Annotated in this window: 67 protein-coding genes (1 of these 67 running past the window's edge); 27 read left to right on the top strand and 40 right to left on the bottom strand. The window is 44.5% G+C overall.

Annotation, left to right across the window (positions count from 1 at the left end; genetic code table 11):
* The first annotated feature begins 119 nt into the window (after positions 1 to 119).
* The 3 genes from IKG78_RS09515 to IKG78_RS09505 all read left to right on the top strand — a co-directional run bounded on the left by IKG78_RS09515 (position 120) and on the right by IKG78_RS09505 (position 2,576).
* The gene (locus tag IKG78_RS09515) at positions 120 to 788 is read left to right on the top strand and encodes a hypothetical protein (RefSeq protein WP_290942724.1); all 669 of its coding nucleotides are present in this window, start codon (positions 120 to 122) and stop codon (positions 786 to 788) included.
* Between the two features lie 310 nt (positions 789 to 1,098).
* A complete protein-coding gene (locus IKG78_RS09510; RefSeq protein ID WP_097021126.1) occupies positions 1,099 to 2,082 on the top strand; it encodes a MoxR family ATPase in 984 nt (327 codons plus the stop codon).
* A gap of 344 nt (positions 2,083 to 2,426) precedes the next feature.
* On the top strand, positions 2,427 to 2,576 hold the full coding sequence (locus IKG78_RS09505; RefSeq protein ID WP_290942722.1) for a hypothetical protein: 150 nt from the start codon (positions 2,427 to 2,429) through the stop codon (positions 2,574 to 2,576).
* Positions 2,577 to 2,781: 205 nt separating this feature from the next.
* On the opposite strand, the gene IKG78_RS09500 is transcribed toward IKG78_RS09505, so the two are convergent.
* The 4 genes from IKG78_RS09500 to IKG78_RS09485 form a co-directional block, all read right to left on the bottom strand.
* A complete protein-coding gene (locus IKG78_RS09500; RefSeq protein WP_290942719.1) occupies positions 2,782 to 3,243 on the bottom strand; it encodes a hypothetical protein in 462 nt (153 codons plus the stop codon).
* An 82-nt stretch (positions 3,244 to 3,325) separates the two neighbouring features.
* Positions 3,326 to 3,562: a hypothetical protein gene (locus tag IKG78_RS09495; RefSeq protein ID WP_290942716.1), complete on the bottom strand. Its 237-nt coding sequence runs from the start codon at positions 3,560 to 3,562 to the stop codon at positions 3,326 to 3,328.
* Between the two features lie 228 nt (positions 3,563 to 3,790).
* On the bottom strand, positions 3,791 to 4,612 hold the full coding sequence (locus IKG78_RS09490; protein ID WP_290942714.1) for a hypothetical protein: 822 nt from the start codon (positions 4,610 to 4,612) through the stop codon (positions 3,791 to 3,793).
* Positions 4,613 to 5,104: 492 nt separating this feature from the next.
* Positions 5,105 to 6,367: a hypothetical protein gene (locus IKG78_RS09485; RefSeq protein ID WP_290942710.1), complete on the bottom strand. Its 1,263-nt coding sequence runs from the start codon at positions 6,365 to 6,367 to the stop codon at positions 5,105 to 5,107.
* Positions 6,368 to 6,523: 156 nt separating this feature from the next.
* Here IKG78_RS09485 and IKG78_RS09480 point away from each other — a divergent pair, with 156 nt between their 5' ends.
* Positions 6,524 to 6,802, top strand: coding sequence for a hypothetical protein (locus IKG78_RS09480; RefSeq protein WP_290942708.1), 279 nt, complete (start codon positions 6,524 to 6,526; stop codon positions 6,800 to 6,802).
* Between the two features lie 143 nt (positions 6,803 to 6,945).
* A complete protein-coding gene (locus IKG78_RS09475; RefSeq protein WP_290942706.1) occupies positions 6,946 to 8,883 on the top strand; it encodes a bifunctional diguanylate cyclase/phosphodiesterase in 1,938 nt (645 codons plus the stop codon).
* 740 nt (positions 8,884 to 9,623) lie between these two features.
* Here the strand turns inward: IKG78_RS09475 and pgi are convergent.
* On the bottom strand, positions 9,624 to 11,288 hold the full coding sequence (gene pgi, locus IKG78_RS09470; protein ID WP_290942704.1) for a glucose-6-phosphate isomerase: 1,665 nt from the start codon (positions 11,286 to 11,288) through the stop codon (positions 9,624 to 9,626).
* Positions 11,289 to 11,447: 159 nt separating this feature from the next.
* Between pgi and IKG78_RS09465 the strand changes: the two genes are divergently transcribed.
* From IKG78_RS09465 to IKG78_RS09440, 6 genes are read left to right on the top strand one after another with little or no spacing between them, the layout of a single operon-like run.
* On the top strand, positions 11,448 to 12,146 hold the full coding sequence (locus IKG78_RS09465) for an SIMPL domain-containing protein (RefSeq protein WP_290942702.1): 699 nt from the start codon (positions 11,448 to 11,450) through the stop codon (positions 12,144 to 12,146).
* A 2-nt stretch (positions 12,147 to 12,148) separates the two neighbouring features.
* Positions 12,149 to 12,724, top strand: coding sequence for an HD domain-containing protein (locus IKG78_RS09460; RefSeq protein ID WP_290942700.1), 576 nt, complete (start codon positions 12,149 to 12,151; stop codon positions 12,722 to 12,724).
* Positions 12,717 to 13,826, top strand: a complete 1,110-nt coding sequence (locus IKG78_RS09455; protein WP_290942698.1) for a (p)ppGpp synthetase — start codon at positions 12,717 to 12,719, stop codon at positions 13,824 to 13,826. Before IKG78_RS09460 ends, IKG78_RS09455 begins: the two co-directional genes overlap by 8 nt.
* 18 nt (positions 13,827 to 13,844) lie before the next feature.
* Positions 13,845 to 15,941: a GTP-binding protein gene (locus tag IKG78_RS09450; RefSeq protein ID WP_290942696.1), complete on the top strand. Its 2,097-nt coding sequence runs from the start codon at positions 13,845 to 13,847 to the stop codon at positions 15,939 to 15,941.
* A 14-nt stretch (positions 15,942 to 15,955) separates the two neighbouring features.
* Positions 15,956 to 16,618, top strand: a complete 663-nt coding sequence (locus IKG78_RS09445; RefSeq protein ID WP_290942693.1) for a CatB-related O-acetyltransferase — start codon at positions 15,956 to 15,958, stop codon at positions 16,616 to 16,618.
* 16 nt (positions 16,619 to 16,634) lie between these two features.
* On the top strand, positions 16,635 to 17,495 hold the full coding sequence (locus IKG78_RS09440; RefSeq protein ID WP_290942690.1) for a hypothetical protein: 861 nt from the start codon (positions 16,635 to 16,637) through the stop codon (positions 17,493 to 17,495).
* Between the two features lie 118 nt (positions 17,496 to 17,613).
* Here IKG78_RS09440 and IKG78_RS09435 read toward each other — a convergent pair whose 3' ends face one another.
* From IKG78_RS09435 to IKG78_RS09385, 11 genes are all read right to left on the bottom strand, one after another.
* Positions 17,614 to 18,669 (bottom strand): DUF58 domain-containing protein, encoded by a 1,056-nt coding sequence (locus tag IKG78_RS09435; protein ID WP_290942688.1) that lies wholly within the window; start codon positions 18,667 to 18,669, stop codon positions 17,614 to 17,616.
* A 30-nt stretch (positions 18,670 to 18,699) separates the two neighbouring features.
* Positions 18,700 to 20,856, bottom strand: a complete 2,157-nt coding sequence (locus IKG78_RS09430; RefSeq protein ID WP_290942686.1) for a TonB-dependent receptor — start codon at positions 20,854 to 20,856, stop codon at positions 18,700 to 18,702.
* A complete protein-coding gene (locus IKG78_RS09425; protein WP_290942684.1) occupies positions 20,780 to 21,349 on the bottom strand; it encodes a hypothetical protein in 570 nt (189 codons plus the stop codon). Before IKG78_RS09425 ends, IKG78_RS09430 begins: the two co-directional genes overlap by 77 nt.
* Positions 21,350 to 21,652: 303 nt before the next feature.
* A complete protein-coding gene (locus tag IKG78_RS09420; RefSeq protein WP_290942682.1) occupies positions 21,653 to 21,928 on the bottom strand; it encodes a hypothetical protein in 276 nt (91 codons plus the stop codon).
* Positions 21,929 to 21,958: 30 nt separating this feature from the next.
* Positions 21,959 to 22,417 carry a hypothetical protein gene (locus IKG78_RS09415; protein WP_290942680.1) on the bottom strand — a complete coding sequence of 153 codons (459 nt, stop codon included), beginning with the start codon at positions 22,415 to 22,417 and terminating at the stop codon, positions 21,959 to 21,961.
* A gap of 14 nt (positions 22,418 to 22,431) precedes the next feature.
* Complete coding sequence (locus tag IKG78_RS09410) at positions 22,432 to 23,274, bottom strand: metal ABC transporter permease (RefSeq protein WP_290942678.1); 843 nt, start codon at positions 23,272 to 23,274, stop codon at positions 22,432 to 22,434.
* Between the two features lie 21 nt (positions 23,275 to 23,295).
* Entirely contained in the window at positions 23,296 to 23,997 is a 702-nt protein-coding gene (locus tag IKG78_RS09405; protein WP_290942676.1) for an ATP-binding cassette domain-containing protein, read from the bottom strand.
* A gap of 1 nt (position 23,998) precedes the next feature.
* Positions 23,999 to 25,210 (bottom strand): metal ABC transporter substrate-binding protein, encoded by a 1,212-nt coding sequence (locus tag IKG78_RS09400; protein WP_290942674.1) that lies wholly within the window; start codon positions 25,208 to 25,210, stop codon positions 23,999 to 24,001.
* Between the two features lie 122 nt (positions 25,211 to 25,332).
* Positions 25,333 to 25,599, bottom strand: a complete 267-nt coding sequence (locus tag IKG78_RS09395) for a hypothetical protein (protein ID WP_290942672.1) — start codon at positions 25,597 to 25,599, stop codon at positions 25,333 to 25,335.
* Complete coding sequence (locus IKG78_RS09390; protein ID WP_290942670.1) at positions 25,599 to 26,000, bottom strand: transcriptional repressor; 402 nt, start codon at positions 25,998 to 26,000, stop codon at positions 25,599 to 25,601. Before IKG78_RS09390 ends, IKG78_RS09395 begins: the two co-directional genes overlap by 1 nt.
* A 238-nt stretch (positions 26,001 to 26,238) precedes the next feature.
* Entirely contained in the window at positions 26,239 to 26,616 is a 378-nt protein-coding gene (locus IKG78_RS09385; protein WP_290942668.1) for an Hsp20/alpha crystallin family protein, read from the bottom strand.
* Between the two features lie 969 nt (positions 26,617 to 27,585).
* Here IKG78_RS09385 and IKG78_RS09380 point away from each other — a divergent pair.
* Positions 27,586 to 28,932: an AAA family ATPase gene (locus IKG78_RS09380; RefSeq protein WP_290942666.1), complete on the top strand. Its 1,347-nt coding sequence runs from the start codon at positions 27,586 to 27,588 to the stop codon at positions 28,930 to 28,932.
* Entirely contained in the window at positions 28,919 to 29,602 is a 684-nt protein-coding gene (locus IKG78_RS09375) for a hypothetical protein (protein ID WP_290942664.1), read from the top strand. Before IKG78_RS09380 ends, IKG78_RS09375 begins: the two co-directional genes overlap by 14 nt.
* 61 nt (positions 29,603 to 29,663) lie before the next feature.
* Here the strand turns inward: IKG78_RS09375 and IKG78_RS09370 are convergent, their stop codons facing one another.
* The 5 genes from IKG78_RS09370 to IKG78_RS09350 form a co-directional block, all read right to left on the bottom strand.
* On the bottom strand, positions 29,664 to 31,037 hold the full coding sequence (locus IKG78_RS09370; protein ID WP_290942662.1) for a hypothetical protein: 1,374 nt from the start codon (positions 31,035 to 31,037) through the stop codon (positions 29,664 to 29,666).
* 86 nt (positions 31,038 to 31,123) lie between these two features.
* On the bottom strand, positions 31,124 to 32,380 hold the full coding sequence (locus IKG78_RS09365; RefSeq protein WP_290942660.1) for a hypothetical protein: 1,257 nt from the start codon (positions 32,378 to 32,380) through the stop codon (positions 31,124 to 31,126).
* Positions 32,381 to 32,419: 39 nt separating this feature from the next.
* A complete protein-coding gene (locus tag IKG78_RS09360) occupies positions 32,420 to 34,069 on the bottom strand; it encodes a hypothetical protein (RefSeq protein WP_290942658.1) in 1,650 nt (549 codons plus the stop codon).
* A gap of 103 nt (positions 34,070 to 34,172) precedes the next feature.
* Entirely contained in the window at positions 34,173 to 35,246 is a 1,074-nt protein-coding gene (locus tag IKG78_RS09355; RefSeq protein WP_290942656.1) for a DEAD/DEAH box helicase, read from the bottom strand.
* A gap of 1,004 nt (positions 35,247 to 36,250) precedes the next feature.
* Positions 36,251 to 36,955 carry a hypothetical protein gene (locus tag IKG78_RS09350; RefSeq protein WP_290942654.1) on the bottom strand — a complete coding sequence of 235 codons (705 nt, stop codon included), beginning with the start codon at positions 36,953 to 36,955 and terminating at the stop codon, positions 36,251 to 36,253.
* 158 nt (positions 36,956 to 37,113) lie between these two features.
* On the opposite strand from IKG78_RS09350, the gene IKG78_RS09345 reads away from it, so the two are divergent.
* Entirely contained in the window at positions 37,114 to 41,610 is a 4,497-nt protein-coding gene (locus IKG78_RS09345) for a response regulator (RefSeq protein ID WP_290942652.1), read from the top strand.
* A gap of 6 nt (positions 41,611 to 41,616) precedes the next feature.
* On the opposite strand, the gene IKG78_RS09340 is transcribed toward IKG78_RS09345, so the two are convergent.
* Entirely contained in the window at positions 41,617 to 41,988 is a 372-nt protein-coding gene (locus IKG78_RS09340; RefSeq protein ID WP_290942651.1) for a hypothetical protein, read from the bottom strand.
* A gap of 466 nt (positions 41,989 to 42,454) precedes the next feature.
* On the opposite strand from IKG78_RS09340, the gene sbcD reads away from it, so the two are divergent.
* Genes sbcD through IKG78_RS09325 form a run of 3 tightly spaced genes read left to right on the top strand, consistent with a single transcriptional unit; the run spans position 42,455 to position 49,099 of the window.
* Complete coding sequence (sbcD, locus tag IKG78_RS09335) at positions 42,455 to 43,852, top strand: exonuclease subunit SbcD (RefSeq protein WP_290942649.1); 1,398 nt, start codon at positions 42,455 to 42,457, stop codon at positions 43,850 to 43,852.
* A gap of 11 nt (positions 43,853 to 43,863) precedes the next feature.
* Positions 43,864 to 47,394: an AAA family ATPase gene (locus tag IKG78_RS09330; RefSeq protein ID WP_290942647.1), complete on the top strand. Its 3,531-nt coding sequence runs from the start codon at positions 43,864 to 43,866 to the stop codon at positions 47,392 to 47,394.
* 58 nt (positions 47,395 to 47,452) lie between these two features.
* Entirely contained in the window at positions 47,453 to 49,099 is a 1,647-nt protein-coding gene (locus IKG78_RS09325; protein ID WP_290942645.1) for a hypothetical protein, read from the top strand.
* A gap of 38 nt (positions 49,100 to 49,137) precedes the next feature.
* Here IKG78_RS09325 and IKG78_RS09320 read toward each other — a convergent pair whose 3' ends face one another.
* Positions 49,138 to 50,466: an AAA family ATPase gene (locus IKG78_RS09320; RefSeq protein ID WP_290942643.1), complete on the bottom strand. Its 1,329-nt coding sequence runs from the start codon at positions 50,464 to 50,466 to the stop codon at positions 49,138 to 49,140.
* Between the two features lie 647 nt (positions 50,467 to 51,113).
* Here IKG78_RS09320 and IKG78_RS09315 point away from each other — a divergent pair.
* Genes IKG78_RS09315 through IKG78_RS09305 form a run of 3 tightly spaced genes read left to right on the top strand, consistent with a single transcriptional unit; the run spans position 51,114 to position 57,639 of the window.
* Positions 51,114 to 52,268 carry a type I restriction enzyme HsdR N-terminal domain-containing protein gene (locus IKG78_RS09315; RefSeq protein ID WP_290942641.1) on the top strand — a complete coding sequence of 385 codons (1,155 nt, stop codon included), beginning with the start codon at positions 51,114 to 51,116 and terminating at the stop codon, positions 52,266 to 52,268.
* A gap of 3 nt (positions 52,269 to 52,271) precedes the next feature.
* Positions 52,272 to 53,033, top strand: a complete 762-nt coding sequence (locus tag IKG78_RS09310; protein WP_290942639.1) for an ion transporter — start codon at positions 52,272 to 52,274, stop codon at positions 53,031 to 53,033.
* 58 nt (positions 53,034 to 53,091) lie between these two features.
* Positions 53,092 to 57,639, top strand: a complete 4,548-nt coding sequence (locus IKG78_RS09305; RefSeq protein WP_290942637.1) for a hypothetical protein — start codon at positions 53,092 to 53,094, stop codon at positions 57,637 to 57,639.
* A 103-nt stretch (positions 57,640 to 57,742) separates the two neighbouring features.
* Here the strand turns inward: IKG78_RS09305 and IKG78_RS09300 are convergent, their stop codons facing one another.
* The 11 genes from IKG78_RS09300 to hisE form a co-directional block, all read right to left on the bottom strand.
* Positions 57,743 to 58,552, bottom strand: coding sequence for a PD-(D/E)XK nuclease family transposase (locus IKG78_RS09300; protein ID WP_290942636.1), 810 nt, complete (start codon positions 58,550 to 58,552; stop codon positions 57,743 to 57,745).
* A gap of 21 nt (positions 58,553 to 58,573) precedes the next feature.
* On the bottom strand, positions 58,574 to 58,729 hold the full coding sequence (locus tag IKG78_RS09295; protein WP_290942635.1) for a hypothetical protein: 156 nt from the start codon (positions 58,727 to 58,729) through the stop codon (positions 58,574 to 58,576).
* Positions 58,730 to 59,191: 462 nt separating this feature from the next.
* Positions 59,192 to 59,812 (bottom strand): OmpA family protein, encoded by a 621-nt coding sequence (locus tag IKG78_RS09290; protein WP_290942634.1) that lies wholly within the window; start codon positions 59,810 to 59,812, stop codon positions 59,192 to 59,194.
* Positions 59,813 to 59,978: 166 nt separating this feature from the next.
* Entirely contained in the window at positions 59,979 to 60,980 is a 1,002-nt protein-coding gene (gene pyrC / locus IKG78_RS09285) for a dihydroorotase (RefSeq protein WP_290942633.1), read from the bottom strand.
* Between the two features lie 16 nt (positions 60,981 to 60,996).
* Positions 60,997 to 61,830 (bottom strand): ATP-binding cassette domain-containing protein, encoded by an 834-nt coding sequence (locus tag IKG78_RS09280; protein WP_290942632.1) that lies wholly within the window; start codon positions 61,828 to 61,830, stop codon positions 60,997 to 60,999.
* Positions 61,831 to 61,839: 9 nt separating this feature from the next.
* Positions 61,840 to 62,718, bottom strand: a complete 879-nt coding sequence (locus IKG78_RS09275; RefSeq protein ID WP_290942631.1) for an ABC transporter permease — start codon at positions 62,716 to 62,718, stop codon at positions 61,840 to 61,842.
* Positions 62,699 to 63,349: a ribosome biogenesis GTP-binding protein YihA/YsxC gene (gene yihA / locus IKG78_RS09270; protein ID WP_290942630.1), complete on the bottom strand. Its 651-nt coding sequence runs from the start codon at positions 63,347 to 63,349 to the stop codon at positions 62,699 to 62,701. Before yihA ends, IKG78_RS09275 begins: the two co-directional genes overlap by 20 nt.
* A complete protein-coding gene (recR, locus tag IKG78_RS09265; protein WP_290942629.1) occupies positions 63,346 to 63,942 on the bottom strand; it encodes a recombination mediator RecR in 597 nt (198 codons plus the stop codon). The genes yihA and recR overlap by 4 nt, the downstream gene beginning before the upstream one ends.
* Before the next feature lie 10 nt (positions 63,943 to 63,952).
* Entirely contained in the window at positions 63,953 to 64,864 is a 912-nt protein-coding gene (locus tag IKG78_RS09260; protein ID WP_290942628.1) for an EAL domain-containing protein, read from the bottom strand.
* A 181-nt stretch (positions 64,865 to 65,045) separates the two neighbouring features.
* Positions 65,046 to 65,885: an ATP phosphoribosyltransferase gene (gene hisG / locus IKG78_RS09255; RefSeq protein ID WP_290942627.1), complete on the bottom strand. Its 840-nt coding sequence runs from the start codon at positions 65,883 to 65,885 to the stop codon at positions 65,046 to 65,048.
* Positions 65,882 to 66,142 (bottom strand): phosphoribosyl-ATP diphosphatase, encoded by a 261-nt coding sequence (gene hisE, locus IKG78_RS09250; RefSeq protein WP_290942626.1) that lies wholly within the window; start codon positions 66,140 to 66,142, stop codon positions 65,882 to 65,884. The genes hisG and hisE overlap by 4 nt, the downstream gene beginning before the upstream one ends.
* A gap of 395 nt (positions 66,143 to 66,537) precedes the next feature.
* Here hisE and IKG78_RS09245 point away from each other — a divergent pair, with 395 nt between their 5' ends.
* The 4 genes from IKG78_RS09245 to IKG78_RS09230 all read left to right on the top strand — a co-directional run bounded on the left by IKG78_RS09245 (position 66,538) and on the right by IKG78_RS09230 (position 71,907).
* Positions 66,538 to 67,842, top strand: a complete 1,305-nt coding sequence (locus tag IKG78_RS09245) for a hypothetical protein (RefSeq protein WP_290942625.1) — start codon at positions 66,538 to 66,540, stop codon at positions 67,840 to 67,842.
* Positions 67,839 to 68,744 (top strand): hypothetical protein, encoded by a 906-nt coding sequence (locus IKG78_RS09240; protein WP_290942624.1) that lies wholly within the window; start codon positions 67,839 to 67,841, stop codon positions 68,742 to 68,744. Before IKG78_RS09245 ends, IKG78_RS09240 begins: the two co-directional genes overlap by 4 nt.
* Positions 68,745 to 68,865: 121 nt before the next feature.
* Positions 68,866 to 70,599, top strand: a complete 1,734-nt coding sequence (locus tag IKG78_RS09235; protein ID WP_290942623.1) for a hypothetical protein — start codon at positions 68,866 to 68,868, stop codon at positions 70,597 to 70,599.
* Between the two features lie 93 nt (positions 70,600 to 70,692).
* Positions 70,693 to 71,907, top strand: a complete 1,215-nt coding sequence (locus tag IKG78_RS09230; protein ID WP_290942622.1) for a hypothetical protein — start codon at positions 70,693 to 70,695, stop codon at positions 71,905 to 71,907.
* Between the two features lie 60 nt (positions 71,908 to 71,967).
* On the opposite strand, the gene IKG78_RS09225 is transcribed toward IKG78_RS09230, so the two are convergent.
* The 6 genes from IKG78_RS09225 to IKG78_RS09200 form a co-directional block, all read right to left on the bottom strand.
* Complete coding sequence (locus IKG78_RS09225) at positions 71,968 to 72,888, bottom strand: methyltransferase domain-containing protein (RefSeq protein ID WP_290942621.1); 921 nt, start codon at positions 72,886 to 72,888, stop codon at positions 71,968 to 71,970.
* Positions 72,888 to 74,255, bottom strand: coding sequence for a carboxypeptidase regulatory-like domain-containing protein (locus tag IKG78_RS09220; RefSeq protein WP_290942619.1), 1,368 nt, complete (start codon positions 74,253 to 74,255; stop codon positions 72,888 to 72,890). Before IKG78_RS09220 ends, IKG78_RS09225 begins: the two co-directional genes overlap by 1 nt.
* Positions 74,252 to 75,118, bottom strand: coding sequence for a TIGR02147 family protein (locus tag IKG78_RS09215; RefSeq protein WP_290942616.1), 867 nt, complete (start codon positions 75,116 to 75,118; stop codon positions 74,252 to 74,254). Before IKG78_RS09215 ends, IKG78_RS09220 begins: the two co-directional genes overlap by 4 nt.
* 102 nt (positions 75,119 to 75,220) lie before the next feature.
* Positions 75,221 to 76,156: a patatin family protein gene (locus IKG78_RS09210; protein WP_290942614.1), complete on the bottom strand. Its 936-nt coding sequence runs from the start codon at positions 76,154 to 76,156 to the stop codon at positions 75,221 to 75,223.
* A gap of 99 nt (positions 76,157 to 76,255) precedes the next feature.
* Positions 76,256 to 76,798, bottom strand: a complete 543-nt coding sequence (locus IKG78_RS09205; RefSeq protein ID WP_290942612.1) for an NUDIX domain-containing protein — start codon at positions 76,796 to 76,798, stop codon at positions 76,256 to 76,258.
* A gap of 11 nt (positions 76,799 to 76,809) precedes the next feature.
* Complete coding sequence (locus IKG78_RS09200; protein WP_290942610.1) at positions 76,810 to 77,988, bottom strand: ATP-binding protein; 1,179 nt, start codon at positions 77,986 to 77,988, stop codon at positions 76,810 to 76,812.
* A 277-nt stretch (positions 77,989 to 78,265) separates the two neighbouring features.
* Here IKG78_RS09200 and IKG78_RS09195 point away from each other — a divergent pair, with 277 nt between their 5' ends.
* The 3 genes in view from IKG78_RS09195 to IKG78_RS09185 are tightly spaced (at most 12 nt apart) and all read left to right on the top strand, a layout consistent with a single transcriptional unit that may run on beyond the window.
* On the top strand, positions 78,266 to 79,168 hold the full coding sequence (locus tag IKG78_RS09195) for an FRG domain-containing protein (RefSeq protein WP_290942608.1): 903 nt from the start codon (positions 78,266 to 78,268) through the stop codon (positions 79,166 to 79,168).
* Positions 79,165 to 79,473, top strand: a complete 309-nt coding sequence (locus IKG78_RS09190; protein WP_290942606.1) for a hypothetical protein — start codon at positions 79,165 to 79,167, stop codon at positions 79,471 to 79,473. The genes IKG78_RS09195 and IKG78_RS09190 overlap by 4 nt, the downstream gene beginning before the upstream one ends.
* Before the next feature lie 12 nt (positions 79,474 to 79,485).
* Positions 79,486 to 81,679, top strand: the 5' portion of a protein-coding gene (locus IKG78_RS09185) for a hypothetical protein (RefSeq protein ID WP_290942604.1). The gene runs 1,064 nt beyond the window's last position; only the first 2,194 of its 3,258 coding nucleotides appear in the window; it begins with the start codon at positions 79,486 to 79,488; its stop codon lies beyond the right edge, outside the window.

The following is an 81,679-nucleotide window of genomic DNA, read 5'->3' as shown; positions in this document are numbered from 1 at the left end:
GGTGTTGAGTTTCGATATGGTCGGGATTTGACGTATAAACAGATTGACTTTTCTAAAAATGGTGTGGTTGGTGATATGAATCGTTATTCAATTGTGGTTGATCTTCAGGGATGGTGAATGTGACTGGACGTATTTGTTTTGTTGTTTTGCTTGTGTTGGTGATGGTGGGATGTTCTAATCATCCGCCTTCTGCGGCGCAGTTCATGAATGCGAGGGATGGAATTAATTTCGTTGTTGGCGGAGCGGTAAGAACTGGGGATTTAGATAACAGGAAAATTCCTGGACGTTACGATGAATCGGTTTCTTATGAAGAAGGATATTGGAATACGGATTTGGCATTGTCTTTTGCCTTTCCGTATGCTTTGTTTGCAATTGATTTTGAGGATTATACCTACAGGACAATTATGGGTGGACGATCCCAGTATTTTGGTGTTCAGGGGTGGTACGGATTTGCCGCCGATGAGCGAGGTGATGATGTGTCGTCGAGAATGCGTCATATGGGTGGCGTGATGTTTGTTGAACAGTATCCTGTCTCTGAAAATTTCAAGGTGGGAATAAGTGAACACATTTCGCGCAATTCGTATAGGGTTATTGATGATCCGGGGTGTTGCACTTTCAATAAATTGTATCCTGAGGTTTATTCGGAGTTTGGTGCTGGTGCTTATGTTGTGTATAAAGGATTTTCGGCAGAGTTTCGCTATGGACGGGAAATCGGGGCGCCGAACAACCGCTTTTATTTTCAGTTGAGTTATGCCTTTTTCTTAAAGGAATGGAATTATAGCAAGTAGCTTCGGGAGGCGGAGGGGTGTTTTCCCCCTTTTATGCCTCATGTTTAAACTTCTAATGACTATTGACTAACGACTAAAGACTAATCGCATTTGTTTTTTTTCAAAGATTTTAGTATCTTAAAGGCAGTAAAAATTCTTTCGTCTTTGGATTGTCGCATTGCTCCAATCCCAACCGCTCGGCTCGGTCATGCCAAAATGCAGGCATTTTGTCGCGACTCTCGCCTTTGGCGGTTGTCGTCATATGCTATGATGTGAAAAACGGAGAGCGATAGATTCAAAATTTTGTAAAATATACACAGAGGACAAATAAATGGATATTCAAGAACTTTCGGAAAAGGTGAAACAGCAGAGTTCTTTTTGCATGAACTTGCTGCGTGAAGTTGAAGATACGGTGATTGGTCAGAAGGCGATGGTTGAGAGCATTCTGACGGGTATTTTGGCTGATGGCCACGTGCTTTTGGAAGGCCTTCCGGGCTTGGCCAAGACGACTGCGGTGAAGGCTTTTGCCGATGCAGTTTCGCTCGACTTCAAGCGTATCCAGTTTACTCCTGATTTGTTGCCGGCGGACTTGCTCGGTACGACGATTTATAACGCCCGCGAGGCGAAGTTCGAAACGCGCAAGGGCCCGCTTTTCACGAACCTTGTGCTTGCTGACGAAATCAACCGTGCACCGTCGAAGGTGCAGAGCGCTTTGCTCGAAGCCATGCAGGAACGCCACATCACGATTGGCGATGAGACGTTCAAGTTGGACGAGCCGTTCTTGGTGCTTGCCACGCAGAACCCGATTGAACAGGAAGGTACGTATCCGCTGCCGGAAGCTCAAGTTGACCGTTTCTTGTTGAAAGTGAAGGTGAGCTACCCGAACAAGGCTGACGAAATGAAGATTCTCGATGCCGTTTCGGGTGCAGGACTCCGCCAGCCGAATGCTGTCGCGACGAAGGAAGATATCTTGAAGGCTCGCGAACTCGTGAAGCAGGTTTATGTCGATGAACGCGTGCGCGAATACATCGTGAACCTCGTGCTTGCGACCCGTGATCCGGGCAGCATCAAGCGTAGTGACTTGGTGGGCTTTGTGGAAGTGGGCGCCTCGCCGCGTGCTTCTATCGGCCTTGCCCAGGCTTCGAAGGCTCATGCGTTTATCCAGGGCCGCGCTTACGTGACGCCGGAAGATGTGAAGGCTGTCGCGATGGAAGTGCTCCGCCACCGCGTGATTCTGAGCTACGAAGCCGAAGCGGAAGAAGTCACTGCCGAAACCGTCGTGCAGAAGATTCTCGACAGCGTCGAGGTGCCGTAATTGCCGGATGCGAACGTCGCGGTCGTGTTCGTGAGCTGGAGCGACTCGTATTAACGAGTCGTTGAAGCGAGAGCCGCGGCCATCGAGCTTGCTTGAAAGCCCATGGCCGAGCCGCCGGGCAGTGCACCAGGAAGGTGCAACTGCAGAAAAGGTTTAGATTATGGATGCTGATTTATTTATAATCGTAAGAAGGCTTTTCGTAAGTCTTCTTTTGTTTGTTATGTGCTCGTGTGGCTATTCGCATTCCGACCCGTGCCAAAGTTCTATGTATGAGGAGTGCATGCGGAGGACGGAAAATACGGCTCTTGCCGATATTGTCTGCTCTGAAAAAGCGGTGTCTGAGTGTGAGGAATAAAGAACTTGTTCATTTTAGCAAAGCGTCGATGCATCCTTGCACTTGCTTGCCGGAAGGCGTTGTTGTGCCGCTTTCGAATGTGGCGATGAGGTTCTTGCCGAGTATGTATCCGTTTGCAGAGAAGCGTTGCGGTCAGTAACCTTCAATCTGTGTTCGTGCATGTCGAGGACTTTTGTCATCTTGAGCGACCCGTAAAGGTGGAGTCGAAGGATCTCTAAAATGCAAAAAAAAACAACGCCTTGCGGGGGCGTTGTTTTTTTGCATTTTAAATAAAGTTGTTGCAAATGTTGTCTTGTGCAAATAAAGCGATTACGCAAAAAAGATGAAAAATACCTTCATGTAAATTATTGTGCTGTTAGGATCGAGGTAACGAGGGCTGCCATTCCGATGAGTCCGCTGATGAGTCCGAGAATCCAAGAGTTGGATTCGGTTACTTCGGTTTTCTGTTGCGCGGCTGCATAATCAGGGCGAGGACGAACTTGGATGATTTTGTCTTGATGGACAACGATGCCTACGTATTCTGTGCGGTCGTTCCATAAATCTACGCGGTCTTTATTGTTGGGCTTGAACATTCGGTTGTCTTCGACACTTTTGTATAGATGTGGTTTGTAATTGTAGATGAATTCTACTGTATCTTGCCTGATTTCGGTGAATACCGGTGTGCCGAATTGTTTTGACCACGTGTTGATATCTGTGTCTCCAACGATGGAGATTAAATCGTCATCGTCAATCCAGTTTTCTCTTAGCGCGTATTGATGTGTGCATCCAGAAAAGAGGAGCGTTGTGATAAAGATTAAAGTTGCCAAAATGGCCTGTTTCATTTTTTCTCCATTGGTTAAAGAGCAAACTCTAATTTATGCTTTTGCAAATATAAATAAAATGAATAGGCTATTCTTCGATGTCTTTATAGGAATGCATGCCGAGGGGATTGTTTGGTGGCGGCTGTTCTTTGGGTTTGGTTTTGTTGCTTATGTTGTATTCTGAGCCTTCGGCTTTGCGGATTTCTTCTTCGTAAGTTCTTTTGCCGCGTTCAAGGCCGTCTGTTGGGATATGAAACGCTTTGAAAATAGCGATGAGAGCGACTATGCCTGCGTGCCAAATGCGCAAAGTGATGGGCTTTAGCACGCTTGGGTGGAGAGTTCCGCATATTGGGGTTAGAAAAAGGCTGCAAATTAGAATCGCCAAAACTGAGAGTACGCAGACGCCGATGGAAAAAACGAGGATGATTTGTACCCACCAGGGCGAGGTGGCAAAAACCTGATAAAGTGTGCTGAAAAAATTTTGCATCGAATTTCGTAAAGTCGTGGTTTGGAACATGGGAACGCTTGAGGCTTTCGTGTGATAAATTTAAATTTATTTGAAAAGTGCGTCGATGCATCCTTGCGCTTGCTTGACGGAAAGCGGGGCCGTGCCGCTTTCGAATGTGGCGATGAGGTTCTTGCCGAGAACATAGCCACTCGCTGCATAGTGCGTGATTTTCTGAACGGCGTTCTCGGCGTAGTCTGGGTCGCCCATGAGGCCGAAGTGCTCCCAGATGATTTCTTCGCGGGTGCGAATGTCGAGGCAGGTGAAGTCTGGATAGAGCGTGCCCCAGCCTTTGATGCTTGTAGGGTATTCGTAGCGGTAGGGAATGTTTGCACGTGCTAGTGCGTCTGCAATGATGACTTCGGATTTTGAGCGGACGCGCACGCCGTTTGCTGTATAATATTCGGGTGCGTTGATTTCAAAGGGCTTGCCAGTGTATGGGAGGTGCTGCCATGCGGCGATAAAATCTTCGTCAGGTTCCCGAACGGGTGTGATGAGCGCACGGCGACCTGGGTGGAGTTTTGTGTATGCGTCGTCGATTGCGTTTGGGGTGTAAATTGCGAGGAGCGAGTCGATGGCTTTGATTTGTTTTTTGAGAATCGTCGCCGTGGCTTTGTTGTAATCGCGTTGCGCTATGGCCGCTGCTTTATGAATTTCCTTGCGGGGGAGATATGTGCCGTTAGGTGCATTGGTTGCTTCGACGATGTAGTATTGTGAATTGCCGTGGTTTGTGATGACACGAAGGTTCGCTGTTGGTTGCGATTTTGATTTGTCCTTGATTTTGGTTTGCAGTTTGCACAGTTCCAAACGAAGTGCGCTTATTGCTTGGATGATGCGGTTTGCTTGTGGAATGTTTTTTTGTGCTCCCATAAATCCTGCCTTTGCGAAAAACAAAAAGGCGTTGATATATAAAAATATATCAACGCCTAATTTCTGCTTACAATATACACAACTTTGCAGCGAAAAGCAAATTCTTTTGAAAAATTTTTGTGGATAATGTGGGTAAAAAAGTACCCGTTACATACTAAAATTAAAAATAGGGGGTGTTAGTATGTAAAAATTGAGTTGATAAGGCCGGAAAAAGGCTTTTTTAGATGGATTGTGGGCTTCTTTGTTGTCTCAAAGGCTCAAAATCGGTTAAAATGGTTGTTTCTTTGTGCGTAAATTACATACTAAAATTCTTAAAATGAAAAATAGTATGTATGCAGATAAACTAGCAAATTGCCGTTTACATACTAAATTGTAGGCAGAGGTCTTTTAGTATGTAATGCTGTGCGAGAAAATAATGATGCGCAAGAAAATAATGCCGTGCGAGAAACGGGGGAGAACAAAAAAGCCCCCATGCGGGGGCTTCATAAAAATTTAATTTCCGCCGGTTTCGCCCCACGACCAGGCGTCAGCGTTTTTCAGTCCGTTGAAGTTCACGCTGCTGGTGTACTTGTCGTCTTGGTATTTCTGCCAAAGATGAATGACTTTTCCGTCTTTTGTAGAAATGACGTATTCTCTGCCAGAAACGTTCTTGTCGGACGCTTCGTACATCTCGATAGAGCTGATGTCGAGGGTTATTGTCTTGTTCATTTCTGTTGTTTCGACTTCGGATCGATTGAAAAGCGATGTCGCTTTGGAGGGGGTTATTTTATTTATCTTCGGTTCGTCCCATGTGAAGTGGAACTCTTTTTTGCCTTTGGCCGTAACCGGGATGAGTGCGATGCTGCGATCTTGCACTCGAATCATGAGGGATTCCCAATTGACAGGAGCTTTCTTTGTGTAGTTCGCCTTGTCTTTTTTCTTGTAGATGAATCCGCAGTCGCCTTTGCTTTTGGCGAGTTCGTCGATGGCATTTTTGGTCTTGGTCGCATCGTCGTTTATTCGCTTGAATTCTTCTTCGGCACTTTGAGCACTTTTCTGCGATTCCATGTCGCCCATCTTGTTCATCATTTCCCATTGCGCTTGAAGCGTCGCGTAATTAGGCTGCTTTCTCAAGGTTTGCGCCATGACTTCCGCATCTTCGTCGGTCATGTCCGGATTGTCCGCACGCATTTGGGCTACTTGTGCAGCGGCGTAATCTTGCGGCCTAGAGCTGGCGGCGGCGTTATTTGCGGCATTATTTGCTGTGTTATCCGCAGCCTTGCCCGTTGCGGCCTGCCCTGCGGCGGGAGCACTCGGTTCGTCTATTCCGTTCATTGCATTAATGACGGCTTTTTCGTTCGCTTTTACAACCTTGCAGTCCTTCTGGTTGGTGTTCGCCTTCAGCTCGGCGAACGGGTCAACGCCCATCGCTTTCAGCATCGCCATTGCTTTTGGGTCGATGCCCGCTGCCGCCCCGCCGTTTTCTGCCATCACAAGCGTTGCGCACTGGTTGATCATCGCGAGCTTTTCGATGCGGCTTGGTGCGGAAATGCCGTACTTTTGGAGAATGGATTCGGCCTTTGCTTTCTCCTGCTTGCTTGCGCTTTTCACGTCGTCGCGAGAAATTCCGGCATCGTCGAATTCGCGTTCGATGGACTTGAGATTCTTGGCCCAGTTTTTCACGTCGTTATCGGTGAGGCCTGAGGATTTCGGGTTTTGTGCAAAAGCACTGGAAACCATGACTAGGATTGTGAGCAGGACAATTAATTTTTTCATTTTTCTCTCCGCTGTTATGAGAAATATATCTTATTTTATCATTGCAGCTATGTAAAAAGTTACAATAATGTTAGAATCTTGTGTCTTTTAGTGAACTGTGCTGTTTTTTATATTGCTAATTTGTCGAATACGATTATTCGTTTTTATTTTGACATTATGAAATTCATCTTGGTGTTTTTGACATTGCTATTTGTTGGGTGTGCTTTCAATGAAAATACGCATCCGATTCCTTTGCTCGATGCTGTTAAACTTCCTAATGCGCAGCAAATGGCCAAAAGTGGACGTGACGACCGCACTTCACAGATGACAAAAATGCCAGATCCGCCTCCGACGGAATCCGAAGAGGCGCCCCAACCTGTCAATGTGCGTGTCCAGAACTTGAACGAACCGTTGCCGATTGATGATGGGCTGGATTTCGATAAAATGGAACGGTAATTGTTGATTTTATAAACGGATTCCCGTTTTGAACTGAAATTAAGCTTTATTCCAATGTGTAGCGTTTAAAACGTGCAGAATTTCATCGGGGGCGTGCACGAGGTGGTGTTATGCATTATATTTATAACACTAGGGTTTAAGCAATGATGAGTCTATTCGATTACGCGAGTCATGTGTTCTTTTTCCCGTCCCTCTTGGCAAGCGGTTTTTTACTGTTTACATTAGTGGCTTTGGGCGAGAAACAGAACCTGAAAAAGGTGCTTTTTTGGGGCGCTGTTTTTTCGCTAACCCCGTACATGATTTATTCGGACTTGATTTATCATGGATTGCTGCATGTACTTTCGTGCACGATGGGCAAAGTTCCGTTGATGCTGGACGTGATTGTAGATTATGTGAGCCGCATTGTGTTGATTCCTGTGGCGATTTATGTTTTCGCAAAAAGACTTTCTATCCACTGGTCGCAATCGTTGTTCATGCTTTCGGCGTCTGTTGGCGTGGGCTACCTTGGCATGGTGGTCGGCAAGACGCAGAATGGTGCTGCTTTGGTAAATTTAGTCGCTATCGTCATTTGGTGGCGGCTTCTTTGGAACGAGCTTTTATTTGTCCGCAATACGCAAATTTTTACGCGTTTCGGTTTTCTGGGGTTTGTTACGCTTTTTAGCTTGCTCGTAAACCTCGCCATGTATGTGTGCGTGCGCATGATCGAGGTGACACCGGAATTCCTGGATTACCTTGTGTTTGTGGCATGGCTTTTCTGGCTTACGCTTACGATTGCAGTAAAGCTCATCTTTAGGACGGTCCGCTTGACGCAACAGGCCGAAATTGCACGCAACCACGATGAACTGACGGGACTCCCGAATGCGCTTCTGTTTACGAATTACGTGCAGGATTTGCTTTATAGAAATCCGAAAAAACGTTATGCGTTTGTCGTGTTCGATTTGGACAACTTCAAGGCGTTTAACGAGCGGTTCGGCTTTGATGAAGGCGATGCGTCTTTGCGGTATATGGCCGATACGCTCAAGTCTCTGTTTGGGGTGCGCTACGTAATGCGAGTGTCGTGCGATATGTTCCGTGTGGTGGGCGATGCCGCTGGGATGAAATTTAAAATAAAAGAAGCTCATGAAAAAATCCGTTATTTTTCAAAGCGCGGCGTGCTTGAAATCAAGGCGGGTGTGTATGTGCAACGGGAACGGAACGAAGAAATTGAACGATGCTTTATGAGGGCTCGCCTTGCGGAATCGTCCATCAAGGGCAATTTTGACGAATATCTTGCAATTTACGCAGATGAAATGAGCGCTCGCGAACGTTTGAAGATGTATTTGATTGCTCATATTGACGAAGCTGTCGAGAAGGAATATATCAAAGTTTTTTACCAGCCTGTTGTTGATATAAAGACGAATAAATTACGTGGCTTTGAAGCGCTTGCCCGCTGGGACGACCCGGAACATGGATTCTTGCCGCCTTTGGATTTTATCGGGATTCTCGAAGAAGCGCACTTGATCCATAAGCTTGATACGTTCATGCTCAAAAAGGTTTGCGAAAAGTATCGTGAAGAAACCGATTTGGGGCATAAGTGCGTTCCGATTTCGTTTAACTTGTCTCGCCTAGATTTTAAGTTGTGCAATATCTACAAAGAAGTTGTCCGCTTGACGGATGAATACAAAGTGCCGCATAACATGCTCCACATCGAAATCACGGAATCTGTTCTGGACGATGATGACGGATTTATCAAGAGTCAAATTGAACGGTTCCAAAGAGATCATTTTGAAGTCTGGATGGATGATTTTGGTTCGGGCTTCTCCTCGCTGAACGTGCTCAAGGATTATGATTTTAATTACATCAAAATCGACATGATTTTCTTGCGGAACTTTACGAAAAAATCCCAGATGATTATTCAATCCATTGTGGATATGGCGAAGCGCTTGAACGCGGGCACGCTCACGGAAGGCGTGGAAACGCAGGAGCATTTGGACTTCTTGAAAGAAATCGGTTGCGACCTTGTGCAGGGTTATTACTTCTCGAAACCGCTCCCGTATGACGAGGTGATGAAGGTTCTTGAAGACAAGGGAATAAGCGCTTAATGCGTTTGTGTAATATTGTGTATAGCATAACAAAAAGCCACAGCCTTTGAGGACTGTGGCTTTTTTGTAAGGTGCGGGGGATTACCCCGCCACTTTCGTCAGAGGTATTGCTGTTTCACCTGCATTGCTCACACCTCAAAGCGAATGCCGTGAGGGAGATTCTTTGGGTTAACTCCATAACCAATGAAGAATATCTCCAGGAAGATCACATATAAATTTAAGAGCACTAGCGATATAATAGAGAATAGTGTCTAAAACGGATAAGAATCCATTCCATATCATGACGAAAAAGTCTAGAATGCTATTGATAATAGAGAGTGTTTTGTCTAAAACAGTAATAAAAAAAGACCATATTCTATCACATATTTCGGAAAAGAAATTTACGAGATTTCTAAACCATTCCCATTCCATTGCAGTGACAAATAGTTTACGAAAAATCCCTAAGAAGAAAAGAAGCAAATAAAGGATAATTATAGCACCGATTGCTATTAAAAAGACGACCCATCCTCCAATAGCGAATAGAATTAAAGCTATGATAAATCCGATGAGGATCGCTATGATTGTAAGACAGCCCATTTTTTTTTCCCTTTTTCTTAAAAAATAAAAAAATAGCCTTTATTCTTTAGTTCTTTTATGTCAAGAACGTTAAGAATTTGGTTTTAAAAAAAAGACCGTGACCTTTAAAGTCGCGGCCTTTGAATTTTTTTTATGCGGGGCTATTTACCCCATTGCTACGGTGCTTATTTCTGGTGTGCCTTGAACCACTTGATGAGCCCGTTGGTGGAGCTGTCGTGGTGGAGTTCGGCATCGGCCTTTGCAAGTTCCGGGAGAATCTTCTTCGCGAGCTGCTTGCCGAGTTCAACACCCCACTGGTCGTAGCTGTTGATGTTCCAGATAACGCCCTGCGTGAAGATCTTGTGTTCGTACATGGCGATGAGAGCGCCAAGGCGTTCCGGGCTCACGTAGTCCATCATGATGGAGTTCGTCGGCTTGTTGCCTTCGAATACCTTGTGCGGAGCGAGGAATGCGATTTCTTCTTCGGACTTGCCGGCGGCACGGAGTTCTTCCTGGGCCTGGGCGAGAGTCTTGCCGTTCATCAAAGCTTCCGGCTGGGCGAAGAAGTTGGAGAGCAGCTTCTGGTGGTGATCGCCAATCTTGTTGTGGCTGTTTGCCGGGGCGATGAAGTCGCACGGAATCATCTTGGTGCCCTGGTGAATGAGCTGGTAGAAGGCGTGCTGGCCGTTGGTACCCGGTTCACCCCAAAGGATTGGACCAGTCTGGTAGTTCACGCGCTTAGAGTCACGGTCAACGGTCTTGCCGTTGGATTCCATGTCGGCCTGCTGGAAGTAGGCGGCGAGGCGGTGGAGGTACTGGTCGTACGGGAGCATGGCGTAGCTGGAAGCGCCAAAGAAGTTATTGTACCAAACGCCGATGAGTGCGAGGATAACAGGCAAGTTCTTGTCAGCCGGAGCGGTCTTGAAATGCTGATCCATTTCGTAAGCGCCCTGGTGGAGCTTCATGTAGTTTTCGAAACCGATGCGGAGGCTGATGGAGAGGCCGATTGCAGACCACAGGGAGTAACGGCCACCCACCCAGTTCCAGAATTCGAACATGTTGGCAGTATCGATACCGAATGCTGCGACAGCTTCGGTGTTGGTGGAGAGAGCCACGAAGTGTTTGGCTATGGACTTTTCGTCGCCATTGAAAGCCTTGAGAACGGCAGCCTTAGCAGTTTCGGCGTTCGTCATGGTTTCAAGAGTCGTGAACGTCTTGGAAGCGACGATGAAGAGCGTTTCTTCGATGTTTACCTTCTTGAGGGTTTCGGCCATGTGAGTGCCGTCGATGTTAGAAACAAAATAAACTTCCGGAGAGTATTCGCCAGCGATCGGCTTTTCTGCATACGGCTTGAGGGCTTCGGTGACCATCACCGGACCGAGGTCGGAACCGCCGATACCGATGTTGACAACATACTTGATGGACTTGCCGGTGTGGCCCAACCACTTGCCGCTGCGGACGAGGTGGGTGAAGTCTTCCATGTGCTTGAGGACTGCACGAACTTCGGGCATCACGTCCTTGCCATCGACGCAAATCGGATCGTTGCCTTTGTAGCGGAGTGCAGTGTGGAGCACGGCGCGTTTTTCGGTGGTGTTAATCTTTTCGCCAGCAAAGTACTTGGCGCGCATGTCTTCGAAATTGGCGGACTTCAGGAGGTCCTGGAGCTTGGCCATGGTTTCGTCGGTGATGATGTTCTTGGAGTAGTCGAGGAAGAGTCCGCAAGCTTCGACGCTGAACTTGTCGGCGCGAGTCGGGTCCTTAGCGAAGAGTTCCTTCATTTGCCAAGTCTTTGCAACTTCGGCATGGGCCTCGAGGGCCTTCCATTCCTTAGAATCAGTCAGTTTAGACATAGATTATCCTTTCCGCACACGCGGGTTTTTGTTACGGGGGAAAATTTAGAAAAGTAGGAAGTAGGAAGTAGGAAGTAGGAAGGGGAAAAATGAAAAAATTTGCTGAAAGATTGTATATTAAACTTATAGCCGTGGGTGTTTTGCGGCAAAGGAGAAAAAATGTCTAGATTGAAAGAAGCGTTGGTATTGGCTATTGCCATTCTCGGGCTAGGTGCGTTCCTCTATTGCGCGATGATGCACACAAAGGATAGAGACCGCGTTGTGGCTGTCAAGGGACTTTCAGAACGAGAAGTGAAAGCGGATTTTGTAATTTGGCCGATTGTATATAAAGAAGTTGGGAATGACCTTTCTGCAATTCACGATGCGGTGCAGGCCAAAAATGCGACGCTTGCGAAGTTTTTGCAAGATAACGGAATCGAAAAATCAGAAATCACCTGGTCCGCTCCGGAAATTGAAGATGCGCAGGGCGAACGCTATGGCGATAACCGCCGTCCGTTCCGCTACATTGCAACTGTTGTCACGACGGTTGCTTCGAAAAATGTGGACCGTGTCCGCGAAATCATGGGCAAGCAGGGTGAACTTTTGAAACAAGGTATTGCGTTCAGTGGCGACGATTACCGCTACCGCAAAATTTACAGCTTCAATGGCCTTAACGAAATCAAGCCCGCGATGATTGACGAAGCGAACAAGAACGCCCGTGCCGCTGCTCAGAAATTCGCTATGGATTCCGAAAGCAAACTCGGTAAAATCAAGACGGCGATGCAGGGGCAATTCTCCATTAGCGACCGCGATGAAAATACGCCGTTTATCAAAAACGTACGCGTAGTGACAAATGTTCAATATTTCTTGGAAGATTAAACATGGATACTTCTATTCTCGATAGAGCGATTGTTTTTGCAGTCAACGCCCATCAGGGAACGGAACGTCGCGGGAAAGGTTTCCCTTACATTGTCCACCCGATGGAAGCTGTAGAAATTGTCGCGACGATGACGACGGATCAGGAACTTTTGGCGGCTGCGGTTTTGCACGATACCGTCGAAGATACGGATGTTACTTTAGATGATATCCGCCGCGAATTTGGCGAACGTGTAGCTAAACTTGTCAAAGAAGAATCCGACGTGTTTATCGATGGCGTCAGCGAAGCAGATTCATGGCATGAGCGCAAGCAGGCGGCGATCGACAGGCTTGCACAAGCAAGTCGCGATGCAAAAATGGTCGCACTTGGAGATAAGCTGAGCAACGCCCGCATTATTTATCGGGATTTTGTTCAAAAAGGCAATGAACTTTGGAATATTTTCCATGTGACCGATGTGAAAGAACACGAATGGCATTATCGCGGTTTGGCCGAGTCCTTGAAAGAGCTTGAAGGCACTTTTGCCTATTCGGAATTCACGGATTTGATCAATAAGATTTTTGGGGATATTCGCGATGAATAACGATTCGTTAGAAAAATACGGATTGAATCCTTTGGGAACAATGATTCTTGAAGAATATCGCGAAAAGATGCCCGTCTTTGAAAAGTTGAAAGATTTTGTTTGTGACTTTCTCAAGAAAAAAGTTGCAGAAAACAATATTTACGTGACTGCGGTAGAAGCGCGAATCAAGGCGGAAGCGAGCCTTGCCGAAAAACTTGAACGAAAAAATGGCAAATACAAGTCCTTGATGGAATTGACGGACATTTTGGGTGCCCGCGTAATTGTATTCTACAACGATGATGTAGATAAAATAGCGGCACTTGTTGAAAGTTTTTTTGTAGTCGATTGGAAAAATAGTGTTGATAAACGAAAAATGCATGAACTCAATAGCTTTGGCTATAACTCATTGCATTTTATATGCTCGATTCCACAGACTCTGTACAAAGACCCGGAATGTCCTGAGATTAATGAAATTCGTTTTGAAATCCAGATGCGGACGGCTCTGCAACATGTGTGGGCCGTGCTGGACCACGATACGGGTTACAAGTCAGGGTTCGAAATTCCGCAAGAATATTTGCGCAACTTGAACCGCCTTGCAGGAATGTTGGAACTCGTCGATGAACAGTTCTGCAAGATTCGCACGGATATCAATAATTACAGGTATCATGTGCAGTCGCTTGTGCATTCGGGCCGTTTTGATGAAGTGGCGTTGAATGGCGATTCGTTTGGCAATTATCTGAAGTTGAAACCTTTTGATAAATTAAACCAACGTATTGCAGCCATCAATCAAGCTGAAATTCACGAGTCTTCGATGATGCCGTTTCTCAAGACGTTGAAATTTTTCCGTTTCAAGACGCTTGCGGATGTCGATAAACTTGTTAAGGAAAATAGCGAGGATGCGTACCAGCTGGCGGCGTTCCAATTGGCGAATACGGATTTGGACATTATTAATTCGTCGCTGGGCGTAATTAGCTTGCTTGTAGTTTATATCTTGAAAAAGGGTGGCGGTGTCGCTGGAATCCGAACGATGCTGGATGATCTCTACGGTGAATCGGCAGGTCACGAATCTTGGGCGAAACGACTCTATGACAGCGCTTTGAAGCTTTCGTTTATGAACCAGTAAAAATGTATCTTTGGGCTTATGAAACAGCCGATTCGAAATATTGCCATTCTCGCCCACGTCGATGCGGGCAAGACGACTCTTTCTGAGAGGATTCTTTTTGCCGCAGGCGAGATTCACCGCCCGGGACGTGTGGAAGATGGCCTTGCCACGATGGACTACATGCCCGAAGAAAAGGAACGCGGCATTACGATTGAAAGCGGCGTGGCGCATTTCGAATGGAAAAATACGTGGTTCAATTTTATTGATACGCCGGGGCATGTCGATTTCGGTGCCGAGGTCGATATGGCGCTTACGGCTGTGGAAGGTGCCGTGCTTGTGGTGAGTGCTGCAAGCGGTGTCGAAACGCAGACGATCGCCTCGTTCCGCAAGTTGCACGAATCCCGTGTGCGTACAATTTTATTTGTAAATAAGCTCGACAATCCCGATTACTCGTTGGACGAGACGTTAATTAATATTGAAGAAACGCTTGGCGTGCGTCCGGTGCTGATGTCCGTGCCGCAGTTTAAAAACGGCAAGATGTGCGGTATGCTCGATGTGCTAAGCCAGAGCCGTTTAGTTCATTCGGAATCGGGCGCGGAAGTTCTCGATGACGGCTGGGAATCGGATGCTAGTGCTGCGGAAGAGCGCGCACTTTTGAAAAAGTATTACGATGAAGCGGTAGAATTTGCGAGCAATTTTGACGATGAAATTTTGTCGCTTGCTTTGGACAATAAACCCGTGCCTCCCAAGATGCTTTTGCGCGGGCTTAAATCGCTTGCAGCTAGTGATGAATATGTGATTTGTTATGCCGGGTCTGCATTGGAAGGCTTTGGCGTTCGCAGCCTCGTGACGGCGCTTTCGTTCTTTTTGCCGGAAGTCCCGACGTTTGACGAAAATGAGTTGGGGCAGGTGGTGCGTCTGAGGCATTTCCGTGGAATTGGCGAAATATCGCTGTTCCGCAGTCATGTGGATTTGTTGCGTCGCGATTGGCCGGCTGGCTTTGAATTTTCAAGGCTCAAGGCGAATATGCTTTTGCCGGTGGATGAAATCCGTTCGGGAGACATTTATGCGATGGTCTCGCCTTTTGAAACAGAACTCGGGCAGGTGATTCGGTTAGACGAGAGACGAGAGGCGAGAGACGAGAGAGGCGAAAGTGCGACGGGTACGTCATTGCGAGCCGAAGGCGAAGCAATCTCTAATGTCGTGGGAAATACGGCGGAACGTAGTCGTTTCGACAGGCTCAACGAACTTGAAAAGCTCCCTGAGCTTGCCGAAGGGGTGTGCGACCCCATACCTCAAACCTCTATCAGCGAAAATTATTTGCCGTTGTTGCAGACTCGCGTGGAATGCGTGCGGACGGAAGATTACGCCCATGTGGAACGCAGCCTCTCGGTGCTTGCGCGAATGGATCCGAGTTTCCGTGTGCAAAAGGACGATGGTGGATTCTGGTATTTGCATACGGTGGGCGAGGTGCAGCTCGATGTGTTGCTCGCTCGTCTCAAACGTGAATTTGGTTGCGAAGTGCGTGCCGGTAGCCCCGAAGTGCGTTGGCAAGAACGCTTGTGCCGTGCTGTCGGTCCTGCTGAAAATACGTTCCAGATTGGGCCTCATAAAATGTCCATTAGCATTTCGGCATCTCCGCTAGAAGGTGATGCTCACGATATTCGCTTGTCCGCAGAGTTTATGGAAAATGCCCCGCGTGAAATTTTGGCGGGTGTGCGTTCGGCGCTTCTGGAATCGACCGAAGTTGGCGTGCTCGGCAAAGGCCCGCTTGTCGGTGTGCGTTTTGAAGTTCACCGCTTTGAATGGACGGAAGGGGCTCTCCCGCCGATGATCAAGAAGTGTTGTGCTGATGCGGTCGCAAAACTCGTGAAGCCTGCGGATGTTCAGTTGTACGAACCGGTCATGGAACTTTCGCTCGAATGCCCGGTGAATTTTGCGGGCCTTGTGACGGGCGATATCCAGGCACGCGAAGGCAAGGTGAAGGAAATCGAAGGCGATGGCAAAACGCACTTTTTGAAAGCGGATGTTCCTCTTCGAAAAATTTTCGGTTATGCAACAGGCGTTCGCAGCATCAGCAAGGGCACTGCGCTTTACAGCATGAAGTTGCTCGGGTATAGACCGGCGACGGTTTGATATATATTTAGGGTATGAGCGAAAAAATCCCTAATCCAAATACAATTCATCCGATTGTGGGCTACGACAAGGAAATCTACGTCAAGCCCACCATCAAGAACCCGAACATTATCATCGGAGATTTTACCTACATCGCGGACTCGGAATTCGAAAGCCACGTGACGCATCATTACGATTTTATCGGTGACAAGCTCATTATCGGTAAATTCTGCCAGATTGCTGCGGGTGTAGAATTTGTAATGAACGGCGCGAATCACCAGATGAATGCGGTTTCCACATTTCCGTTCTATACGCTCGAAGGCTGGGACATGAAACCGCCTGCAAAAAGCGATTTGCCGTTCAAAGGCGATACCGTCATCGGAAACGACGTGTGGATTGGGCAGAATGCGGTGATTTTGCCGGGTGTGCATATCGGCGATGGTGCGATTATCGGTGCGAACTGCGTTGTCGGTTGTGACGTGGAGCCGTACACGGTTGTGGTCGGGAACCCTGCAGAAACCATTCGCTACCGCTTTGATGAAGAACTGACTTCGCTGTTGCTGAAGTTCAAGTGGTGGGACAAACCCATCGAAGAAATCAATAAACTGATTCCGGTACTTACGAATAGCGAATTGGAATGGGTGAAGCGGGAACTGAAGGGAATGCTAGGGGACAATACACACGGAACATTAAAATAAACTAATTTTATGGCGTATGAGAATCTCGTTACTCAAAAGGCTTGCCTTTTCTTTTTTGTACCTCCTTTTTATGGGGTGCAGCTATAGTTATATTGAAAAAGGTTCCTTTGAAGCTCTTGTTCCTGAAACATTTACAGGGTTGGCGTACCCCATAGGGAGCGATACGACTAATGTCTGGAAGGCGAATATTACCATTCGCAACTACAGCAACAGGCATTTGCAATTACATGGAATAGAAAACAAATACGATAACGGTTGCACGGAATGTCCTAAAAACGAAAATATAAAGGCAGACCTTCGCTATGATTTCAAGACTTTTCCGGTAATGGGGTCCATCGACTATTTTCTTAATGCAAAACGAATACTCATAGGTTTTGGAGCAGCTTTTGATCCTTATCCCAGACTGCGTTTTTCAGTCGGTTTCAATAGCGAATATTTTGAGGTAGGCGGATTTTTTTCTTTCGGATTTGCAAATGTTAGTTATTCCGTGAAACAAGTCAATTATATGGAACTGGGCAATATGGCAGGAGCGTCAACGACGTGGATTGATAGCTTGTATTGCGACGATTGCTCCGAATGGAAATATAATGGTAATTTTGGAGCGTATATAAATATTTTCCCTACAAAAACGCTTTCTCTAACCTACGCCCTGTCGGCCTTTTCTCCTTGGCTTTATGACGATATAAAATGTTATGAAAACGGATATCAAGACTGCTCGTTAACCTTTGATTTTCCCTACATATTCGCCCAATATTTTGGCGTAAGTTATTTATTCACAAAGCACATCCAGTCTTCCTTGGGGGTAAAAGTCTACTTAGGTAATGCCTTTAGCGAACGCCTCTGGAATCTAGAAAGCAAGACTTCGTTCATGTTTTGAGATAAACGAAGTAATGTTGAATGAAATACTTTGGGCATTATTGCCTGTGTGTTATTGCTGATGAAAAGGAGATTCCGGCACGGAGGCCGGAATGACATAATAAATCGCGGGGAATGTCTTATCTGCTAGCGGCGCGGGCGCGGCGGCGGAAGTGCTCGATGAGCGGGGCGACCGTTTCCTTGAAGTCGTCGTGCGTCTCGATGCGGACAAAGTCAATGGACATACGCTGGAAGAGTTCCTTGGTCGCTTTGCCTTGACGTTTGGCTTCGCGGGCGAATGCTTCGCGGAAGGCGGCATCGCCGGTGTCGATGAGGAGCGTTTCGCCAGTTTCGGGGTCTTCGAGTTCTACGAGGCCTGCGGACGGGAGTTCCATTTCGCGCGGATCGACGACGGACACGGCGAGAACGTCGTGACGCTTGCGGAGAATCTTGAACGCGTTTTCGAAGCCTTCGTCCAGGAAGTCGCTCATCACGACGACCACGGCGCGGCGGTTCAGAATTTTGCCGGCGTATTCGAGAGCGACTTGCGTGTTGGTGCCGTGATGCTGCGGCTTGAAGTAAAGGATTTCGCGGATGAGGCGAAGCACGTGCTTGCGGCCTTTCTCCGGCGGGATGAACAGTTCGACCTGGTCGGTGTAAATGAGGAGGCCGACTTTGTCATTGTTCTTGATGGCGGCGAACGCGAGGAGCGCAGTGAGCGTTGCCATGACTTCGCCTTTCATCTGCTTACCGGAACCGAATTCCGAGCTGCTGGACGCATCGACCATGAGGAGCATGGTCATTTCGCGTTCTTCGATGAATTTTTTGACGTAAGGCGTGCCGGTTCGGGCGGTCACGTTCCAGTCGATGGTGCGCACGTCGTCGCCGGGCATGTATTCGCGGACTTCGCTGAATTCCATGCCGTTCCCTTTGAAGGAGCTGTGGTAAGCTCCGGTCATCACAGTGTCGAGCGTGCCGCGAACGCTGAGTTCAATGCGGCTTACGGTCTTTAAAACTTCTTTATCGAGCAATTCTTTATCGGCCATCGTAAAATCTTCTAGTTTAACGCTAAAGAATATACAAATATCGCGGGGGAGAGACCATAAATGCGTTTCTATGTAATGGAGAATGGTGATGCCGTCTCGGAATAAATCCGGGATGACATGGAGTCCGGCATGACATTGCGTTTTTGTCATCCTGAACGATAGTGAAGGATCCAGTGATTTTTAGAACTCCGCTTTGGCGAGAATGCTTACGTTGCGGCCTTTTTCGAGCATTACGGATTTGAGGCGGGAAAGGTGGTTGCGAACATCGGCGTTGAACAGGTTGTCGCCGCGGAGGACGATACTGTAGCGGGCGAGCGTGAGTGACCAATGGAATTCGAGGGACGCTCCGAACGTGACGAAGCCGGGGGTGCGTTGCTCGTAACGGTCTAGACGGTTTTGCGCAAGTGCAAATTCCGTGTTGATGCCTGCGCGAACGTGCGTCCAAACGTAAGCGACTTCGCCGTGGAATTTGAACGGCGGGATTTGCGGCATGTCGCTCCAGTTTTCGTTCTGGTAGAACCCGCAAACGTAGCTTGCACCTGCTTGGGCGTAGAATCCTATTTCTGCGACGGTTTCGACGGAAGCGCTTGCGCCCATGAGGAGTGCATCGTCACCACTGACTTGGTAAATCGGCAAAATTTGCGACCAGTTGGTGTCGCCGGTGGCACGTGGTGCAAGGTAGTTTAGGAACCATGTGCTGTGAACGGCTGCTCGCCAGTTGATGATTTCGCCATAATCGCGATATTCGAGTTCGGCTCCGTAACCGCTTTCAGCTTCGAGCTTGTGGTTGCCGCGTTCGTAGGTGTAGGCGGCAAGATGCGGGCCTTGGTTGTAGAGTTCTTCGATGGTCGGGGCGCGTGTGGTGCGGAATATGTCAAGCGTTAGAAATTTGCCGGGAGCGACACGTTGCGAGAATTCGGCAGCGATGGCCCATAGCGTAAAATAGCGGTCTTCGATAACGTCTTTGTCGGCGACGATGCTTTCTTGCGGCCTGAAGAATGCACCACCGAGTCGTGCAGACAAGGTAATCTCTAAACCATCCCGCCATCCGTTTAGGCTGGCGACGGAAAAGAGTGAGGTTGCGTATGAATTTGTCGGAGGCGTAAAGACGTAGCCGCCCATTTCTATAGAGCGTGCATCGAATTCTCCGCCGAAGTGAATGCCGAAAAACGGGCCGCTTTGTGCGATGAATTTTTCGATGTGGACGTTTTCTTGATTGACGGCAAATTCGGCGCCGACGTATTCCTTGGTCTCGTATTCCGTGTGGTGGTACTGATTGAGCCGGAATGTGACGCTTAGCGTGTCGCTTGATTTTGGGGCGGGGAGGTAAAGCCCGCGCAACGTCAAGTCGCGTTTGGAGAGTTCGATGTCAACACCGTTTGGGTGACCGCCAATGAAGCCTCCGGGAATTCCGTAATTGGAACTGAAAGTGCGGAAGGATGCACCGAACTTGAAGCGTTCAAAGCTGTAAGCGGCGCCGACGGCTATGCTTTTATTTTGTATGTCCGTATTTTTGAGATTGCCGTTTGGCGTTTGCATGTCGCCCATGTTACGTGCGGAAAGTTCTCCCTTGAGCGATAGTCTGTGGATGTTGCCGTTCACGCCTACGACGGTAGCGAATCCTGGTTGTCCGCTCTCGGCGTAGTCAGCGATATAGCCGTGAATTTGCGTGTTATTTGTGTTGCGGGATGAGGGGTCGCTAGGTGCGGAATCGCGTGTTGAGGTATCGCCGGTTGATGAATCATGATGCAGTGAATCGTTTGTTGAAAAAGTGCGGGCGGTTGCGATTTCAAAAGGAATGTCGTTATGCTCGACTTGGATGACTCCGCCTGCGGTGGCGAAGGACTGTGTGAGAATTTGCGGGCCACGCGTGATGTGCAGTTTATGTGCGGTCAGGACTTCGGATGCGACTGCGTGATCGGGCGAGGTGGCGCTCATGTCTCCGCAAAAGGAGCCGTCTTCGGTGATGACGACGTGACTGCCGGAAAGTCCTTTGATGACGGGGCGTGCGGCGGCAGGGCCCATGGAGCGTATGGCGATGTCGGGTTCGTTCTTGATGGTTTCTGCGATGGTCGTAGAAATTTTGCGGTCGAGTTTTTCGGCTTTTAAAACTTCGTCTTCGCGGAGTCCGTCTAAAATGGTTTCGGTCGATTGCTCGGCGACAACGGTCGAGTTGCCTAAATCTTGAATAAATTCCTGGGCTAAAGAATGAAGGAAGCCTCCTAGAAGGAGGCTCCCCATGGCAGCCCTAATAAGGGTGCTATTCATGATCGTGCTCGTGATTGTGATTTCCGCCTTCATGCTCATGTTCGGTCCCTGAGCTTGTCGAAGGGTCATCTTCATCTTCCTGGAACGGGCACTTGTCTGCATCCAAAGCCTTATCGACGACAACCTTGATTTCAGGAGTTTTCGCATCGGCGTGGTCGTGGTGCTTGACCTTGAGAATCAAAGTCGTTTCGCCTTTTTTGAGTCCCTTGAGGTGGAATCCCCAGCCACCTTCGAAGTGGATATCAAGAATTTTGCTGTCGCCGACATCCCAGCCGAGAGAATGTTCGTCATCGTTCGGGCCTGCAATTTCTTTCATGTTCTCGTTGAGGAACTTTACATGAATGTGTGCGCTCATGCAGTTGGCATTGACTTTGAGGCCTGGGAGTTTGGAATCTTCTTTGCCGCGGTAAACGCTGTAGAGCGTGTCCCATTCGGCGGAATAGAGTCTCCAGCCTTCGACTTCAAAGTGTTCGTGCTGCTCGGTGGAGGTGGAATTGCTGTCGCCGCAAGCGGCGAAGACGAGGGAGAAAATGGCAAGTGCCAAGAATTGGAGTTTCTTCATTATAAATCCTTTGTTTTGTGCCGGACTCTGTTCCGGCATCGGTTGTGAAAAATGTGTAAGGAGCCCCCGGAATAAATCCGGGGTGACAGGTTGCGCGGGATGACGTCAATCCTGTCATTCCAGCCTTGAGCCGGAATCACCTTGCTGTGTTATTATGTTATGCACTCTGTTGTTCTAAAGCGTGAAACGCCGAAAGTTTCGATGATGAATCGTATTGGATTCTATCGGTCGCCTAAAGGCTCCCTCCAGAATGACATGCGTCCGTCAACGTCATCCTGGAGTGCGATACGCTGAAGAATTCAGTTAAGTTTTGATGGCGGGAGGGCCGCGAGGATTATAATGAAGCGTTTGTGTAAATGGAATTCGCGAGGCGTACTGCATTTGTAGAATAAATAGCAGAACCCAAAATACGACTGCGATAAGCGTGAAATTTTCGAGATTGTATCCATCGTGAATTAATACGCAAATAGGGCAGTCTTCGTGCTCTTCGAAATCGTCATGATGGTGCTCGGCAACAGCCAATAGGCATGCCGCGATGAGCACGATGACGAACTTGCGTATGGATAGCAGATGGCTCATTGTGTGGCTAAAATTTTAAACGATGTTTCTTTATTTGTAAAGTTTTGCGTTCTTGATAATCGGAAATCCAATGCCGTCTTCTTCTTTTTCGAATTCAAAAGTTCCGACAATTGTGATGGATGCGCCTTCATCGGGGTAATCGTTGGGGTATCTGCGGACTTTTGCGGTTTCAAAGGCTAGTCCTTGTGAACAGCAAGCGAGAGCGTCCTTGATGACGCAACCGAAAAAACGTCGTCCGGTTTCTTCGTCTTGATAGCTGGAGAAAGCTCCCTTCATTTTGATGGTTTTGCCGACGAATTTTTTGGGCTCCGTAACCATCTGGAAAACCATGGAATAGACCATGGTGCTGCTCATTTTTGTGAGGTCTATGTCAACGCGGTTTGCGGAAACTTTTTCGGCAGCATCGCTTGCACTTGCAAATGCGAATATGCAAAGAACGGCAACGATTAAAGTTCTAGAAAAAATTTTATATAAATTACATTTGTCCATTTCCATTCTCCTATTTACGTATTTCTATTGCGAATGAAACTTGTCAAATAACAAATCAAAAATGCGACAATGTCCATTGCGACAATCGTAGAACCCACGGGAGTTCCTGCGAGAATCGCGACAAGAATCCCGACTAGCGAACAAATGACTGAGATGATAGCGGCGGCGACTGTCACCGAGAAAAAACTTTTGAATACCCGCATCGCTGAAAGTGCTGGGAACACGACCAATGCAGAGACGAGCAACGCACCGACGAGATTCATCGCAAGAACGATGATGACTGCAATGATAATTGCGATGAGTAGGTTGAACAAGGTAACGTTTACGCCTGTGGCCCGTGCGAAATTTTCGTCAAATGTAATTGCGAAAATCTTGTGGTAAAAGAGTACGAACGTTATGAGAACGACAATCGAAAGGGCTACGCAGAGGTAAACGTCTGTGGGCTTGAGCGTCAAAATGGACATGGAGCCGAAAAGCGTTGTGCAGACATCGCCTGCGACATTTGCCGAAGACGAAAATATGTTCATCAGTAAATAACCGATGGCAAGTGCACCGGCAGAGACCATCGCGATTGCTGCATCCCCCTTGATTCGGGCATCTTTCCCTCCGCAAAGGAGCAGGACTGCAACGATGATTGTTACGGGCAAAATGATGAGCATGTTGTTCGTGACTTTGAGAACCGCTGCAATTGCAAGTGCTCCGAAGGCGACATGCGAAAGTCCGTCACCGATGTACGAATATCGTTTTAGAACAAGCGTTACGCCTAAAAGCGATGAACATAGCGATATGAGCGTTCCCACGATAATTGCATAACGAACAAAGGGAAAGTCTAGGTAGAAAAGAAGGGTGTCAATCATAGTCTGGCTTTGTCGCTTTCGTCAAACGGAAATTTGCTTTAATGTGTAAGGCGATGCCGGAACGGAGTCCGGCATGACATTTTCGTTGGCAGGAAACGTTAGATTATTAAAGTTGAGAATTCTCGTGGCGTATTTTGTTGCGGCTTCGACATCATGCGTGACCATTACGATGGTCATGTTTTTTTGTTCGTGAAGGTCTTTGATGATGTTGTACATGTTTTGCGAAGATTCAGGATCGAGACCTGTGACGGGTTCGTCCAAAAGCAAAAGCCTTTCGGCGGCACATAATGCTCTCGCTAAAAGTACGCGTTGCTTTTGACCTCCAGAAAGCTCGCGGAAGCAGGCTTTCCGCAAGTTTTCGGTTCGTGTCAGTGCCAGACATTCGTTTGCTCGATTCCGGAGGGCGCTACCGTAAAACGGCAAGAGCAGGCTTTTGCCTTGGAATGCCGAAAGCACGATTTCTTCGACGGATGCGGGGAAGTCTTTTTGTGCAATCGTGATTTGCGGCAAGTAGCCGATTTGGTTACGCTGTAGATTGTCGCGAAGTTCAATTTTTCCTGCTTTAGGATGCAATACTCCGGCAAGCCCGCGTAAAAACGTCGTCTTTCCGCAGCCGTTCCTGCCGATGATGCAGAGATAATCGCCAGCGTTGATTTCGTAATTGAAACTGTTGACAACGTTCTTGTTGCCGTAACCGAGCGTGAGATTGTGGCACTTGATCATTTTAATTCAACGCCTTTTTCAAGATTTCTAAGTTTGTTTGCATTATCGTCAAATAGCTTTCGCCTTCGGCAATTTGCTGTTCTGTTACCGATTGCATCGAATTGATGGTGAGAATTTGTGCGTCTTTCGAGTTCTTGCTTGCGGCAAGGACTGCGCTTGCGATTTTCTTGTTCCCTTTTTCGATGGTGAGAATTGCCGGGAGCGAGTCGGAATCCATCTTGTTTGCGAGGAAAGCGATTGTCTCAAAGCTTGCCTCGCTTTCGGCGGAACAGCCCACAAACGCGGCATAATACTTAATACCATAATCGTCCACCAAATAACGAAAAGGAAATCTGTCGCCAAAGAGAATTGTCTTGCGATGTGCACTTTCGATGGCTTTGCGGTAATCTCCGTCAAGAGCCGTGATTCTTGCGATGTAATCGGCGGCGTTGTCCTTGTAGGCAGAGGCGTGGGCCAAATCGAGCTTGGCTAATTCTACGGTAATCTTTTGTACGAGAATCTCGGCATTTTTCAACGAAAGCCAAACATGTTCATCGTTTTCGACTTCTTCATCGTGATGATGGTGTTCCTTGGTCCCTGAGCTTGTCGAAGGGTCGGCGTGTTCGTCGTGATGATGCTCGTGCTTTTCGTTGTGTGTCACTTCGGCAGGCTCAGTGACCTTATTATGATGATGTTCTGCGTGCTCCTTGTGTTCGTCGTGATGATGGTGATGTTCTTCCTCTTTCGTCTCTTGTTCAGGTTGGTGCACTTCGGCAGGCTCAGTGACCTTTTGTCGAACCACGTCTTTCGTCTCAAAACCTTGCATGCCTTCGACGATTTCTTCTGCTTTTACGCGGTCGCCAAGTGCTTTCATCAAGTTGATTTCGGAACGCCCCTTTTTCGGAGTGGCTTCAAGAGCGTCTTTAATCCATTCGTCGGATTCGCCGCCTACATAAATGACCATGTTTGCGCTTGCAATTTTTGCGATATCTTGAGCGGTGGGCTTATAGCTGTGCAAATCCACTCCGTTCTTGATGAGTAGCGTGAGTTCTACGGAATCAGCACGTTGTCCGAGGATTTCTTTAACCCAAGCGTATTCCGGGTAAATCGTTGTGACGATGGAAAGCTTAGTTTGTTCCGGCTTTTTGTCGGAGGATTCGTTGCAAGCAACGAGTGAAAAGATTGCTGCCGCGAAAACGGAAAGCAGCAAAGAATAAAATGAAACTTTTTTCATTTTTGGAATCCTTTTTTTTGAATGAAGTACCATTGTGATTATGGACCCTATCGCTGCGGCATCTCGCCTTGCTCCAGGGTGACATGACAATCTGAAGAAGATTTGTTTATCAGTGGTTTTGCTTAATTCAATAAAAGGATTTTTTGCGAGACAAGCGTAATCGGGCGTAAGATAATGACTGCGAAATGTACGAGCTTGAACAGAAAACAACGACAAATCAAATCAATCGGTGTCGCGACGAGTTCAAAGCAAAATTCCGAAATCAGGTCGAGGCAATGATGGATGTGGTGGCAAGTGTGGCAATGTTCGCCATGACAATGATGTTCGACGTGACGCTCCGTATAAATGAGTGCCAAAACGACAATCAACTTGTCAAAAAAGTGAAACATTAACGACTCCGCTTGCTGCAAACGGCACAATGGCCTAGTAAAACCGATTGCTGCTGGTCAAGGACAAAGCCGTTCAGACGTTCGATGGAATGTTGCAAAAGGCGTAGCGCAGGTCCTTCCAAATGGAAAAACTTGCCGCAGTCTTTGCAGACAAGGTGCATCTTGGACGCACAACGCCCCGGACCTGTGTAGCGGTATTGGAGTTCGTTGTTTTTTTCGGCACCAACGATTTGCACCATTCCTGCTTCTTCAAGCCTGGCTAAATTTCGGTAGATGGTGCTCAACGAAACTTCGGGCAAACTTTGTGCGATTTCGGAGGCTTTGAAAATGCAATCAGGATTCTTGGCTATATAGTCCAGAATCATTTGACGGGTCTGTGTTTTATATTCCGTTTTAACCATCGTTTTGAAAAATGCGAATCATTTGCAAATTCAAATATAGCACAAAAAATGAATTTTGGCAATAGGAAAGGAGATGCCCGATGGTTCGGCAGGCTCACCAACCTTAGTCGGGCATGACAGCATTGAAAAAATTTTGGCAATATGCAAAAAGGAATTCCCGACATCGCTGCCGGAAATTCCTTTGTTGTTCTAAGGAGGAGTGTATGAAAAAGACTTTGTTTGGCGTTAGCCCTATCGGTTAGGCGATGGAAATCTTGCGGGCTGCGGCCTGAGCTTTCTTCGCAAGGTCGAATTTCAAGATGCCGTTTTCCAAAGAGACCTTGATGTTGTCTGTATCAATGTCTTCGGCAAGGCGGAAGCTGCGTTCGTAAGTGAACTTTTCGTCCTTGCGTGCGCGGGTAGCCTTGACGGTCAAGATGTTCTTTTCGACCTGGATGTCCAAATCTTCTTTCTTGACGCCCGGAATTTCGACTTCAAGTGCGAATCCGTTTTCGGTCTCGTAGTAGTCGGCCTTCGGCGTGTAAGTGCATTCGCCCTGTGCGTTTGCGGCGTTCAAGCTGTCAAGGAAGTTCTGGATACCGTAAAAAGCGTTCGGAATAATCTGTGTGTTCATCATAATTTTAACCTCTTTTTTGTTGCGGGCTCGTCGTTTGCGTTGGCCCTGTTTTGTTCTCGCACTACTATTAGCGAAATGCGTGCCAACTTTTTTGTTTTCGTGTGCCGGGAGAAATTTTTTTCTGAGAAATGTGCGCGGATGTCGGAAAAATGCTGCGAAAATGGCGAAATTTTGCGAAATTCGGCAATTCTTGCGAGAACGTGCGGTGGAAAACGCACGGAAAAGTGTGCGGAAATGGCGGAAAAATGCGATTGGAACGTCGCTGGTGAGGCGGGTATTTCAGAAAGTGACGGTCAATGTTTCGCGAGTGAAACGGTTGGTGCGTCAAAATGAAATGGGGTTGTGTTGTCGTCGTTCTTGACTGGGCTACAAATAGTTTTCTCGTTTATTTGATTTACAGTCGCTTTTACAGTCGGCTGTCCTTCATTCAGTTCAAACGGGGGCACGTTAATCTTGTTGAATGGAATCGTCGCCACGATGAAATGGCGCTTGCGCAACGGGTAGGAAAAAATTTTACAAAGCGGATCATTTTTATCCTATCGCCCAATCTTTTACCTAACTATTCACCCAGCCACAATTTCAATCGCAAAATTTCTAATCAACATTCGCTCAATGTGTTTTGACCACCTATTTGACTACCTGTTATAACACTTATTGTAGCTTTTATTGTCGGCTTTATTGTCGGGTTTACAGTCGGCATTCCTTGATTTCAGGAAGAAATAGCGGAAAATTCAAATTATTTTGCGTTTTTAATACATTTTGTATCATTTTTTTTGCGAAATATTTTGCAAATTTACAACAGTAAATGAACGGCGCCACCCCCATCCGAATCTCGAGCCCAGACCGTCAAAAATGAAATTATTATTGAATTTCAATACATTTTGTATCATTTTTTAATAATATTTTCATAAAATTTATCTTTTTTTGATACAATTTGCTATTTTCTGTATAGAAATCTGGAATAGCACCATGTCAATCATACAGATACAATCCATTACGCTAAACAACTTCAAAAACGTAGTCCATGGTTTCGTTGAATTCAAGAACCATGTTCTGGGCGTTTATGGTCAAAATGGTTCTGGCAAAACGGCGATTGTCAATGCTCTTGAATTTTTACAATGTCTCGCCAGAGGGGACTCCCTGAATCCGATTGCAGCTCATTACATCTTGCGTGGGCAAAAATCATCTGAATGCACTTTCTTGTTCAATGTTTTTGAAAACGATGAAATAGTCAAAACACTAAGCTACACCTTTTCTGTAGAATTGAATCATGAAAGCGGCTTGCAAGTTGTAGCTGAACAGCTAGTCGAAAAGGTTACCGACAAAAAGCAGACCACTCTCGTCAAGTATGAAAAAAACAACGAAATGCAGTGGCTGACTCCGGCTGCCGACTGGAAGGCAATTACAACCAATAAAGATTATGCCATCAAGCTCGGTGTTCTCCGTGAAATCGCCGGCAAAGAAAGGCGTTCGTTTATTTTTTCAAATGACTTTTCCAAAATTGTCAAAGAGTCAAAACTTGTTGATGTCGAAAGAATCAATACTATTGAACAACTGAAACATTTTGCTAAAGAAAATCTCTTCGTCATCAGAAACAATGGCAACGGTCCGTTTAATCTTGATTTTTCGTTTCCGTTTAATTTTAAACACAAAGAAAAAGAAAATCTTTCGTACGGAACTATCCAGTTGTCTTTGACAAGCCCGACAATTACCGACAAGCCGGCATTCAGTATCATCAACAACACATTCACCGAATTAAATATCGTTCTTCAGGAAATTGTTCCCGGATTAAAGGTTGTTGTGAAAAATGAAGGCCCACAACAGACGCCCGATGGTAAAGAAGGCGTCCGTTTCGAATTGCTTTCCCAAAGGGACGACAATCCCGCCATCCCGCTCTTGTTTGAATCTGAGGGCATCAAGAAGATTATCTCCATCCTTAGCCTGCTCATCTCGGTTTATAACAATCCCTCGACATTCCTTGCCGTTGACGAACTGGATGCGGGCGTTTTCGAATTTCTGCTGGGAGAAATTCTCGAGATTATCGAGGAGAAGGCGAATGGCAAACTGCTGTTCACATCACACAACCTACGCCCCCTGGAAATGATCAAGAAGGAGTCCCTGATTTTCACGACAACGAACCCCGAAAATCGATACACACGGCTTTCCGGATTGCAGACGAACAACAATCCGCGCAGCGTTTACCTGAGAAGCATCAGCCTCGGTGGACAAAAGGACCCCATCTATCAGGAAACTAACCACTTCAAGATTGCCAGAGCTTTCAGAAAGGCGGGGAAAATCGTTAATGGGAAAAACTAAGAAAGTCATCTTGTTCGTTGTCGAGGGGATTACCGACAAGACGGCGCTGGGCGCAGTTCTTGATGCCATCCTCAGCAATGAAAAGATTCACTTTGCCATCACTGAAGGCGATATCACGACAAAGGACGATGTCAATGCGTCCAATGTGATTCGCCGTATCAACGAAATCGTGAAGTTCACGCAAGAAAGGTATCATTTCAAGGTATCCGACTTGCTGGAAGTCGTTCACCTGATTGATGCCGATGGAGCATTTATTCCCGATACCGCAGCTATTGACAATCCCGACGCAACGCACATCCAATACACGCTACAAAACATTCAAACCAACGATGTTGAGAAAATTATAGAGCGTAACCAAAAGAAGCTCAGCCTTGTAAAACTTCTTAGGAGCAAAACGGAAATCAACAAGAAGCCGTACAAGATGTTCTACTTCTCACGAAATCAGGAACACGTTTTGCATAACGAAGCTAGGGAATTAACCGCCAGCGAAAAGAATACGTTGGCCGACCAATTCGATGACCTGTATGGTGACGCTCCCGAAGCATTTCTAGAGTTTATCAAGTCTAAGGATTTCGCAGTTCCTGGGGACTATGCGGAGACCTGGAATTTCATTGAGGACGGTATTCATTCTCTAGAAAGGTGGAGCAATTTTCATTTGTATTTTGGGTGATTGTTTGTGACTCTTTTCAATAGAGATAGGGCTTGGCTTACCTTCTCACCTCCCAAGGAGTTTAGCAATCCAATTTTTCTTTTTTTATAATTTCATCTATCTTTATTCCATAAGGAATATTTTTTCTAAGTAATTCTTTTTCACGCTCGTCACCTTTTTCAAACCTTTCTTTGATAAATGGTAAAACACAAGTGTCAAAAAAGGTAAAATCCTTTTTCCCATATTCCATCATCAGAAAAATCTTTATTGAAGAAGCATTTTCTGAAGTGATTCGATCCATTTTTACAAGAATATTAACTAAGTCATTTACATACTGTGTATTTTGATATTCTTTTAATTTTTCCCATACATCTCGCAGATTTTCATGCATAAGATAATCATCTTCTTTAAATTTGATGAACATTTCACCAAAATAACCCACAAATCTTCTCAAAGAAAAATCTCTATTATCCACACAAAGAAAATTCCAATTTGCTTTCGCACAGACTTCTAGTAATTTTGAAAAAATTTCGTTAATGATGAGTAGTTCTGCTTTAGTTGATTTTTCAATAAGCGACACATTTATTGAGTCAATATTTGAAAATAAACCAAATTGTAGATTTCCACTCTCACTCTGTAGTTTCAAAATATGGTTATACATATTTTCATATATTTTTAAGTCTTCACAATCAAACAGTTTTATTTTTGTATTGAAATATGATAAAATATCGTACTTCTCTACAAGTGAACTGCTAATCCATTTCGAAAACTCATATTTCCCATTGTTATAACCTTTTTTTCTTAATAGTGACTCTTCATCCAACACCATCTCTTGTATTATTGCTTTCAAAAGCAATTCATTCTTGTATTTCTTAGATGAAGTTTGATAAACATTTAAAATTTTTTCTACAGCCTCTTCATCATTCTCTACAATGAATCTTGAAAAAAATCTTGCAGATAAAAGACTAATAGTATTATATGCATATGGTTCTATTTCTTTATTAGTTTTATTCAGCGGTTGATCAGAAGAAGAATTTGTAATCAAAGCATTTAAAGAAATACACACGCTGTCAATATATTTGCCAATAGGAATATTTTTATTTATGCATTCCTTTATATAATCAAAATAAACCTTTTCCTTTCCTTTCTTATAGACCAAATTTTTAGTCACTAAATAATATGAATATATAAGAAAAAGAACAAAAGATACAAAAGAAATAATATTCCAAGTAAAAGGCTTGCCAAAGAAAAGAAATGGTGGACCGGGAATGATATCGACAATACTAGAAACAAAAGCTCCGAACACAAAAATTATCAAGAAAAAAATGAATTTCTTCTCCCCTAAACATTTAAGCTTTATCTTAATATGAGAATCAGAGGATATATTTAAATACGAAAATAACAACGTGCCTACAATTAGGGCACTTGAAAGAGGTATAAGGTTTATATTTTCCATAATTTGTTAAAATATAAGAAAATTCAGGGGTAATTTTATAAAACTAAAACTTTATTTTTCTTATTAGATTGTATAGTGAATTTCATCTAGGAACTCTTATGCGCAGCACCTTTATTCGCCATGACTTGAATAATTCTATTTAAGCCGTTTAAATCTGGATTATTTTTTGCTTGTTCTGCAATTTCATCTAACAATTCTTTAACAAATACATTTCCTTTGTTCTCTTGAAAATTTTCCCAGGTTCCAATTAAAGCACTGTACAAAGATTCATCATTGTTGTTTTTTTGTTCAAAAGAATTGAAAAAAACAACAAACTGTTCTTTGATACCATCCCGTAAAGGTTTACTATGATTATATTTATAATCATAAACATAGCCATCAACTATTTTCTTATCATTGTTGATTATCTCAAACAAAGCTCTTTCGAAAACACAACGTATTCCAAGGCCGTCAATAGAAGCAATTTCTGCTAATTTTTTATTCAACAATCGCAAACAAGAATGCACCCCCCTTGACAATTTATCCGCTTTGACCATAGTACAAATAGCGATATCTTCATATACATTTAATGTCAATTCTGAATTCAACCTTTCATGTTCAGAATCAAAAAAAGATAGAATATCATATTTATCAACTATATTTTTGCTTAGCAATTTTTCTATTTCATAATTATAATTTCCCAATAAACGTTTGTTGTATAAAGAATTCTCGTCTAAAGCAGATTCTACAATTATTCGTTGTAAAAGATATGAGTTTATATGTTTTTCATCAAAATTTGCATAGTTTTTAACAATTTTCTCAACAAGTATTGAATTGTTCTCGACAAATTCTTGAACAATATTTTTTGAAGAAAGAAGCAACATCACCTTTTCAGCGTATTCATTCCATTTGTAAGAACCATCTTCGCTTTTTTCATAATCTGATAAAATATTATCTAAAGAATGAATCACTTCTTTAGAAAACGACTTTGCCGGAATATTTTCTTGACTACACTGATTTATATAATCAAAAAAAACAGACTCTTTTTTTTTCTTATAGCAAAGAGGGCCGAATATCATTTTATAACAGAGGCGCAAAAATGAAAAGAAAGCAAAAAAAGCAAAAACATTCCAAAAAAGAGGATATCCTAAATACCATAGGGTAGGCTTGTTAATATAGGGCAAAATATTCGCTACGCATGTAAGAAGAAAAAACAATCCTAAGGAACACCATATTTTCCACCAGCCAATAAATGACATTCTAATTCTATTAATAGGTATTAGTAAATTATAAAATGAAATCAGCAATGCACCTATTGTTAATGCACTTGCCATAGGAATTAAATTGCAATCAATTAACGACATAAGAATCTCATAAATTCGTATTTTTATACAACTTCACTACTATTCGCTATAGTTCTTTTGAGAAGGCCCACTTTCATTTTGGCTTTCCAAAAATTCAATAGCTCTATAACGCCATTGGATGTCTTTTAACATTTTTCCCGATATAGAATGTAATCCTTTTGTTTTAAGAATTTGAACCAGACTTTCCCATCTGCGAACTTGATTTTTTGACGGATAGCTTAATTCCCAAAGCATTTTTTTATATATATAATCATAATTGTCAAAATATTTTTTCCATAAATCAACATCAATTAAATTAATCGACTGTTCTATATAAGGCGTTGCGTGATAAGCTTCCGAATAGCTATTGCCAATATATGTAATTATTAAAACATTCAGCAGCCTTCTTAATAATCCTGAATTGTTTTGTAAATCTTGCTTGAAAGTGCTCCATGAACCGGTTAGAAGATTATTAAGAGTTTGCGCGGGAGCAACTTCATGATAAAAATTATCTTTTTCGAAATGCTTCTTTTCTAGATCAATAATTGCCGGAACAAGCGGGTGAGAAGAAAGGTTTTTCCAATTAGTGTCAACGACATTATATCGATTATCATAATATTCTTTCACTTCCCTCAAAAAAGGATTATCATCTCCGTAATTCATAACTTCAGATTTAAAATAATCCTGCGACAGAGTATTTGGAAAATCGTAATATTCAATTTCCCCTTCTTGAGATTGGAAATATATGCCAACATATCCTCTTGTTTTCCAATCTTGAGTATTTTTCAGCGAATAGAAAGCCTTGTGACGAGCCCCTCCCGAAGTCTTTTGGGATTGCCGCTCGGGATCTCCACTCTCTGTTTGCGGCTCTCTTATTTTCACTATATTATGATAAGATCTAACCCTTCCATCAGTATCAAGGATTGTAACGCCATCATAATCCAACATAGAAAGAAACATTTTTATACTATATTGTTGTCTTAGCAAGTCTTCTGCATTTGCGGAATTAGAATATGCAATAGACAATCCTTCAAATTCCGTTACCTTTTCATCAACAAAATTATCGTCATCAGCCTTCCAATCTGGTTTAACTATTAAGCAAATTGTTCCATGCACAGATTTTCTTGCTTTTTTAAATATTCCGTCCCAATAACGACATTCATCACTCCAATGAAAAGCATTTGCTGAATATTTATGCTTATCAAAATTTTTTGAAAATGATAATCTAATAAAGAAGCGTTCTTCTACATCATCACACAAGACCCGAATGCCTTCATTTACGAATCCTTCTAAAATCAGTGCTTCTGAATGTAGAATTTTACCCTCTAATAACCCCGTATGTTTATAATCAGTGAAAAAAACTCCAAAAGTGATTTCTGTTTCTGATATTTGGTCAATATACAAATCAGCATTTTTCGAACAAAAAATTACAGTTTCCTTAAGCAACCGTTGTATATTCTCATAATCTTTTTCTCCTGTCAATGAGAATCTCTTTATTTCGAAAAAGCAACTTGTTTCTACATTAACATTTTTCTTAAAATCATAACCTAAAGCGATTTTAAAACCAAATACTTTATCCTCTTCTTTGTATGCTGAAATATGCGGCAAAAGTTCATATACAGCATCTAGTAAAGATTGGTTAATTTTATCGCCTAGTATTTTTTTGAAGCGGTCGTTTATATCATCATATTTCAATTCAATAGTTTCCATCTTTTTGTCTCCAAATTACAGCAGTTCAATTTGATCTGTGGTGGTTGCTTTTTTCTTCTTGGGTTTGGGGGTGGGGGATTTTTTGAGGAGTTTGCCGGTGTCATCAACGAGGTCGGCGGCGAGTTCTTGTTTGTGGCGGTCGTTGTTGAGAATGTTCAACCCACCTGAACAATGCATTTTGGACAAGTATGTCTTCAGATTGAATCTGTTGCGTAAATGATTCTACAGCTGCCTTCAATTCTTCTTTAGACGGAATGCCCTCAGCAGAAATCGACTTCAAGGATTCTTCGATAATCTGGTCGCGTTCAAATTTTTGTCCAAAAAACAACGACGCGACCTTGGCTACAGCATCCTTCCGTTCTTCCGTAGATGTTCCGCTCGCCATAGTCGCAGATGTTCCCATGCAAGTTATATGGTGGGAACATTCTGCCTTTATGCGTCGAATTAGCATCGCAACATCGGCGCCTTGACGCCCCCTGAATGTATGAAGTTCGTCGAACGCAATGTATCTGAGATTCTTGAAAAGAGCCCGTTTGATGGAATCATCACTTTGACGGGTCAAGAGATATTCCAACATCATGTAGTTGGTCAAAAGAATGTGCGGAGGGTTCTCCCTGATTTTCTTTCGGACCTCCTCGGTTTCTTGACCAGTATACTGATTAAACTGGACTGGAAAATCTTCGCCCGTCAAATTCTTGTAGTTCTGCGCGTACTTTTCAATCTCGTTTGTTTGAGAGTTGATAAGGGCGTTCATCGGATAAACAATCAAGCCCGTCACACCTTGCGATTTATCCTTGATTGCGGCATTTATGATTGTTCCAAGAAATGTCAGCGATTTTCCCGAACCCGTTCCAGAGGTAACGGTAAAGTCTCTGCCTTGCGCCCCAAGCCTTAAGGCTTCTTCCTGATGCTTGTAAAGATGGAACCCATTGAAGATTTTGTCCATCTTTGAATCGAGCAAACCTTCGTCAACCAGCTGCTTTAGCGAGCAACCTTCTAGGTAGGACGGATTGAATTGAATCAACGGATCCGGCCACATCGACTTTTCGTCGCCATAGGCTTTTAGGGCTTCCAAGATTTGAGGATCGTCGATGTCAACAAAACTGTTGGCAAAAGACTTGTACTGCGACATAATATCATCGTGCAGCCTAAAAAAATCCTTAGTAGCCTCAACCATAGAAGGGCTCTCCGATATAATAAACAAAAATTGAAAGTTAAATTCGCTAAGGGGATTTTAACGATTTTTATAGAATATAACTTAAAAAATAGAGTTTCTTATGTTACCAAAGACGTTGCTAACCAATTTCTTGCAAACAATTGCATGCAAAAAGAAAATTTTTGGAAAATGTTAAAAAAAACGCCCACGGAACTGTGGGCGATGTTATATGCGAAATGTAACTGGCCCCTGCTCCTTCGAACCTAATTCAACTAGGGCATTAAAGTGCCAAGTTTCATATATCACTTTGTTCAGGGCGACGAACGCGAGCACAACAAATAATGGTTCCTATCGCCTTCGGCTCCAGGGTGACGAGAGCGAGAGGCGAAGCGAATTGCCTGTATGCCGGCCTCGGACGCTTCGGCCCTTCGGCAAGCTCAGGAACCTTATCATCACTTTGTTCAGGGTGACGAGAGTGTGTTCTCGTCAGGATGACGGGTGCGAATGGGCTAAAATAGAGATTCTGAAAATTTAATCGGTTTTAACTTGTCGAGTACTTGCAGGGTACTTGATGGGTGCTTGCTGGGTACATGTCCGGTACTTGTTCGTTACTTGTCCGGTCCGCAAGATTCGGCTGTGCTTTCCCTTCTAGCCATTTTTAAAATAGGTGTTTGTTTTTTAGGAAATAAAAAAGTTCGCCCACGGAAGTGTGGGCGATGTTGTATGCGAAATGTAACTGGATTCCCTCCCTTCGGTCGAGAATGACGAGGCTGGGAGACGAAGCGAATTGCCTGTATGCCGGCCTCGGACGCTTCGGCCCTTCGGCAAGCTCAGGGACCTTATCATCACTTTGTTCAGAGTGACGAACGCGAGCACAAGAAATAACTGGATCCCCTCCCTAACGGTCGAGGATGACGAGGCCGGGAGGTGAAGCAAATTGCTTGTATGCCGGCCTCGGACGCTTCGGCCCTTCGGCAAGCTCAGGGACCTTATTGCCACTTAATCCAGGCCGACAACGCGGATGTTTACTTCTTCTTCGCCGTGCTCTTTTTCGGGGCGGTGAAGTAGTTCTTCATGAACACTTCGAATTCTTCGTCTTCTATTTTGTGCATAACGGAGAGTTTGTCGAAAATCCAGCAAAGTTGTTCGTCGGTTTGGATGGCGATATAGCCGTCCTTGCGGAAAACTTTGAGTTTCAGAAGCCCGCTATCCCAGCGGTTCGAAAGTTTGAAGTCTTCGAGCAGGCGGGAGTGTTCCTTGCAGATGGCGAGTTTGTCCGCAAAAGAATAAATCGGGGCGTAAATGTCCGGGTTGCAGAGGTGCAAGAGTCCGTTGCGCGCGTTTGCCGGGTTCTTCGCGAACTTCTTGGAAGCGAAGTCTTCGAGCTGTTCCTTGATTTCAGAAATCGTCTTTCCGCGAGTTGCAGCCGGGAGCGTGGAGAACTGGTTCAAGATGCCTTGCAAAAAGCTCAGATCCCAGTTTTTGGACGAGGTTCCCGTACCTGCTTTCCAGAGGCCTGCGTTGCCTTTGGACGTGTTCGCGATTTCGTAAAGTGCGGTTGCTTGCGGCGCAAATTCGGAGCCGTTAGCGGGGGCGGCTGGGATTGCCTCGACGGTTTCGCCGAGGAAATTCTCAGCGAGGAATTGGTCGAATGCATCGTAGATTGCTTCTTTGCCCGGTACTTTAAAACGGGGGGCGTTGCTTGCCTTGAGTTCTTTGATTGTTGCCATTCGTTATCCTTTTTTACTTTTTTCTTATTTAAATATACACAGAAAAACGACCATGTGAACAATGGAATCGCTTTTTTTGGTGACGTTTATCGCATGTTTTTTGGAAAGAATGTTGCATTTTGGCGTTTTTTCATATATTTAAATAGGACGGGGCAAGAATGATAAGTAAAAAAGCGAACCAACAATCTTGGATAGAAAAGAGCAATGCAATTATCGAATCCATCGCTGATGAATTTGATTGTGTTTGCTATGTAGATTTGACGAAAAAGTCCGACGAGGATGATGTTGAAATTTTTCATACGAGTCAATTTCTGGTAACGAGTGTACCGGCGCTTCGTGAAGTGCGTAACCTCGAAAAACGTTTAAATCTTATCTGCAAGAATTTTGTTTGTGCCGAAGATCGAGAATTTTTCACTAAAAGTACTCGTCGCGAAACTATTCTTCAAAATTTTGAAAAAACTCCGCAATACATTGTGCCGTTCCGCTGCGAAATAAAAGGAGCGGAAGTTTATTTTCAAATGGGCTTCTTTGCCGACCGGGACGAATCCGCTGGATTGAAGGGCTTTGTCATGAGGTTGCGCAATGTCGATCGCGACATTCGCTTGAAGCAACGGTACGAACTCGATCGCCACTTGAACGAAAGCATTGTTATGAAATTCGGCGAGCAGGTGGAATCTGTGTTTGTGTTCAACCCGACGAAGAATACGTTTAGGACGCTTTACTGCAAGGAATCGCTCAAGGGTGTTTTTCCTGCGGAAGGCCCGCTTGTACGTTCGCGTGGATTTGTGGCTAGGGAAATGATCTATCCGGCGGATCGTTTGAAAATGCTTGAAGGTCTTAATGTAGATAACGTTGTTGAACACCTAAAGCACGTGAACAGCTTTCGCATTTTATTCCGTGATATTGCGCTTGGGTATGCTCGTTGGTTCGAAGCTCGCGTGATGCGGTTCGATATCGGTGATGATGATGAATTTTTGGTCGGATTTATCAACAAGAACGAAGATGTCATCAATAAAAAGATTAATGAAAAAGTTCGTGACGAGTTTGTAAGTATTTACCTTATCAATCTGGAAGAGAAAATCATTCATGTTGTTCGACGTTCGCCATTCTATGTAGAAGACGATAAGGATATTTTTGAATTTAATGAAGGACTTGAAAAGGCGATAACTTATGTCCATCAAGATCATCGGTATCTGTGGGAAAGATTTCGAGATATTGAACAATTGAAGAGCTTCTTTGCAAAAGAAGATAAATACGAGTTTATTTGCAAGAATATTGGCTATGATAATTCATGTTTTTGGTGTCGTAATGTATTTCGAGTTTTAGATAGGGTCGATGAAGTCCCTGTGACACTTGTGTTGACGTGTTCTTTGGTGGATAGAGACCAGTCCGAAAGACTCAGCATGAGCGAAAAACTTGCGGTTCAGACAAAGGAGTTGGAACGTAACCTTTCGATTATTGATGTGCTCGCGTCTGAATATTCGTCGGTCATGTACGTTAATCTTTTGACATTGGATGCGATTCCTTATACCATGAATCCTCAAGTCCGGCATTATTACGATACAATGGTGAGCGAAAAGACCTCGTATTGGGAGGCGTACCTCAAGTTTGTAAATGACATGGTCTATGATGCGGACAAGCCTAAAATGCTTAAAGCGGGCAGTCCTGAAAATATCAAGACTGTGCTTAGGAACAACAAAACATCTGTGACGCTTTTCCGTTCGAAAGTTACTGGCAAGTTGTGTTACAGCGAAATGAAGTATGTGAAGGTTGACGACGAAAACGAAGAACCGACTGCAATTGTTGTTGCTTTTGCAAACCGTGACGAAGAGGTGGGAACGCGTTTCGTACATGAAAAAATTATGGCGGAATACGATTCGGTTTTGCTTTGCGATTTGTCGAATGATTCCGTCCGAGAAATTGTGCCGTCGCAATCGCTGCGTTTCAACAGCGACGTAGAGCGTTATAGTTGCTCGTACCGCGCTCTCAAAATGGCAACACTTGTCGATTCCGAATACAAGGATGAATGGATTCGCCTTTCGAACCCGGAGTACATACAAAAGCTGCTGTCTAACGAAGACCGTAGGGAATTTGTATTTAAAGTTTCTTCGTTCAAAACGCCATGGCTTAGCTTTATGATGCAGGTTGCGGAGCGGCGAGATGGTGTTGCGACTCTTGTCATCATGACTGTTGTAGCTGTTGACAAGGCTCGTTCCGAACGAATGCAGCTGAACCAAAAGATTGCTGAACAGAAACAAGAACTAGAACGAAACCTTTCGATTATTGAAGCTCTTTCTGCAGAATACACGTCGGTGTATTACATCAACCTCGATACCGAAGAAATTACGTCTTATTCCATGAATAGGACAACGGCGAATTCGTTTGGCGAAACGTTCAAACGCAATATCAAGTATTCTGTAGCGTATTCTGTGTATGTTGATAAGTTTGTCAGTGGCATTTACAAAAATCGCATGATCAAGGCGGGCTCCATCAAGAATATTCGCGAGCAGCTTTCGACCCGCAAGAGTTTCAATACCATGTACGTGAACTTCCTCAACCGCTATTGCGAAATGAAGTTCGTGAAGGTGGGCGATTCCGACAAGCCTAAATTTGTCGCTTTGGGTTTTGCCGATAAGGATGGCGTGCTCCGCAAGGAATTGCAGCAACAGGCTGTGATTCAGGGCCTTGCCGAAGACTTTGACTTGGTCTGTTACATTGATGTTGTGTCGATGCGCGAAAACGTTTACCGCTGTACGGACGTGTTCATGCGAATGTTCCCGAATTGGTCGCAGATTCACGGATTTACGGAACGTTTGGATGTAATTATGAACAAGTTTGTCTATGAAGAAGACCGTGAAAGTTTCTTCAAGCGGACTCGTACAGACGTTATTCATGAAAATCTGAGAATTAAAAATGCGTATTACGTGAACTTTAGGGCGGATGTTTTTGGACATATAGAGTACTGGCAAATTAAGTTTATCTTGACTGCAACGGATCCAGTGCAAATTGTGGCCGGGTTCCATAGCGTTGACGAAGAAACGCGCAAGCAGAAGAAGGACAAGGAATCTCTGGAAAAAGCGCTCCAGATGGCGAATTCGGCAAGCCGTGCCAAGACGACGTTCCTCAACAACATGAGTCACGATATTCGTACGCCGATGAACGCGATTATTGGTTTTACGGGCCTTGCGGCAAGCCACATCAACAACAAAGACCAAGTTACGGATTACCTTTCAAAAATTAAGCAGTCGTCGGAGCATTTGCTTTCGCTTATCAATGATGTTCTCGATATGAGTCGTATTGAATCGGGCAAGATGAGCATTTGCAACCGTCCGGAAAATCTTTCTGATATCATTCATACGTTGAGAGGGCTTGTCCTTGCAGATGTGCGTTCTCGTGAACAGACACTTTTGATTGAGCTTGAAAATATTCACGATGAAATGATTATGTGCGACAAGCTGCGCTTGAATCAAGTGCTGTTGAATGTTGTCTCCAATGCTATTAAATACACGATGCGTAACGGCTCTATCTTGATGAATATTGCCGAAAAGCCTGCGGAAGCGGGGCATGCCATTTACGAATTTCGGGTAAAGGATAACGGAATTGGCATGAGCGAAGAGTTCTTGGGACAAATTTTTGATCCGTTTACTCGCATGAATTCTTCGACGGTGAGCGGAATTCAGGGAACTGGCCTTGGAATGTCCATCACGAAGAACATTGTCGATATGATGGGTGGATCCATCAAGATAACAAGTTCGGAAAATGTGGGAACGGAAGTTCTCATGCAATTCAAGTTTGAAATTTTGCCGAAGGCTGCTGAATATAAGGCTGTGACAAAGGCCAAGGGCTTGCGTGTTTTGATTGTTGACGATAAAATCGAGTCCTGCAAATCGGTGGCGAACTTGTTCGAAAAAGAGGAGATGCGTGCCGACTGGTGTTTGTCGGGTGCTGAAGCTATTCCTTATATCGCGGATGCGATGGCGAAACACGATGAATATGATTTGTTCATTTTTGACTGGAACATGCCTGAAATGAACGGTATCCAGCTTTCGCGTGAAGTTCGAAAAATCGTCGGAGAAAATGTGCCGATAGCCATTTTAACTTCTTACGATTGGATTGAAATTGAAAAGGAAGCGCTTGAAGCGGGTGTAACATCGTTCTTTGCAAAGCCTTTGTTCCCGTCGGATTTGCATCGCATTCTTCTCAAGTTCTACGGGAGTTCGTCTGACAACGATTCTGAAGTAGGCTTGCTATCGAAACAGCCGAAATCGTATGACTTTACGGGTCGAAGAGTGATGCTTGTCGAAGATAACGAGTTGAACCGCGAAATTTCGACCGAGATTTTGGAAGATCTTGGAGTTGAAGTGGTGTCGATGGAATCTGGAACTCTTGCCGTGGAAAAACTGCGGTATTCTTCGGCGAAGCTGGACTTGATTTTGATGGATGTCCAGATGCCGGGCATTGACGGCTACGAAGCGACCCGCCGGATTCGTGCGATGGAGAATAAGGAAATTGCAAATGTCCCGATTATCGCAATGACGGCAAACGCGTTCGAAGAAGACAAGCATGCAGCGATTGAGGCCGGCATGAACGGTCACGTGGCAAAGCCTGTGGATGTCGATGTGCTTTGTGCGACTCTCGCGAAATTTTTCCGTTAGCGGTTCTTACCGTTTTTGAACGCCGTTGTCGAATTCGACGTCGTACCATTTTTCTTCGATGACTTCGTAGTCGGAGCCACCGTTGAAAACGTTTGCGTTGCCATAGACTTCGTAGCCTTTGCGCATTGAAACTGTGCAGGCGAATTTCTCGGAAAGCTGTTTGCAAACCTCGGCGACGTAGGCCTCGGGGATTTTTTTGCAGTACTCTTGGCCGTTGTCGCTTTCGTCGCAAAGACTTACACTCAGGCGGTCGCCGAATTTACGGAGTGCGAAGGAATAGTCTTTGTAGGTGAACAGGGAATTCGATATTGCGGAATATGCGGAGAGTGTTTCCGCATCGCAAAAAACTGAGCCTATGACACTGTATTCGTAATCCATTAATTGTAATATAGTTATTAGGGGAAAGGTTATAGGTTTTAGGTGTTAGGTTTTAGGGGATTAGCGGTAGGCCGTGGACGGTGGTAAGTTAGTTGTAGGGGCGTCATCCTGAACGCAGTGATATATGAAACTTGGCACTTCAGTGCCTTAGTTGAATTAGGTTCGAAGGAGCAGGATCCAGTGAAGCTTTGTAGTCAGTTTGATAAAAACCGATGCCGAAACAAGTCTGGCATGACAATTCCCTCTCACGTTGTCATCCCCGATTTAGTCGGGGATCTCCTTACGCGAAACCTAATAAGTCATCCACGAAGCGGAGGGACGACCTCGAAGGGCGTGCTTCACAGCCAACCACTAACCACTGCTTACTAACCACTATTTTCTCTCTGTCATAATTCGTCATTTACATTTTTTATATTTAAAACGATAAATAAATAGACATAGCAGAAACAAATACAAAGGCGTTTAAATGAAATTTATACATACCGCAGACTGGCATCTTGGCAATATGATGCACGACATTGACCGCACTCGCGAAACGGAAGCGTTTCTCGAATGGCTGAAAACGGAAATCGCAACGATTGGTGTCGAGGCGCTTATTGTGGCTGGAGACATTTTCGATGTGGTGAACCCGTCGAATGCGGCAAAAAAACAGTATTATAAATTCTTGGCGTCGCTCCTTGCGACAAAATGCAGCAATGTGGTTGTTGTGGGCGGCAATCATGATTCGGGAACGCTTCTCGATGCTCCTTGCGAAATCCTTGAGGCGTTGAACATCAAGGTGGTGGGGTCGATCAATAACCGCAATGTCGATGATCTGGTGGTTGAGCTGAAAAACACACAAGGGGATGCAATTGGCATTTGCTGTGCCGTGCCGTTCATGCGGAACTTGGAATTGGAACAGTTTTATAAGTTGCGTGACGAAATGAGCAAGTCTAGCGATAGTTCTTCGGACCGCTCTGGTGATGCTGCGGAAAGTTCAGACGGCGTTGATGCAGGGGATTCCGTTTCGGACGAAGATTTGCTGAAACGCCTTTATGCAGACGTGTATCATCGGGCCGTTGAACTGCGTGGCGACCGCAACATCCCCATTATCGCGACGGGGCATTTGTACGCATCGAACCTTTCGGGCCGCGAAAGCGAAGAATCTACAGAGAATCGCGAGAATGGTGCTTCTTCTGGAAGTGTTTATGATGCTGTTCCCGAAACTTCCATAGACGATGGTGTTCGCGAAGTCATCGGAACGCTTGGCAATGTGGATGTTTCGACGTTCCCGAGCGAACTGGATTACGTGGCGCTTGGACACATCCATTATACGTCCATGGTTGATAAAAATCCGAAGGTATTTTATTCCGGTTCTCCGTTCGTGATGGGCTTTGACGAAGCGAATTGTAAACGTAATGTGCTTGTCGTTGATGCTTTAGCGAATGCGATGCCGACTGTAGAAAAAGTTGAAGTCCCGAAAACGATGCGTTTTGAACAGTTCAAGGGCGACTTGGAAACGCTCCGGAAAAAATTGCGGAATCTTGAAAAAGAACTGCTCGCAAATCCGATGGAAACGTATGTCGATTTGCTTTTGACCTCTGGCGATTTTGTGAGCTTGAATGACGCTCTCGAATCCGAAGAAACTGGCAAGCATTTTGTTGTCAAACGCCATCGCATTTCTCGTGATGTCATGCGGAAAGGTGTCTCGGGTTTTGACGATGGCGTTGAATCGACCAAGCAATACTCGCAAGAAGACTACTTTAGAATGCTCATTGCGTCGAATGTTGAACAAAGTGAAGATTCGGAACAAGTGAAATCGCTATACGATAAGTTTATTGGTTTGTTTAACGAAGCCGTCAACAAGGCTCACGAAAACGTTTAAGGGGTGGGATTATGAAGATTAAAAAGATTGAATTTTGCAATATCAATTCCCTTGCGGGCGAATGGACCATTGACTTTGAAAGTCCTGAATTTGCGAAGAGCGGCATGTTCTGCATTTCGGGCCCGACGGGTTCTGGCAAAACGTCTATCCTTGATGCGATTTGCCTTGGGCTTTACGGCAAGACTCCGCGACTGGATGCCATTGTTGGCGATTCCAATGAAGTGATGACTTACGGCACCAAGAACTGTTGTGCGAAGGTGACTTTTGAATGCCGTGGCAGCGTGTATTCCGCTTGCTGGAAGCAACACCGTGCACCGAAAACGAATAAACTCCAAAAATATACGTGGGTATTGGTCAATGAAACAACGGGTTCGACAGAAGCGTCGTTCTCGAAACAGTCCGAAATCGAAGCGACGATGACTAGCGTGATCGGACTTGACTTTGACCAGTTCACCAAATCGATGATGCTTGCTCAAGGTGAATTCAACAAGTTCTTGAAATGCAAAGAAAATGAACGTGCCGCTATTCTTGAAAAATTGACGGGCGATATCATTTATAGAAAAATAGCCGTTGCGGTTCATGATTTGTTTGCGGATGTCGACAAGGCCGTCGAAAATCTGAAAAATAAAATGAGCGGCGTGACTTTGCTTAGCGAAGAAGAAATTGCGGAACTCCGTACGAATATTGATAACGCCACGACGCAAAAGAAAAAGCTGAACGACGACGTGGAGCGGTTCCTCTATATTTGCACATGGTTTGAAAATCTGCATGGTCTAGAATCGCATTTGCAAACGGCAAAAAAACAGCTGGAAGAGGCTGAACGTGAAAAGGCGAATTTCGAGCCGAACCGCGAAAAGCTGGAACGTGCGTTGCGTGCGCAAGAAGTGGAAACTTCGTATGCGGAATACAAATCTAATCGCGAGAATTTTGACCGCATGAAATCGCAGCTAGAAACTTGCAAGGCGAAGCTTCCCGAAACGGAATCGAATCTTGAAAATGCTTCAAAGGAAAATGCTGAAAAGCAGACCGCTTTTGAAAAATGCAAGGCGGATTATGCCGCGAACGAAACGGTTTGGGAACAAGTTTCTGCTCTTGATGGCGATATTCGAAATGCTAGTGTGCAGCTGAAAGGCATGGAAGCCGATGTCTCGAAAATTGCGACAGAAATGAACACGCTCCAGTCCAATATTGATGATAAGGACAAGCGTATTTCTGAAAACAAACAGGCTTTAGAAAAAGTCGAAAAATACATTGCCGATAACGCAAAAGACGAGACTATTGACGGCGCACTTCCGCTTTTGAAATCTCAAGTTACTGAATGGAATACTGAAAATGCAAATGTTTCAACGGAATCGAAAAAGCTGGAAACGCTGAAGAAATCCTTGCAAGAATTTGATGGTGCATGCGAACGCCAAAAGCAGGATTTGCAACTGTTGCAGGATTACTTGGTTGAACATAAGGCTGATGCAAATCTCGTAAATATTTTGCCTGAAATGAATGGCTATGCCGTCGAGGCCGCTAACCATCATAAAGAATCGGTTCGCCTGCAAAAAGAAATCGAATCCAAAAAGGAACTGCTCGAAAACATTCAAAAAGAACGCGAAGCCGCATTAGCCGAGTTGGCAACACTTCAAAATGACAAGGAATCGATTATTCAAGAAGATATTCCTGTGGTCGTCGAGGAACTGCGTCGCAATTTGAAAGCTGGTGAACCTTGCCCTGTTTGCGGCTCGTTGGAACACGTCTCTTGCAAAGAATCTGCGAAAATTGAAAACGGCGCAGACCGCTTGAATGATTTTGCAGCCAAGTTGCGTAAAATCAACAGTGAAATGGAAAAAGTCCAACGCACGATGGATGCTTTCTCGACGCAGTTGCAAAATTACGAAGATGTAATTTGTGAATTTACTCAAAAACAGCAAAGCGAGACTGAATCCGAACAGGAATCGTTGAAACTTCTGAACGAAAAACTTGTGCCGTGGGGTAAGCTTGCGACAGTAGAATCTATCCGTTCGATTTTGGATGAATTGCAAACGTTTAAAACAACATATTTGCAGAAAAAAGAAAATGCAGACGCTTTGCAAGGCGAAGTGAATCAGGCTTCCGTAAAACGTGCGAAGCTTGAAAGTGATGTGAATATTGCTGAAGATTCGTTGAAAAAATCGCAAGATAGACTGCAACAGCTTTCGGAAAAAATTGAAGTTGTTTTTGCGAAGTGGTTCTCGAATGTCCGCATGGAAAATGCAGATGCTTTGCTTCTCGAATTGGAAAAGAAAAACGATTATTGGAAAAAGGCTCAAGAAAAGAAGAATAAAGTCGAGAATAATCTGGAAACGTTCCGTTCGAATAAAGTCCAATTGCAGGAAACATTCACGCAGACGCAGTCTCGATTGAACGAAACGAAGAGCAAATGCGATGAAATGCGAGGCTGCTTAACCTCGCTTGATGCAAACCGTAAAAAAATCTTTGGCGAAAAGTCTGTCGATGAAGAACGCAACAAGGCACGAACGCTTCGTGATGCTGCCGAAAGCGAAATGAATAAAGCACAACGCAAGGAACAGCAAATGCGCGAAGCGAAAGTGGCTCTCGATAAATCCATTGCGGATTTGGAAAGCCATATCGCAGAAACGGAGCCGAAACTTGCCCAATCGCAGTCGCTGTTCCTCGAAAATCTTGCGTCGAAAAATTTTGCGAACGAACAAGAATTCGCGGCGGCGAAACTCCCGGAAACCGAACGCAAATCGCTCCAGCAATTGCAAAAGAAGGTCGATGACGCTTTGACTTCTGCTCAAGCGGCCATCAAGAGTTGCAGCGACCAGTTGGCGGATCATCAGCAAAAGCGTAATTTCGAAGAGTCCGAAGACGTGGCTAAGCAGAATCGCGACACCGCGAAAGCGAAACTGAACGAATGCACCGTGAATCTCGCCACTTGGACAGAGCAAAAGAAGAACGATGATTTGCTCCGTCAAAAGTTCAGCGACATGCAGGCCGAACTTGAAACGCTCAAGGCGAAACGCGGCGACTGGGAACAAATGCAACGCTGGTTTAACGGCAACAGGCTTGAAACGGGCAATGGCGACGTTTTCGTCAAGTTCATCCAGACGATTACATTGCGTAATTTGTTGAAAATTGCGAACGGCTATTTGCACGACATGTTCCCGCGATACGAAATGGTGGCTGAAACCAATACGCTCAACATCCAACTTGTCGATCACGATAACAGCGATGCCGTGCGTCCGATTGATAACATCTCCGGCGGCGAAGGCTTCCTCGTGAGTCTCTCTTTGGCTCTTGGCATCTCGACGCTTGCGAGCCGCAATGTTCGCATTGATTCTATGTTCCTTGACGAAGGATTCGGAACGCTCGATTCCAAGATACTCCAGGAAACTGTCGTCGTGCTCCAGAAAATGCAGCAAGAAAAAGGCAAACTTCTGGGAGTCATTACGCACGTGGATTTGGTCAAGAGCGAACTGAACGGAACTCGTATCGAAGTTACGCCTTGCGGTGGCCGCAGCGTCCTCAGCGGTGCCGGCGTTTGCAAGTAGCTGGCCTTGCACGCTTTAAAATTAACTATAATATTGTCAGACATTTCAGGGGCATATTATGGATTTTAAACGCGTTGTTAAAAGTGCTTGGTCGAACGGACTTGCTAAAAAACTCTTGATCCTGCTGGGCGTATCCCTGATAATTTTTGTCATTGGTGTTTTCCTTGGATCTTGGGTGCTTGGCGAAAAGACGCTCGGTTGGAAAGGCTTTTTGTCGGGCTACGTCGTTTTTGCGGTGCTGTTTATCAGCGTCATGATTAACGTATTCAAGAGTACGGCGGAATCGATGCGTAAAGGCGAAAAGCATTGCGACGTTCACGGCCACGTGCTTGTGCTTGGCGCAGGTCATCAGCTCAAGAGCATCTTGCGTGCACTCAAGGGCGATAGCCGCACGATTGTTGTCGTGAGCCGTCGCGATATTGACGGGCGTTTTATCCATTACAAAAAAGATTACGAAAGCGAAGAGGATTTGCTGTTTGCCGGGGTGCTTTTGGCAAGCCAGATTCTTGTGATTGGCGAAGACGGCCCGGAACGCGATTCGCGTAACTTGCATTGCGTCGAGGTGCTGCAAAGCGTTTGCGAAAAAGCCCCTCGCGACATCCATTGCCATTTGTTGCTGACGGAACCCTCGACATCCGAAGTGCTATGGTATCTGAAATCCGTTGAACAGGACAAGGGGCATTTGCTGGTCGATGTTTTTAACGAATACGAGTTCATGTCGGAACAGTTGCTTGTGGGCACGGACTTTCTGCCTGCGATTCGCGAAGCCGATAACGAACGATTGCATGTCGTGCTGATTGGCACGGGCCCGATTGCCCAAGCCGTTGCTTTTTCCGTCGTGAACATCTGCCATTATCCGAATTACAAACGAACGAATCTAAAAACGTGCATCACGTTTGTCGATGAAGATTGCGAAAAGTGGGTCGATCGTCTGGTTGTTTCTCGCATGGGACTCTTCAGGCTCTCGAAATACACCTACGTCGATACGAATGGGAACAAAGTCACGCATGAACCGGAAACCGCCCGTGGCGACTATCTCGATGTTGAATGGAACTTTGTCGATGCCTATTGCGAAGCGGACCTCGCACGAAACTATATCGCAGGCCTTGCCGCAAACCCCAAAGAACGCCTCGTCGTGTGCATTTGTAAGGAAGATACATCCAAGGCGATTTCGACGCTGGTGCATTTGCCGCGTGCCGTTTATGACAAAGCGGATATTGCCGTCTATTGGCGTGAATCGAACGATGAAATCATCAAGCACATCAACGAAAGCGGAATGTACGGCTACGTCCGCATCATGGGCGACATCGACGAAATGAAAGAATTCGTGCATTCCAAACGCGTGGAACGCGGCCAGCGTGCAAACTACGTCCACGAACGCAACACGCACCCGGCGACTCGCGAAACCGAAGAAAAAATGTGGTACCGCCTGAGCGAAGCTGACAAAACCGCCGCCATCTACTGCGCAAACGCATTGCCCCTCCGCAAACGCTGTTTCGACGTGACCGACGACGATTACCTGTTCCGCGAAGCCGAACACCGCCGCTGGATGATGTCCATGCTCCTGATGGGCTACCGCTCCGGCCCCACCGATGCAAGAACCTTCACGCACCAAGACATCGTCCCCTTCGACCGCCTCCCCGAAGAATTGAAAAGCAAAGATTCATACGTCCTCGAAAACGCGGACTACATCATGAACGGGTAGGGTGGGTGTCATCCTATTTGGAGCGAGGCAGGCGATTCCTATTTCACGAACTTTTCAAGAGCTGCACCGTAATTCTTTTCACGAATTTGCGTCAAGGCTGTCTGCTCGCATTTGTTCCGCTTGAGTTCAATAATCAATGCCGGCACATTCGGCACGTAAGGGATTAGGATCACGTCGGCAATGCCCTTGCCTGCAGGACATTCTTTAATTATTGTGTATTTCAAGTTGGCGTAGAAATATGCAAGGCAAATGACTGCTTGGAACGTTCCTTCGTTATTGTAGTTGAGGTTGTTGCAAATTTGTTCATGAGCCTTGTCTAGTGCAGCAGCGACTGCTTCGGATTCCATTTCGACTGTACTTTGTATAAGCTGTTTTGAAGCATTCACCAGTTCCATTACGCCTTTGTAATCAGGAGCGTTACGAATAGAGGCAATCCATTGCTCTCGTACTTCGCGATTGGGAATGTAACACTGTTTTTCTGTTCTGTCGTATGCCAAATAACCTAAATGTATAAGGTATGCAAAAACATCGTCTTTAGAATGAAAATCGACCATGGTGTTCAGATAAAAATCTACATCAACATCTACACGTCCACCACCGATCATAAACTTTACGTCTTGCAAGATTCCTTCAAAATCCATCAAGATGTAATTTTTGAGAGCCTCGTAAGAACCTGTCTGCGTCCAATAACTTTCAATTTCACTGCTATCGACAGCCTCCACGATGGACTTCGGATTGTATATTTCAATACCATTGATGTTGTAACCGTCGTACCAGCGTTTACATTCTTCGAAATTTACGTTGTGTTCTCTGCACAAAGCTTGCACTTCGTCCGCTGTAAACCCGACAAATTCTGCCAAACGCCCGGAACCAGCCATGGTGTATTCCTTGAATACATTCAACTTAGATTGCTCTTTGTCACGCACAATGGGCAAAATTCCCGTGAGGTAGGCAAGAGCAATTGCCGGTGCGAGGTCTGCGTTTTTGAACATGGCGTTTAGGAACGCAAGGTACGATTTGAAAATTGGTTCCTTCACTTTTTCGCGAACGAGAACATCGTATTCATCCATGATGATGATGAATTGTTCGCCAGTAGCAGCATAGACTTTCTCGATGCAATCTGGCATTATATCGCCATCTTCTATGCCGACATTTGGGAACTGCTGTTGCAATTCTTTTCGAATCTTGGCTGTAAAAACGGGAACAATGTCGGTATCAGGCGGGTTTGCAGAGAATACGGCATTTACATCCAGCTTTATTACGTTAAATTTGTTGAGATTTTTTTCGAAGCTCGGATCTTTTGCAATTTTCAAGTCTTTGAACAGTTCGCGACTGTCGCAACCTTTGCTGAAATACGCCGAAAGCATGTTTTCAAATGTATATTAAAGTTTTAATGCTGCCAATATAACGGCTTGCACGGCCCTTTTTTAGCTTGATTCTCACCCGTGTTAGTGAGTTTGCCTTTTCCGGCTTTTCACACACATTCTTTGTCATTGCGAGGCTCCTGTAAGGGGACGCGGCAATCTCTAATAATTCATATTTTACGCTTTTGGCAAAATTTTGGTGTTTGATATCTTACACTTTTGACAACTTTTTGTCGGGAATCGCCCTTTTGATTGCGTTCAGTATGTGCGTTTCTCCCGAAAATTGCTTTCTTTTGCAACTTTTTTGCTCACATAACCCTTTTTTGTGCTATTTTTATGTTGAAATGGTCTGCGATTGCTGACTAAAAATTTTTGTATAAAAAGAGGCTTTTATAAGGTAACCAATTTTTAGACATTTCTTGAGCTTTGCTCCTTGTTCTCCAAATCGAAATCAGCAAATTTCAAAAACCCGAGAGAAGGATGCGAACGCTCACGTCCAGTAATGGGCGTGGGTTGTTTGTGTTTATCGGGTATAGGTATGCTGAACCTCGATTTGGGTAAACATAGACAGAACCCACGTCTTTTTTTATGGAGTTCTTCTTGTCAAGGGCATTGTAAGAAATGCTTAAAATTTTGAGCAAGGAGATAACATGAAAAATCTGAACGCACTGCTAGAACAATACAAGACTCTTTCCATTGCGAAGGAAATTCGTGATGAGGAATCAGTAAAGATGTATCTTATTCGCCCTATGATCGAAAAAGTGTGGGGCTATGATTGGGGGGCTGGTGCAGTACATTACAAAACTGAAGTTGAATTGCCGCAAATCGGTTCCAAAGTCAATCATTCGCGTTGTGATTTCTTACTCAAAACAGCAAGTTTTGATGTTGTTATTGAAGCGAAGGCTGCTGGTGAGTCTGTTGATGATCCTAAACATATTGCGGAAACAGCATCTTATGTATTGAATCTCCATGCCGAAATAGGAATTCTTACCAATGGAAAAGTGTGGTGTTTCTTTTTGGCGGATGACAAGAATGTCATGGAAAAGACTCCGTTCAAGCGAATTGAATTTGATAAAATCACGGATGACGAAAAGAAGTTTTTCTTGATTCTTAAAAGACCTGGCAATGATCTTGAAAAAATCCGTGCTGAATACGAAGAAGGTCGCAAAAAAGCAAAAGAACAGGAACTTCTTGAAAAAATTGAAAATATCATTATTGAAAAACGCAAGACTATTTCGATTGAAGCGAAAAAAGAAATTATCAAAATTGTCGAACCAGATTGTACACAGGTCAGTGCTCAGAAGTTGGCTTATTATGAAAATTTCTTTGGTGCTGCTTTGATGGGTATCGCTGAACGAGAAAAAAACAAATATCGCAAAGAAGTTGAAGAGGAAATGTCTCGTTATGTGAATAGAATTGAAACAGAAGAGTTGGCAATTTTTAACATGGTGCTCGGATTGCTTGCAGATGAGTATGATACTTCGCTTATCAAGATGAGCGATTTTGATTCTGGCATACTTGCCAAAATTCATTTTAATGGACCAAACTCTGGACAACCGATTCTTTGGATCAGTGGTAAAATTGTCAATAACAAATATCGTTTTGACGGAGTCTGTTTTCCGTTACCGAATGGAAGGCAAGGTGAATTGATTCCTTTGTTAAATCCTACTGACATTCTTAATTTGAGAAATAAAATTCGTGAAGAAGCGAGAATCAGTTTTGTTGGGCCTCGATTTAAGAATGCGAAGATAACGGAATCAAATTCTGTTTCTTCAGAACCAGAATCGGCAACGGAAACTAATTAAATTATGCAAAACATAGTCGAGTCAAGAATTTTTCGCAGAGCTGTTTTTGGAGTAATTCTTTTTAATGCAGTTATCTTGGGTTTGGAAACTTCTCCTCAAATCATGTTACGTGTAGGAAGAGTTCTTGATGTTCTTGACAAATTTTGTCTTGGATTTTTTGTTATCGAACTGATTTGCAGATTGATTGCCTATAGGACAAGTTTTTTCAAATCTGGTTGGAATATTTTTGATTTTGCAATAATTGTATGTTCTTTGATTACGACAATTGATGCTGTATCGAGTATGCGAGTGGTACGTTTATTCAGGGAACTTCAGGCGGTTCGGCTTATTAGCAGCCTCAAAACAATGCAGATTATTGTGAACGCTATTTTGAAATCTATTCCAAGTCTTGCTTATACAACTTGTCTGATGCTTGTGTTGTATTATGTCTATGCTGTAATCGGAGTAAGTCTGTTTTGTGAAACGCATCCTGAAGAATTTGGAAGTTTGCCTTTGACTATGCTTACTCTGTTTCAGTTGATGACTTTTGACGGTTGGGCAACGGATTTGATGCGACCGATGATGGAACTACATCCATGTTGCTGGATTTATTTTGTCTCTTTTGTTATTTTAAGTGCGATTTTGATGCTGAATATTGTTGTTGGAATAGCTGTCAATTTTGTAAGTGATGCGTATTCAGAGAGAATGACTTCACAAAAGAAACCGTTGAAGCAAATTGCTGAAATTGAATCGTTGTTGAAAAATCTTAAAGAATCTTTAAAATGACATATTATGTCGTTAATGAAATTTAAATTATGGGGATGCTTAATAAGAGAGGTACTATATGAAAAAAGAATCTCTAAATAAAAAAATGTACGGAATTTCAATTTCTGTGCTTGTTCTCTTCGTAGCTGTGTTGGCGTCGTTGTCAGCTGCAGCTCCTTCGATTTGGAAGGGAGACAAGGATACGACTTGGTATGTAGAAAGTGCTCAGGCATTTAACTTGACAACAGCCGAAGAATTAGCAGGACTTGCATATTTAGTCAATAATGGAAAAACCTTTCAAGGAAAAACGATTACCTTGGGTGCTGATATTTTCCTCAACGATACAACGGGTGCTGGAAATGAAACTTGGAATGCAAAAGAAAAATTTGTGTGGACTCCGATTGGAACGCAATCAAATCCGTTTAAAGGTGAATTTGATGGACTTGCAGGAAAAAAGAATCGCAAGATTTATGGGCTTTATATAAATGATACTACCAAAACTCGCATAGGGCTGTTTGGATATACAGAGGGCGTAAAAATCAGTAATTTAGATTTGTTGGTTGGAAAAATAGTGGGTGGAAATACCGTTGGGGCGTTGGTGGGTAATGCAAGTAATGGTTCTGTAGAAAATGTGCATAGTGAATTAGATGTATCTGGAAAAAATTGGGTTGGTGGCCTCATTGGGTGGTCAACGAGTTCAATTACGGACTGTGTAGTAAAGGCTTCTGTTGTTGGACAAGATACAATTGGTGGACTTGCTGGTTATTCAAGCAAGACTGTGAAAAATTCGAGCCATTCTGAAGGAAATGTAAAAGGTGGTAATTATGTTGGTGGGTTGATAGGACTTTCTAATTATGCAACACCGAGTTCTATAGATGTATTGTATATAGAAAACTCTTATTCTATTGGTTCCGTAGAAGGTTATTCTTTTGTTGGAGGGCTAATTGGGGCAGATATTTCAAGCGGAAATGGATCCAGTAATAAAAAGATTATTTTCAAATCATATTCTGAAGGCTTGGTAAACGGAAAGAGTAATGTTGGTGGCTTTATCGGGTCAATTATTAGTGCTGGCAATTATATTTCATATGTAACAATTGACTCTTGTAGTCACAATAAAGGTAATGTTATTGCTGATTCAATATATGTAGGTGGGTTATTGGGCTATGCATCTAATGCAGACATGCTTATAAAAAATTCCAGCCATGAAATTGGCCTAGTGAAAGGATCAAAATATGTTGGTGGGCTGATTGGATTTCATTATGCGCCAAGAGATTCTATAAGTAATAGTTTTGCTAATGGGGATGTATATGGGGATGATTTTACTGGGGGTCTTGTAGGTTATTCAATCTCGTTAATTAAAGAATCTTATCATAAGGGTAATATTGTTGGTAACAATAATGTAGGCGGATTGGCTGGTTATGGATATCGTGTTGAAAAATCTTTTCATAAAGGATCTGTGCAAGGGAAAAATAACACAGGAGGATTGATTGGACAAGCGTATAATGTTTTTGATTCTTTTTCAGAAGGAAATGTAATCGGCGAATCTTACGTCGGAGGGCTTGTTGGCTTTTCTGAAGGAAATGTAGTTAGGACTCATGTTTTAGGAAATATTGTCGGTAATAAAAATTATGTTGGAGGATTAGTCGGTTATTCTCTTTATAGTGGATCGGGCCAGGTGACCATATCCACTGCGGAGGATTCATATGTAAATGGAAATGTAAGCGGAGCTAATTATGTTGGTGGACTAGTTGGATTCGATTCAATCAATGGAATGTCGCCAGATTTGCAGATATCAAAACCTATTTTGCGATCGTTCTTTGATGGATCGGTAAAAGGACATAATTACGTCGGTGGAATTGCAGGAAAAATAAATGGAGGCTTTTCAGGAAATGCTTCTGGTTCAGGTATTAATTTCTATATGAGATCCGTATATCATACAAATGGCGAAATTTATGGAGATTCTAATTATGTTGGCGGTATTGTCGGTTACACTTTTGGATTGATTTTTGATTCGTATACATTGTCTAATGTAGTGATAGGTAAGGATACCATAGGAGGTATCGCAGGTTTTTGTCGTAGAAATATTGTAAATGCGTATTCAAACGGTATTGTCAAAGGCGTTAATATTGTCGGTGGTTTGGCTGGTTATGTTAATTCTATAACAAGCTCCTATTTTGTCGGCGATTCTGTTACAGGTGTCTATCAAGTGGGAGGCCTTGTCGGTGTCGCTAATGGTAATGTAGATTCTTCTTTTTCGATTGCAAATGTCAAAGGCGACGATAATGTTGGCGGTTTAATAGGAAGTTCTTATGGAAATATCTCTTATTCCTATGCAGCGGGTGATGTGATTGGTGATGTAAATAATTCTAGTGCTGGTAACGACAACTTAGGAGGTCTTGTTGGTTACGTTTATAAAGGCTCTATTTCAAAGTCTTTGGCTACGGGCGATGTTAGTGGAACGACAAAATTGGGAGGACTTGTTGGACGATTTGATGGAATAGGAATTTCTCAGAGTTATGCTCAAGGTAATGTTATGGGTTCATTTTATGGTGACCCTATCGATGAAGTGGGAAACTTCTATATCGGAGGCTTAATTGGTTATGGAAAGGGCTCTATTTCTGAAACATACGTAAGCGGTTCGGTTAAGGGTATTGAAGAAGGTCCCGTTTATACGGGATGTATTGTAGGCTATGTAAATGGTTCTATGGAAATAACGGATTCTTATTTTGATAGTGGAAAATGCAATCTTCCTTTTGAAGGTAAAACAGGAATAGCTGCGATTTCCAATACTCCGGCTCAAGCGTCAGCAGCAATGCAGACTGTTTCGACATACAAAAATTGGGATTTTATAGACACATGGAAAATTATTGATGAATCTTATCCGAAATTACAGTGGTATTCTAGTTCACTTGCTGAAGCTGTTATAGAAACAGCTTTGCTTAGTGGTTTTGTCTATGATGGCAAAGAAAAGACTCCTGCCGTAAAATCGGTAAAATTGTATGGCTCTGTTTTGGATGCTGAAACGGATTATACAATTTTTTATCAAGGCAATGTCAATGCAGGAACTGCTTCAATCAATGTGTGTGGAAATGGCGAATACTCTGGTTGCAAGGTTGTTCCGTTCAAGATTTCTCCGGTTGCAGTTAAGCTTTCCATTGCTGCAATTGATAACCAAATCTATAGTGGCGATTCCATAAGGCCAACTATTTCTGTGCTAGTGGCGGATACTGTGGTTAGTTTGTCGAGTTATCGCCTGACATTCTCCAATAATGTCAATGCTGGTAAGGCTTCTGTCCAAGTAACTCTTACAGGAAATTTTTCTGGTTCTGCAAAGGCGAATTTTGTTATAGAAAAAGCTAAGCCTATTATTAAAACACTGCCAACGGCTCAGGATATTTATTATGGTCAAACTCTTAAAAAATCAATACTTAAAGAAGGCGTTGCTAGCGTAGATGGTTCATTTGCTTGGTCCAAATCAGATGTTATTCCCGAACCAGAAAATAAGGGCTATGAAATCATGTTTACGCCATCAGATATGAATAATTACTTGGTTGTTAAAGATACAATTCATTTGACTGTAAAGAAATGCGTTGTTGTATTTACTTATGGTAAAGATACGTTGCAAGTGGATTCCTTGATGTATGGTGAAATTCCTCAATTTGACGGAGAAATATCAAGAAAAGCGACTGCTCAATATATTTATACTTTTAAAGCCTGGTCTCCTAAAATTGTTGGTGCAACGGGGAGCGATTCTTATGTAGCTATTTTCGATAGCACGCTTCAAAAATACACTATTAGTTTCTTTAGTGATGATAGCCTTCTTCAATCTTCGAAATATGGATATGGAGATACCCCTTCATTAAAGTCTTCTAATCCGAAGAAAAAAATGAGCGAAGGTTATTCATATAAATTCAAAGGGTGGTCTCCTCAAATTGCAACTGTAACCGAAGATGCTGAATACAAAGCTGTATATGATAGCACTATTCGTAGTTATACGGTAACATTTATGAATGGAGAATCGACTTTATCAACGATGACCGTTGAATATGGAAAGGTCCCTGAATATACAGGGAAACCGACTAAGAAGAGTACCGAAAAATACAGATATAATTTTGTTGGGTGGAATCCCAAGGTTGCTGCTATTACAGGTAATACGCAGTATCAGGCTGTTTATGATAGCGTTCTTCAATCGTATGTTGTAACATTCTTTAATGGTACGACTGTGTTGCAGAAAGATACGCTTTCTTATGGGGTTACCCCGAAATATAAAGGAAAAACACCTACAAAAAAATCCTCAAAAACATATTCATACAAGTTTAAGGAATGGTCGCCAAAAATTGTGACGGTAACAAAAACTGCTACTTATACGGCGGTTTTTGATAGCACAAAGCTTACGGGAATTTTTGAAAGCCATTTTGCAAGTTCGGGTTTGTCTGTTAGAACGCTGGCTCGTTCCATTCAAATTTTTGCTGCACCGATTGGCTCAAGGTATGTTATCTCTGATTTGCAAGGCCGTGTATTGAAGAAAGGCCGAGTGGAGACTGCTAATTTCAATATTACAATGCCTCAGTCGGGTATATACTTAGTGTGTATCGGGAATGATTTGCGAAAAGTGACGATAAGATAGTAGTCTTTTTCTTAGGAAAGAAAGGGCGGAGTTTTAAACTCCGCTCTTTCTGTATAAATCTCTTGCATAATTTGGCGTGTATGCTTTTATTCAAATGCATTCTTTACAGCTTGCGGATTTCTTCTTCAGAGAGTCCTGATCTGCGGATAATGATTTCCATCGGGACTCCGTCGTCGCGCAGTCCTTTCGCCATTTCACGGGCTTTCTTCAATTCGCCTTCGGCAAATCCGATTTCATGTTCAGCCATCAAGTCCGTCACGTTTTTAACCTCGCAGTTGAAAAGTTGCACTTTGTGCAATCCTATGGCGGCTCGGTCATGAGAATCTGCAAGCAGTTCTCGCGACGCTCGCCTTAAAAGGCTTTCCTCTGCAAAATTAATCAATTTTACCGAGTCAAGCAACCTCTTGAACGTTTCATTCTGCATAATCTTTTCGGGAACGGGTTCTTCGTTGATTGTTACCTTGATGGCACGGAGCCACTGTGCGGCTTCGGAGCAGTCGTTCGTGGAGATCCCTTTTTCTTCGAGCCTGAAAAACTTCTCGATTTCGACAAAAATCTTCTGAATTTTCGGGAAGAACTTCCTTCCGTTGCACATTTCATCGACGTGATGGATGTACTTCTGCGGTTCTTCCGGGAAAAGCGTAAAATCCAAAAGTCCGAGGAAGTAGATGCGCGGCAATTCGTACTTTTCGCTTGTATGCACCTGATTTTCAATGACACGGGACGTATAGTATTCCACGCGGTCGCGGTAGAAGTCGTCGCCCTGCTGCTGAACCTCAACCAATACCTTTTCGCCAGCGTTGGTCGTGCCGATAATATCCACGATGCAGTCCTTCTTGCAGAAAACTCCGGGGAACTCCTGCATTTCAAGCGAGATTTCCTTAATCGCATCGCCATCGTGGAGGTCGAGCATCGCGTTGACCCTTCGACAGGCTCAGGGACCTAAAGAAATCGGTTGCTGAGCTTGTCGAAGCATAAAAATGCCGTCGCTGAGGATGTAGGCGTAGTTGTAAATTTCCTGGTACTTGAGAAGGTTCTTCTTATCGATTTCCATTGCCCTGAGCAAGGAATAATGTTGTGCACGATTCATTTGAATCTCCGATTTTAAGTTGTAATGTAAAACCTCGGTCGCCGTCAGGCAATCGCTTGCAAATTTTTCAATGACTCGGTTTTAACGTCCGCCAATTCTATGGCAGACGGTGCTCTACGTTGATAGCCACGGAGCCGGTTCCCCGCAGGGCAACTGTCTCGATTCGATGTGTTGTCGGCACAGCAAAGGGAAACGACCTCAAGCAGATAGTGGAACTTCCTGCCCTGAATAGTACTGAGTCGAGAGTCGCAGTTTCAAGCTTGCTTGAAACTATGACCGAGACTATGATACGGACGCCAACGGCGTCATTTTCTCGGTGTCGGCAGGATTAATGCAATCTACGGGAATAATATACCACTATCCAAACGGTGGTGCAAGAGGGCAAGTTGCGGCGGATTACCAAACAAAAAAATGCCCCGCTTCGAGAGCGGGGCGTTTCAAGCACTTACGCGTTTATCCGAATTACTGGATGCGGATGTTCACGCGGCGGTATTCGTCCTTGGTGTCGAACTTGAACTTCTTGAACATGCGCTTGCCGTACCACTTGGCGGTAATCTTCGAAGCCGGGATGTACTTCGCGATTTCGGCCTTGACGTTTTCGGCGCGGCGCTGGGAGAGTTCGTCGTTGAACGGTACAGAGCCGAGGTCGCAGGTGTAGCCTTCGACGAGGAGAGTTGCTTCCTGGTTGGTCTGGCCATACTTGGAGGCGAGCGATGCGATGATGGCACGGCCTTCGCTGCTGAGTTCGGCGCTGGCGAGTTCGAAGAGGCTGCTCACGTTCGGGAACATAATCGAGCTTGCCTGGCCTTTTTCGACCTTGTCAAATGCGTCCTTGAGGTATGCATCGACTTCGGCACGGGTGGTCAAGTAAACGTTGGAGTTGTTCTTGATTGCCGCGAACTTGGAGAAGTCAAACGGAGCTGGCTTTTCCGGTTCCGGTGCAGGTGCCGGGGCTTCGACTTTTACGGGTTCAGGCTGCTTGACTGGAACGGGTTTTTCTTCTTTTTTGTCACCGCAGGCAACGAGAACTGCAAGGCTGAGAGCTACCGGAAGAAAACGGCCAACTGTTTTTACCAAACTCATTATAAAACCTCCGATTGGAAAAAATTGGTATATGCGTTTAACGCAAATCTGTTGAATTGCTTTTTTAATATAAGTAAAAAAAACAAATAAGGGAAAAAAATCTGTTTTTTATCTGCAAAAAAGTTTTTCAAACCGGCAAAACGTGGCAAAATAAGGCAAAAAAGCTTTATTTCACCTTCCAATCGAGCGTTTGCCCTGCGGCAAGCGGCACAACTCCGTTTACTATAGTGGGCACGGTCCACTTTTCACGGACGACTTCGATTTGCTTAGCGGTTCGCGGGAGATGGTAAAAATCGGCGCCGAAGCCTGCGATAAAGTCGGAGAGCTTGTCGAGAGCACCTGCGCGTTCAAATTCCTGCACCAAAAGCGGGATGGCGACAGGGGCGCTATAGACTCCGGCGGCTCCGCAGGGGCATTCCTTTTTGCCTTGCTGGTGCGGTGCGGAATCGGTGCCGAGGAAGAACTTCGGGTTTCCGCTGAATGCGGCTTCGCGGATGGCCTTGCGGTCTTCGGGGCGCTTGGGGAGCGGCTTGCAGAAATGGTGCGGACGGAGAGCATCGCCAACGATATCGTCCAACGTCATCATCAGGTGGTGTACCGTGAATGTGGCGGCGACGTTTGCGGGGAGTCGTTTTACCGCTTCGACGGACTTGGCGCTGCTCAAATGCTCAAAGACGATGCGGAGCTTCGGGAACTTTTCGGCGAGCGTCTCGACTCGCTTGATGAACGCTGGTTCGCGGTCGAGGCAGAATTCGCCGGGTTCTTCGCCGTGGACGCACAGTACGAGTCCCAACTTTTCCATCATTGCGACAACGGGGAATACCGCTTCGAAATCGCTGATGCCGTCCGCGCTGTTTGTCGTGACGCCTGCTGGGTAGTACTTTCCGGCGACGACTCCTACGGCCATCATGTCCTTCAAGTCCTGTTCCGTGTAATTCGGGTTCAGCTTGAACGTCATGAGCGGCTCAAAATCCGGGCGCACAGGGGCGGCGGCTTCGAGAATCTGCTTCTTGTATTCTGCAATCGCTTTCGCGCTCGTCATGGCGGGGACGGTGTTCGGCATGATGATGGCGCGGCCAAATTGGGCTACGAGATCGCGGACGTAGCCTGGCATGAGTTCGCCTTGGCGCAAATGGGCATGAAAATCGTCGGGTAACGGTAAGAACATAGTTTGTACAAAAATCCTAGAAGAAACTTGGTGTAGTTTGTAAATCGCGGAACTGTTCCTTTGAAATTTCGTTGTCCGAATGGAGCCAGTAGTCAAAGGAATGCGGATCGGTCAGTTTTTTGTTGTCAAGGAATACGAGATTGCAGTCCAGTTCTTTGGCAATCAAAAGGTCGTGCGTGACGATGATGATAGAAGTCTTGAACATGGTTCGCATGTTGTCAATCAACGGCAGCAGGTTACGGCGGTTGTAATTGTCAAGGCCTGCGGTCGGTTCGTCCATCAACAATAGCTTCGGGTCCATGGCCCAGGAACGTGCGATGGCGACGCGTTTTTGCATGCCCACGCTCAGCTGGTGTGGAAACATCGTCGCAAAATTGCGGACGCGCATCAAGTCCATGGCCATGGTGACCTTTTTCATAATCTCGTCGTTGGAACCCATTCTGTGGTAGCGGAGCGGCAGCGCAATGTTGTCAATAACTCTCAAGTTCGAGATGAGGGCCGCGTTCTGGAGAACGTAGCCGACTTGACGCTTGGCGACTTCAAGCGCGGTGAGGCGTTCTGCGGGGATGTATTCGCCAAAGTAATAGATGTGGCCCCTGTGCGGGCGTGCAAGCCCTGCGATCATGCGGAGAATGGCACTTTTCCCTTTGCCGGATGGTCCGCCGATGCAAATCGTTTCGCCCAGCTTTAATGTGAGGTTCGCTCCTGCGATGAGCGACTTGTCATTGTTGTTGATGTTTGCTTTTATATTTTCGAAATAACTGACGGATCTGGGAACCGAAAATGGAGTTCCGGAAAGTTCGTTTGTAGAAAGATAAATATCTTCAAGTCTCAGCGCTTCGTCTAACATGGTTCTACCTTAAATCATCGTTGAAAGGTTTTGCATGTAACCGATAAAGTAGAATGCCGAGAGTGCAACATCGGCCAAAACAACGTAGAGAAAGGACGAGATGACGGAACGCGATGTCGCCTTGGGCACTTGGCGGATATCCCTTTGGATATTCAATGCTTGATAGCAGGCGTTTGTCGTAATGATGATGCCGAAAATAAGCGGCTTTATGATGGCAAAAATAAAATCCGGGACGGTGAGCGCTTTTAAAATTTCAGTGGAGAGGTAGTGCCAAGTGATTTGCACGTTGGGCGCGTTTCCTGTGATGAATATGATTCCTTTAGTGACGAGGAAACCAAATCCGATTGCGCTTGAACTGAAGATGATATACATGATGACTGTTGCGATGGAGCCGCCGATGACGCTTGGCATGACAAGATAACGGATCGGATTGATGCCCATGGTTGCAAGTGCATCCACTTCGGAATTGATGACCATGCCGCCGATGTAGGTGGTGAGCGAGGAACCGGTTCGACCTGCGATGAGGAACGCCGTGATAATCGGCCCCAGTTCGCGAATGATGGTCACTACTAAGAGGTTACCGACAAAGTCTGACATGCCCATCTTGCCCATGAGGGAGATGACTTCGATAATGGTAACCGTTCCGAACAACGTTGCAACAGTGAACAAGGGAGGGAATATTTCGATACCCGTAAAGAACGTTTGCAGAATGATGTTTCTGGAATCGGTTTTGAAATTGTGGTTGCTTGCAAAAATGGAGGCTATTGAGCGCAAGAATAAGGTGATAAGCTGCCCTATTCTTCGCTTTAAGATAAATAAGCCGATGGAATGGAATACCCGCCCAATCGGAGTCATCTTTTGCCAGTTTTTAAGTTGCTGATCTTGCATCCCTGTTTATCGCTTCCAAAATTTCAGTCCAAAGTTCATCGAGTCCAAATTTTTTGAGCGCGCTTACGCAAAGCGGCTTATGGTCCAAATCCAGCCGTTGCTGAATGTCTTTCAGCCCTTTGGCGAGTTCGGACTGGTTCACCTTGTCACGTTTGCTGGCGACGATCAAAACGGGGCAACCCGTTGCACGGATGTTTTCGACTGTTTCGATGTCGATGGGCGTTCCTCCGTGGCGGATATCTACGAGGTAGATGAGCCCTTTGAGGTCTTGACACCTTTCGACGTATTCTCGAATAAAGTCGGACATCTGGTCGCGTTTCGCATTATTGACTTTGGCGAACCCTACACCTGGTAAATCTACAAGAAAAAATTCATCATTGACTTTGAAAAAATTAATTTCACGCGTTTTTCCGGGGGTAGAACTGACTTTTACGAGTTTTTTCTGGCCCATGAGCGCGTTCATGAGGGAGGACTTGCCCACGTTGGAGCGTCCGAGGAACGCAATTTGCGGGAGACGTTCTTCGGGGAGCCCTTTGAGGCTCACTGCTGCCTTGACGAATTTTGCCGAGCGGATGGTGTAGCCGCCCACTTCGATAGGAGCCTGATGAATGTTCTTGTCTTTTGTACTCATAAGGAAACTCTCCCTTCGAATGCGCGAAGCATGGTGACTTCGTCGATGAATTCCAGGTCGCTTCCCATGGGGATGCCACGGGCGAGGCGGGTGCGTTTGACGTTCACGCCATCAAGCATGCGGTCGATCATGAGGGCGGTGCTGTCAGCTTCGGGGCTAGAGCCTAACGCAAGGACAAGCTCTTCTATGTTTTCCGCTTTGATGCGTTCCACGAGCTGGGGCAGGTGGAGTGCTTCGGGGCCGATTCCGTCAAGTGGGGAGATTACGCCGCCAAGGACAAAGTAAAGTCCTTTATGGACGGACGAACGCTCGAATGGTAAAATGTCGGAATTTTTTTCGACGACGCAAATGGATTTGGCGCCTTCGCGTGCCCTGCAAGTGGGGCAGATTTCTTCGTCCGTGAAGGCGTGGCAACGCGGGCACGGGTGGACTTTCTCGGCGGCCTGCATCAAACTGTCGGCAAATCGTTCCACGTCGCCTTTCTTGCGTGATAGCATGTGGTAGGCGAGGCGGCGAGCCGTCTTCAAGCCGATTCCTGGAAGGGAGGCGAATTCGGAAATCAGATTTTCCAAGCTTTGCGGTTCGACGTTCATGGACTATGCCCTATTCATCGCTTAAGCGTGCGTTTATTTGTGTACTCTTGAAATCGTGTTCAAAGAGTGTGCCGAGGCGTGCGTAAAGCATGAGCATCAGCCATTCCTGAATCTTTTTCATGCCAATCCAGACGATGGCTTCTTTTGCCGTTTCGATGGCGGGCTTGCCTCGCATGTCCGAATTCACGAATTGCAAAAGATTTGTACAAAGGTCAGGGAACTTGTCCAGCTCTTCACAGAGCTTTTCAAGGGGCGGGCGCGTGAGCAACAGCTGGATGATTTGCAAGATGGCTGCCGATTCCGGGTCGATTTTCTGCCCCGTCACGAGTTCCGGTTTTGCAAAGAGAAAACCTTGGAAGTAGTCGTAACCGGCTTCTTTGCAGCGGTTGAACGTCTCTTCGTCTTCGACTTTTTCGGCAAGAATCTTGATGTTCTTTTCCTTGAAGTACATTGCAGCTTGCATTGTCGCTTCGGACGTGTTGTCTGCGAGGTCTATCTTCACGTACGAGACGTACTTGAACAGAGGCTCGAATCGGCTGATGAATTCGTCGTTCATGATAAAGTCGTCAAGGGCTATTTCAAAACCGCAAGACTTGTAATGCTCTATCGCGCGGACGAGCATCTTATCGACTTTAACGTCTTCGAGAATTTCGAGAACGTAGCAGTTTGGATTCAAAAGTCCGAACAAATTGTCGAGGAGCATTTCTCGGCTGCAATTGACAAAAGCCTTGTTGCCGCCGACAATGCGTTCGATGCCGATGCTGTTGAGGACGTTCTCTAGCACTTGGGCCGTCGCTTGCACATCGCTTGAAATGATGGCGGTATCGCTTTTAGGCGAATCGCGGAATAGCAATTCGTACGCGAAGATTTTACCCTCGCGGTCAAGAATCGGTTGTCGTGCCAAGTAAGCTAGAGATTGCATGGGCTGTAGACGGTAGGAAGTAGACAGTAGGCAGTGTGGTTTGTTTGAGGCGAGTGGTTAGTTGCTGATTTATCAGTCATGTGTCGCGATAGGCATACACAATTTCAATTGCAAATGCAATTTTCTTTGCAATCCTGTCTACTGACTACTAACCACTGCCTACTGAATTTAACGCGGAGCGTTAAATTCTTGCGCTTTCGATGCCGAACAGGAGGATGCTCCTTGCGCCTGTGTCCCAGAGCTTGTCCATGATGGCGTTGGCTTCTTCACGTGGCACCATGGCCTTCACGGAGTACCATTCGCGACCGTGGAGCTTTGTCACCGTCGGGGCATCGAGACCCGGAGTCATTTCGCAAGCCTTCGAGAGAAGTTCGGAGGGGCAGTCGTACTCGATCATCATGTACGTCTGCGCGACGAGCTTGCCTTGGATGCGGCGGATGAGCGTGTTGACTTCTTCGAGTTCGGTCTTCTGTGGGTTGCAGAAAATGGCGGCGTTAGAGCGGAACAGCGGTTCGCCAATGATGCGAAGCCCTGCCTGCTTGAGCGTTGTGCCTGTTTCGACCACATCGACAATTGCGTTTGCGACACCGAGGCTCACGGAAATTTCGACAGCGCCTTCGAGCACTACGAAGTCCATCTTCTTCTTGTAGTAGCTTTCCACGATGTTCGGGAAGCTCGTCGCGATGGTGGAGTCCTTCAGTTCTGCAAGGCTCTGGATGGGGCTTTCGTTCGGGACGGCTGCACAAAGCTTGGAGGCTCCGAAGGGGAGGTCGAGCACCTTTACGGCAGGGCTTTTGGCTTCGGCGTTGAAGTCGATGCCCGTAATGCCAGCGTCGATGATGCCGCGACCCACGTACATCGGGATGTCGCTCGGACGCAAAAAGAAGAACTCGATGCCGTTCTTGGAGTCGATTTGGGTCAAAGTCTTGTAGGGCTTGGATGCCTTGTAGCCGCAAGCTTTCAACAGTTCTTGTGTCGGCTCAAAGAGCATGCCCTTGTTTGGGAGAGCTACCTTAATCATAGTTTCTTATACACTTCTTCGAGGGTGAGACCTTTTTCTGCCATCATGACGGCAACATAGTAGAGCACTTGAGAAAGTTCCAGGCACTGGGCGTCACGCGATTCAAAGCGGGCGGCCATCCAGCTTTCGGCGGCTTCTTCGACGAGTTTCTTGCCGATGCCGTGCGGACCCTTCTTGAAAAGTTCCGTGGTGCCCTTGCCTTCTGGCATTTCTTTCTTGCGCTGGCAAGCCAGTGCGTACATTTCTTCAAACGTCATTTTTGACCTCTTTAGTTTTACATGGCAAAGATAGAAATTTGCGATGGGGCTTGTCATGACGGTTTTCGCTTTGATATTGCGTTTGGACGGTCAGAATCAAGAAAAAGAGGTGCCGTGCGTTAGTTGTGGTCTGCGATGCTTCATCCGATCTTTTTTTCTGTAATTGAAAATTTTTAGGCTTGCTTTGTCGATGTAACTTGAAATGAACTTCGCTTTTGGTGGTTATAATGCATTTTATGAAATTATCTGTATTTTTGTGATATGATTGTTGCATTTGTTGTAAAATGATTTTATTGTAAAATAAATTTTTCTATAATTTATTTGAAAAGTACTTATTTTGTCGTTTTTTTAATTATCTTTTTATACGACAACTTCTTTTATAAGGGGAAATTTGTATGGTAAAAAAATTTGTCTTTTATGCTTTAGCTATGTGGGGCTTTGTTCAAGCAGCTTCACTGTGTCCAGATTGCAGTGTCTCAAGTGCGATGTCGGTTCAATTAACCCCATCGGCGTTGAGCAAGAATAATCAATCCGTGAATCTTGTCGCGACGCTTCAGTGCCCGAATAATACTTTATTTTGGTCTTTTGGTGGATATACTATTGACTGGGGTGATAGTCACGACGAAAAAGATAAAACACATGCTGGATATGATGATGTTTATTATAGGTGCTATACTCTTAATAAAGGTAAGAATTGTAGCCCTAAACCAGAAGATTGGCGTAGAAATAACATGTCTTCAATGACGCGAATTTCAGCTTCGCATACTTATGCTAAACCTGGTGATTACACGATAACGATAAGTTTAACGATGATGCAAAAAGGTAATGATTTCAGTGTAAATCAATGCTCTAATGCACAACATTCTACGTTGACGACCCATGTTACCACGTATAGCACGAGAATCCAGAGTAGTGTCCCCCCAACCCCAAGTGTGCCTATAGATTATTGTGCTATTCCTAAAACGTACTCTCTTTTTTCAACGGCAAATCTTTCTTTGAACGACCGAGTGACTTGTACGAAAAAGGACGCAAGCAAATCACTGTGTAAGATTGGTGTTGAAAAGAATTTTACAATTGGAGTATCGGGGCAGACTGATGAAGTTCATGTAAATGGGAAAGCGACTCTGAGAAATAGATCTGTCATACATTCTGGTTTATGGGCGAAAACGATTGAACAACAGGATGGTGCGTCTTACACTAAAAAAGGAACGACAACTACATTTGATGCAAAAACTTCTGTAAAATCAGTCTCTTATGCGAATGGATCCGTAGTTATTGAAGCGAAAAAAACGAAATCCTTTGAACCTGGAACCTATGGAGATGTGGCAATTCGCAAAGATGGTGTTTTGGAACTGAGTTCTGACGGTGTGTATTTTTTCCGTTCCCTTATGTTTGAATATGGCAGTGTGTTGAAAATTAAAGGCTCTGGCGTGAAAGAAATTTATACAAATTCTTTTACATTCCGTGGTCAACAACAAGGTGCTAATGCGTCAAAACTTCTTGTTGGCGTAACTGGGAGTTCTACGGTATTTGTTGAAAATGCATTTACAGGATCTGTTTGGGCTCCTAATGCTCCTATTGTAATAGGACAATACCATTATAAGACATTCACTGGCTCTTATTTGGGTAAAGGAATCACTATTCATCAAGATTCTAAAATTAACTATGTTGAATTTACTAAAAATGGAGAATGCAAATGAAACGGCTCTCAATCGCTCTAGTATTATTTTCCCTCTTATGCTCTTGTAGCGAAGACAATTCATCTAGTGCCGTATATTCAACGGGAAAAGTTCCTGGATTGAATGAACATCCGTCTGAAATGGCTCTTCGCCTGCATGAAGATTGTAGCGAATTTCAAATGGATTCTATCTTATCCGCAATTTTGCAAAAAAGCGGTTTGGAATTGCTAAAAAATAGTCACACCGGTTGTGTTTCTCTTGACATGTGGGCTTATGATTTGGGCTTGAATGCAATTCCCAAATATAGCCAATCTTATGGAAATTCAATGTCTCAGGAATGGTTGACTCGAGTAAATCGCGTGAACATGTTCGATTACTTGCTTAATACGGGTAATGCGGATTCTGTGATTATTTATTTAGTTGAAAATGGACTGGATTCTATTGCACGAGAAAGTGATTTGATGGAATTGGCTATGTTGGCTGATGACACTGTTATTGTTCGATATACATTAGAACATGGATATCCGGTTAATGGTGAAACTGTATTCCTTGCTATAGAATCTGCAGGAAAAGATGGAAACCATAGTCGTTATTGGTATGAAACTTTAGTAAAACAAGTGGAAAACATTAACGACGTTCGTATGTCGGGTGCAAATCATGACTCTCCATCTGTTCTAGAGGATTTTTGTTTTGGGAAGGGCCTCTTTGCAACAACGATGGTCGGCCAACTTGATGAAAACGATCAACTCTATATTTTCCAAGATTTGATAAGGAGAGGGTATTCCGTAAATAAACAACGCGAGCACTCTGATGAAACAGCATTGGCTGCTTGTAATTATGGTAAGGATACGCAGACGGCATTACAAAAGAAATTCTCTGATATTTTGATTGCGTCTGGAGCGGATGTATCTTTAGTTAAATAAATAATTGCATTATAAAATATGACGGCAAATGCAAAAAGCATTTTGCCGTTTTTTTTTTGGGGGGGGGCAATCTTCTGCAAAATGGGATAACAATGCGAAAATAAAATGTATATTCGTTATTATGAGTTGCTTTAAGTTTTCGCATGTTCCTTTGACGGGCCTGTTCGTGGCTTGCGTGCTCTCTGCGTCTTTGGCGTGGGCTAATCCTGCTGTTGCTGCGAAACAAGAATCATCTGGTTCTTCGAAAAACTACAAGATGGAGAAAATCATTTACACGGATAAAGCTCTCCATGCGACAACTCTTGATGGTGTATCGAAAATCCGTTCCAACAACGATGCCGAAGTTTATTCCGCCGGCGAACGCTATTTCCCGGTGATGCTTGTGGAAACCGCTGATTTCAAGGCGTTGGATTCTGCTTTTATTGCAAGGATGTTCAACGAAGAAGGCTTCAAGGAAAACGGTGTCTATGGCAGCATTCGCGATTACTTTATAGAAAGCTCCGGCGGAAAATTCAAACCGACGTTTGACATTTATCCGATAAAACTTCCTAAAAATTTTAGCGAATACAATAGCGATAGCAAATTTATTTTGCCATCCATAGACCTAATGGTCGAACGCAGCGACTTTAAAGCCCGGGCGAACAAGTACGAAAAGGTAATCCCGTTTGTCATATTGCATCCTACTTCCAAGGAACAGGCGAGCAAATTTAATAGTAATTTTTTTAACCACATGTTTAATTTAAAAAATAGTGCAGGTAAGGTTTATTCGAAAAATGGTTATAGTTTTAATAATTATGCATTTGTCTCTCAGAAAGCCGAAAATAAACCGAACGCGACAAGTACAAAAGATGTTGCCATGCTTGGAGCCTTCATTCATGAGTTTAGCCACGTTATAGGCCTTTCGGATTTATACAGTGCGGATGCGAATGGCTATGCGACGATTGGCCCTTTGCCGTATGACGTGATGGCCCTTGGACTTCGCAACGGGAACGGCGGCTATCCGCCTACGTTTTCTGCTTTTGAACGCGAAGCGATGGGCTGGCTCAAGCCGACAGAAATTGCGAATAACGATAGCGTCTATGAATTGAAAAATCTCTCTAAAATGCAGGCGTACGCCGTTTCGAATCCGAATAACAGGAATGAATACTTTATCATTGAATACCGCCCTGCGGTCGGTTTTGATTCTAAAATCGGGAGTTCTTCTTATAGCGGAAAGCAAGGGAAAAATGGTGTTTTGATTTGGTACATTGATTACGATGCTCGTGCATTTGCAAGCAATGATCCTAATAGAAATCAGAGTCACCAGCGTGTTGAGGTGAGGACGGTATTGACTAAAAATCAGGAATCTTTTACTGATTTTGAATTTGTTAATAATGTGGACAAATCTTCGATTAACGGTATTTTTAACTTGGTCTTCGATGGAAATGATCGAGTGTGTTTTACGGTAAACCGTTCCAAGTCGCTTGACAAATGCCCCGAAAATGAGGCCGAGTCAAGTTCGTCTGCAGTCGAGCCTCATTCGTCAAGTTCCTTTGCTCAATCAAGCGCTACCGTTTCGAGTTCATCTGTGGAATTTCCGAAGTCTTCAAGTTCCTCTAGCGGTTCGCTGTCGCTTGTGCAGAATTCTGTTCCTAAAGTACAGATGCGTTCGTCTCACGGAATGCTGGAAGTCCATGTTCCGGTTGCCGGTGAAAAGACGCTTCGCTTTTACGATGTTCTTGGGAATGTTATTCGTGCCGTTTCGTTTGAAAAACAGTTTGTTTCGATTGATATTTCTGGGCAAAATCGTTCCGCCTTTGTGATGCTTGATGTGGGCGGAAAGCGGTTGCTTGCTAAACAAGTAAAGTTTCGTTAAGGGGTGTCCGCTATAACACGGAGTTAATTATATTTCTAATGGATGGATTGCAAGGCGTTGCCATCGCGCTGTAACTGCAAAATGAGGAATCGGATGAAGAACTTTTATTTGTTGGGCTGTGCTGCCGCTCTTACGTTGTTTGGGTGCGCTTTTACGAGAGGCGATAACGTCTCGAAAGCCGAAAACTTCCAAGGCAAAACAGGGATTATCGGCGTGTTCCGTCAACCGGCCTATTATTGCGGCGAGGGCATTCCGCATACGATGATGCTTGGCGGAAAGTCTATTATCGTAAAACCGGCCTTTAGCAGTGAGCAAGATAACGTGTTCTTCAGCGAAATGAAGCCGGGTGTCGCCATGCTTACGGAATACAATTACACTTGTGGCGAAGACGAAAAAAAGATGGCGCTCGATACAGCGGGGGCAGGCAACGAACGTTTCCCCACGTCGGTCGTGATTCCCGAAAAGGGATTTTGCAAGGTGGTCATTTCGTTTATGGAAGGCGACAAGCTCTTTTCGTATAACGGAGACCTCTTGAACGAACAGTTTGCAAAAGCCGAGGTCGCCGTGAATACCGACAGCATCCCGTATTGCGAAGTCCGCGACAATAAAGGCGATGTCGTTTCAATGGCGGACCGCGATTCTATTTTAGACGCAAAATTCGCTGATGCCGTGAAAGATGCTTCCGAAGCTCTCGAAGAAGAAAAATACACGGTCGTGACGCTTGATGAGTATAGTGATAAGGTGACGTGGAATGCAGACAAGACAAAGCTTCTTGTTGTGGCGCTCACGTCGAATCCGGAATTGTATAAGGAAGATGAAACGGTCAAGTTTGACGATGTCGTCTGGGTCGTGAATGACAAGGAACTTTGGAATTGGTTCCAGGACCATAAAGATGGCGTCCGCAATTGGGATTTGAGATTCAAGCAGCTGTTTGGCGAGCCGAGAACCTCTGCGGCAACGCACATGGCGTTCTTGTGGGTGAGCCCGGAAGATTTGATGCGCCCTGCATATGTGCCCGATGTGAAAGCTTACGACATGCACACTTCATTCGAAGGCGAGTTCAACAACGATGCCGGAAATTCTGATCGCATGATGTGGTTCAAGAACTGGTTTGATGATCGTGCCGCAAAGAGTTACAGCGGCCCGGACGCTCGCCCTTGGACGCGCTTAGGTTATACGTACGACTGGGGCAGCAACGCCGACAAGTATGGTCTTTCGGAATTTATCGTAGTGCCGGGTGCGAACATGGTCGTTCGCTATACGCGTAACTTCAAGTTCGTCGCCAACTGGCTGAAGGACAGGAAGTAGACGAAAGACGAGAGAACGCTCGCGTTGCTCGCTACAGACGAGAGATGCGGCTTTGCCGCTTTAAGTTCTGCCAACGATCACCCGCCACAATGTTTGACCGGCTTCTTTGTACTTGCGTTCAAAAGCGGTTTCAGGGGCGGTGGGGTCGAAGTATTCGCAAATAATTCTCGGATTTGAATGGTCTCCCTCTACCGAGCGGTTTCCTCTTTCGTCATCCTCGACTGAGCGAAGCGAGGGCGGGGATCCATAAAGTTCTTTCGCGGCAATCCTTGCGCATTCGTCAAACACAATCTTTGTGGCTTCTGCGAATTCGCGTGCGTAGATTTCCCAGTTCGTGCGGAGTTCTGTCACTCCGCTTAATGCGAGGAGCGTCGGGAAAATCGGGTGCATGTGGAAACGTCTCGTAGCTTCGCTCTGCTTCGGCCATGGATTCGGGTAATACACGGCGTGATACGGAATTGTCCACTTGTCTGCCTTGACGTGGTCTAATGCAAGTCGCCAAAAATCAAGCAGTTCTGCCCGAATCCAGAACGCGTTTGGCGGAATGGCATCGCCTGCGGTTTGCACCGGATTCCCCGCTTTGTTCAAGCGGTCGCATGACTTGTCGATACCGATGACGGGAATATTCGGGAAGCGGCGCGCAATGTGGATGGTGCTTTCGCCTGTACCGCAGCCGGAGTCGAGGATTACCGCTCGTGGCGCATTCCCTTTTTGCTTTAATGTCACCCCGGTCTTTATGCCGGGGTCAGTTTTCTGTGCGTTTTCATGTGTCACCCCGCACTCTGTTGCGGTGTCTGCTTTCACGGAACATGTTGCGTTCTCGTAAAATGTCCTTACGAATTCTTCTGCTTTGGCGAAAGCCTCTCGCGTGTGGTCTGCGATAGGACGCAAAAAAGTTGTCCGCGCATATTTGCGGACAACTTCTTCAAGATCTTTGTAAATCGTCTCTTGATTCGATGTTACTGATTTTGCGCCTGGCATTATTGCTTTGACGTCCAGATGTTTTGCAAATTTTTACCGATGAATTCTAAGTTGTCGAAATGCAATTCCGTGTCTCCATGGAATACGAAGGAGACAGAAGAAACTTTTTTGCGGTCTTCTTCGTTAGTTACTATATCGGCCCAGGCGAATTTGAGTTTTGTCTTTTTGCTAGGAATCGTAAATGGATATTTCCCAAATGTGTATGAAGCACCTGTAAAATCTTTCCGGGTTTCATCTGTAAGCTGGATTTCTCCTTCTCCACTACCCCAAGCGTCAAAAGCGATGGAATCAACGGAACTGAGATCGTAACTGTTGCCCACGTTACCGATGTTAAAGGTGAACAGGGCCCAAAGCTGATAACTTGCCGTATCCGGGAAATCAAAAGTTAAATGAACCTCTTTGCCGTCGTTCTCGGAGTCCTGAATAACTACTAGGAATGGGTGCCCAGAGAATTCCTCCGGTTTATATTCCGGATAAACATAAATCTGCTCGTTCTCCGGTATTTTACCAAATAGATGGTACATTTGAACCATCGTGGTAGCTGTAGTCAGAGACCAACCTGCATCAAAAAAACCTTTATTCGTATAATCTACGAAAAGATGGTAATTGTCCCCGTCTTCAAAATCATCAATCATGATGGAGTTGTTTTTCTGAACGGTGTCTTTTTTCGCAGTATCTTGCGGTGTGGGCTGCGTTTTCGGCTTGAGCGTCGTGAGCGAATCACCCGCAGAGACCTTGATCGGTACATTTAACGTATCATGCTTGGTTCCGCTCGGTAAAATCACCATGGAGAGCTTGCCTGCCGGGAGTCCAATCGCTTCGAACTTACCGTTGCTTATGATGGCAGAATGGTCGAGACCACGGAACTTGACAACGCCTGTCGCGTTCTTGAAATTCTCGCTAGTGGAATCCGTGATGAAATCAGAGACGCTGCCGCCGATATAGACGGATTTTTGCAGTGTTTGCTTGCCGAGTTCAACGGTATCGTCTAGATTCTGTACGGATACAGGCAACTGGATCGACGATTTGTTGAGGATGGCTTCCATCGTGTAATTGCCTATAGGAACGTCCTTGATCATCACAACGCCGTTTTCGTTGGCGGTCGCGATATAGCCTTGACCATCGAGGCTTGTCTGTTCGACGAGTTTCACTCGTGCGTTTGCTGCCGGGGCATCTGCAATAAAGATTTGAGCCGTGATGGCATTGCCGGCTTCTGTGCCGCTCGGGCCACCGCCTGCTACGTTTTCAGAACCGCAGGCACACAGCGTAACACCGATTGCGATTGGAGCAACCAGTGCGAGTATGCGTCTGTTTTTGTTCTGCTTCACGTCCATACCTTTAATATATAATTTCTTTTTGAAAATCATTTTCCACCTCCTTTATTTTCTGGCGAGGTAGGCCCCGTTGCCGGGTCGGCCACCTTGTCGGAGAGGGGGAACATGGATATGTTCAATGCATATACACGGTCGGCGCGTTCGCTTTTTCTTGCAAATTGCAGGAGTCCGCGACGGAATTCTTCAATTTTATGCTTGATTTCGGGCAAATCGGTTTCGTCTGCGGTGAACACGACGCTCGAAATATCACGTTCGTCCGGCTTGTGGCGGTCCAGCGATTCTTGCGCAAGTTCCATCGTATGCCTGTGGAAACTGCGGACCGCGTAACTCTTGACTTCGCCGCCGGTACTGATAATCTGGTCGGTGATGTTCCAACCGCCAGTGCCGTCCGGGACGACAAGCCCAAGTTGCTTCAAGATACCAAGCGCGTTGCGGGCGTCATCCTGCGAAATGGGCGGGTTCAAATGCTTGCCAAGACCTGCAATGTCGCTTGTGTCCTTCGTGATGCCGATGAGGGCTCGGAGTGCGGCACAAGCCCAGCTTCCAAAGTAGGCGAGTTCCGGCTCCGAAAGCACTCGCGTTTCGAGCGAGCGGAGTTCCAAAAGCTTGTAGTAGAGCTCAGAGAGCGTCTGCTTTGCTTTAGTCTTGTTGAACCTGTAAAGGGTTTTAAAATACTCTGCCCGTCGGTCGTCTAGGCCGCAAATCCTGATGAACACGGGGAGCGTGCTCTCGTTCAGGTGGCCTTCTTTCTGAAATACGCGGACGAGCCAGGCCGGATCAACGCCGGTTTTCTGGCCAAGATAGCGGTACGAAGTGAACGGGTTGTCTTTTTTGGTCTCGACAAACCAATCCTTCAAGTACTCGCGGTATTCCAAATAGTCTAATACTTCGGGCATACCATTAAATTTACCATTGTTTGGCTAAAATGTTGCGAAACCGCGTTGAGAAACCGTTGTTTTTCGTTGCAAAATGTTCAACAACAGGGAATTATGCGTTGCTTATGGTATTCTTCTCATTACGACCGTTTCTCTCGTCTGTAGAAACGAAGGTTCTTTATTTCTTCGGGTTCCGCCTTCCAAAAATTTGAGCAGTGCAGGCATTTGGGCGAGTGCGTCTTCTTTGCCGAGTTCGTAAAGCTGGGCGATTTTCTTCTTATTTCTCTCGATATCGGAAATTTTGATGAGCTGGCTTGGGCGGAAAATGAACACTTTGCCTTCGGATTCTAGTTTTGCAAGATTGTCTAGCGCTCGGTTGTAACGGATATGACGCGTGGCGACGGCTTCGACAAATTTTGGATGATTGCGGAACGCGAACTTGATGAGCGGGAGTGCTTTGCACAGTTTTTTGCGATAGCCGAGTGGACGCGTAAGGATGACAACGGCACGTTCAAAGCCGTTCTTGAACATTGGTTCGAAAGGAATGCTATCGGCAACTCCTCCATCGAGGTATTTTTTGTCGTGTATTTCGACGATTTTACTCAAAAGCGGGAGGCTTGCCGAGGCTCGGATATAGTTCATCTCATCTTCGTTGCGGTAATCCGTAATTCGCGGATATACGGCACGGCCAGTTTCGATATCTGTCATGCAAACGCGAAATTCGGTTTCTTGGCATTGCTCGGTGAACTTGTCAAATTCGAAGGGGTCAATTTTATATGGAACCTGTTTGTAGCAATAGTCGAATGCGAAATAGTCGCCTGTAAAAAGCAGGTTCTTGAAGCTCATGTAGCGTGAACTTTTAGAATGGATTGTGTCTATGCGGAAATTGCGCCCGATTTGCCCAGAAAGAAAACTGCACAAATGTGTTGCGCCCGCGGAAGTGCCTGCGGCGCCGCCAAACTTGATTTCCTTGTCGGCGAGGATGTCGAGAATGCCGCCGGAATAAGACCCGCGTAAACCGCCGCCTTCTACAACTAAGGCTGTGTTTTTGTACTTCATGATTCCATCCCTCCGAGTGTACTCCCGAATTAAAAATCCACACACCCTTAAACAATTTATATAAAATATTGGAATTGCTAAACTATTTTAAACTTATTTTTATGTATGTTGTATTGACTGTATCCATCCATAATCTTTGGGGTGATCTACGAACTTTTCAGGATTTTTTGCGTGTTTTTCAAGAAATTCTTCGCGTGTCATCCAAACAAAGTCATCAACTTCGCCCGGCTGCGGAACAAGATGTTCCGATTCCTCGTCGTTAAGGGTTATCTTGTACGTGTCGTAATATTCATTGTCGAAGTATGTTCCGTCGTTCAGGACGTTCTCGTGAGTTGCTTCAAAAAGGTATTCGAGGTCTTCGATGCGTTTTTTGACTCCCATCTCTTCGCGGAGCTCACGGATGGCGGCGTTGCGGCTTTCGTCGCCTGCACTGATGTGCCCCGCGCAGCTGGTGTCAAGCAGGTTGGGGTTGTTTTCCTTGAGGTGGCTCCTAAGCTGGAATAGAATTCTGCCCTTGGTGTCGAACGCCCAGATGTGGACGGTACGGTGCCAAAGACCTTTCGCGTGGACTTCGTTTCTGCCTCGGGAATACCCTGCCGGAGTCCCGTCGCTATTCAAAATGTCTATCATTTCTTCTGGCATTTGTGCCCTCCTTATAAATCGTCCATTTCTAAAAAGTCTTTCAACTTAATGTGTCTAACGGTACTTGTTGAGTAATCAATGTCATCGTTGGTAATAAGAATTTTTGCGTGTGCGTTATCGAGATCTGCAAATGCACCCATTTCGCGATCGTATGTGGAGCGTTCTGCAACAGAATAGGCGGCTTGTATAAAGTATTTCTTCAAGTTTTTTTGTGCACAAAAGTCTATTTCTTGTTTTCCCGAAAATACGCTTAATGAATACCCTCTATATAAAAGTTCGTTATAGATGATATTTTCCAAGTTGTGGGTCAAGTCATATATGCCATCTGACACGCGAATGGAATTGAATGCTACGTCTTCGTCATAGATTTTTTCGAAAAAGTTAAGCTCTCTCTTAGCTTTTGAGGAATACTGCTTGACGGTGCTGATTGCGTATGCTTCTTTAAGGTAGTTTAAATATTTGGTTACGGTGTTGACAGAACATTCGTTGAATTGTCCCTTAATGTAATTGTATATGGACTTCGCGGAATGTATTCGTGAGTTCGAAATGAGAACGTAATTAGCTAGTTTTGTAAATAGTTCTTGCTTGCGAATCTTGTATCGGTTAATGATGTCGTTAATGACTATTGTCTGATCAAGGTCATTTAGGTAGTTGCGAGTTGCAGCTTCGGAATTGCATTCGAAGCGTTTGGGAAAACCTCCATAAATCAAGTAGTCGGTGATGGATGCAGTTTTACCCAATTGCGTGAGGTACTCTTTGATTTCTTTGAATACGAACGGTCTTATTCTGAAAGAAACGTAACGGCCGCTCAGTTCTTTAGTGAATTCTTTAGAAAGAAGTTTGGAATTGGAGCCTGTTATAAAAACGGAACAGTCTTGCAGGCGGAGAGTTTTGCAGGCATCGGGCCAGTCCTTTACGTTTTGGATTTCGTCAAGGAACAAGTAGCATAAGCCCGAACCTCTTTTTTGCGACACGTGGCTAAGCAATTCGTCGCAAGTCGATATTTTTGAAGATACTTCCCGATTTTCAAAATTGAGATAGATGATGTTTTCGCTTTTTTTGCGAATTTCCTTGGAGATTTGCTCCAAGACAACGGATTTGCCGCATCGACGTATGCCGGTGATGATTTTAATGAGATCGCTGTCGTAAAAATCTCGGATTGGGGCGATGTACTGCTCTCGTTGAATCATGGATAAGCCTTCTACTGAACACTTTTTATAAAAATAACAAAAGTTTTCAGTATAGTGAAAACTTTTTATGATTTTAGCAAAAGTTTTCACTTTTGGGACTCGGAATTACGTCTTTTTCTATAAATATGCAGAATTTGACCTGAAATCGACATTTTTATGCGTTCAAAAGAACGAACTTATAAAAATACTTGACAATGTTTTTGAGTTTTTTACATTTAGTGAGCGCTTATAAGAAATTTTCCATTTCTTTACGATAATGAGAACGAGTCCCTTTTTTATGAATCCTATTAACACAATAGCTGATTTAGTTGAAAACCTCAAGTGCATAGAAAGTGGAGGGTTGGATGGTCATAGATCAAACGTCCGCTACTATTATCGTGGCGAACCGGAAGATTATGGAATTACAGGTGCAACGCCAAGCATTGGAAGAGGTGGTCGCCTAAAAAGAGAAACTCAATTATTCCGAGAAACAGAACGACGCCTTCCTGATGAATTTGCGAGTTGTAAATCCACGTTCGAAAAATTGGTGTTGATGCAACATTATCAAATTCCTACTCGGATTATGGATATTACGACAAGTGCCTTGCAAGCGGTTTTCTTTGCCTGTTATAATGATCCTGATTACGGCATGAGCGAAGAAAAACAAGGTCGTAAGGATGGAGTTGTTTATGTCTATGAAGTTCCTGAAAAAATGATTTTGAATTACCACGCTGATAGAGTGAGTATTCTTGCGAATATTGCAGTTTGTGATAGTGGCAACTTGGACATCAGAGGAATTCCCGCTGACGAAGAACATGATCGGAAGTTGTTCAACTCCAATTGGAAGATTAAGCATCTGATTCATGAAATAAGATCCGAAAAACCCTATTTTATGGAATGGATAAAAAAGAAGGACATGGAAAGCATTTTCTGTGTGCATCCGTTACTCAGTAACCCAAGAATCAGAGCACAACAGGGTGCGTTTCTAATTTACGGAATAGATGGAGATAAGCTTCACCTAGCCCAATGGAAGGATGAAACTGACGGAATGATTCGGCGGAAAATGTTTATTCCTGCTAAAGCCAAAAAGAATTTACTGAAAGAACTTAAAATGCTTGGACTCACGATTGACATTGTTTACCCGGATTGGAAGGGGTCTCGTCAATTTTTGGATTCAAAAGATTTTTTGGAGGTCGTATGAAATACGAAATAGAATGTTACATAGAAACAATCAATTCGGATGGAAGTTTTTCCGTTCACGGAACAGAAGGGTATTGCCTTGAAAAGGGCGGCAAAACTTATAATATTTTATGGCAGGAAGATTCGTCGAATGCACCTGTAGTGAGCCTTTTATCGGATAAAATTTTCAGTCAGTCGAAAGACAATGTGCAGAACGGATTGCTTTTGCTGATTTCTGCCAAAACAAATCATTCGAAAGTCAAACTTGTTTTTAACAAGCCGTCAGAAAATGATTCCCTTACTTTGACAAAAATGTCTTTAATTTAGAGGAGCTTGCCCATGTGTAAGCATACGACGGTCATTGCGTTATTGTTGTTTGTAACAACATGTGCCTTTGCCAACTGGACTGGAGAAATTAAGGAACCTGAATTAAGGACGAAGATTGACGGCAAAACATTCTACCTGCTTTCAACACCTGAAGAACTTGCTTGGTTTGCTGAACAAGTTAATTCTGGAAAAACAGAAATCAACGCACAATTGTCCAACGATATTGTGTTATGGGAAGATTCTCTGACTTCGACTAGCAAAGCAACAAGTTGGAAGCCTATCGGTGATAGCTTAACAAAAGCTTATAACGGCATTTTTGATGGAAAAAATCATAAGATTCGGGGACTATATATCCACGAAGAACATAAGATTATTTCCGTAAGACAATCGGATTCAATTTGTATAGGATTGTTTGGAAACTTGGGCGATAATGGTGTTGTAAAAAATTTGAATATTGAGAATGCTTATTTAAACATAGGCTTTACTACATACAATACATCAAATAATGAATTGTTGTCAAAAAACAGCACAAATATTGGCGGTGTAATCGGAGTCAGCACAGGGCTCGTTGAAAACGTTTCATTCAAGGGAACTTTTAATGCTGCAGGAAACTTAGGCGGATTGGTTGGACGTAATAAAGGTTATATTGAAGATGCTTCATTTGAAGGTTGTGTTGGCTTTGGTTTCGGAAAAATCGGAGGAATCGTGGGTTTTAATTCGGGTTCCATAAAAAAAGTTTTTTCATCAGGTAAAATAGAACCAAAAATATCGTCGATTTCCTCTTATAAAAGTTACATTGGTGGAATTGTGGGGTATGTCGAAAATGGATTGGTTATAGAAAATTGCGAAAACAATGTCGATATTACAGATACGAGTTACACCTATGATTTGAAACGCGGTGGCTATCAATTGTATGGTAGTAACTATATTGGTGGAATCGCCGGCTATGTAAAAGCTTCAACATCTATCATCAATTGTACAAATAAAGGTACTCTTCGTTCGGTTGGTCTGACAGCAGGAGGTATAGCCTACTTTGCGAGTTTTACAATAATTGACAATTGCAAAAATGAAGGAGTTGTTGATGGTGGTAGCGGAATCATCCGTTTAGGGGAATCTGTACAAATCTTGAATAGTGTGAACAATGCTTTTATTTCTGGGAGTGCCGGAATTGCTGGAACTCTTGATTCCAACTCAATCATAGATAATTGCATTAATAATGGTGTTGTTAACCCAACTAGAACGAGAATAGTAGTAAGTGGAACTTGGGCAGGAGGCATTGCTGGAGGCAAAGGATTGATAAAAAACAGTATAAATAATGATTCAATAATCGGCTCTTCTGCTTACGGAATTGGTAGTGCGAGAGTTATCGAAAACTGCATAAACAATGGGGCGATTTCTGCTGGATCGATCGCAATGGGAATAGGTTCTGCCGAGCTTATTGAAAATTGTACAAATAACGGGAATGTAATTTGTAAAAATAAACACACTGGGACGAATTATAATCATTGTGGTAGTAGTGAATGCTATTGTTCTGATATAAATATCTCTAATAAGGCTTCAGGAATTGGTAGTGGCACTAGTATAAAAAATTGTACCAATAATGGAAATGTCACTGCGTATGTGCAATACACCCCCCTTGAGCTTAAAACTGTTGCACATATTTGCGACGACAAAATTAATGTTTATGCCGGGGGAATCTCTGCATCTGCTTCAAACAGTAACATCAGTAAAAGTATCAATAAGGGGCATGTGAACGCATATTCCGAAATGCTCCAAAAAGCAAAAAAAGCTTATTCTGATATGAATTGTGCTAGCTATATTTATGCTGGAGGTATAGTTGGGTATGCCTCTGGAAATATTAAAATTATAGATAATTATAGTTTAGCTGATGTATACGCAACAAACCATTTAACAATAAATCCCCAAAGTTGCAATAACGGAATTTGGTTAGGAGGCGTTGCTGGACTCGTTAAGGGCGACAGCACAACTTTCATACGAAACGTTTATAGTATAGCAGATTCTGTTACTGGTTATGCATCGGGAGGAAAAAAAATTTACACATATTATGGTGCATTGTTTGGTCAAGCTGATAAAGGTAAAAATAAAATTGTTCAAATCAATAATGTCTATTATGATTCAAAAATCAAAAATCTCAGTGTCCCTATTGCTACGATTGATTCGGCTGATACAATAAATGTGGGTGGAC

Origin of the sequence: Fibrobacter sp., assembly GCF_017545445.1 — a bacterium.
Classification (GTDB): Bacteria; Fibrobacterota; Fibrobacteria; order Fibrobacterales; family Fibrobacteraceae; genus Fibrobacter.
The sequence above is the reverse complement of the archived record's forward strand: the minus strand, read 5'-3'. Positions and strand labels throughout refer to the sequence as shown.

Bases quoted from the DNA above. Each gene is read 5' to 3' on its own strand.
- IKG78_RS09275 (WP_290942631.1), bottom strand. From the start codon at position 62,718: ATGCAAGATCAGCAACTTAAAAACTGGCAAAAGATGACTCCGATTGGG.
- IKG78_RS09435 (WP_290942688.1), bottom strand. From the start codon at position 18,669: ATGACAAAAACGCAATGTCATGCCGGACTCCATGTCATCCCGGATTTA.
- IKG78_RS09325 (WP_290942645.1), top strand. From the start codon at position 47,453: ATGGATTTTAAACGCGTTGTTAAAAGTGCTTGGTCGAACGGACTTGCT.
- IKG78_RS09215 (WP_290942616.1), bottom strand. From the start codon at position 75,118: ATGCCCGAAGTATTAGACTATTTGGAATACCGCGAGTACTTGAAGGAT.
- IKG78_RS09310 (WP_290942639.1), top strand. From the start codon at position 52,272: ATGCAAAACATAGTCGAGTCAAGAATTTTTCGCAGAGCTGTTTTTGGA.
- IKG78_RS09425 (WP_290942684.1), bottom strand. From the start codon at position 21,349: ATGAAGAAACTCCAATTCTTGGCACTTGCCATTTTCTCCCTCGTCTTC.
- IKG78_RS09385 (WP_290942668.1), bottom strand. From the start codon at position 26,616: ATGATGAACACACAGATTATTCCGAACGCTTTTTACGGTATCCAGAAC.
- IKG78_RS09220 (WP_290942619.1), bottom strand. From the start codon at position 74,255: ATGATTTTCAAAAAGAAATTATATATTAAAGGTATGGACGTGAAGCAG.
- recR (WP_290942629.1), bottom strand. From the start codon at position 63,942: ATGAACGTCGAACCGCAAAGCTTGGAAAATCTGATTTCCGAATTCGCC.
- pyrC (WP_290942633.1), bottom strand. From the start codon at position 60,980: ATGTTCTTACCGTTACCCGACGATTTTCATGCCCATTTGCGCCAAGGC.
- IKG78_RS09235 (WP_290942623.1), top strand. From the start codon at position 68,866: ATGAGTTGCTTTAAGTTTTCGCATGTTCCTTTGACGGGCCTGTTCGTG.
- IKG78_RS09195 (WP_290942608.1), top strand. From the start codon at position 78,266: ATGAATCCTATTAACACAATAGCTGATTTAGTTGAAAACCTCAAGTGC.
- IKG78_RS09200 (WP_290942610.1), bottom strand. From the start codon at position 77,988: ATGATTCAACGAGAGCAGTACATCGCCCCAATCCGAGATTTTTACGAC.
- IKG78_RS09330 (WP_290942647.1), top strand. From the start codon at position 43,864: ATGAAGATTAAAAAGATTGAATTTTGCAATATCAATTCCCTTGCGGGC.
- IKG78_RS09445 (WP_290942693.1), top strand. From the start codon at position 15,956: ATGAGCGAAAAAATCCCTAATCCAAATACAATTCATCCGATTGTGGGC.
- IKG78_RS09460 (WP_290942700.1), top strand. From the start codon at position 12,149: ATGGATACTTCTATTCTCGATAGAGCGATTGTTTTTGCAGTCAACGCC.
- IKG78_RS09485 (WP_290942710.1), bottom strand. From the start codon at position 6,367: ATGAAAAAATTAATTGTCCTGCTCACAATCCTAGTCATGGTTTCCAGT.
- IKG78_RS09360 (WP_290942658.1), bottom strand. From the start codon at position 34,069: ATGGAAACTATTGAATTGAAATATGATGATATAAACGACCGCTTCAAA.
- IKG78_RS09430 (WP_290942686.1), bottom strand. From the start codon at position 20,856: ATGACCCTTCGACAAGCTCAGGGACCGAACATGAGCATGAAGGCGGAA.
- IKG78_RS09365 (WP_290942660.1), bottom strand. From the start codon at position 32,380: ATGTCGTTAATTGATTGCAATTTAATTCCTATGGCAAGTGCATTAACA.
- IKG78_RS09410 (WP_290942678.1), bottom strand. From the start codon at position 23,274: ATGATTGACACCCTTCTTTTCTACCTAGACTTTCCCTTTGTTCGTTAT.
- hisE (WP_290942626.1), bottom strand. From the start codon at position 66,142: ATGACGTTTGAAGAAATGTACGCACTGGCTTGCCAGCGCAAGAAAGAA.
- IKG78_RS09510 (WP_097021126.1), top strand. From the start codon at position 1,099: ATGGATATTCAAGAACTTTCGGAAAAGGTGAAACAGCAGAGTTCTTTT.
- IKG78_RS09230 (WP_290942622.1), top strand. From the start codon at position 70,693: ATGAAGAACTTTTATTTGTTGGGCTGTGCTGCCGCTCTTACGTTGTTT.
- IKG78_RS09245 (WP_290942625.1), top strand. From the start codon at position 66,538: ATGGTAAAAAAATTTGTCTTTTATGCTTTAGCTATGTGGGGCTTTGTT.
- IKG78_RS09450 (WP_290942696.1), top strand. From the start codon at position 13,845: ATGAAACAGCCGATTCGAAATATTGCCATTCTCGCCCACGTCGATGCG.
- IKG78_RS09415 (WP_290942680.1), bottom strand. From the start codon at position 22,417: ATGGACAAATGTAATTTATATAAAATTTTTTCTAGAACTTTAATCGTT.
- IKG78_RS09280 (WP_290942632.1), bottom strand. From the start codon at position 61,830: ATGTTAGACGAAGCGCTGAGACTTGAAGATATTTATCTTTCTACAAAC.
- yihA (WP_290942630.1), bottom strand. From the start codon at position 63,349: ATGAGTACAAAAGACAAGAACATTCATCAGGCTCCTATCGAAGTGGGC.
- IKG78_RS09370 (WP_290942662.1), bottom strand. From the start codon at position 31,037: ATGGAAAATATAAACCTTATACCTCTTTCAAGTGCCCTAATTGTAGGC.
- hisG (WP_290942627.1), bottom strand. From the start codon at position 65,885: ATGATTAAGGTAGCTCTCCCAAACAAGGGCATGCTCTTTGAGCCGACA.
- IKG78_RS09490 (WP_290942714.1), bottom strand. From the start codon at position 4,612: ATGGGAGCACAAAAAAACATTCCACAAGCAAACCGCATCATCCAAGCA.
- IKG78_RS09355 (WP_290942656.1), bottom strand. From the start codon at position 35,246: ATGGTTGAGGCTACTAAGGATTTTTTTAGGCTGCACGATGATATTATG.
- IKG78_RS09350 (WP_290942654.1), bottom strand. From the start codon at position 36,955: ATGGCAACAATCAAAGAACTCAAGGCAAGCAACGCCCCCCGTTTTAAA.
- IKG78_RS09305 (WP_290942637.1), top strand. From the start codon at position 53,092: ATGAAAAAAGAATCTCTAAATAAAAAAATGTACGGAATTTCAATTTCT.
- IKG78_RS09475 (WP_290942706.1), top strand. From the start codon at position 6,946: ATGATGAGTCTATTCGATTACGCGAGTCATGTGTTCTTTTTCCCGTCC.
- IKG78_RS09190 (WP_290942606.1), top strand. From the start codon at position 79,165: ATGAAATACGAAATAGAATGTTACATAGAAACAATCAATTCGGATGGA.
- IKG78_RS09225 (WP_290942621.1), bottom strand. From the start codon at position 72,888: ATGCCAGGCGCAAAATCAGTAACATCGAATCAAGAGACGATTTACAAA.
- IKG78_RS09340 (WP_290942651.1), bottom strand. From the start codon at position 41,988: ATGGATTACGAATACAGTGTCATAGGCTCAGTTTTTTGCGATGCGGAA.
- IKG78_RS09210 (WP_290942614.1), bottom strand. From the start codon at position 76,156: ATGAAGTACAAAAACACAGCCTTAGTTGTAGAAGGCGGCGGTTTACGC.
- IKG78_RS09455 (WP_290942698.1), top strand. From the start codon at position 12,717: ATGAATAACGATTCGTTAGAAAAATACGGATTGAATCCTTTGGGAACA.
- IKG78_RS09320 (WP_290942643.1), bottom strand. From the start codon at position 50,466: ATGCTTTCGGCGTATTTCAGCAAAGGTTGCGACAGTCGCGAACTGTTC.
- IKG78_RS09380 (WP_290942666.1), top strand. From the start codon at position 27,586: ATGTCAATCATACAGATACAATCCATTACGCTAAACAACTTCAAAAAC.
- sbcD (WP_290942649.1), top strand. From the start codon at position 42,455: ATGAAATTTATACATACCGCAGACTGGCATCTTGGCAATATGATGCAC.
- IKG78_RS09440 (WP_290942690.1), top strand. From the start codon at position 16,635: ATGAGAATCTCGTTACTCAAAAGGCTTGCCTTTTCTTTTTTGTACCTC.
- IKG78_RS09260 (WP_290942628.1), bottom strand. From the start codon at position 64,864: ATGCAATCTCTAGCTTACTTGGCACGACAACCGATTCTTGACCGCGAG.
- IKG78_RS09480 (WP_290942708.1), top strand. From the start codon at position 6,524: ATGAAATTCATCTTGGTGTTTTTGACATTGCTATTTGTTGGGTGTGCT.
- IKG78_RS09295 (WP_290942635.1), bottom strand. From the start codon at position 58,729: ATGAATCGTGCACAACATTATTCCTTGCTCAGGGCAATGGAAATCGAT.
- IKG78_RS09405 (WP_290942676.1), bottom strand. From the start codon at position 23,997: ATGATCAAGTGCCACAATCTCACGCTCGGTTACGGCAACAAGAACGTT.
- IKG78_RS09390 (WP_290942670.1), bottom strand. From the start codon at position 26,000: ATGGTTAAAACGGAATATAAAACACAGACCCGTCAAATGATTCTGGAC.
- IKG78_RS09290 (WP_290942634.1), bottom strand. From the start codon at position 59,812: ATGAGTTTGGTAAAAACAGTTGGCCGTTTTCTTCCGGTAGCTCTCAGC.
- IKG78_RS09345 (WP_290942652.1), top strand. From the start codon at position 37,114: ATGATAAGTAAAAAAGCGAACCAACAATCTTGGATAGAAAAGAGCAAT.
- IKG78_RS09205 (WP_290942612.1), bottom strand. From the start codon at position 76,798: ATGCCAGAAGAAATGATAGACATTTTGAATAGCGACGGGACTCCGGCA.
- IKG78_RS09300 (WP_290942636.1), bottom strand. From the start codon at position 58,552: ATGCTCGACCTCCACGATGGCGATGCGATTAAGGAAATCTCGCTTGAA.
- IKG78_RS09240 (WP_290942624.1), top strand. From the start codon at position 67,839: ATGAAACGGCTCTCAATCGCTCTAGTATTATTTTCCCTCTTATGCTCT.
- IKG78_RS09400 (WP_290942674.1), bottom strand. From the start codon at position 25,210: ATGAAAAAAGTTTCATTTTATTCTTTGCTGCTTTCCGTTTTCGCGGCA.
- IKG78_RS09315 (WP_290942641.1), top strand. From the start codon at position 51,114: ATGAAAAATCTGAACGCACTGCTAGAACAATACAAGACTCTTTCCATT.
- IKG78_RS09395 (WP_290942672.1), bottom strand. From the start codon at position 25,599: ATGTTTCACTTTTTTGACAAGTTGATTGTCGTTTTGGCACTCATTTAT.
- IKG78_RS09420 (WP_290942682.1), bottom strand. From the start codon at position 21,928: ATGAGCCATCTGCTATCCATACGCAAGTTCGTCATCGTGCTCATCGCG.
- IKG78_RS09465 (WP_290942702.1), top strand. From the start codon at position 11,448: ATGTCTAGATTGAAAGAAGCGTTGGTATTGGCTATTGCCATTCTCGGG.
- pgi (WP_290942704.1), bottom strand. From the start codon at position 11,288: ATGTCTAAACTGACTGATTCTAAGGAATGGAAGGCCCTCGAGGCCCAT.
- IKG78_RS09375 (WP_290942664.1), top strand. From the start codon at position 28,919: ATGGGAAAAACTAAGAAAGTCATCTTGTTCGTTGTCGAGGGGATTACC.